We start from the raw sequence: 115,343 nt of genomic DNA on the forward strand, positions 1-115,343 counted from the left end.
TCTTAACTGGATGAACCGCAACCCTTTTCACACTGTAGATATGATTTACCATCCCGGCCAGAAAAATGGCTATACAGATGTTGATCTCCGTGTTGCAGACCGCTTCCCTGTCTATGGCTATGCCGCTTTTTCCAATCAGGGAGACCCAACAACAGGCAGGTTGAACTGGTATGTTGGCACGTCATGGGGGAACGCATTTAACCTTGGCCAAATATTGACCTATCAATTTAACCGTTCTGATACAGGGCGTTCCAATAATCATGCTGCAAGCTGGACCATTCCGTTACCAAACCGTTCAGCTATACAGATTTATGGAAGTTTTTCCCAGACAAACCCTTTTTCTGACGATCATAATGAAAAAGATACAGGCAAAAGCGGTCAAGCTTCCATCCGCTGGCTTCATATGATTGATCATATTACCCTTGGGAAGGATTTTGGCCTGGATGGTATCATACAACTGGGATTTGACTGGAAGACAACCAACTCAGATACCTATAAACCCTATATGCCCGCCATAGAACGCCATGCTTATGTCTCTGAGGCTGACACAAATCAGTTTGTCATTGGATATAATGGCTCTATTCAGGACCCCTGGGGACAAACAAAAATCAATAATCAGTTTTATTATGGACCAGGTGGCCTGACAGGCAATGACAATAAAAAAGCCTATCGCGCTATCTCGGACAGAAGTGGACCCAACTATGTATATGACCGCATTTCACTAACACGTTCTTTCAAACTACCCTGGAAGCTCTCCACCACCACAAAAGTAACCTTCCAGCGCGCTTCAAAAAACCTGCTTTATAGTGAACAGCTTTCCGCAGGAGGGCTGAGTAACGGGCGTGGCTATTTCGTAAACAGCTCTTTTGGCAGTAATGCTAACAGCTTTAGTGAAGAAATTTTTCTTCCATCATTTTCTTTTGCAAAGCTGGTCCATTTGCCTTTTATCGAAGACACTCAGAAGCTCGGTTTTTTCTGGGATTGGATTGATACCAGACAGGTCAAAAGAACGTCAGACAGCTCTCGCGCCGCTACACTTTCGAGTATCGGTATCGATATTAATAGTAAAGTAAACCGCTATCTCAACATGACCTTTGATGTTGGCTGGCGATTAAGACATGTTCACATGACCGCTTTTGCCGAACCAAAAGGCGCTTTTTGTGATTTTCAAATCATTGCCGGTTTTTAAAAATGATTGAACGCCAGAGTTCTCATCTGGCGCTCATTTATATGGAAATCATGCTGCCTTGGCATATTCCAGCTGATATTCATCCCATAGTGTTGCCAGAGCAGATACAAGTGAATCAATATCGGCATCTTTATGAAGAGGGCCAGGCGTTAAGCGCATACGCTCCGTACCCCTTGGTACAGTAGGATAGTTAATGGGCTGTACGTAATGGCCGTAACGGATCAGTAAATCATCGCAAATCTGACGGCAAAGCTTTGCATCTCTCACCATAACCGGCACAATATGGCTCGGATTCATAATATAGGGAATACGCGCTTCATCCAGTTTTTTACGAAGATAAGCAACAGCATGTTTCTGTCCCTCACGTTCAACATTGCTGGTTTTCAGATGTTTTACACTTGCCAGAACACCAGCAGCAATGACAGGCGGCAGAGAGGTCGAGAAAATAAAGCCAGAACCAAATGAACGGACGAAATCACACAAGGCCGCGGAGCCTGCTATATAACCACCAACCACCCCGAAGGATTTCCCCAATGTCCCTTCGATAATCGTGAGACGGTGTTCAAGACCCAATTCCTGGGCAAGCCCTCCTCCCTGTGCGCCATACATGCCTACGGCATGAACCTCATCAAGATAGGTCATGGCATTATAGCGGTCCGCCAAATCACAGATCGCCTCAATAGGAGACACGTCTCCTTCCATGGAATAGACAGATTCAAAAGCAATGATCTTAGGCATCTCAAGAGGAATTGCTTTAAGATGACGCTCCAGATCCTCAAGATCATTATGGCGGAAAATACGTTTTTCTGCCCGTGAATGGCGGATGCCTTCAATCATGGAGGCATGATTAAGCGCGTCCGATAAAACGACACAATCCTTCAGACGCGCCGCAATCGTACCAAGCGTTACCCAGTTAGAGAGATAGCCTGAGTTGAATAAAAGAGCACTTTCCTTCCCATGCAGGCTAGCAAGCTCTGCCTCAAGGGCAACATGATAATGGTTTGTGCCTGAAATATTACGCGTCCCACCTGCTCCAGCACCTGTTTCGTCAAGAGCTTTATGCATGGCTTTCAGAACGTCAGGATGCTGCCCCATGCCAAGATAGTCATTTGAGCACCAGACTGTGACGTCACGCCCGATCCCATGATGAAACGCCCTGGGAAACTGTCCCGCCTTCCGTTCCAGCTCCGCAAAATAACGATAGCTCCCATCGGCATGTAACCCATCCAGAGCTTTCTGAAACAGACTGTCATAATCCATGAAATATCTCTCTTTCCTCGCTCCGCTATTCTTGCGCCACCCAGCTTCGAAAATGACCGAAACAAGACTCCCAAAGCGTTAAAAAATAACTATCCGGGCAAACCTATTCGTCCATTATCTGTTTTTCAAGTTAACTCTGTTTCCTCTCGCGACAAAAACAGGCCCACTAAGGTGATGAATATTTGGATTTTCTGTAAGAATCGCTACTTCCTCAACCCTTTCCCCTCCATATAAACAATGCTAACCCCTCTTGCCTCCTCTTTATGCTTTTAGGTTTTTTTATCCTCCTCTATGACTAAAACAGCTTCTTCCTCGCCATCTGGATTCAAGGCCCTTTTCCCTTATTGGCGCATTACTTTTGCAGCCTTTATGGGTTGGTTTCTGGATGGGTTTGACCTGACCACATTCATGTTCACCATTCCCGATATTGCTAGAGATCTGGGCTGCACAATCTCCATGCTGGGCGGGGTATTACTGGGACAATCTATCGGAAGATTTATTGGTAATACGCTTTGGGGATGGCTGGCCGATCATTATGGACGCAAGCCGGCTTTCATGATTGGCGTGCTCTGGTTTGCCATCTTTTCAGCGCTTACAGGTTTTTCCCACTCTTTATATACACTCATGGCTGTCCAGTTTCTCTTCGGTATCGGGTTCGGAGGGGAATGGACCGCCTCCGCAACCCTCTTGATGGAAACCGTGCCCTCGTCTTTGCGGCCTATTGCCTCTGCCATGATGATGTCAGGATATGAGCTTGGCTATTTTGCTGCGGCAGGAGCACAGGCATTGATTTTACCTCACTTCGGGTGGCGGGTGCTTTTCTTTATCGGGGTCATTCCTGCTTTACTCTCACTTTTTATCCGCTTCGGTATTAAGGAAAGCCCTGTCTGGTTAGCCCAGAAACAAAACCAGCAGCAGGCTGTCCTCACAAAACAGCGTCCTCAATTTCATTTCACCTGGAGCCAAGCCGCCATTCAGGCCATAATTCTGATGAGTATTCTCGCTTTCCAGAAAGCAGCTCTCTACACATTTTATCCCACGATTTTACGCACCTATCACCATCTCACACCTCAGGCTGTTTTCTGGCCCATTACACTTTATTGTCTTGGTTCTTTCTGCGGGAAAATTCTTTGCGGAAAACTCGCTGAATATTACGGCAATCTTAAGGTAATGCTCGGGACAATCATAGTCGTCATGCTGATGATCTGGCCTTTTCTCTGCGCCGGAAACTGGACCCTGCTTCTGGCATCAGCGTTTATAACAGGAGGAGCCGCATCAGGGATTTTCGCCCTGATCCCGCACTATCTGGCGCAGCGTTTCCCCTCCGAGCAGCGCAGCTTTGGCATGGGGTTAAGCTACGCACTTGGCTCGCTCGGTCAAGGAATAGCTGGCAAAATAGTACCATTTTTTGGAGCAACCACAGCAACACTCCCTTTCTCTGCGATTGCTTTCGTCCTCGGCTCCAGCATCCTAACTGCATGCAGTACACTCTATAAACCCAAAGATATGCCTAAATTCTGACTTATAAAGATCACAAAAAGGGTGCTGTCTTTAAATAATTTTGCGTCCTTCAACAGGATATCCTGGGTCTGTATAACCTGGTGTGGATGAATGTCCAGGCTTGACCAGACCATCAATAAAAGCTTCATCTTCGGCGGTAATTGTCACATCCAGAGCAGCACCATAACTTTCCCATTGTTCCAACGTTCTTGGCCCAGCAATGACTGAACTGACCAAGCAATTTTTCAGGATCCATGCCAGAGCGAAAGCAACAATCGTCACACCCCTATTCTTACAATAATTGCCGATTTCCCCCGCTATTTTCAATGATTCAGGGCGCCACTCAGTCTGCATGATCCTTATATCCCCACGCCCGGCACGCGTATCAGGAGCGGGAGGCATATCTGGGCTATATTTCCCTGTCAGCACACCACGCGCAAGTGGGCTATAGGGCACGACACCCAGACCATAAGCGCCAGCTGCCGGTAGCTGCTCCACTTCACACGTGCGGTCCACGATATTATAGAGAGGCTGGCTGACAATAGGTCGTTCCATCCCGAGTTTATCAGCAAGGCGCACAATCTCGGCAATGTGCCACCCTTTGAAGTTTGACACACCATAATAGCGTATTTTCCCTTGGCGGATCAGGTCATTAATAGTGCGCAAGCCCTCCTCAAGGGGCGCGTCTATCAATGTACGATGAAAATAGAGAATATCAATATAGTCAGTCTGTAACCGTTTAAGGCTGGCTTCAACCGTTTCTATAATCCATTTTCTTGACTGCCCTTGCTGATTGGGGCCTGACATTGCCCCACCATAACCAAATTTGGAGGCAATCACCCAGTCATGACGATGTCTGGTAACAGCCTTCCCTATAATAGTTTCAGAATTACCACCCTGATAAACATCCGCTGTATCCAGAAAATTGACGCCCTGATCATAAGCAATATCAATAATTCTCTGGGCCGTCTGGGCCCCTGTCTCTCCCCCAAACATCATGGTCCCGAGGCAAAGGGGCGATATTTTCAGAGCGCTTTTACCAAGATAACGATAATCCATTATTAAGGTACCTTTCTGAATATCATTTATTCTTTTCCGCAAAGATTTGACGGACAATATTCAAAGCTGTCATGGCTGTTGGCCAGCCTGAATAAAAAGCCAGATGCGTGATAATTTCGATAATTTCTTCTTTTGTAACGCCATTTTCCATGGCTTTTTTCAAATGGAAGGGAAGTTCATTCTCCCTATACAAGGAAATCAGGCTGGAAATAGTGACAATACTACGCTCTCTTGGCGTTAAAACCTTACCTTCCCAGACACGGCCGAATAATATTTCATCAGAAATCTCTGCTAGTTCGGGAGCTATATCACCAAAAGCTTTACGCGCGGCTACTGGTTTCCCTGTCATGATCGCACTCCTTATGAACATTTTAAACAGACATAATCTCTTCTCAGAAGGATGTTACTGTTTCCTCCCAAAAGTCATGGTTCAAAATGCGCTTCAAACCGTTCATCATCAACTGCCAACAGATTTTTACCCTATGACAGATTGCCTCCGCCACATTAGGGGGAAAACCATTTTTGAAGGAATAAGACCATTTTTCGAGTATTAGTAATGTATTATATTCATCATAACAATGAAATATAGTCATTACCTTCAAAGCATGCTGACGCCTAAAATAATCAGGACATTTCCTGTCGTCTCCTCTCTGGTTTGTTTAAAAGAAAGTCTTTCTGTCTTGATCAAACTTGAACGCTCTGACCTTGCTGATTGTGTGTATTTCCTCGCCATTGCGCGCCATAAAAATTTCCGCAAAGCGGGGTTGGAAATGGGTGTCAGTGCTTCAGCCCTCAGCCATTCTCTCAAAGCTCTGGAAACGAGATTAGGCATCCGACTTGTTAACCGGACAAACCGTAGTGTCACCCTCACGACAGCTGGTATGGCTTTGCAGGATTCACTCATCACACCCTTTAAATCCATAGAAAAAACATTTGAGGATTTAAATCGTTTTCGTAACAAACCAACCGGACATATCCGTCTTAACATTGTTTCAGATGCCGGCCCTCTTTTATTAGGCCCCGTGCTTCCGGTCTTTATGGAACGTTACCCTGATATTAAAATTGACATAACATCCACAAACCGTATGGTTGATATTATCAAGGAAGGCTTTGATGCGGGTATCCGTTATGGGGGTACTGTTCCACAAGATATGATTATCCAGCGGCTGACAGGTAATATTCGCTGGATCATCACAGCTGCCCCTTCATATCTGGAGCGTTACGGCACGCCACAAACACCCTATGAGCTTAAAAATCATCATTGTCTGCGGATACGCTTGGGCAATCAGGACATTTATCAATGGGAGTTTCAGCAGGATGGGAAGGAGTTTTCACTCTCGGTCCCTGGGACAGTCACAATTGATGAAAGCCGGACGGGCCTTTCATTAGTACGCCATGGCGCAGGATTGTTTTTTGCCTCTGAACCTGTTCAGGCACCCTTACTCGCAACAGGGGAAACCAAAACCGTTCTCGAAGATTGGGCTGTGACGGGACCAGGCTATTACATTTACTATTCAAGTCGTCAGCAAGTCCCATTAGGGTTAAAACTGCTTATTGAACTTATTCGTGAAATACGCCCTCTTGGCTTTTAAGCCACTATTTTAGTCATATTCTTATTGAAAAAAATTCAACACTAAAATTTTTCTGTCACGATAAAATCAGTAAGTTCGTTTTTAATTACATGAGCGTTAAAATAATGAACCCTGTTTATGATTTTAGAAATAAAGTATCCTTGATTACCGGGGCAGCCTCCGGCATGGGATTGGCAACAGCCCGTGCTTTTGCACAGGCTGGTGCTGTCGCAGTTATGCTCGACCATGATGTTGCAAAACTAAAACATGCATCGCATTCCCTCAATAATGAAGGTTTAAAAACATTCCCTATAATCTGCGACGTTACAGACGAAGAACAGGTCGCTGCTGCCATCACCCAGACCGTTCAAGAGCTTGGTAATCTGGATATAGCCTTCAATAATGCTGGGATACAGGTCCCCCCTTGCGATGCCGCTGATGAACCTGCCTCCAATTTTGACCGAGTCAATGCTGTTAATCTACGCGGCATATGGAACTGCATGAAACATGAGCTGAAGCAGATGCGTAAGCAAAATAGTGGTGCAATTGTTAATTGCTCTTCTATTGGTGGCCTAATTGGTTTGCCTTGTCGTGCAGCCTATCACGCTTCAAAACACGGCATCATTGGTCTGACCAAAAGCGCTGCTATAGAATATGCACCGCGCGGTATCCGCATTAATGCCGTTTGCCCTGGCACCATTGACACTCCAATGGTTGCGGACATGCTTGTCGGACAAGCCGCCGCCATGAAGGAAATTCTGAAAGAACAGCCTATTGGCCGTCTGGGACGTGCAGAAGAAGTTGCATCCGCCGTTTTATGGCTTTGCAGCCCCGGTGCGAGCTTTGTCTTAGGCGTCGCCCTTCCTGTGGATGGTGGATTTACGGCTCATTAAACCTTAATGGACCAGACTTGTTATAAGCCATTCAGCCGCCCGAATCCCATCAATAGCGGCTGACAGGATTCCGCCCGCATAACCTGCTCCTTCCCCTGCGGGGAAGAGGCCCCTGATGGTCGGGCTTTGTCCGGTTTCGTCACGGTCAATCCGCAATGGAGATGAGGTGCGGGTTTCAACGCCTGTCATAACGGCATCTTCCATAGTGAAGCCTTTAAGCTTGCGATTAAATTGTGGCAAGGCTTCCTTGAGACTTTCAATAACAAAGTCAGGAAGACACTCCCGTAAATCTGCCGGTGTCACGCCAGGTTTGTAGGAAGGTTCCACTTGTCCTAATGTTACTGAAGGCCTTCCTGCAAGAAAATCCCCCACTCTTTGAGCCGGTGCCTTGTAATTCCCGCCACCTGCCTTAAACGCTGCTTTCTCCCATTGGCGCTGGAACGCAATCCCTGCCAATACATCATCAGCCGCATAATCAATACCGGGTTTGACCTCGACAACAATCCCGCTATTGGCATTACGCTCTGCACGTGAATATTGGCTCATGCCATTTGTAACCACCTGTCCTTCTTCCGATGTCGCAGCCACAACCTGCCCACCTGGACACATACAAAAAGAATAAACCCCACGCCCATTTGAGCCATGGTGAACAAGTTTATAATCCGCAGCTCCTAATAACGGATTCCCTGCTTCTTCACCAAAACGGTCACAATCAATCAGTGATTGTGGGTGCTCAATCCGTACACCGATAGAAAAGGGCTTTGCTTTCATGGCGACGCCAAGTTCGTGAAGCACGCTGAATGTATCTCTTGCAGAATGGCCAACCGCTAAAATGACATGACGGGCTGGTAGCGTTTCACCGCTCGAAAGCCTTAAGGCTTTCAGACAACGTGCATCCCCCTCACCCTTTGTCTCAAAGCCATCAATACGCGTATTAAAACGATATTCCCCTCCTAATGCCTCAATCTGCTCGCGGAAGGACTGCACAAGACTGACCAGGCGAAATGTGCCGATATGGGGTTTTGAGAGATAAAGAATTTCCTCAGGAGCGCCTGCTTTTACAAACTCCTCAAGCACTTTACGCCCCAAATGACGCGGATCTGATACACCGGAATAAAGTTTGCCGTCAGAAAAAGTACCAGCACCTCCCTCACCAAACTGCACATTACTCTCAGCGGTAAAAACAGATTTACGCCAGAGTGCAAATGTATCAGCCGTGCGAGTGCGGACGTCACGGCCACGCTCACAGATAATGGGCCTCAGACCAGCACGGGCAAGGATCAAACCGGCCAGTAATCCACAGGGCCCAGCGCCGATCACAACGGGCCTGTCCTCTTCAGAAGGCAGAGTCATGACAGGCTGTGACCAACTCATGTCAGGGGTCAAACGAATATGTTGGTCGTCCTGGAATCGTTCCAGAACGGTCTTTTCAGATATGAGATCACAATCAATTGTATAAATAAAATGGATATTATGACGCTTACGGGCATCATAGCCCCGGCGAAAAATATGAAAATGCTTCAACTCAGCTTTCTGAATACCTAATCGCTTCAAGACAGCTTCTTCCAGGTCCTTTGAATTATGCGTCAGGGGCAGGCGAAGGTCTGTAATACGAAGCACTGATGAACTCTTTAAAAAAGGTGAATCTCTAAGTGAGCAATATGACCCTTTTTCTAAAGTAAATTCAGTTGTAGAAATAGTTTTTTCTTACCTTGCCGCTGCTTCATGAGCTATCACCTCTCTATGAGCCATATTTCACATCACTCCCATATTCATGATGACCATCATGACCACTCTCACTCTCATGGGGAAGGGTTAGGCCACCATCATCATCACGCACCTACATCATTCGGAACAGCCTTTGCCATAGGCATTACACTGAACATGATCTATGTGCTGGGAGAAGCAGTCTGGGGTGTTCTGGCTCACTCTCTTTCATTACTGGCAGATGCAGGACATAACCTTTCTGACGTACTGGGGCTGGCAGCAGCCTGGTTTGCCCAGTCACTGACTAAAAAAGCACCTTCAGGACGGTTTACTTATGGCCTGAAACGAGCAACGATCCTTACAGCCCTGACAAATGCCGTCATCTTACTCCTTGTCACGGGCGGCATTATCTGGGAGGCAATCCTCCATCTTATTTATCCTGAAACAGTCCATGGCATTACGGTCAGTCTGGTCGCCTTCATAGGAATTCTCGTCAATGGGGGCACTGCCTTACTCTTTATGAAGGGTTCAGCACATGACCTCAATATGCGTGGTGCCTTCCTTCATATGGCTTCTGATGCCATCATGGCCTTGGCAGTGGTCATTGCAGGCGGACTGATTGCCTGGACGGGATGGAATATGATTGACCCCATTGTGAGTTTGATCGTCTCCTTTACGATCATCTGGGCAACATGGTCTTTATTAACACAATCACTCAATCTAGCCCTTGATGGTGTCCCAACCGCCATCAATATTTGCGAGGTCGAGCAGGCGCTACGGGCTTTACCGGAGGTCGCTGACCTCCATCACCTACATATCTGGGCCATGAGCACAACAGAGACTGCCCTGACGGTCCACATCGTGCCACGTGCACTTACGCCCTCTCCCTCTGCGTCACAGCTCATTACCCAGACCAGACAGATTATTGCTGAAGGCCATAAGATGCTGAGAGAACGTTTTGCCATCCGCCACCCGACCTTCCAAATTGAAGACCAGACCTCTCATGACAGAGAAATTATCTGTCCCGATGAGCTCTGCCCCGGTGTAATCTGCTCAGAACCTCTTATTCATACAGAACATTGTGACAAATGGCCTGATTCAGATGAGCATGGGCATGATCATGCTCATCACCATCACTAAAAACGCCTGCCATCATGACACCCCTTCAGCTCAGAATTGCCCGTTACTCCATCGCCATCAGCGTCATCGTCCTGGCCATTAAATATGGTGCCTACGCTGTTTCCCACTCCAGCGCCTTGCTCTCTGATGCGATAGAAACAATTTTGAATGTCATAGCCGCGATCGGAACCTTAGGGGCTGTGACAATTGCCTCTCACCCTGCCGATCATAACCATCCTTATGGGCATGGTAAGGCAGAATATCTCTGGGCTGTCATCGAAGGGACACTGGTCGTTCTGACAGCGATCGGGATTTTTGCAATTGCCTGTTATGATCTGCTTCATCCCACTCCTCTAAAAGAACCATTTTTCGGTGTACTGCTTAATGCAGGCGCCGGCGTCATCAATCTTATCTGGGCAAGGGTCCTGATCTCTATCGGCCAGAAGCGCCATTCACAAGCCCTGACATCTGCAGGAGAGCATGTGCAGTCAGATGTCTGGGCCAGTCTGGCTCTGGTGATCGGCGTCTCGCTGATTCCGCTTCTACAGTGGTTATGGCTTGACCCGGTTCTTTCCATGCTGGTCGCCCTGAATGTCTTATGGACTGGCTTTGGCATGGTGCGTCAATCTACGAAAGGCCTGATGGATGAAGCACCAGACGCAGAGCTTATTCAGGGCGTTAAAAACGTCATCGCTCAAAGCGGCAAAGACGCTCTCGAAGCCCATGATTTACGCATGAGACGTGTTGGTGCCCTCTATTTCGTCGAGTTTCATCTTGTTGTCATTGACAATATGTCCATCACCAGGGCTCATGATATCTGTGACAAGATTGAAGCAGCTATCCAAAATTATCTAGGTCATGCTTCCATTCATATTCATGTTGAGCCCAAAAGTGTTGCTGATGAGGAAAAACGTTCCGGTCAGAAACATCGTCACGTTCTGACATTATCCTAAAATTCCTGAATTTTTCACCCATCGCCCATAGCAGCATATTACAAGAAATTTTATTGACTTTTCTCCCGCAGGAAATTCTATAATTTCCGTGTGGTTATGGTTTTTTGTGAGAGTTTTTCTTGGCCTATCCTGTACGATCCAGCTTTTTCTGGTCAATGACAACAATCGGATGGCTGTCAGCTATAACGCCCTTATCTGCAGAAGAAACCACAGCTAAAACCTATAAACACTCTGAAGACCATATTACAGTCCATGCATCTAACCCGGCCCGTTCACAAATTTCCTCTTCAGGCGCGACATCCTATCATCTTTCATCACAAACTATTGAAACCCTGCCACAGGGAGAGAACGCCTCTTTCAATCAAGTCATGCTGCATATGCCCGGCGTGGTGCAGGATGGCCACGGAGAAGTACATATACGCGGCGAACATGGAAACCTGACCTATAGTATCAATGGCGTCTTGCTTCCAGAAAGCCTTCAGGGCTTTGGGCAGGTCGTCGATACACGTATTGTGCAATCCTTCAATCTGTTAACAGGTATTTTACCAGCTCAATATGGCCTTCATACGGCTGGTATTGTTGATATTACGACTAAAAAAGGGGCGGGTCTCAATCATAATGAACTCTCCCTTTATGGCGGCAGCTATAATACGATCACCCCCTCGCTCCAGTTAGGGGGCACTCATGACAAGTTCGATTATTTTATAAGCCTTTCTTATAATCATAATACGCTCGGCATTGAAAACCCGACCAATTCATTTCGAGCCGTTCATGATCTCACGCAGCAAGAGAAAGGGTTTTCTTATCTTTCATGGCATTTTAATACCCATAACAGCCTGACCTTTATCGCCAGCACGTCCTATGGAGATTTTCGCCTTCCCTCAACACCTAATCTTGATCCTCTTTACCCCCCTATCGGCATTGGGGCAGAGATGCCCCATCATCTCAATTCACGCTTTATTAAAGACCGGCAGAACGAACAGAATCATTATGCCATCCTTTCCTATAATTATAAGCAGGATGATTTTGGCCTTCAGCTCTCACCCTATTTCCGTTATGGCAGGCTGGCCTATTTCCCCGATGAGGCAAAAGACCTGATCTATCAGGGCGTTGCACAAAAACAGATCAATGACTTCACAACAGGCGGTATGCAGGCTGACATTCATTGGAACGTCGCCCAGGATCATATCTTACGGGCGGGACTTCTGGGACATTATACTGACGAAAAGCTTGGCACGAATACGCTTTTATTCCCGACTGATCAGGAAGGAAATGTCAGCTCAACTACACCGCATCGCTTGATTGATCATTCAGGGAACTGGGCCATTGAATCCAGCGCCTATATTCAGGATGAATTCCGGATCAGCCATTATTTCACTTTCAATTACGGGATCCGTTACGATCATTTTGCCTCCTCCTTTACACATGATCATCAGCTCAGTCCCCGTGCTTCATTTGTATGGAAACCTGATCAGAAATTGACTCTCCATATTGGTTACGCCCGTTATTTCACGCCACCTTCACCTCAATATCTTTCTTCAAAGTCCCTAAAACATTTCGAAAACACAACAAATGCGCCAGAGACAAATGGGAATAATGTCCCAAAGGTTGAAACCTCCCATTATATTGATGCGGGTCTAACGGCAGCCCTCACCCCGCATCTTGATTTCAATATTGATGGTTATAGTAAATGGGCACATAATCTGCTTGATACCGGGCAATTTGGTCAGGCCATTATCACAACACCCTTTAATTACCGGCGCGGGCAGATCTATGGTGCTGAAACAGGGCTTTCATTCCATTCTGGCCCCTGGCAGATTTATGGTAATTTCTCCTACGTCCAGACCTATGGGAAAGGAATCAGTTCAGGGCAATATCATTTCGACCGGGAGGAAATAGATTATATCAAAAATCATAGAATTCACTTAGACCATCAAGGCCAATATACTGCCAACGCCGGCATCTCCTGGCATACAAAACGCCAGCTTGTGGCACTGGATTTTCTTTACGGAGATGGCCTCAGAAGAGGTTTTGCCAATATAGGAAAACAGGCCCCCTATGACGTGTTCAACCTAAGCTATCAATATAATTTTCTGCACCTCATCCCCGGCCACAAGGTCAAAGCCCGTGTTGATATCATGAATCTTTTCGACAAACACTATACCCTCCATGACGGCAGCGGAATCGGCATCTTCCAGCCCCAATATGGCCAAAGACGGAGCGCCTATTTCAGTCTGATCGGGGAGTTATAGATTGGATTCTCAAGGTAAAATAGTCTTTTAAATATTTATTAAAATTTAATTCCTATAATGGTCGAAGATTTGAAGAATAATTCAGGCCATGCCTGTAAAACTATTTAAGATATTTCTTTTAAGTGCATTCTGCACATTTTTAATATCACCTTTAATGGCTGATGACTTGCGAAATAATCAGCCTATCCACAGAACACAAATACAACATGCAAAGCATATTCCCCCAGCTTCTCAGAAAGAGGGCGTCAGCTCTGGTTGCGAGCGAAAAGTCTGGCTTAATACCCGCAGTATGATTTACCACTATCAAGGTAGCCCTTGGTATAATCACACAAAACAGGGTGAAGAACTATGCGAAAAAGACGCCATTGCAAAAGGTGCGAGAGCTTCTCGCAGTAATTGATATTATAGTGACCCTCTCATTAACATTTTAATCATAAAATAAAGGATCTTATGACAGGCGGTTCTGCCACCTGTCATAAGATTATTCATCCTTCAGCCGAAAGATCCACGACCCCGCAATAACCTTCTTCCGTGCCGAAGGCCATCATGCCGCCATCGGGGGAAAAAGTGATTGAGGTGATGGCGCCACGGGCAATGCCTTTGCTTCTGGCACCACGACAGACGGGAATGGCCCTTTCTTCTTCACCACCAACTTCGGCAATAATGATGGCCCCATCTTCATAGCCAATAGCAATAATATCCTGAGTAGGATGAGTTGCAACGACGCTACTGAAGAGACCGGGCAAGCGGGCCAGTTCCAAAGGTGGTTTCCCCATTGGACCACCTCCAAAAAAGGGCCAGAGGACAGCAGAATCAGCCCCGGCTGTCGCGAGCCAGTGACCTTTGCGCGTAAAAGCCATAGAGCGCACCTGGCGTGGATAGCCACTCATGCGCATATTATGCCCATCTGAAAGACGCCAGCCATGGAGCTCATTTTCCTGCATGGACGTAACGATAGCCTCATTATCAGGGTGAATGGCAACACCAATATGGCTGCCTTTCCACTCATAGGAACGGGGCGAGCTTTCTTTTGCCTTAACAAACCATAAGGACACACCATTATAATGAGAGGCTGCTATTTTCAGACCTTTTTTATCAAAGGCAATGCCCGTCACCGTTGAAGGATGCTTAAGGCTTTTAAGCTCATCCTTCCCTGCTGCATCCCCTATTTTTACATCTTTTTTCACGGAAAAAGCATAATGAGTGGGGGTACTCTCAAGCGTTTCTATCCAGCCTTTACTTGTATAAAGGACGTCATGGCTTCCATCGGGAAGGATTTTAACCACACGACCATCCTCTCCCCCTGTCAGAAAGCTGTTCCCTTCACATCCCTGTGCGATGGATAGGCCCCCATCATGCACGGTAAGAACCTGCCAGCTTTCAGAGTCACGCATCGTCAGGCGGTTTATCAGAACCACCTCACCATCAGCCGTCAGCGCCGCGATCATCTTGTTATCGCGCGATATTTTCACCCCAATCACAGGGCTTTCAAACTGTCTTTCCGCGCCGCGTGTTGCAAGCACTTCGTGACTTAAAGGATGTTGATTTGTCATGAAGCAAGGCAGCTCTCAAAACCACGGCGTAAAGCCGGCCTGTTCAGATTACGCCCGATAAAGACCAGACGGGATTCTTCATCAGTTGAAGGGTCTTTCGCCTCACCAATAAAATCACCATCAGCCATCATATGCACAGCTTGAAAGGCAAAACGGCGCTTTTCCCCTTTGAAATGCAGAATTCCTTTGGCCCTGAGAATATCTGGCCCCTGCTCCTGAAGGATTTTCCCGATCCATTCATGAAAGCGTTGCTCATCAATTTCACCCTTAAGACTGAAGGAAACGCTATAAACGCCTTCTTCATGATGATGGTGATCACTTTCCAGAAAGTCCGGCATTGTGGCCAGGGCACGTTTAAGGTCAAAACCGCCTTTATCAAGAATATCTGTCAGGCGTGCCTGACCGCGCTCTACTTTATGAATCTGCGCTACTGAATTGATCGAACGCAGTTTTTTTATGATCTCTTCCTGCTGCGCCTTATCCACAAGATCACATTTATTAAGGATAATCACATCAGCAAAAGCAATCTGATGAACAGCCTCGGGACTTTCTTTTAAGGTTTGCAGGATATTATAAGCGTCAATCACAGTTACAACAGCATCAAGACGCGCCTTATTACGCACATGCTCATCAACAAAGAAGGTCTGGGCAACAGGAGCTGGATCTGCCAGACCGGTTGTCTCGACAATAATGCCGTCAAAGCGTCCACGTTTGCGTAATAATTTTGTCAGAATACGGATGAGATCACCCCGCACAGTGCAACAAATGCACCCGTTATTCATCTCAAAAACTTCTTCATCCGCATCAACAACGAGGTCATTATCAATACCAAGTTCACCAAATTCATTAACGACGACGGCATATTTCCGCCCGTGATCCGTCGTCAAAATATGGTTTAGCAGGGTAGTCTTCCCCGCTCCCAGAAACCCTGTCAAAACGGTAACCGGAACGGTGTCCTGCGTCTCAATCTGCTGCTCTGAAACCGTCATGAATCTGTTCCTTCATTATAATGTCTTAACATATCAAGGAGCTAAGAATACGCCTTTTGGCGGAGAATGGGAGAGTTATTTTTATTTAAAAATCTATTGGTTACTAAATGACTTTAGCCAGTCCTCAAACTGAATCTCATCGCACTCACTATCCCATAAAAAAGCTATCAAGCATGACCGACCACATTTCACTCTAGCCTATAATCACTTTTGCACCACCCATAACTCCAAAGAAAACCCACACACACTTCAAGCAGAACATCTAAAACAAAGAAAACAGTTTTTTGATTCATCACGGTTCATCCCCGCGTGTGCGGGGAACACTACACAGGAACGGTTTCGTTCCCTATTGCGATCGGTTCATCCCCGCGTGTGCGGGGAACACTTTCTTTGGGCCATTGCTAAAGAGTGATGTGACGGTTCATCCCCGCGTGTGCGGGGAACACCTCTGTCTCTCCTCCTCCTCGTCCTCTGGCTGCGGTTCATCCCCGCGTGTGCGGGGAACACTAGATCAAAATGAGCCAGCGCTGACTGACCGCCGGTTCATCCCCGCGTGTGCGGGGAACACATCAATTATTTTTGAATGATCGTATTTTGCCCCGGTTCATCCCCGCGTGTGCGGGGAACACGTGAGCATGGTGATAATTTCAGGGCCAGTGCCCGGTTCATCCCTGCGTGTGCGGGGAACACTTTGACTTTGCTTCTATCAGCGATCAGGCCGTCGGTTCATCCCCGCGTGTGCGGGGAACACGCAGGACGAGAACTCAAGAATTTCGGAACGTCCGGTTCATCCCCGCGTGTGCGGGGAACACAGACATGAAGCCCTCCTCTCACAAATTGAGAACGGTTCATCCCCGCGTGTGCGGGGAACACCTGATGCCTTTGCTGAATTCCGCCGTGAGGCTCGGTTCATCCCCGCGTGTGCGGGGAACACGAGCAAAAATCCACCCTGCCCATTCAGGATTGCGGTTCATCCCCGCGTGTGCGGGGAACACATTTTGTCCTTTCGCTGAATCATTGACCAGAACGGTTCATCCCCGCGTGTGCGGGGAACACGAGAGCGTGCCAAGATCAGCGGGGTCACTATCCGGTTCATCCCCGCGTGTGCGGGGAACACTTGCGGATTGAAGGCAGAATTTCTCCGACGACCGGTTCATCCCCGCGTGTGCGGGGAACACCTTACGGTGCGGGATTCAATCCAGCGGGCCACCGGTTCATCCCCGCGTGTGCGGGGAACACAATATATCTAGTTCGGGCTACCCTATGAGTATCGGTTCATCCCCGCGTGTGCGGGGAACACGACGGAACTTGGACGTGACATTTCAGAGCGGCCGGTTCATCCCCGCGTGTGCGGGGAACACAAAAATCAGAAGAACTACCCAAAGGCGCTGAACGGTTCATCCCCGCGTGTGCGGGGAACACTCTTGTTGGAAGTTATTGTTATTCAATAGGAAAATTCCTGTCAAGAAATCTACCAAATTATTGCTTATAAAATAGGCAAAAAAAATCTCTTCCGTGCCTTTAGAACAATTTTTATAAAACCTTCCCAAACGCATCAAGAAAAATACGGACCATTATGCATACGGGCAAAGCAGCACTTATGATTAAAGCTGCTTTCTTATGAACATAATGAGCAGATGGGTAATGACACATCCATCCTATAAGGAAAAATACAATTAAAACGCCATAATAAACGCCATATAAAATATTATAATTTTGGCTATAGGACGTCAGTAACGACAAAATAAACAAAACTGATATTCCAGAAATTGTCCCAAAAACCCAGCTGGAATTTAATTTCTCAAGGAAGCAAATATCCCAACGCTCCTGCCCACGATCTGAACATCTGGCTTGTTTACGGCGCGTCTCAATCCAGAGATAATTACCTGTATAAAATAAAAAAGCTCCTCCCAAACCAAGAATTACGTACCCTAATCTGACAAAAATACCTCCATAACTGCCAAAATGAAGTGCAAAAAAGCTTGTCAGTACGGCATAACCGGCTGATTGATAGCCCGGCAGATAGTCATGAGAGATAATTTTCCCGTTATAGGGATTTACTGGAATGATACTTCCTTCAGGAGCACGGTGACTATAATGCGGGTCATATCCCGTGACGTTCAAAGCTAAATGATGATGTTTCTGACTATAATTCAGGCCTATTGGTCTGAAAGCCGGCGCCTGACTTTTTAAATTTTGAATAAGCGCCAGGCTCCCTAGTGGAATGTCAGAATTATGAAACCCACCAATATCAGCCACCTTCTGATGACGTACATCAGAAGATGACGGCGCAAATAAAGCATGTTCTATCGAGAAAATCTCTCCATGAAAGGCGAATACAACCGATGTAACGGCCATAATCACATGAAAAGGAAGTGAGAAAAAACCCAGAACATTATGAAAATCCAGCCATTTTTTACGAGCATTCCCGATGAAACGTACAGCAAAAAGCGTTTTCATCAAAGCTGGCAGATAAATGATAACTGCCGAAACCAGAGCCACAGCATAAAGCAGGGCAATAATCCCCATAAACATCTTTGCTGCTTTATGTGGTAATGGAAGGCCGACCTGACGGTGGAGAACATCAATAAAAAGAGCAGTCTGGGATAAACTCTCTTTTGTTACCTCTACTCTTCCTTCACGATCCAATGTGGATATCGTTACTGTACCGGAATTATGAAAATGACCTCCCTCTCCTGGCCAGCGCAGTAATATTTTTTTCTCAGGCGTATCGCTTAAAACAAGGGAGTAATTTTTCTGGGCCTCCGGAAATGCAGAAAAGGTTTTGGTGAGTAAATCATCTACCTGCTCCAGAGGAACAGAAGGCTTTATATTCATAGGAAAAGAAAGACTATTTTGCAGTGGGCGCTCAAACATCGTGATGGCCCCCGCATAAAAAGCGACAAAAAGGAATAACCCGCTAATAATTCCGACCCAGGAATGAACAGAGCGGTATAATTGAACCACGTCCTTTGATATTCTGGGTAAAGTGATTTTCATGAAAGCCATAATTTCACCCCGATGAAACCACTCCATGTGGCCATATTAGCGATTACGTAGAAGAACCAGGCTCTCCATGCGGTACTCCATAAAAAGCATGTAGAAAAAGAAAAGATCCAAAGTAAAACACCTGACCACATCAAATATTGATCCAGAAGGTCACCCGGTCTTCCCTTACTATGTCCTAACAGACCGATGATCCCCATAAAGCCTATAATCAGGGGGGAGCCCAGAAAAATGGCGGCCATTAATTTGGACAGCCATTGAAAATCTCTAGTCGCTTTTTTCATGATTTTTTACCGTGATTTTTCCAGAAAGCGACCCCAATAGGCCCTATTGACCATAAGATCATCATCATCATAACCAGTATAAAAGCCGATGTTCCATAACTATAATCCTGCGTCAGGCAAAGATAGGACGCACAGAAGCAACAAAACGCGCTACAGAAAACCGGCCTTTTAGAGAGAGGTTTTTTCAGGATATATTGATGATAGGAGGTCAGATAAATTAATAAGCACCCCATCAGACACGCAATATTTGCTATGATGAATAACCTCATTTTCTTATTCACCAACGATATTCAAGACGTGCTGTCATACTGCGTCCCTGTCCATAATAACAGGCTGCTACAGCAGTACAAGTTGCGACAAAACGCTTATTGGCAATATTTCGGACGTTTAATGAAAGATTAAGTCCCTTATAACGGGGGGAGGACTCCCCAAAGTCATAGCGTAAAAACGTATCGAACAGGACATAATCAGGAATAGAGAGCTTATTGGCGGTATCGCTATAGCTATCACCTGTATAACGGACCCCACCTCCAAGACCCAAACCTTTAAGCATGCCATAATGAATGCGCTGATCTATAAAAATAGAAGCCATCCATTTAGGGGCCTGAGGCAGATAATTGCCCTTTTGACCGATCTGGTTTGTCTTCGTGATGCGCGCATCGCTCCTCGTTCCTGTAAAAATCAGGGCCATATCCCAAGGCAGATTTGCACGCCCCTCAAGCTCTAATCCTCTAACACGCCCCTGCCCTGTCTGCACAAGACAGGATGATGTCCCGCAAATGGCATCACCGTCAGGGGTTGTCATATTTTTCTGCGTAATCTCATAGGCACCAAATGTCACATAAATTGACTTTCCATATTGATAACGCAACCCGGCTTCATATTGCTCTCCCGTTGTAGGCTTGAAAGGCTGCCCGGTACGTGACAATGAGGGATCAGATACCTGCGGCTGAAAAGACTGAGCATAACTGAAATAGGGTGCCATTCCATAAGGAAGAAGATAAACAGCACCAGCCCGCCAGGTAAACTTATTCGAGTTAATCTTGTAGCTATTATTGGTGAGCACATTTCTTGTATTATCACGCGCCCAATCCTGCCGCCCCCCTATTGTCACACGCAGGCGCTCAACCTTGATCTGGTCCTGAAAATAAAGACCATTCTGTTGGCTGACTGTTGCGGTATAAACCTGTGGGCTCAGATTGGCGCCAAAACCTGAAGATCCACCGGAAACAGGATCAAATATATTTATAGGCGCAACAAGCGAGCCCTTCACCGTATCACGGGAATGATTCCAGTTTGTGTAGAAATAATCTGTCCCTACCAATATCAGATGACGCACTACAGACGTTTTTAAATGTCCTTCAAGCTGCGTATCAGTAGCAATCCCCTGTGATTTCCCACGCCCCTCGACTGCTCTCCGTCTTACCGTCGCTCCGGGAATGCACCCTGCCAGAGACGGTGGACAGCTCGTTAATGTATCACCAGACAAGACGGTCGCCTTATAAAGCGTATCGATATATGTATAACGTGTATTATTCCGTAATGTTAGAAAACGGTTAAAACGATGCTCAAGAAAAGACCCTATCAAAGCCTGATTGCGGTCATAGCGATTCCATTTCGGTTCACCAATAAATTCATTATTGGCAATATGATGCCCATGAGACGGATAAAGTGTGCCTGTTGCAGGCAGAAACTGGAAGGTTGATCCCCCCTGATCGCGTTGATATTGAGCCAGAAGTGTCCAGCTTGATTGCCATCCATAACGCCATGTCACACTAGGGGAAAAATAATAGCGACTAAGAGACACATCTTTCAGCTGGGTATCGCCATGTTTCACCATAGCGACGACACGTCCCAGAAGAGTCTTGTCTTTATTCAAAGGTCCGGAAATATCTCCCAGAGCTTGTCCCTGCCAATTGGCAAGATTTGTAAAACCTGTTCCCTGAAGGAAAAACTCCCCCTCACTTTTTTTGGTAGGTCTTTTCGTTACAAGATTAACCACGCCGCCAGGGGCTGTCTGCCCATAGAGCGCACCGGATGGCCCTTTCAGAACCTCGATCTGTTCAAGAGCTGCCGGGTCAAAGGAAGTGCGTGTCCATTGTCCACCAGAAGGAAGGCGTAATCCATCGATAAAATTATTATTGGACGAAAATCCCCCTGCCCCGAAACCACGCACAGATACCTCATCAACACGGCTGTCGATCCCCTGTGGCTCTGCCTGCACCCCGGCCGTATAGGCTAGTGCATCCGCGATTGTAGGTGCTGCTCGAAGTTCTATTTCCTTCCGGTTTACAATAGAAATTGTCTGAGGAGATTCAATAATAGGCGTGTGTGTTTTTGTCGCTGATGATGCACGGGAAACCCCCGTTGCCGTGACGATGATGACTTCCTCCTTAGTCTTCTTTTCATCCTCTTTCTGCTCAGGCAGAGAAGATTTTTTTAACATAAGAGGGAGCACTCCCTTTGCATGAGCAAAACCACATCCTGCCATAGTGCTACCAGCCATGATAAAAACCGAGAAAAAACGCCCTGCAACACAAGGGAAAGACATTTTTCGACTCTCTCAGATATGAAGATTAAGAGAGTCTCTCATAATTTTATTGAGAATGATTGTCAATTGCGCTTAAAGAACGCTTATTTTATCTAAGAAATCAAGATGTTGGGAGAAGCACCGTCGCAGGTAAAGCAGCCTCAGGGCCAAAAGCAACCAGTTTCAAATCATCAAAATCAACAGAAACCCGGCGATTTGCACCGCATGTATCAAATTCAAAACCAGCATCATTGGGAGCAGACCAGGCAATGACGGCATTGCCCCCCTCAATGGCTGAACAAACCTGCTGCCAGATCATTCCTCTGACTTTTCGCCCATAAGAACCGATATAAACGCCAGCTCTGACCTCCAGCAACCAGACTGCTAATCGCCCCCTTAAACGCGGTGGAGCATTTTCAACCACGATGACCAACATCGCCTAACCCTTCTGGATCTTCAAAAGCAATTGGCATTGCCTCTTCATTGGCTTCGGGCATGGCAAGCTCACCCGCTGCCAGAATCTCAGCAATCAGCGGAATAAGCCGATTTAAAATCGATGTACGTCGAAAAGCATCTCTACAACGTCTTCTAGTCGTACTGACAGGATCAGAAATCACCATACCATCAAGAGGTTTATTCTTTTGTACTGCTGCCGCAACACGAAAGGCTTCAGGCACAACCGTTTCAAACTTGACGATATCAGCAATATCATAAACAAAGCTCTGAGGTTTCCCTGTATGAAGAAACCCTATCGCTGGTGCATATCCTGCAGCCAGGATAGCCGCTTCTGTAATACCATAAAGTGATGAAGTGGCTGCTGAAAGGCAACGATTGACCACATCAGACACATCCCAATCATGAGGGTTATAATTCCTTCCATCCCACTCAACACCATATTGATTGGCCAAAAGGCTGTACGTCTTCCTAACCCGACTTCCCTCAATACCTCTTAACTGATCGACCGAACGCTTATCAGGTGCTTCCTCTTCAAAGCGAAGAGCATACATTTTACGGACAATTTTCAGACGGGCCGTATCATCCAGAGCCAGTCTTGCCTGAAAAAGAAGCCTGTCAGCACGCGCTCCCCCCGGCTGACCGGCAGCATAAAGCCTTACCCCTGCTTCACCAACCCAGATCAGTAATGTACCGGCTTTTGCGGCAAGCCATACAGCTTTATGACTGACTCTTGTACCAGGCTCCAACATTAAACAGGCCAGCCCGCCAATGGGTATATGCATTCGCGTGCCGTTTTTATCAACCAATACAAACGCCCCATCCAGCACATCAAGCTGGCCTTTTTCTACAAACAGAATAGAGGAACGTTCTTTCAGAGGGATAGGCCGTGGCGGTGGCAAACCCGTGAGCTTGTCAGACATGGTCTATGAGGCGCGACGAATGAGCATCAGACCACATCCAAAAGCTTTTGCCCTACCAAACCCTTCTTTCAGCTTTTTTAGAAATGCGTCGGGTTCCGTTACCTGCAGGACACCCGTCAGATCCATCACTCCAAAAGTCGCCGGGTCAACACTCCATTGCCTCGGAAGGCGTAAGACATCGCAAGATTCAACCATGAAATTGTCAGTTAACGTAAAACCTGCATTTTCACCTTGCTTGGAGAGCCACGACAATGCAGTATCCTTCGCCAAATCTTCCCTTTTTTTTGCACGCTCTGATTTGTCGATTTTATGTAATGCATCCATAACAATATCGTAACGTTTCCCTCTTGTTCGAATATTCTGCGAAGAAGAAGGGCCCTTTCTTGAAACTGTCGCATTCACATAGAGCTGGAACTGTAATTTATCACCTATACTCAGTCGTGGATCAAAAGATTTTGTCTCCACCTCAAAGAGGTCATGTTTATTATCCGGTAATCGTTCCGATAGCGTAATATATGAGCCACTCCCTATATCACGCCACAGAAAGTCACGTTGACGTGCTGGATCATCACTAAATAAAGACCAGATCAGGGAATGGGACATCACGACATTCTGTGCATTCGCTTTCCCATCCCTTTTGGATTTCCCGGGGGCTTCCCGCATTTGTTGCAAAAGCTTCGTAATCGTCTGGACCGATGGCTGGTGGCTTATAGAAATACGTGAAAGGAAAAGGCTACTCATAGCTGTCCTCCCTGCTGCGGCATGCTCAAGACAGCTTCTTCCCGCAAACCAAACTCCCAATTCCGACGAGATAAAGGCTGGTCACGGCGCATGATCCGGTGCCTCGCCACCCACTCTCCTCCTTGCATTTCTATATCTGCAGCATCCATAACGACCAAAACCTCTCCCCCTCCGTCAGATCGATAGCCCGTTTCACGAATATGCTGATCACGATAAAGAGCAGCTGGCTTTGTTATCCCACATCCAGTTTTCTCTTTTTCCTTCCTTCGTGCGTATCCTATGGAAAGTTCTGCTTCTCTTCCGTTTTTCTGGCGTTCTGACAATGCTGCCGTTACTGAATCTGCTTCAATAATCTCTGGTGCAAGAGGTAAACCAAGTGGGCATGATTTCCGCCCGAGATAAGGCGTAAAAACAGGCTGCCTCATCGCGCTCTGCACATTTTCCAACGTCCATGGCCCCGTATCATCACGTAACCATATCGCCCCTAAGTGCCAACTCCCCATCCGATATTCACGACGGGAGAGAACCGTCGCAATATCCTGTGGATCGGTCGAAAGTTCCTCAGCCCGTGTTGCATATGTCCTTTTCTTTGTCCCCGGCGCCATTTGTGCTGTATGGAAATCAATCAGCAAGGCACCCGGAGCCTGGCACAAAAGAGCAACCCCACAAGAATTTGAAAGGGTCTGATGCTTCTCTTCTTTCTCGCGCGTTAGGCCAAGGCAACCAGCAATAAGCCCCAAAACAGCAGAGCGCGCAGGACGTGTGAAACCATCACGACGCCCCCCTACAGCAATATCTCCAAATGATGCCATAGGGGCGACAAGGGCAAATGTCAGGAATTTTTCCATAACATGAGCCTTTATAACTGACAGAATTCTATAAGTTTTTCCAGACTGTGCCCGTCAGATTTTCCCAAAGCAACTTCATAGCTTTCATGACCGGAAGAAACGCCGTAAACAGCGTCTAAATCATCCCTAAAACTTGCAAGAGCTTTTATTGAACTCTGCATCAAATCCTGACCTGTTACAGGTTTGGCAAAAGCCCCTGCAAGTGTGCGCGGTTGGTCATCCCCCTTCTCTGCCAACATATATCCGGCACGAGCATGCGCAGCAAAACTATTCTGTTTTCCTGAAGGGGTTACTTTCGCTGCTGCCTCTATCAAAGCCGCCAAAGCAATATTTATGAGTTTCTCATCAGCTTTAGGGCCAAGATTTTGTTTAAACAGGTCAAGATTAATGCAGAAATAGAGGTAAAATACACCAGACCCAAAACCTGCTTCACTAATAAAACTGGCACCACTATCCGTTTCTGCCGTTTTAAGGTCATCAATCGCAGTGTAATAATCATCTTCGACAATAACACGATGTGTTGTAATCGCATGGGCAACCTGTGCTGCTGCCTCGCGATTTTTTGCAGGACTATTGGCCAGCATTCGACCAAATAAAGCAATATCCACTGCCGTATCAGCTTCGGACAACAAAAGAGATTCCGCTTCCTTTGTGGGTTTCCTTTTTCCATTTTCCTTTTTCATTAATGTAAATTTTTCTCCCGCAGCCATTCTCTCTGCCAAAGAAAAAGTTTTGTTACGTTCATCAGGCGATATAAAAACCATCTGCTCTGTAAGAAGGACGCCGTCCTTTTCTTTGATCTTTCCAAATACCTCTGTAATCTTGCCAGCAATATCAGTCGCGGTTTTTTCATTCACATCTTTACTGCAGAGATGTTTAAAAATTTCCTCAGCCAATCGCTGCGTTCTCTGCCCCATATGCCCATCAAAAGCTTTTTTAAACTGTGGGGATGTCCTCCATGCCCTTTTCAAAGCCTGAGATGAAATGCGCAGACGAGGAAAACCTCCTACAGTCGCCGTCTTCGGCGCTCCTGTATCATCGCGATTAACATTTGAAGGAGGATAAAAAGTCAGAAAATGTAACTGAAGAAAACGGCTCATGAAAAGAATTCCTTATGTGAAATTTACGCTGATAATTAACTTTCAGACAATGAAGAGTGTGTTTTCACCCTTCTCCAGACGCCCCTATATTCCAATAATCATAAACCCATCTGACCCGGCGCCTCTTTGAGCGTTCTTCCTGCCCAAAAAAAATCGGCCAATCCATAAGGGATTCTGCCAGATCGCTCACATTCGCCGTACAACCCATCAAAGCGACCAGCCTACGGAAAGCCACCTGACATTCTTCAACATCTTCCTTTGCCAATAAGCGCCTGAAACGGGCAGTCTTGCACTTGGCTGAAGATTCATCATCTTGCGTGCTAGGGCCTATAGTACGCGCATTCGAAATTTCCCCTGCGTCATACCGAACGTGGGAAAGTACAGACGCAACAAGGCCAATCCGCATTAAATCATTATCATTATCGATCTTGCAACGTCGGGCGAGCGCCACGGCTGCCGGCTCTGTCAAAGTATTGTCTATGGATCTGCAGCGCCGCAATCGCGCCAAAGACGCACGGTCTGACAATCTTTGCTTATAAGTGTCATCTGGTTGCATTTTCTGCCACCAATCCTTGATAACCTCTATACGCCAATTTTTATCAGGCTTACTGGACATGTTATTCCTGCCTCATATGATTTATGAACGAATATTGACCGGAAGACCAAGGCATTCTGCCAGTTTCTTGCCTTCTTTTTTCCCTCTGCAACTGACCATCGCCCCAAGACGCCTCCTAGCCAAAACAATTTTAGCCGCTCGTTCCAAATTCGTTTCAGATGTTAAGGGAACGATCGAGTCAAAAATTCCAAGGGCGGCTTTTTTTATGGAATCCAGCCAGCCCTTTGATCTTTCCTGACTTTCTTTTTCTGAAATAAACAGTCTGAAGAAGTCATTTTCAGTAAATTCAGTAAATCTTCGTTCAATTAGTTCATAAAATGTCGCGTCATATGAAGTATCTTTTTTATTAGGGGTCGCATCAGTAATTACATTTTTCAGGGTTTTGAGCACCATATTAGAGGCTTTAATGGCCCTGCCCGCCCAATCATCACATTGTTGCTGAAACGTCAGGTCACCCGCTCCAGGCAAAGGCATTTCACTTTCCAGAAAATTATGCACTTTCGCCTTATCCACAGCGTAGCCAGCTGCGAGAAGCCTTACATTCAGACTTTGCTTTGGCGATAAACCCGTACGAACAGCACGTTTATTACGCCAGACAGACACATTATCTGCCGGAAGACAGTTTCCATTTTCTCCCATAGCGACTAAACCTGCCCAGTGTTTGTAATGAACACCCTCAGGCTTTGGGTGACGAGCACGCCACTCTGATTCCGGTTTTTTCCAATATCGTGGCGTTAGAGGATGGATAACCATAACACCATCTCCCTCAGCCTCATATAGAGGTTCACCTATCCAACCTGTATAATCCATCCCATAAGGACGCTGTTTCCACCCTGTTACCCGAACTTCATTTCCACCTCGTGTAAAGCATAATCTTATACGCCTTGGCATACCCCACCAGCAATGTCGCTTATCAATGACTGGATCTTCTGGACCAACTTTCCGCCCCTGTTTCCCTGATATAATTGTCGGAGCCAACCAGGGAAATATTTTTGGCAAATCCTTTTCCTCAATCGCGCGACCACAGGGCGTATTCGCCCAAAGTCTGTCCCATAATGTCTCAGGCAATATTTTATCAGGGCGATCAGGATCCGGCCGACAGGGCAGAACCAGCGTCACCATAGGCCCTCCTCCCCTTATGCCCGTCATATTTCCTGCTCCTCCACTTGGAGCCCATGATTGAAGCGTATAAAGAGCCATTGCCGCGTCTGGTAAAGATAAGTCTTTCATACGTTCTCTATGAATAAAAAGGTCCTTATTCTCTTCGACTGTGCTCTCCCCCGGCGATTCAATTAAGAGCCGCTCAATCGGCTCTATAGAGGAATCAAGCTCCGAAAAATCCTGTAAAAAACACTTTTGGGGTCGATTAAGATAAAAAGCTTCACTCACGCGCCCAAACGCATCAGCCAGTTCTTTTACACTCGGCGGATGATCCCAGCATTTCTCCCATTCATCAGTCGTCGCTGGCGGAAAAGCCGTCGCCAGTAATCCGATCATAAATTCATGACAGGCTATTTGAAAATCTGGACGCGGCCAGTCAAACGAAATAACTGGATCAGAATCAATTTGTTCCACAATTTGCGCCGGCCTAATTCTTTGGCACAATCCCGAAAGACGACGGACAGGAAGCCAGGAATCATGGATGAGATTAAAATAGTCGGTGCCGTTCATAAAAAATCCAATAAAGTAAACAGATTATTTAAAACATGAATATCTCAAAAATAATATTATAACATTCTTCAATAAAATTTTACTAAAATCTTTACATTAAATTAACCATCCATAATTTCATCAATTTCTAGTCCAAATATTTCACTATATTTTATAGAGACTTTGCGGTCTTTTTTACCAATCCCTTCTGCATGCCAGTCTTTTTCTCCCGGTTCCATAACAAGTAACAGATAATTTTCTTCATCATCACGTTCCCACTTCGACCAGTCAGACCGCGCCTTCTTTACTGCCTCTTTCAAAGACGGTGGAACCATAATCTTTTCAAGACGATTTCGCCTGACAGCAATTTCAGATAAGGACCATGCTTTTCGCTTCTCTCTGAAAGATGAAAATGCTTCTCCTTTTTTTACGGCCCAAGGGAAAACACGCCCTTTTTTCTCATAAGCTAATCTGACCGTAACGTAACGGCTGGTTTCCAAACGCGTAGGTGTTTTTTCTTCTGGGGCCCAGAGAGCTTTCCCACGATCATAACCATTTTCAAAACGCATGACATTTTGCCTACCTTGCCGCGCTGCTGCCAGATTATCCCCTTCTTTATTGTTCGTGTCATATTCTAGAGCCGCAGGAACGGCACCGCTGGACATTCCGTCAGCAGCCTCCTCAATCAAAGGTCGCATATCATCGGGTAAAATAATTTTCCCCCGCCTGAACAATGCTCTCGCTGTCCGCCATAATAATGAAGGATCCCCATAAACTGCCGCTGTTCCAGGGAGAAAAGACTTAATCCACCGGGCATCCGGCTCAGCAACTGGGTCAGGCGACAAAATAAATAGCTCGGCCTTGTCAACCGGGCGTGACTCACGCTCATGACGCCGCAAACGCCCCGCTCTTTGTAAAATCAGATCCATTGGGGCTAAATCCGTGCATAATACGTCAAAATCCAAATCAAGGCTTTGCTCAATGACCTGAGAGGCAATCAATAAACCGGCACGTTCAACACCTTTGCTCTCTTTACCAAAATGCTCAATCACTTTCTTCTCAATATTCAATCGGTCAATCATCGCAAAACGTGCATGAAAGACTGTAACATCCTTTCCATTTTCAGAAAGCGCACGGGCCGTCGTAATAACATCATCAACTGTATTACGTATCCAGCAACATGCAGCCCCCTTTTGGAAACCATCCAGCAGGATCGTCTCCGCTTCTTGTGACGTGTTGAGGCGTGTCGCCTTTATTGTCCTAGCTAGCCCGCGACGTAATTCACACGGAATTTCTGCTTTGAAAGACGAACCTGCAATCGTAACGAGGGGATAAGCCTCATTTTCCAGATAAAGAGGCTGAGCTTCCCCTAAACCAATCCGAAACTCATTAACCAGCTTTTCTCTCATCGCTTTCGTCAAGGTCGCAGACAGCAAAATCGCTGATCCCCCTAAAGCGGCATGAAAACGTAATAAGGCATAAATTTCTTCATTCATATAAGAATCAAAGGCATGGCATTCATCAATAAGAAGGACCTTATGAGCAAGGCCGGCCTGTCGAATGGCTGTATGACGCACGGGCAATACAGATAACAAAGCCTGATCAATTGTCCCCACCCCCACCTGCGCCATAAGCGCCCGGCGGGATTCATTGCCTAACCATGCCGTGCAATAAAACTCAGCCGTATCATCAGAAATGGTAATATCTCTCTCTTCAGGCATAAGTGCTGCACAAAAATGTTCATATAAATCAGCTCGACCATGAGCTAGGGCTAAGGAAGGATGAAATTGCCCCGTAAAGAGCTTTTGATAGGCTTTACTAAGACGCTCATACATCGCATTGGCCGTCGCCATAGTAGGCAACCCGACAAACAACCCCGATGTTCCGTTATTCTGAGCCGTTTTTTCCATCAAACGATGTGCTACTGTCAAAGCAGCTTCTGTCTTACCACTTCCTGTCATATCTTCAATAATGACCAGAGCAGGCCCATCAGGCAAAGTCGTGCTCTCAAGCAAACTTTGCAGCGGGGAAGGTTCATCGATAAGCGGAAAAAGATTTTTGATCCCCTTAAACGCTGCAACAGATAATGTTGCCAGTCCCGCTTTTTCTACAGCCAGTTTTGCCTGTGGAACTGCAATTTTCTCAAAATAATCTCCGGGATTACAGAGCGTTTCTGGCGCTGCATAAGGGAACCATTCCTGACGTGATCCTACCCAATCAGCCTGAATGGTCAAAGCCGTGAGTTTCCACTCTATTTCCCTAATATGATCCAAAACAGATTTCGGAAAAGGAGGGGGTTGAAATACATCGAACAAGACAGCCGACAACTCTTCGGCACGTTTTAGCGTTTCCTGTTCAAGTATCCCTCTATATTGGTCCTCTATTGGCTTTCCATGATGACCAGCAATACCTCTTAAAATATCCTGTAACCGTTTCAAAATTCTGAATTTTTTTAGGCCCGCTTCACTGATAATATTTTCCAGAAGCGGTTCCATGACTTTCTTTTCACCATCAAACCACTCAGTCAGTATCTGTAATGTAACGACTGTATGATCTGCTGAAACAGTCGTCTCAGAAGACAAAAAAGAAGGACAACATTCAGGCACTTTCCCCTGAAAAGCAGGGGATAATTTACCAATATCATGCAACGCTACAAGGAAACCAACCAGACGGAGATCAAGACCGCATGTCTTCCCAAGGGGAAGTTCCATTGCGACAGCCGCAACATCAAGCATATGCGCCAGAAGTGGGTGCATAACAGAACCAGACTGTTCATCAGGACGTGCTTTTCCCCAGAACTGCACCAACTCCTTGATCGCGGCCTCAACCATTTAGCAGCCTTATATTCATTATGATCACAATATAAAAACTTCCGGGAAGCAAATGTCAAATTATGATGCGCATATATTTTACGAAAATCCGTTTATTTTTTATAATTAATGATATTGAATATAAAAATATGTATTCTGTAAAAACTCTTTCTCAATGAGCACTCCGTAAATAATTAATATTTTATTATCGGTATAACTGTTCATTCTTTCCTGTGAGATCCTATCTCACAGACTATAACTTCATGAAAGGTAAGAACTTATGAGTCAGAATAACGTCCATATTCCCGGCCTTGAGCACCCTGTCAGCCGTGTTGCTTTAGGCACCTGGGCTATTGGCGGCTGGATGTGGGGTGGACCAGATGATGATAATGCCGTGCGTACGATCCACAAAGCGCTGGATGAGGGTGTTACGCTCATTGATACAGCACCTGTTTACGGCTTTGGCCATTCTGAAGAAATCGTCGGACGTGCGTTGTCTGAAAAGCCTCATAAAGCCTATATTGCCACCAAACTCGGACTGAACTGGAAAGAGGAAAAAGTCTTTCGTGATTCCCGCCCTGCTCGAATCAGAAAAGAAGTTGAAGACTCCCTTCGGCGCTTAAAAGTCGAACGGATTGACCTTGAGCAAATCCATTGGCCTGACCCTAAAACATCTATTGATGAGTCAGCACGAGAACTTGAGAAACTTCACAAAGAGGGAAAGATCGGTGCATTAGGGGTCAGTAATTATTCCCCAGAGCAGATGGAAATTTTTCGTCAGGTTGCACCTCTTGCGACCATACAATCACCTTACAATATTTTTGAGCAGGATGCCGGCAAGGACATTCTCCCTTACGCCAAAAAACATAAAATGCTCATGCTGGCTTATGGCCCACTCTGCCGTGGCCTGCTTACAGGGAAAATGACTGAAGATAAGACGTTCCCGCACTCTGACCTCAGATCAAGCGACCCAAAATTTCAGAAAGCGCATTTCCCTCACTATCTGGCTGCTGTAGAAGAGATTAAAAAACTTGCAGCCAAACATGGAAAATCTCCCATGATCTTCGCCATACGCTGGGTCCTGGATCAAGGACCGACCATCGCCTTATGGGGTGCCCGCAAGCCAGAACAGATTGAAGGCATAAAAGACGTTTTTGGCTGGAACCTCAGTGAAGAAGACAAAAAAGAGGTTGACTCCATCCTCAGACGCCACACGCCTCATCCAATCGGCCCAGGCTTTATGGCACCACCTGCAAGGTAATTTCAAAACATTCCTACTATTGGGGGGAAACACTCCAAGGTCTTTCCCAAACCTGACTGTTTCCTCTCCCTAGATAGATCAGAACAATAACTTCAGATTACTCTCTACCCCATTATAAAGAGCCAAGACCTTCAGCCTTGAAAGCGGCGATAACACCTTCATCTTTTTGCATTTTTGCAAAAAAGCGACTGCTATTCTTATAGCCAGAAAGATCTAGCTTTACTCTTTTCGCCCAATTTAATGTCATGAATAAATAGGCATCTGCCGCGCTGCGGAAGCCTGCGATCCATTCATGCCCATCAAGCTGCCGGTCAATAATTTCATAAAGTGATAATAATCGCTTACGCCCCCCCTGATCCAGTGCCTCAATGATTTTCTGATCAGTGCTGATTCGTCCTCCTCCAAAAATCATCGCAAAAGCAGGATGAATATCGGAATTAACGAATGAAAGCCAACGCAAAGCTGTCGCCCTATTCTGTTTACTCCCGTCACCTAATAATTCAGATTCCGGGAACAGATCGGAAATATAATGCATAATGGCAACATTTTCGGTCAGGACAAATTGCCCATCAACCAATACAGGGATCTGTCCCATAGGATTTAATTTCAGAAATTCGGGGCTTTTCAGAGCTTTCTGATCCAGAATTTCAAAATCAAATTTACATCTGCTCCAGCATAAAACAATGTGACATGCCGTAGAGCAGGCTCCGGGTTTTGTGTATAATTTCATTATATTTCCCCCGTAACTTTCCAGATACTTTAATCTTAATTAAAAAAGTAATCAAAAGGAAGAAATATTCGTCAAGCAATTTCCCACGCATCAGGATCACATCACAGGGATTATCGCTTTTTTAATTCCATGCTATGATACCCTCAGTAGAGGTATAGCTTGCTTGCTCTGCTTCATCTGACAATAAGGTTTTTAAAAGTTTTCTGGAGTATGGAACATGGTCTCAATCTGTGCCATCAAGCCTGAAATCCTCGCCTGTACTGGCTTAATGTTGCTTCTTGCGGGGTGCGCTTCCTCCCATAAGTTACCTGCTAGTGGTCCTATGGGACAATATGCAGATGGCACGACGACAGGCTGGGGCTATAATACGCATGTACCTGATTTTGCCACACGTAATTTTACGCCTTTTAACCGTCAGGATGTTGCAGCAATTGCCCTGCGGGAATGGCGTCTTTTCGGGTCTCCCATTGCAGATGAAGACCCCCATGACCGCCCAGAACCCACCAGTCCTGCCATGAAGCCCGAACGTCTTCCAGGATTGTGGCAACGCGTTGGAGAATATTGGTGGATCGGTCAGGACCCTTATGAAACTGAATCACGCTGGACTGGCAGGACAGATGGTGATGGGACGCGTTTTTCCATGATCCATGATGGTAACTATGCGTGGTCTGCCGCCTTTATCTCATATGTCATGCGGATTGCAGGCGCCAATGACCGTTTTCCTTATTCCCCTAACCATGCCACTTATATCAATATTGCCGCCAGTGGACAGAATGCCGGGCTGTCAGCACGCAATCCTGCCGATTATGCCCCCCAGCTTGGTGACCTGATCTGCGTTGGAAGAGGAAGAAGCAGCACGCTTAATTTTGCCATGCTTCCGACATCTTATGGCTTCCCTGCTCATTGCGGCATCGTCGTATCAACCAACCAGAATGCAGAACCTTTCGGCCACGAAATCAGCATTGTCGGAGGCAATGTCGATGATAGCGTCTCACTGACTCACGTCCCGACTGATGCTCAGGGCCGCATCAGTGCAAGTGATGGTACAAGCTACGACACCCGATACCCCTGGCTTGTAGTCCTTGCCATTAATTATGATGCAGAACAGGAACCAGACAGCGGAATGTAAAATTATTCCGCTTTTGGCTTTTCAGACATAGGAATCAGAATAAAAGGCAGACCGCTTGCGCGCCATCCTGTACCGGGGCCATGTCTGTCTTCAAAACCATCCTGAACATTGAGAATGTCCTTATAGCCAAGCAGAAGAGCCACATCAGCAGCAAATGAAGAGCGCTGCCCGGAACGGCACATAAACATGACCGGAAGCTCTTTCTGGGGTACAGCTTTTAAAAGTGCTTGCCCAAAAGCATCTTCCTGGTCTGGCACCCATGTCAGGCGAAGCGCCTCACGACCCATTGATGAAATATCGGGAAATCCGACAGAGGCCCATTCAGAAGGGGTACGAACATCAATCAAAATGGCATTTTTATGGTCTTCTAAAAAATCCCATGCTTCTTTCGCCGTTAAATTTTTCATCTTTGTCCTCATGCGTTACAATCCTATAATTGTACTACGCTTTTCTATCAGGGGTATATCTCGCCATGAAAAATTCTTTTCAGACACAGTCTGTCTATAAAGTAGATCACGCAGCCCCCGCGGCTTCCATGCTTCAAGCCATTGGTAATACACCCTTGATTTTACTCCGTGAAGCATCAGAGCAAACAGGATGCGAGATTTACGCCAAGGCTGAGTTCATGAACCCCGGCGGTTCCGTTAAAGATCGTGCAGCACTCGCGATATTACAAGATGCCTTTGCTCGTGGGGTTCTGAACAAAGGAGGGACTGTTGTTGAAGGCACAGCCGGAAATACCGGGATCGGCCTTACCCTGGTGGCTCACGCCATGGGGTGTAAGGCGACGATCATCGTGCCAGAAACACAAAGCCGTGAAAAACTGGATTTTCTCCGCATGATTGGCGCTGACCTCAGGCTCGTTCCAGCTAAACCCTATAAAGACCCGGGTAATTATGTTCATGTTTCCCGGCGTCTGGCTGAAGAAACAGGCGCTTTCTGGGCGAATCAGTTTGATAATACTGCCAACCGTGAAGGTCACCGTCAGAGTACCGCACCGGAAATCTGGGCACAGATGGGCGGCCAAATTGACGCTTTTACATGTTCATGTGGCACAGGAGGAACACTGGCAGGAATTGCCCTTGGATTGCGTGACCTGGCAAAAAGAAACAACACCAAAGCCCCCGAGATCGTGCTGGCTGACCCAGAAGGCTCTGGTCTTTACGGGTGGGTGACAAAAAATGACCTCAGCATTGAAGGCTCCTCTATTACTGAAGGGATCGGCCAGTCCCGCATTACAGCCAATCTTGAAGGCAGTGCACCAGACCATGCTGAACGTATTAGCGACCCGGAAGCGCTTGAGCAGATTTTCTCTCTTACAATGAAGGAAGGACTATCTGTTGGCGGCTCTTCAGGCATTAATGTTGCTTCAGCCATTCGCACCGCCCGACGCCTGGGACCAGGTCATAGAATTGTAACGATTTTAAGTGATGGCGGTGCACGCTATCAGTCTAAAATTTTCAACCCAGCTTTTCTGAGAGAAAAAAATCTTCCAACACCCCCATGGATGTAAAATAAAATCAGAACAAAAAGGCCTGCTGACTTAAGCAGGCCCACTAAACTAGCAACATGGCAAAGCAAATAGATAACGATACTTATACGCTGAATGACTTACATTCAGCCATATTTGCGCGCAAAATCTTCATCAGACTGACAGAGGTATATAATCCCCTCAATAAAAGAAACAATACTCGGAATAAAAGTCCAGAAGAATAATATATATAATATCGCGATCCCTGGTCTTCCTAAATAAAATTTATGGATTCCAAATGAACCGAAAAATAACGCCAGAACCCCAGCCGTAATTCTTCTTCCTGAAGTTGTATTTCTGGATTTTTCAAATTGAACAGCACCACAAAAAGGGCATGCCTCTGCGGAGACATGTATTTCTTTTCCACAGCCTCTGCAAAAAACCATTGAACTCACAGCATTCTCCATATTTATTTTTATATATAACTACAATCAAGAATCATACTTGATTGTAGTATCTTTGAATATATCTACTTTAAGACTCAAGACAATTACAAAAATTATACAAAGGTAATAAATATATTCTTTATTTAATTATTAGGTATTATATCCATACAAAGAATTATCACTCACGCAATTTAAAATATCAATATCTATGTCTTTGGATTGCTACGAGGTTTTTAGAAAATTATCTTACTCTGAATATATGTAATCAGAAATAAAAACCTCATAGCATGACCATTACAAATTCCTTTAATTACTTTTTACGAACCTGCCTTAATCAGACGGGCTGCGAAAAACCCATCCATCCCACCCTTATCGGCCCACATACCGGGATGCGTGCGGTAATAACCTTCCCTGGTACGGGCTTCCGGTAGATCGGCCAGCTCTTCTTCACTGAAGGGCGAGAGTTTCCAACCCCCTTTCTGCAAGGCCGCTTCAATACGCTCTGGTCCTTCTTCATCCTGAAGTGAGCAGACAGCATAAAGCAGCATTCCCCCTTCCTTCAGCATTTCATACGCAGCCTCAATAAACTGATCCTGCCCCTCAGCCAATGCTTTTACATCACGGGGACGTTTCACCCATAAAACATCAGGATGTCGTCGTAACGTGCCTGTAGCAGAGCAAGGAGCATCAAGCAGTACGGCATCTAAAGGTTCTTTGGGCCGCCAGGTCAGGGCATCATTTACGATTAAACGCGCTTTCAGCCCCAAACGGTCGAGATTTTCCCGTAACCTTTTAGCGCGAGGTTCCTCGCGTTCCAGAGCTGTCACTTCAGCGCCCGCACAAATAAGCTGCGCCGTTTTGCCGCCTGGGGCCGCGCAGAGATCGGCAACCTTTATCCCTTTGAGAGACCCCATCAATTTGACAGGAAAGGATGCTGCAAAATCCTGCGCCCAGAATGTCCCTTCCTCAAAGCCCGGCAAGGCCATCATTTTTGTTCCAACAGGAAAACGTACTGTTCCTCCTGGCAAAATATCTCCCCCTTCAGGTGCAGGCGCTCCAGGACGAAGCGTTAAATCCAATGGCGCTTCCTGATAAAATCCTTTTGTAATAGCGCGTGCCCGGCGTCCCCACGCGCTCCAGAGCCATGATGGAACATCAAGTCGTTCCTGATCCAATCCCTCCTGCATGGCCACCCCTTCACGGGAAATACGCCGCAATATTGCATTTGCCAGACCAGAAAAGGGCGATAATTTACAACGATGCAATAGATCAACAATCGTGCCAACAGCCGCATGAGGGGGGGTCTCAAGGTGAATAAGCTGTGCAACCCCCAAAAGCAGCGCACAACGCACAGCCATTGGAGGTTCCTTGCGCAAGAGAGGGGCGATCATCTCATTCATGCTGCCCCAATGACGCAACGTCGTCGCAGCCAGACGGTGTGCCGCAGCACGATCACGACCATCCGCCACGATATTACGGTCCAGAGTCGTTTCAAGCATACGACGATGCTCCATAACGCCACGGACAATTTCCAGGGCCATATCCCTTACGGGATCTGCCTGGATCTGTGGCATGTTACGTTTCTTTCCTGGAGAAGAACGTCTGGAGGAGGATGGATGTGATGATGCATTTTCTTTCATAAATGACGAAATTGCATCTTGTGGTCTGAAGTGCAATGAGGTCATGCTCATCATTATGACTAAAAATGAAATTTCTGATCATTTAAAGCAGATTCACAGCCGGATTCAGCATGCTTGTGCGCAGGCACAACGTTCTGAAAAGGATGTTGCACTCGTTGCAGTTAGCAAATTCCACCCTATAGACTCCATTAAAGATGCTCTGAAAGCCGGTCAGCGCATCTTTGGGGAAAACAGGGTACAAGAAGCTGCAACAAAATTCCCTCTCTTGAAAGAAGCATGGCCCGACTTGCGGCTGCATATCATCGGTGGCCTTCAGACGAATAAAGCGTTGGAAGCCTGCCGCCTTGCCGACATGATCGAAACACTCGACCGCCCTGTACTTGCTGATGCCCTTGAAAAGGCTGCACAGAAACTAGGAAAGCTCCCTGATTTATTAATTCAGGTAAATACAGGTAATGAACCACAAAAATTTGGTATCGCACGAGAAGATGCGGATCTGTTTATTGAGGGCTGTCTTAAAAGATTCGGCCCAACAATCAAAGGACTTATGGCAATACCTCCTGCCCATGAGCCTGCCCGCCCTCATTTCCGCCTCCTGGCAGAGTTAGCCCGACGGCATGGAGTAAAAACACTTTCCATGGGGATGTCCGCTGACTTTGAAGAAGCAATTGCTGAGGGCGCAACAATGATCCGCATCGGGAGCGCGATCTTTGGGGAAAGACATACTCTTTTCCCTCTATAGAATTCGTTAATCCTGGAAGGGGGCTTGCTTTTTGAGCCCCTCTTCTGCCATGTCATAAGAACAATTTTGTCAGAAATCCTCTTAGTGAATAATGAGGATGCATATCTAAAGGCAGCTTTTACGCTTTTCCAAAGGCCTCGGGATTTTCCTTTATGACTGAACAAAAAGACAGTTTTGCTCCTGTTTCTTACGATACAAGCTATCCTAGTTCCATTGGGCGGCCAACCACCCATCCGGTGCAAAGCCCTTCACATCATGGAGAAAAACCAAAAGGGATCGGGGCACTACTGGCTGTTCTGGGCGTCGTTTATGGCGATATTGGTACCAGCCCGCTCTATGCCTTACAGACATCGGTGCATAACGTTGGTTCAGTCGCACATCCCCCGCAGAGTTGGGAGATCATGGGGCTTACAAGTCTTACCTTCTGGGCTTTGATGCTGGTCGTAACGATTAAATATGTGCTTCTCGTTATGCGGGCTGACCATAATGGAGAAGGTGGCATAATCGCCCTGATGTCGCTGGCACAACGCGTTTGCAAATCTCCACGTATGCGCTGGATTATCGGTTTTATCGGCATTGCCGGCACATGTCTGTTCTTTGGCGACAGTATCATTACGCCTGCTATTTCAGTCCTATCTGCTGTCGAAGGTATTGAAATTGCCCTACCAGGGGCCGAAGACTTTGTTATTCCTATTGCTATCATTGTATTGATCGCTCTTTTTGCTGCTCAGGCTCTGGGAACCGGGCGCATCGGGCAGGCTTTCGGACCAATCATGCTTGTCTGGTTCTGTATTCTGGCTGTCCTGGGTGTGAAAGGGATTATCCTCTACCCTAAAATTCTTCTGGCTCTCTCCCCTACACTTGCGCTGCAATTTATCATTACACATGGTGCTATTTCTTTTTTATCCTTAGGATCTGTCGTTCTGTCCGTCACAGGGGCAGAAGCACTTTATGCTGATATGGGCCATTTTGGACGGTCACCTATCCGTTACGCATGGCTGTTTTTCGTGCTCCCGGCCCTTTCTCTGAACTATTTTGGCCAGGCTGCCCTGTTAATTCATGACCCGCGCACATTGGCTAATCCGTTTTATCACCTTGGCCCTCATTGGCTTCAGATTCCACTTTTAATCCTCGCTACCATGGCAACTGTTATTGCCAGTCAGGCAGGTATTTCAGGCAGCTTCTCGCTTTTTCGCCAATTAATACAATTAGGCTATTTCCCACGTTCACGGATTGTTCATACAAATCCCTATGAAGAAGCTCAGATCTATATTCCTTCCCTGAACTGGATCCTGGCTTTTGGAGCCTTGCTCTTAACGATTTCTTTCCGCTCTTCCGCCGCACTTGCTGCCGCATACGGAATTGCAGTGACAGGAACATTCCTCTGCACCAGTGTTCTCTCCATGGTCGTATTCAGGCGTATTTTCAACTGGGCACCCTGGCTTGTCACATGCGTGTTCGGCTTCTTCTTCCTGATGGATGGTACCTTCTTCTCCGCCAATGTCCTGAAAATTCCTGAAGGGGGATGGGTACCTCTTACCATCGCTTTCATCTGCACATTAATCATGACAACGTGGAAGCGTGGACGTTCTTTACTCAAAGCGCGCTACCTGACAGATGCCGTTCCCATGGCTTCCTTCCTGACAAGATTGACACAATCGAGAACGATCCGTGTCCCTGGTTGGGCCGTATTCCTGACAGCAGATCCAGATATCGTGCCTAATTCCCTTCTACATAATCTGCGTCTGAACCGCATGATGCATGAACACATCATTTTCGTCACGGTCCGTACTCTGGACCAACCAGAGGTCAGTGATAATCAACGTCTGACGGTTAAGGAAATAGCCGCTAACATTTATGAAGTGATTATTTATTACGGCTTTATGGAAATGCCCAACATTCCTCTGGCACTTTCACAGCTTTCAACAGAACATGGGCTGGATTTTGACCCCATTCAGGCTTCATATTTTGCTTCGCATGATCTTGTTTTCCGTTCACAAGTACCGAAAATGTCACTATGGCGGATGTGGATATTCCTTTACCTCTTAAACAATGCCACACCAGCAACCGAATTCTTCCGGATTCCACCAGAAAGGGTTATGGAATTTGGCGTTCGTATAGCCATATAGGACAGCGTGTCACACTCACTTGCTCTTTATATTCACTGGCCGTTTTGTCTGGCAAAATGCCCTTATTGTGATTTTAATTCCCACGTTAGGGAAACGATTGACCAAGAGCGTTTCTCCCGTGCCCTGATACAGGAACTGCGCCATGAAGCTGATCGTCTCAACCAGGACGGCAAACGTACTTTAGGCTCCATCTTTTTTGGTGGTGGTACGCCCTCTCTTATGGCGCCCCAGACAGTCGCTGCCCTTATCGAAGAAGCAGGGCGAGTTTTTACCCTGAAAGAGACAGCTGAGATAACACTAGAAGCAAACCCTACCAGTGTTGAAAGAGAAAAATTCAAGTCATTCCGGCTGGCAGGGATTAACAGGGTCTCATTAGGCGTGCAAAGCTTGAGAGACGATGCCCTTAAAGCTTTAGGACGCCAGCATTCTGTTTCGCAAGCCAGAGAGGCTTTGGAACTGGCCCGTACCTTGTTCCCGCGTTTATCTTTTGACCTTATTTATGCGCGCCCGCATCAAACACTCAAAGATTGGCAAGATGAACTTAAAGAAGCCCTCTCTTTAGCTGCAGATCATCTTTCTCTTTATCAGCTTACAATTGAACAAGGCACAGGTTACGAGGCTTTATACAGACAAGGGAAACTCATCCTCCCTTCTGATGAGCTCGCCTCTGAGCTTTACCAGATGACAGAGCGTGAAGCAGCCTCATTTGGTCTTTATTCCTATGAAGTATCAAATTATGCCAAGCCAGGATGTGAAAGCCGACACAATCTTACTTACTGGCGGTATGAGAATTATTTAGGAATAGGTCCGGGGGCCCATAGCCGCCTTACAGTACAAAACAGTCATTATGCCGTAAGACGCCACCGTGCCCCTGAACCCTGGGCCAAACTTGTTGAAACAAAAGGCACAGGAACAAAAGAAGAGACATTACTTTCTCAACAAGATCAGGCCAAAGAGATGCTTCTGATGGGCCTTCGCCTAAAAGAAGGCATCACCCTGACCAGTTTCGAGCAAAAAATAGGCCGTTCTCTTTTAAAATATCTTGATCCAATCATTCTTCAGGCATGTATAGAGGAAAACTACTTACTGCTAACAAAAGAAAAACTCTGCACAACAGCTGAAGGACGATTACGGCTCGAACTGATTCTCAATCGCCTCTTACTTTAAGAATAAGCCTAAGGATTTAACCATGTTAAATTACTGCTTACATGATGTTCAGAGCACATATCCATAAAGAAAGAAAACCGCCTCATGCTCCATATGATCAAACTGGCTGTTGGCTGCTCTACCATAGAAGAATTACAGGACTGGGTCAGACAGCAACGCTATAAGAACTATGGATTTGTCCGCACCCGGACAATGCCCAAACAGGCAGAGGAAATCCTGAATGGTGGCTCTCTTTATCGTGTTATGGATGGTTTGATACTCTGCCGCCAGCCAATTAAGGGCTTTGAGCCTTATACACGCGAGGATGGTCATACTGGCACGTTGATTCTGGTCTCAGATGAAGTCATTCCAGTGCAGACCCGCCCCATGAGACCCTTTCAGGGCTGGCGTTATTTTAAGGAGGCAGACGCCCCCCCTGACCTCAGCCATGATGCATCAGAAAGTGGAATTGATCTCCTACCGACACATTTAAAGAAACGCCTGACTGAGCTTGGTCTTCTGTAACCTGGTTTTCATAAATATCCTACAAATAAAAAGAGAGCCCTTCGGCCCTCTTTTACCTCTTATAGCAATCCAGCCTCAGTAGCCGGACATAATCCGGTCTACTAATCCCTGAACTGTAGGAATATGACCATTGGCGTAAAATGGATCCTGAGCAAAACGCCACGCATTTGTCCCGCCAAACATCAGATTATGATCCATCATCTCATCAGCTTCCTGTGGGGAAAGCTCATCAAAATGAGAAACAGTCTGCAATGTTTTCTGGATACAGAAAGACCGTGGATCAGCCCTCTGACCAGTGGTATATTTAGGCCCTCTCTGGCACCAGTTTGAGAAATTGCATTGAGAGAGACATCCCATACAATTTGCCTGATCTGTAAGGATCATGCGTGCTTTTTCTGGTTTAACAAAAATCAGCGTTTCATCAGGTGTTCGCAAAGCTTCACTAAAACCAGTCTCACACCAATGTCTGGCGCGTTCACAATCTTCAAAGGTCAGGAAGACCTCACGTCCTCGTGCCCCTAACGCTAAAGGTTGATCATAAGGAGCAAACGGCACGGATTTATAGGGCACCTGCCGCTCGGACCTGGCTCTTAAATCCTGTAGAAAAGCATTATTCACTGCTGAAGAATAAAAGCCCGTTGGGGAGAAACGATTAAGGTAAACATCACCCTTTTTCAGGGTCATGAGACGTCTCTTCCAGGCGTCTGGAATGGGACTTTCCTGTGTCAGGAGAGGGCGCGTACCAAACTGGAAAGCAATCGGACCAAGCTCTGGATTATCGATCCAGTCTTCCCACTCACTCAGCCACCAGACACCCCCTGCCATAATAATCGGTGTCTCATCCAGGCCAAAACTGCGCATAACACGACGCAATGCCTTTACGCGCGGCAAAGGGTCTTCTGGTCTGAGAGGGTCTTCCGCATTGGAGAGACCATTATGCCCACCTGCACGCCATGGGTCCTCATAAACGACCCCACCCATCAGCTCAGGAACACGGGAAAAAGACCGCTTCCATAAGGCATTAAAAGCACGTCCTGATGAGATGATCGGGTAATAATAAACGCCAAAGCGTGCTGCAATTTCACTTAAACGATAGGGCATACCCGCCCCACAAGTCAGACCATGAATGAGACCCGGAGCTCCTTCAAGGATACCAGAAATAATCTCTTCAGCAGCACCCATTTCCCATAGGAAATTGGCATGAATACGCCCTTTGCCGCCTGAAATATCACGAGCAATCTTAGCCTGCGCTATTCCACCAGCAATCGCATATTTGACAAGTTCTTCCTGCCGTTCACGACGCGTACGGCCATGATAAATCTGCGGTATGATATTACCATGCTCATCATAGCTATCTGCATTGACTGCAGAAAGTGTGCCAATACCGCCTGCTGCTGCCCAATATCCAGCTGACACACCTGTTGAAACGGAGACACCCTTACCCCCTTCAATCAGAGGTAACACCTCCTGGCCAGAAAAACGGATGGTGTTAATCGACTTCATAGAGGTCTGATCTCTCCGTTACTCAGTCTCATGATCCTGCAGGGGAAGAAAAAACTCCCCCCAATTGCTTAAAATTACTCTGACTCGCGACGTGGGCGGCCAGCTTTTTCACCAACTGTCTCTGTTATATCCGCACCACTCTCCTGATCAACCACTCTCATGGATAATTTTACTTTTCCACGATCATCAAAACCGATGACTTTCACTTTCACTTCATCACCTTGCTTGACAACGTCAGTCGTCTTAGCAACACGTCCCTGAGCCAACTCAGAAATATGAACCAGACCATCACGAGGACCAAGGAAGTTCACAAAAGCGCCAAAATCAGCCGTTTTAACAACTTTACCATTATAAATACGGCCAATTTCAGGCTCAGCCACAATTCCTTCAATGCGGCTTATTGCTTTCTGTGCCTGTTCATCGTTATTGGCAGCAATCGTGATCGTGCCGTCTTCTCCAATATCAATCTTCGCACCAGAGAACTCAACAATCTCACGGATAACTTTACCACCGGACCCGATCACATCACGGATTTTCTCCTGTGCAATCTGCATTGTCACGATTTTGGGGGCATTATCAGAAACCCCCACGCGACCTTCCGGTAAAGCCTTGGCCATTTCACCAAGAATATGCAGACGTCCTTCTCGAGCCTGCTCCAAGGCTGTTTTCATGATTTCAGGTGTAATGGATGTAATCTTGATATCCATTTGAAGAGCCGTCACACCTGCTTCTGTTCCTGCAACCTTGAAATCCATATCCCCGAGATGATCTTCATCACCAAGAATATCTGTCAGGACAGCGTAGCCACGCTCTTCTTTAATCAACCCCATGGCAATACCAGCAACAGGGCGAGGCATTGGCACACCAGCATCCATCAAGGATAAGGAGGTACCACAAACTGTCGCCATAGAAGAAGAGCCATTGCTCTCTGTGATCTCAGAAACAACACGGATGCTATAGGGGAAAGCTTCTTTTGAAGGCAGAAGCGGGTTAATCGCACGCCATGCCAATTTCCCATGACCAATCTCACGGCGACCAGGTGAGCCCATACGCCCACATTCACCAACCGAGTAGGGAGGGAAATTATAATGCAGCATAAAGCGTGAACGATATTCACCTTCCAGCGCATCAATAACCTGCTCATCCTGTGCCGTACCCAATGTCGCAACGACAAGCGCCTGTGTCTCACCACGTGTAAAGAGCGCAGAACCATGGGCACGAGGCAATAAGCCGACTTCAGCAACAATCGGACGAACTGTCGTCAGATTACGCCCATCAATACGGATTCCCGTTTTAAGGATAGAGCCACGAACAACCTGAGCCTCAAGCTCTTTAATCATAGGCTTGGCACGTTCTGCATCCAGACCTTCTTCAGTCAGAAGCTCTGCAATACGTTCTCTCGCAGCATTAAGCTTTTCGACACGAGCCTGTTTCTGGCGTTCCTTATACGCCTCAACCATGATTTTATTGCCGATTTTCTCGACCCGTTTACGCAGATTTGCTTCTTCCTTGGTCGTCTCAGGCAGAGACCATGGCGCGCGAGCCGCAACTTCAGCAAGAGAAATAATAGCGTCAATGACAGGCTGGAAAGCAGTATGACCAAAAATCACAGCTTCAAGCATACGTTCTTCAGAAAGTTCCTGAGCCTCTGATTCAACCATCAGTACGCCCTCAGAAGTTCCTGCAACAACGAGATCAAGAGCACTTTCTTTCGTCTCTGAAATCGTGGGATTGAGCACAAACGCGCCATCGATCTGACCAATTCTGGCACCAGCAATCGGACCAAAGAAAGGAATTCCAGAAAGCGTCAGGGCTGCCGAACAACCGATCATCGCTGGAATGGCAGGATCATTCTCCATGTCATGACTCAGAACCGTTGCAACGACCTGTACTTCATTAAGGAAGTTTTCAGGAAACAAAGGACGGATCGGACGGTCAATCAGACGAGAATTCAGAATCTCACCTTCGGAAGGACGCCCTTCTCTTTTAAAGAACCCCCCTGGAATTTTCCCCGCTGCGTAAGCTTTTTCCTGATAAGTGACTGTCAAAGGGAAAAAATCTTGCCCCGCCTTAACGGTTTTTGCGCCAACAGCCGTACAAAGCACGACCGTACCGCCGTAAGTAACCATAACAGCGCCATCAGCCTGACGGGCAATCTTACCTGTCTCAAGGATAAGGGGACGGCCAGCCCACTCAATTTCTTTACGAAAATAATCAAACATACTCTTTCCTTCCGGGCATTAAATGTTCGACTACCAGAAGATTCTTAAGGAAAATGAGAAGCATTTCGGACGGCATGGCGGGGAAAACGGATCACGGACTCCGTAACGACACCATGTGGCCTGAAACGCTCATTCATCACATTCCTACCTTCTCATAGCCTATGAGATATAACTGGAAGGTCTGTAAAACCTCCCAGTTATCAAGATTTTAACGACGTAAGCCGAGACGTTCAACCAGTGTCTGGTAACGAGTCTGGCTTTTACGCTTCAGATAGTCCAGCAGACCGCGACGACGGCCGACCAGCATCAGAAGACCACGACGGGAATGGAAATCCTTAGCGTGTGTCTTGAGGTGTTCAGTCAGATTTACAATCCGCTCTGTCAGCAGGGCAACCTGCACTTCAGGCGAACCTGTGTCATCATCGGTTAGACGATATTCAGCGATTAACGCAGTACGACGTTCAGGTGTGATCGACATCGTTTTCTCCAAAAAATAAATGGTTTTCCAACATACGCACCGCCCTCAACCGTCCTTCATCAAAACGGCAAAGACCGATAACGTGTCCTTCAAGCACAACCCGCCATAGAGAATCTGCCTGAACAGACACTTCAGGGCCATATTGTGAAGCACCACTCCATGAGGAAACATCAATCGTTTGCCCACGAATCAGTGCTTTCCCTTCAGCCTTGGTCACAGCCAGCGCCGGGATGTCGGCCAGCGCGGTTGCCACTTCCAGCAAAGGGACCGGAAGAATTTCAGACTTGTCTCTAGTTTCAGAGCATTTGTCTAGTAATATCTCATCAAGAGTATAAGCATGAGATAAATTAAATGGACCACACTGAAGTCTCCGTAAGACTGTAATATGGCCTACAGTCCCACAAGCCAGCGCAATATCGCGTGCAAGAGAGCGCATATAAACGCCCTTTCCAGACTGGACTTCAAACACTGCATGGTCTCTATCAGGACGCTCAATCAACTCAACCGAATCGATTCTTACACCACGTGCAGGAAGTTCAGGTGGTTTTCCTTCCCGGGCCAGGTCATAAGCCCTCTTTCCGCCGACCCTCAATGCCGAATAGACTGGAGGGACCTGCATGACATCGCCGCAGAATCGCGGTAGCGCAGACCGAATCTCTTCATCGGAAGGCCGATGATCGGAAAAGGCAAGCGGCTCCCCCTCTCCGTCATCTGTTGTGCGACTTTCCCCGAACCTTAACGTAAAACAATAACGTTTCGTCGCGTCCATAATATAAGGGATCGTTGCTGTTGCACGCCCAAAAGCGATAGGCAGGATACCAGAAGCCAGTGGGTCGAGTGTCCCACCGTGGCCGGCCTTACGCGCATCAAAGAGATGCAGCATTTTATTGACCATATTGGTAGAGGTCGGCCCTAGCGGTTTATCCAGAATCAACCAGCCATTAATCTCGCGCCCACGCTTGCGTGCCATAAAAAACGCTAAACCTCTGTCTCCGATGAACGATCACCCTGAAGATCACGTTGAACATCAGGAGAGCGGATCAGCGTTTCGATCTCCATAGCATAATCCATGGAAGTATCAGGCTGAAAATGAAGTTCTGGCACAATGCGTAATCTTAAAGCTTTAGAGAGGGCAGTCCTCAGAAAAGGCGCAACCCGTTTTAAGGCAGGAAGCGATTCAGAAACATCGCTACGCCCTAATCTCGTCACGAAGACAGTCGCATGGCGGAAATCAGGCGATGTCCTGACCTCCGTGACTGTAATCTGCACATCATGCAGCTCGGGGTCACGAAATTCGGTCCGCGTAAAAACACCGGATAGGACGCGCCTTACCTCTTCATTAACACGTTTCTGACGCATAGAAGGACCTGCGGGATCATGCCCCGCAGGTCCACCAAAATCAAACTTCAGACGTTTCTTCAAGCTGGAATCACTTCCATTTCATAACATTCAACGACATCGCCTTCCCTTAAATCATTATATCCGGCGAAAGAGAGGCCACATTCATACCCACGAGCGACTTCCTTGACATCGTCCTTGAAGCGCTTGAGCTGGCTGAGTTCACCTTGATGAATAACAACATTTTCACGAAGGAGGCGGACACCACAACCACGCTTGACATGGCCCTCTGTGACATAACAGCCAGCAACCTTACCCACCCGGGAAATCGAGAAGACCTGTCGAATTTCCGCATAGCCGAGGAATTTCTCACGATGCTTCGGCGCAATCTTGCCTTTGACAAGCTGCTCAACATCATCAGCAACCTGATAGATAATTGAATAATACCGGATATCTACACCTTCACGGCGCGCCAGTTCCCGAGCTTGGGTTGTTGCGCGGACATTGAAGGCCACGATAACGGCATTGGAAGCCTTGGCAAGCTGGACATCACTTTCTGTAATCTGTCCCACTGAAGCATTCAGCACACGGACGATGACTTCTTCGTGAGACAGTTTCTCAACAGTTGAAGCCACAGCCTCAGCTGACCCCTGAACGTCAGCCTTGATCAGAAGAGCAACTTCTTTCTGCTCACCTGCCTGAATACGAGCAAGCATCTGATCAAGCGTGCCACGCGCCGCTACCTGACGAGCATTTGTCTTTTCACGGATGACACGCTGACGGAACTCGCTGATTTCACGGGCACGGGATTCACTCTCGACCACCACGAAAGGAGCACCAGCATCAGGCACACCAGACATACCCAGAATTTCAACAGGCATTGAAGGCCCTGCACTTTTAACCTGCCGGCCACGATCATCCAGCAACGCCCTTACGCGACCCCATTCTGCACCGGCGACAACAATATCGCTTCCATGCAGTGTCCCTTTCTGGACCAGAACCGTTGCAACAGCACCACGCCCACGATCAAGGCGACTTTCGATAATCGCTCCTTCAGCCATACGGTCAGGATTTGCCTTGAGATCAAGAATTTCTGCCTGTAGCAGGATAGCTTCAAGAAGCTTATCCAGACCTGTTTTCTTCTGAGCAGAGATCTCTACATCCTGAGTGTCACCACTCATACTCTCGACGACAATCTCGTAATTCAGCAGCTCACTACGTACGCGATTAGGATCTGCACCAGGCTTATCCATCTTGTTGATTGCCACAATAATAGGCACATTAGCTGCTTTGGCATGTTTGATAGCTTCTACAGTCTGAGGCATCACCCCATCATCAGCAGCTACAACCAGAATGACGATATCCGTAACAGAAGCACCGCGAGCACGCATGGCCGTAAAGGCTTCATGGCCAGGTGTATCAATAAACGTAATTTTCTGTCCTGCAGGCAGTGTAACCTGATAGGCGCCAATATGTTGGGTAATTCCCCCAGCTTCACCTTCTGCTACATCAGCAGAACGTAATGCGTCCAGTAATGAGGTCTTACCATGATCCACATGACCCATAACCGTAACAACAGGAGGACGAGACTTTAGATCATCTTCACGATCTTCAATCCCCTCAATCCCGATTTCAACATCGCTTTCAGCAACGCGTTTCACCCGATGACCAAATTCCGTCACCAGCAATTCAGCCGTATCAGCATCAATATTCTGCGTCGCGGTCGCCATAACGCCCATTTTCATCAGGGCCTTAATGACTTCGCCTTGCCGGGCTGCCATACGATTCGCCAGCTCGGCAACTGAAATGGTCTCAGGAATCGTCACGTCACGAACAACACGGACCTGATCTGAGCGCAAACGCTCCAGTTCCGCCTGGCGGCGTTCACGATCACGCTGACGGCGCACTGAAGCCAGTGAACGGGTTTTTCCGTCATCACCTTCAATCGCTGCCTGAATATCAATACGACCGGAACGGCGATCCTGCCCACCACCTCCTTTGCGTGAAGGCGTACGCTTTGACGCAGAAGAAGCGGAACGACGTGCACCACCACCCCGACGGTTTTCCTCTTCAGCCATGGAAGCTTCGAGAGCAGCACGGCTGCTGCGCAAATGCAGGGTTTCGTTATTTCTGGGAGCGGTTTTAGCGCCCGTTTTAGCAGGACGTGAAGGCTCTTCATCACGCGGTGAAGGACGTGCTGGCGCAGTGCGCTCCGGCATAATCGCCCGCTCAGCTAGGGGACGCAGACGCTTCGTCGGCGCGGCCAGCTGCACACCGCCTGATGCAACATTGTAATCCAACGGCGGAGGAGGCTCTGATTCTGCCTTTCTTTTCGCGGCTTTGCGCGCTTCCTCTTCAGCCTTGGCTTCAGCTTCCGCCTGACGTGCAGCTTCCTGCTCTTCACGCTGGCGTGCAGCTTCCTCTTCCTGCCTGCGAGCTTCTTCTTCAGCTGCGGAGCGAATACGGATTTTTTCCGCTTCTCTCAGAGCAGCTTCTTCCTCAGCCTGACGCTGCTGCTGTTGCTCAAGAACGCGCTGACGCTTTTCCTGTTCTGAGGCTGTCAAGCCGCGTGCACCAGCGGCACCGCGAGCACGACCAACGCCCCCCCCTGCTGCAGGACTTTTACGCTTAGGTTTTCTTACCTCGACGCGCACTTCCTTGGAGCGACCATGACTGAAGCTCTGACGTACAGAGCCAGCATCAACCGTACGGCCGACTTCCTTTCTTCCTGCAGGACGAAGGGACAACCGCCCACTTCTGCCTTTTGTTTCCTTGGAGTCCCCACTCTTGGAGACTTCTGTTTGCTTTCCGTCCTGGTTGCGCTCGTTGCCGTCGCTCATAGTTCCGCCTGTTCCTTACTGACCCATATCAGTATCTGGGAGCGAAGTTTCAGCCACTCCCGAAAATCTCTTACAATCCGCCACAAGACGCTGTGCCAGTGCCCCTTGTCCTATCACGGCATATATCGCCTGGTCACGTCCAAATGCTGAAGCAAGCACATGCCCCGGCACTTGAGCAACCGGCACTGACCGGCACCCTGACCTCAACCTATCAAGCTCGCCTCGACTGGCTCCCGACGAGTAGAGAAGTATCCCCACTTTGCCAGAGACGAGTCTCTCACGACATTTTTGAAACCCGCATACGGCCTCACCGGCACGCCGTGCGAGACTGATACCATCCTGAAGACGATTTGCCAGCCCCTTTCTTATTAAGTTAATCATTCCCTGAGGAATTTGCACCTCTTTTCGGACCGCTTTTGAAAAGATCTGCTTCAAACGAACCGATTCCAGAACCTCACGCTCCGCCTTGACCCAAACACCCCTTCCGGGCAGGCGTTCAGACAGATCTGGAACAATCTGTCCTTCAGGCCCCATGACAAAGCGGAGCATAAAATCAGATATCCCATGCTCACGCGTCACAATGCAACGCCTTTGCGAATTACCCGCCAAATGACGGCCCTTCACACTTTTCCCTCTTAAAGGACCTTCATCAAGATCGCAAAGATTGTCCGTATTATTCAGCGTCATTACCTTCCGCTGGCGCTTTTGATGAGGATTCCTGGTCAAACCAGTGAGCACGTGCTGCCATGATAATCTCATTGGCATCCTCTTCACTCACGACATCACTTCCAAGAAGCTCGACAAGCTCATCACCAGAAAGATCAGCCAGGTCATCAAGGGTCTTAACCCCTTTCTCACCCAGCTCAACAAGAACCTTCAGGGGGAAAGCCTCAAGGGCAACCAGATCATCTGAGACGCCAAGCTCTTTACGGCGTTCATCGAGCTCCTGCTCGCGCCCGATCAGATACTCATTGGCGCGGGTCATCAACTCCTCTGCAACGGTTTCATCGAAGCCATCAATATCGTATAGATCGGAAACCTCTGCGTAAGCAAGATCCTCAATCGTGTGATAGCCTTCTGTCACCAGAAGTCCTGCGATAACATCATCGACGTCCAAAGCTTCGACAAAAAGCTGTGTCCGCTTACGGAATTCTTCCTGACGGCGCTCGGATTCCTCTGCCTCTGTCAGAATATCAATATCCCAACGCGTTAGCTGGCTTGCCAAACGCACATTCTGCCCACGACGCCCAATCGCCAGAGAGAGCTGCTCGTCTGGCACAACCACCTCGACGCGCCCCGCTTCCTCATCCATCACCACTTTAGAGACTTCAGCAGGAGCAAGAGCATTTACAACAAAGGTTGCTGCCTGTGCACTCCAAGGAATGATATCAATTTTCTCTCCCTGTAGCTCGGCTACAACAGCTTGAACACGTGAACCACGCATACCCACGCAGGCGCCAACAGGGTCAATTGCTGCATCATGGGACATCACAGCCATTTTCGCTCTTGAACCAGGATCACGGGAAACAGCCTTGATCTCGATAATACCATCATAAATCTCTGGCACTTCCTGCGCAAAGAGTTTCGCCAGAAAACCAGGATGCGTACGGGAAAGGAAGATTTGCGGACCACGAGGCTCGTCACGCACATCATAAATATAGGCACGGATACGGTCAGAATTGCGGAACGACTCACGAGGAATCAGTTCATCACGGCGTAGCAAAGCCTCAGCATTACCGATCTCAACCATGAGATTGCCGTATTCCGTCTGTTTAACAGTGCCGTTAACGACTTCACCGATACGGTCTTTAAACTCGTTATATTGGCGTTTGCGCTCACATTCACGCACGCGCTGGACAATAACCTGCTTAGCCATCTGAGCGGAAATACGCCCAAAATCAATCGGTGGCAGGGGGTCAATCAAATGCTCACCGGCTTTAATATTAGGCTGAAATTTACGCGCAATATGAAGCGGTATCTGAGTATGTTCATTTTCAACCGTTTCAACAGCTTCAGTCCAACGGCTTAAGCGCACCTCACCTGTTTTGCGGTCAATTGTCGCGCGAATATCTTTTTCATGACCATATTTGGCGCGACCAGCCTTCTGGATGGCCTGTTCCATGGCTTCAAGCACCTGTTCGCGATCAATATTCTTCTCACGCGAGACAGCCTCTGCAACCAGCAGTAATTCGGGACGTGTAACAGACGTGTCCATTAAATCGGACCTCCTACCAACATCAGACGGGTCATGAATATTTCTTTCCCGGCTTTTTCGGATTCAATTTCGGCACACGGCGCTTCTGGCCTCCCTCTTCGAGAGACTCATCCAGACCCGCCAAAACAGCACTCGCTTCAATAAGCGCATCAGTCAGAACAAGACGTGCTTTTCTCACCGCCGAGAGCGGCAATGCAGCTTCCGTTCCATCATCCAGCCTGAGAATCGCAGCGCCATCTCTGGCACCCATAACGACCCCGGCAAATCTTTTACGACCTTCCAGAGCAACATCCAACTCCACGCGAGCCAGATGTCCGGCAAAACGTTCCCAATCTTTCAGCCGCGTCAAAGGACGGTCAATACCAGAGGAAGAGACCTCCAACGTCCAGGCTCCTGGAATAGGATCATCCACATCCAGGATAGCCCCGACTGCATGGCTGATCTGCTCACAATCATCAACTGAAATCAAAGATCCATCCGCTTTATCTGCCATTACCTGAACAGTTGGCGTCTCATGCCCCATAACAGACAAGCGTACAAGCTCGTAACCAAGATCAGACAAGGTTGGCGCGATACGTTCGGCTATCTGTGCCTCAAGCCCGCTGAGACGGAGAATGCCATGGACGGATTCAGAAGACTCAGTCATGAAAAAATATTGATCCCAACAAAAAAAGGCGGCCCTATAGGGCCACCCTCCAAAAAACCGGAAGATGAATTAAACTCCTGGTGACAATAATCCTCCTGTCCCAAGGATGCAAGCTCTCTTTTACAGAACCCTACTTCCATCACATACAACCTGACAGGTTCCCAGCCCACTTCAATTTAACGCATACCCTACAGTAATCTCTTGCTTGATCTGCTTGTTTTAAGCAAGAATTAGCTTTCTTTAAAATCAGTTGAGAGTTTTAAAAGCCCCGCTAAAGAACTTACCGTTCAACCAGGATCATCAATTTCTATGCTGCGTTCTCTGATGAATTTACTCACAAAAGCGATGCCCCTCTTGCTGCTTTTATTCGTTATCCTGGCAGTTTGTCAGCTTTTCTTACTCTTACCGGTTACAGGGCAGAAATTTCTCTCTCTTTACGAAACCATCATTGATCACGGTCGGGCTTTTTTCCTTCCATTGGCTCTTATATCGCTTCTTCTTGTCCTTATTGGCTATGGATATGAATTTTCCTCTAACCGGCTTGCCCGATTGGGACTAAGGCGAAGACGGGGTCTCTTGCTCTGGTTGCTTGACCATTTTACCAGTCGGCAAAAAATAAATGAAATTCTTGCCCGCTCCTATCAGGACAGGAAACTGGACGCTGGCGAACTGGCAGCCTCTTTAAGAGCGCGCGTGATCGGTCAGGATCTCGTCTGCGAAGATATTGCCCAGCAGCTTAAGTTGCGTCTCACAACCCAGAAACCATACAGGCCGATCGGTATTTTCCTCTTTCTGGGACCAGCTGGGACCGGGAAAAAATTTCTGGCCCAGCAGATAGCACGGCAATTAAATCGTCCCTTTTTTCTCTTAAAGGCTGGAGAAAATCTTACAGGGGATCTTTCTTTTTCAGCGCAGCTTACGGCGCTTATAAAAAGCACACCTCAAGCTGTTTTTATCATTTCAAACTGCCATGCTCTTTCTTCTAAAGACTGGTCACAACTTTCAGAAAAATGGCTGAGCCAGAATGGGCCTGTCTCCCCTTTCCGGGGAGCACTCTTTATTTTGACCGAAAGCACGGAAAAGCCAGAATCATACACAGACTCAAAAAACAGTCAGACAACTGAAGACAGAAGACTCATCAGCAACAAAGCCGCTCATGAGGCCAGAATACAGGCTGAACTCATCAATCAATGTGACAGGATTTTTCTTTTACACCCCCTTCAAGCAGAAAACCTTGCTTGTGTTTCTGCCATCCTTCTTGAAAACATGATTAAAGATTATGGGCTGAGCGTTGAAACTGGCGGAATTGATCCCAGCCTTATTCTCCCCCTTATCAGGCAGCAACGTGACCCCTCTCTCACCGCTCACGGGATCATCCGTTTAATTGAGGATCAAATTGGCGAAAGCCTGATTGCACTAAGCCAGCAAAGTGCCGCACCCATTCAATTAACACTGAAAGAGCATGATGGACGGATGACCCTCGTCGCTAAAAGACTCTCCATAGTTCAGGAACGCCTGACCCCCGCCACGGTAAAAGGATAATCCATGAGTAGCTTTCAATCTTTATGGCGACGCGCTCCCTTATGGCGTCTCTCGCTGCTCATCTTTGTCCTTTGCCTGGGACTATCCCTCTTTTATCCAACACCATGGCTAAAACATCATTTTCCATGGCTCCCTGGGAAAGATCACTTTGAAGAAAACGCTGTTTCAGCTCCACAGAAAGACGGGGATAACCAGAATAATGGCGACCCGATTCTGCTCCCCGATATGCAGGTGTCCTTTTCAGACCATATTGCCATCGCTGGCCATCTGCTTCCCTTACCTGAAGGAGAATGGCACCCTGTTGTGCAAACAAAGGGCAATGCCCCAGACAGCGTCAGCTTTATTGCTCTGGCACGATTCAATAATAGTGTCGTAACAGGGATGATTACGGCACAATTTTCGCAACAGGCCCTCCCACCTATCTTGGCTGAAAATCTGCTAAACCCATGCCACGATGACAGAAATTATTTTTCTTCCATCAGAAATGCACCAGGACAGGTCAATTGCACATTCCTCGCCAATGCCCTGATGGCAAATGACGTTGTCAGCCTAAACCCCTTTATTCACACGGCCGTCACCCGTATCAGGGATGCTGGACTTTTGCTGCCACCACTCATGATAAGCGTTGGATGGCGCCATCTTGCCCCACTTCCTGCCGGGCAGGTAACAGGCGCTGCCGTTGATATATTACTGGCACCTATGGAGAAAAATACAGCACGCCTTCTCGCCCCTCTTGATCACTGGGACAAAGAAATCCTACCAAAGGATAAAGAGGCCCTTAACTTTATTCATAAAACAGAGGAATGGCTGCCTCTCTGGGCAAATCTGCTTACTGAAGGATATAATAACACCCTCCCCCCTAGCGCTAGTCGAGGTGGGAAATATGACCCCGCCTCGAACCACTATTAGAGCTATTTGCTTAATGATGCCCCTGATGAATTGCCTTACCCATACGCTTTTCAGCCATATGGGCCAGACGGACAAAGGGCAGGCCCACAAGAAGGTAAGCTGCCCCCACCATCAGACCGGTACCGATATAATCATAATAGGTAGAGGAAAGACGGATATAGGTCTGACTGAGTTCCGTTAACGTAATCACAGACACTAAGGAACTGTCTTTCAGTAAAGAAATAAAATCGTTTGTCATGACAGGGACAACGGTCCTGAAAGCCTGCGGCACAACCACCAGACGCAAAGCCTGAAAATGGGTCATATTTAACGCAATGGCAGCTTCCATTTGCCCACGTGGCACAGAAAGGAGACCAGCACGATAATTTTCAGCCTCATAAGCTGCGTAATTCAACCCCAGAGCTACAACACCAGCAAAAAAAGGTGACAGCCTTATTCCCAAAGTGGGCAAACCATAAAAAATAAAGAGTATCTGGATCAGGAGCGGCGTACCACGGACAATCTCAATATATAAACCTGCTAGAAAACGAAGGGACGTAGCCCCATAATGTCGCAACAGGGCAAGCCCTACTCCCAGAACAACGGCTATGATCATGGCCAGAGCTGAAACAGCAAGCGTCATGAGCATCCCTTCCCCAATCAGAGGAAGAAAACTCATATAACGGTGCATTAAAGCCCATGTGCTGCCATCAGATATACCGGCCATTACTGTCCGGTATCGTTCCCATGCAACAGGCTGAACAGGCGAGACTGAGCTATCGCCTGTATAATGGGCCATTTGAGGAGTCCAGAGATTCCACTTTGCCAGAATGTCATGCAGCTTTCCATTCTGGATCAATATCATCAATGCCTGATCGACCGCATCACGCAAGGCAGGGTTCGATTTTGAAAACGCAATACCATAAGCAATTTCACCTACTGGTTTGCCAACAATTTCCATATCAGCCGAGCAATAATAAAGCGCAATAGGCTCATCAATCAAAATAGCGTCCAGCCGCCCCGTCCTGAGATCCGTAAAAAGATTGGTCTCTTCATCATAAGCCCTGAAATTTTTAGCATCCTGCTGCATCAGAAGGCGCTCAGCAGCTGTACTTTTTATGGTGCCTATAATGTGTCCTTTTAAGGACTCAAGTGTTTCAAGGCCCTTCGTCCCCTTACGCACGACAATCCGGTCCGTTGTCACATAATAGGGACGACTGAAAAGCACTGCAGCCTTATGCTCAGGGGTCATCTCGATCCCATCAATGACCATTGCATAGAGATCGCGTGACAGACCAGGAATGAGCCCCTCCCATCCATTTTGCACAAAACGTGAATTACGATGCAGAAGAGGCGCAATTTCATTCATCAGATCATATTCAAAACCAGTAATATGACGATCATCAGCAGGGTCATGAAAGACGTAAGGGACATTTGCCTCCCCATCCGAAGACCAGGGTAGATCTGCCTCATTTTGTGCCCCGGGCACAGAATAAGCCGCAATTTCTGCCCGCGATAAACAGGGCAGAAATGACAGGGCAGCGAATAGACAGAGCAGAAAAAATGGTCTCCACTTAATCATGAAAGAAGAGTCCTCAAAAAACGGCGTGTCCGCACTTCCTGTGGATGAACAAAAATTTGATCAGGGCTTCCACTTTCAACAATTTCGCCGCCCTCCAGATATAAAACCCTATCTGAAGCTGCTCTGGCAAAACGCATATCATGGGTCACGACAAGCTGGGTCATACCCTCTTCGTCCAATGCGCGCATGACCGACAGAACCTCTTCAGAAAGCTCCGGGTCCAAGGCCGAAGTCGGTTCATCATAAAGCATAACAGAGGGCCGCATAGCCAAAGCACGAGCAATGGCGGCACGTTGTTTCTGCCCCCCTGACAGTCGGTCAGGGTAACGGTTAACGGCCTCTTTAAGTCCTACTTTCTGTAATAATTCCATGGCAATCTCTTCGGCCTGCGCGGGAGCCATTTTTTTGACATGCACCGGAGCCATGACAATATTTTCCAACACCGTAAGATGAGGAAACAGATTAAAAGATTGAAAGACCATTCCTACATGCGCACGCAATTTATGCGCCTGTGCTTCATCCTGCCGAGTCCAGCGACCTGAACAATTTAGACTGACATTTTCGATCTGGACTTCACCTGAATCAGGATGTTCTAGAAAATTCAAACAACGTAAAAATGTTGATTTCCCACATCCAGATGGACCGATGATCGAGATCAGATCACCACGCTCCACATCCAGAGACACACCTTTGAGGACTTCCTGTCCACTAAAGGATTTGGCAATTTTTTTGGCCTGTAATACCAGATCAGTCAGTTCAGGAATCCCCATTTTACAAAACAGAGCAAACCTGCTCGTTCACATTTCACCGTTATGCCCTTTGCTCATAACGAAAACTTGTTCTTTTTAAAACAATTTTACATCATCTTATTTCAACCCAGACTTCTCACAGAAGGGGAGTTCCTCTATTTTGGCCCGAGATTCATGTTCAGGCGGATTTTCTCCATGACGTCATCCTCCTTAATGGAGCTTTCATCGGTCTCCGTTTTCCGTGGAGAAAGACTCGTTTTAAAAAACGTCTCTGCAGAACTTAAAAAGGGGGAAGCACTCCTTCTTACTGGTCCCAATGGTGCTGGGAAATCCACTCTTCTTCGTGTGATTGCAGGTTTATGCCCTATTTCAGCCGGAACACTGAATCGCCCTGCAGATATTGCCTGGCTGGGGCATCTTGATGCTCTCAAACCTGCTTTAACTGTAGAGCAGAATTTACAGTTCAGCCTGAAACTCGGACAAGGAAACATGCAGGAATCTCTCGCAAACCTTTCCCTGACTTCCCTTGCAAATCGCCCTGTCCGACTCCTTTCAGCCGGGCAGAAAAGGCGTGTGGCTTTAGCGCGCATAACCTTGAGCAAAGCCCCCCTCTGGCTGCTGGATGAACCATCTGTCGGGCTGGATCAGACAAGCCTGGAACAGTTAGGCGTCCTCATGCGCACCCACCTGGCCCGCGGGGGCGGAATTATTGCCACCTCCCATGTTCCTCTTCCACTGGAACATCATCATATTCTTTCTTTGAAAGCTTCTCCCCTGCACCATAGAGAAAATGCCTCATGACACCGTTCAAGGCCCTATTAGAGCGAGAAATCCGTCTGGCCTTTTTCTTCGGTGCCGAAACTCTGGCCAGTCTGCTTTTCTTTATTTTATGTGCTGCTCTTTTTCCACTAGCTCTTGGCCCATCTCCTGCCATGCTTCATCAAATGGGGCCAGGGATCCTTTGGGTCTGTATATTTTTGGCCAGCTTTCCATCGCTTGAAAGACTTTTCAATCAGGATTTCGATGATGGCTCTCTCGACCAGCTGATGCTGTGCAGCGTACCTCCTTCAGGTGTAGCTTTTTCCAAAATCATCACACACTGGCTGACAACCGGCCTCCCTCTTCTTATTGCCGCTTTCCCCTTAAGTATCATGTTCGGACTGGAAGGCAGGGAACTTCCTCCTCTTTTCGCAAGTCTTACTATGGGAAGTGCCTCGCTCTCTCTTATTGGGGGAATGATTGCCTCTATCAGTCTGGGAGCAAGAAGAGGCAATATTCTATTACCCCTTTTGGGCCTTCCTTTAAGTGTCCCCGTTCTCATTTTCGGTGCGGCTGCCTCTTACGCAGTTCAGTTAGGTATATCACCTGCCTCAAACCTATATTTACTGGGAGCTTTTTTCTGCATTTGCCTGCCATTATGCCCTTTGGCTGCTGGCATGGGACTTAAGGAAGCCTGTCGCTAAAACAAAATCCCCGCTCAATGGCGGGGATCATGACAATTCAGATAAACACTGAATTTCCAAAAGGTAGTTTTCAGGAGACAGCGTTCAATCTAGCGACAAAATTTTCCAGCCAGTGAATTGTATAATCACCTTTCTGGAATTCTGGATCGGCCAGGATTTTCTGATGAAGCGGAATCACTGTTTTCACGCCATCTACAACACATTCTTCCAAAGCCCTTTGCATACGGGCAATCGCTTCCATCCTCGTTGGAGCATGGACAATCAACTTAGCAATCATGCTGTCATAATAAGGGGGAATCTTATAACCTGCATAAAGAGCGCTATCCATCCTGACCCCTAGACCACCAGGAGCATGGAACACATTAACCGTTCCTGGATTAGGCACAAAGGTCGCAGGATCTTCTGCTGTAATGCGGCATTCTATAGAATGTCCGTTCAGGTGAATATCTTCCTGACGATAAGAAAGCTTCTCACCAGCTGCAACACGTATCTGCTCACGCACCAGGTCAACGCCTGAGATCATTTCAGTCACAGGATGTTCAACCTGAAGACGTGTGTTCATTTCAATAAAACAGAAATGCCCATCCTGATAGAGGAACTCCAGTGTCCCGGCATTACGGTAACCCATTTTGGAAAGAGCTGCTGTAACAGTCGCCCCGATTTCATCGCGTTGCTCAGCCGTAATAGCTGGAGAACCTGCCTCTTCAAGCAATTTCTGATGACGACGTTGCAAGGAACAATCACGCTCACCAAGATGAATCACATTACCGAAATGATCACCAATAATCTGCAATTCAATATGACGGGGACGGTCGAGATATTTCTCGATATAAACATCCCCATTACCAAAAGCAGCCTGTGCTTCGGTCCGGGCGACACGCCAGGCTTCTGCAAGCTCACTTTCGTCATTAGCAACTTTCATGCCACGACCACCACCTCCAGCAGTGGCCTTGATAATAACCGGGTAGCCAACTTTTTCTGCCACCGAACGTGCCGTTTCAAGGTCATCAACCGCACCATCAGAGCCAGGCACAAGAGGCACGCCTAATGCTTCCATCGTTGTTTTGGCGGTGATTTTATCACCCATCATGCGGATATGTTCAGCCGTCGGACCAATAAAGGCAAGCCCATGTTCAACAACAGTTTCAGCAAAATCAGCATTTTCAGACAGGAAGCCGTAGCCTGGATGAATAGCCTCAGCTCCTGTAATGATTGCCGCTGATAAGATGGCCGGCACATTCAGGTAGGATTCGCGAGAATTGGGAGGGCCAATGCAAACTGCCTCATCTGCCAGGCGAACGTGCATGGCATCGGCATCAGCAGTAGAATGCACAGCAACCGTTTTAATACCCATTTCACGGCATGCCCTGAGAACCCTCAGAGCAATTTCGCCACGATTCGCAATAAGAATCTTGGAGAACATATGATTACTCAATAATAGCCAGAGGAGCCCCAAACTCTACTGGCTCTCCTGATGTCACACAGAATTTTGTTAATGTCCCAGCACGGGGAGCCTTGATCTGATTGAAGGTTTTCATAGCCTCAATCAGCATAATTGTCTGTCCAGCTGCCACTTGTGATCCTTCTGCCACAAAGGGAGGTGAAGACGGATCTGGCGTAAGATAAGCAACGCCCACCATAGGACTTGGCACAGCACCAGGATGAGATGCCGGATTCGTTTCCTTGGCCGGAATATTTGCAGGAGCTCCTGATGGCGCCGGTTCTGCGATTACAGGCGCTGCAACCGGGGCGGCAGCCTGCACCGTGACACTACGCGCCACACGAATGCGACTATCTGCCTCTACAACTTCAATTTCGGTCAGGCCTGTTTCAGTCAGAATATCGGCCAACGCCCGAATAGCCTCTTTATCCACGAGCATATGGCTCATCCTTCATCCTCTATTATGTCTGCCATCGCTTGCAATGCGTGGGCATAACCCCGCACGCCCAGCCCACAAATTACACCACGGGCAATTTGTGACACGTAACTATGATGACGAAACGCCTCGCGACGGTGAATATTTGAAATATGAACCTCAATCACAGGAAGGTCCACTGCATGAAGTGCATCCAGCAACGCGATGGAGGTATGGCTATAGGCAGCAGGATTAATCACAATACCGTTTGCACGACCGTGACATTCCTGCACCCAAGAAACCAACTCTCCCTCGCCATTTGTCTGGCGAAAATCAATTGCAACATCAAGCCGCTCAGCGGCCTGAATACATATCTGCTCGACATCATCAAGCGTTGCCTGGCCATATACATCTGGTTGACGTAAACCAAGCATATTGAGATTAGGTCCATTAAGGACTGCTATTAAAGGCCGTTTCATCAATCTGGCTGATAACATTTTCTTGTCTGTCAGGGAAGACAGTATATAATCCATAAAAGCGATTATATCTTATGAGGTGAGAGTATGTTGGGCTCACATCAGACAAAAATGATCCCCCAGAGAAATCTCAAAAGAAGATTCTTCCGTTCGCGTCTTGTACGCTACAGCATCGGGCTAAGTATTCTTTTAACGCTTCCTGCTCAAGCTATGGCGATTTCTGCTTCAAGAACGGCACCAGTCCGCAAAGCAGAGCAACGCTCATTTTTTCAGAAAGGGCTGGCAAGCTGGTATGAAGGCAGAACTAGAAGAACTTCGCGTCATATAACGCATAGTAAAAACAATCATGACAATCCCTCATTAACGGCGGCCCATCCTTTCCTCCCTTTTGGAACGAAATTACTAGTGCATTCGCCTAGTACAGGCCGCTCAGTCGTCGTTACCGTCAATGACCGTGGTCCTTATATAGGGAAGCGTATTATAGACCTCTCAAGAGCCGCTGCCGCAAAACTTGGCATCCTTAAAAGTGGTGTCACAAGGGTTGTCATCACCAAATATGTCCCTAATCATGAGACGTAATTTGCTCCCTGACTTTCTCTCTCAGCCTTCCCTCTCGCATATTTTTCCAGACTTGCGTTAAAAACAGCGCCGAAGATCACAACATAAGCACTGACGAAGAACCACATCATGACAGCAGCAACAGCGCCAAGAGGGCCGTATGTGGTGCTGTAACTGGCAAAATGTGAAACGTACCAGGAAAATGCAAGAGAGGCGACAACCCATAAGAGAGTGGCAATAGTAGCGCCCGGGACGATACGCCCCCAATGGGTCCAGTCACGGCAAGGAGCGAAGCGGTAAAACAGGCAGACGGATATAAAGACAAAAAGCAGCATAATAGAGGGAGCAAGCCAATGCACGATCACAGGCGTACTCTGATTGAGAAAAAACTGCATAATGTCAGGTAAATTACGAGAATCCAGCCCTAGATAGCCAAGATAACGCGGCAGATAGTCAATCAATGCAGGTGCAGCCACCATAAGAGCCAAGGTCAGACAGGCACCTAATACCGTGAGAATTGTTGTCCCGAAGGCGAGAAACTGGAACCGAAGGAAACTACGTGTCTCCTTGGCATCATAAGCCATATTCAATGCTGAAATCATGGCCCTGCTCCCAGCAGACGCCGTCCATAAAGCGATCGCCAGTGAGAAAAAAAGTCCCATCGTCAAAGAGGAATGAGGCTGCATGACCAGAACGTGAATCCGTTCGACAATTAACGTATAAGCTGCCGTTGGAAGCAAATTTTTCAAAACATGAAGCTGCGGTTCAACAGTTTGGAGATCGAAGGCCAGTCCATAAATGGAGATAGAAGCCGTCAAAGCAGGGAAAAGAGAAAGAGTCGCAAAAAAAGCACACCCAGCCGCCGAAAGGGAAGTCTGGCTATCTCCGCTGACAGCCATGATTTCACGCAGCACCCCAAGACGGCTCCGCTTCTTTTTTTTTCGAGCTGAGAGATGCTTGGTTTTAAGTGATTGATCCGATTCTGACACTTTTCTTCCTTATTTTTATAGATCTGACGACCCCCGGCTTTCTGCCCAAACTTCCCTAAAAACACCTAGGATAATTAGGGGAAAACCCTTTCTGGAACAAAAAAGTTGTATTCTATATAAATTTACTTGAATTAATTGTAAAAATGCGCTTTCTCCGCAACCACGCAGCAACGCACGTGCCACTGGCCCTATTTCGAGGTTACGCAACGACGTCAAGCGTTCTGGCTCCTTTCTTTAAAGCTTCGGCCTTGAAGGAAGGCACTTCGCCGGTCCGTTAGACCGTTTCGCAACATTCTGCTCCGATTTTTGATCGGACGGAATTCTTTATTTGGGACGTGAAGTTCATGACTCCTAAAATCAATCAGTTCCTTGCCGACAAGAACCCGGCAACCCCTTGTCTTATCGTCGATTTGGACAAGGTTGAGCAAAATTATCACATTTTGCAGACAGCCCTGCCTCAGGCTGAAATCTATTATGCCATGAAAGCTAATCCTTCCCCGGCAATCATTAAACGCCTTTATGCCTTGGGCAGCTTTTTTGATGTCGCCTCTATGGGGGAAATCAAAAGCTGCCTTGAAAATGGGATTCCTGTTGAACGCCTTTCATATGGCAACACTGTCAAATCCATTCAGTCCATCCAGGAAGCAAGAAAGCTTGGGGTAAAACTCTTCGCCTTTGATAGCGCTGAAGAACTCGAAAAGTTAGTTCAATACGCTCCTGGTGCCGAAGTTTATTGCCGCATCCGTGTCGTCAATGATGGTGCCGACTGGCCGCTTTCACGCAAATTTGGCACTGATAGCAGTCAGGCCATCAAATTACTCAGCCATGCTGTGCAAAAAGGGTTAAAACCCGTTGGGGTTTCCTTCCATGTAGGCAGCCAGCAGAAATCGGTTTCTGCCTATCAGATGGCAATCCGTCAGGCAGCGCAGATTTTCCAGACTCTGGAAGCTGAAGGAATCAAACTCGACTTCCTCAATCTCGGCGGTGGATTCCCGACACATTATAATGATGAAGTTCCCTCTCCTGAGAATTTTGGCACCACCATCACAGAGACGATGAACGAGCTTTTCCCCGCGGAAGCTCCCCGCCTTCTCATTGAACCAGGCCGGGCAATGGTCGGCAATGCAGGGATCGTCTGTTCGGAAGTCGTTCTGGCCAGCCAGCGTGATGAGCAAGGACTGGAACCACGGTGGGTCTATCTTGATATTGGCCGCTTTGGTGGACTGGCCGAAACAGAAGGCGAAGCAATTCGCTACCGCTTTGAAACGCCTTATGACAACACGACAAAAGGACTCGCCCCTCATGTAATGGCAGGTCCAACATGCGACAGCGCTGACGTCATGTATGAAAAAACACCCGTCATGCTGCCGCAGGAGCTGAAGAGCGGTGACAAAGTCATCATTCTTTCAACTGGCGCTTATGTCGCCAGCTATTGCTCGACCGGCTTTAACGGTTTTGCTCCCTTATCGGAATATTACCTGTAAAACCAGCTCATAAAAATAAGGGGAAACATTTCCCCTTATCTACCTCACCAGACGACTTAAACTTTTTCCAGCTCAGCCTGAATTTGATTCCAGCGTTCGATATTTGTTTTGACGTCTTTGACAAAGGCTGAATGACGAACTCCACCAAGGAAGAGTTTCTGCACGAAACGCCCAAAACCTTTAGTGGGTCGTTCAAACTGGATGAATAAAATGGCACGTAAATCGTCCGTGTCATTTTCGACACTATGCTGATAAGTATCATCAAAGACAAAAGCCTTGCCTTCCTGCCAGTTTATTTTGTGACCATCAATCATGATCCAGCATTTACGACCATCTTTAGGCACGACCAACCCCAAATGGCAGTTTAACATGCCTTTTGTGACCCCATAATGAGGATGTATCACCCCGTGAGGGTCCAGAACAGAAAAAAGGGCATTACAAAGCCCCGGAATCCCTGCCACAAGCTGCGCTGTTACAGGCGCCTTTGCACAATTTCCCGGCACTTTAATGCCATAACCATAGAGGAAGAATGATTTCCACCGTTCATCAGGCGCGATACGCCGATGATCTGGTGATAATTCCCTCAAAGCCGGGAGTGCCCCGCGCTCTGCCAGAATCTGCTGACATTCCTTAATAATGAGATCTGATGCCTCTTCCAACGCCTTCAGCCATGGAAAATTTTCAGCTTCAAGCATTGGGGCGTTGGAAACTAAAGAATCGCGCGCAATAAGCCTATTACATATTGGGCGCAGTTTTTTACCCAATCGGACCAGAAATGGTCGCTTGGGAATAGCGTTACTGCTTGCCACAGAAAGATATCCTTCCAGGAAACTCTTTAACTGCTCATAAATTAATAACGCTTTTATTTTTCTCAACTATTTTAAATAGTCCAAAAGCTCTTCAAAACATAATGTGACATATAAGCAACAGCATTACCCGTAACAAACGAAATAACGATAAAGTGCTTTTTTATAGCTCCGCATCCAGAGACTGTAACTGGACCAGATGCTGGTACACACCCTCCTTCTGCTTCATCAATGTCTCATGTGTGCCATCTTCAATAATTTTTCCGTGTTTGAATACCAGAATACGGTCAACATCACGCACAGTTGCCAGACGATGTGCCACGATAAAAACCGTTCGCCCCTGCATCAGACGGCTCATGGCCTGCTGAACCAGTTTTTCTGATTCAGAATCAAGGCTTGCTGTCGCTTCATCAAACAAAACAATTGGCGCATCTGCCAGAAAGGCCCGCGCAATGGCGATACGCTGGCGCTCTCCGCCTGAAAGCTTGACCCCGCGCTCCCCGACTAATGTATCGAACCCATCAGACAAGGTTTCGATAAAAGGCAGGGCATTTGCCATACGTGCGGCCTGAATAATTTCAGCACGCGTAGCACCTGGGCGCCCATAAGCAATATTTTCAGCCAGGGAACGATGAAAAAGCACCGGCTCCTGCGGCACAAGGGCAATATGGCGGCGCAGACTCTCCTGCGTCACAGAGGCGATGTCCTGGCCATCAATCGTGATATGCCCCCCCTGAACATCATAAAGACGCTGCAAAAGCCGCGTCAATGTCGTCTTTCCAGACCCGCTGGGACCGACTAACGCAATATGGGTACCGGGCTTGATTGTAAGGGACAGATCTTCATAAAGCGCCTTTTTCTGGGAAGGATAACGGAAAGTGACGTGGTCGAACCTGATCTCTCCATGTGAGAGTTTCAATGCAGGAGCGTTTTTTCTGTCCTCAACATCTGGACTAAGCGTAAAGAGTGCCACAAGTTCTTCCATCTCATTGACAGAACGCTGCACCTGGCTGACCTGCTGGCCCAGATCGCGCAGATAACCCTGAATCAGAAACATCATGGTCAATACATAGGCAACATCACCAGGGCCTGCTTTCCCCTCCCACCAGAACCACACAACCATGCCGATCAGCATCATCCGCATGATGAGAGATAATGTCGCTTGCGTATTGGCACTATTGGTCCCACGGATCCATCCCCGCAAGGTACGCCTGCTCCATATATACATGATTTTTGAAAGGTGGCGTTCTTCACGCTTTTCAGCGCCAAAGGCCTTCACCACTGCATTACAGGTAATAGAATCAGCCAGAGTGGCACCAAGCCGAGTGTCCCATTGATTGGACAATCTTGAAGCCGGCGCCACATAATAAAGTGTGAGCCAGATCGAAACGACTGCAAAAATCAGAACAGACAGCCCCAACACAGCCCCCATTAGAGGTGATTTGACGATCAGGACAGTCGTCGTGCCGATCAGGACTAGAAGTTCCGGGACGATCAGCAGCAAAATCATGTCATCAAATGTATCCAATGCCCAAATACCACGCGTCAGGCGGCGCACTGTGGAGCCAGCGAAACTGTTACTATGCCATTCAGAGGAAAAACGCTGCACACGGGCAAAAGCATCTCCCAAAATACGCTGCATCATGGCCAGAGTCATATGGCTGATGCCAATATAGGAAGAACGCCGGCCAAAAACCCCGATTATTCCAAGCACAAAAAGTCCGAGGACCATCCAGAAGGCATCATGCAGAAAATTGACATGGACATTCTGCCCCTCACGCACGGGATGAGAAATATCGCCAACCAGACGCCCTGCAAGCAAAGGTGTACAAATATCAGCGAATGTTGCCAGTGCCACCCCTCCCATTGTCCAGGCAAGAAACCAAGGGTGATGAAACCAGCGTTTGACAACAAAATGCACGATATCAACAAAAGAAACGGAAGATTTGTCTTTTTTAGTTTTGCTTGCAGGCATGAAGAGAATTATGTCCTTAAAAGTCGCACCTAATCTGATAGCTTATAGGCTATAAGATAATGTCACGACAGATGAATGCCAGATCAAGGGGAGTAAACGATTCATATGGCCCGCGCGACACCCCGGAAAACACCAAAAATGAGTCTGAAATCTGTCCGCGCCTTTATGGAGATTCTTGAGCAGGATCACCCTGATGCCCAGACAGAGCTGGTTTTCCATAATCCTTTTGAGCTTCTCGTCAGTGTCGTGCTTTCTGCCCAGGCGACCGATAAATCTGTCAATAAGGCAACAATCTCTCTTTTTGCCGAGGCCCCTTCTCCCCAGCTTATGGCCAGCCTGGGAGAAGAAGGAATTGCACGCCATATCCGTACAATCGGTCTATGGCGCGCCAAGGCCCATAATGTCGCCCTTCTCAGCCAGCAACTGCTTGAACGCCATGGGGGCGAGGTCCCCCATGACCGGGGCGCTCTGGAAGCCCTGGCCGGTGTCGGGCGCAAAACAGCCAATGTTGTATTGAATGTCGCCTTTGGAGAGCCGACCATGGCGGTGGATACGCATATTTTCCGTATCGGCAACCGCACCGGACTGGCACCGGGAAAAACGGTCCGCGCTGTGGAGGATGGTCTACTTGCACGTATCCCCCCTGACCTGCTCCCCAATGCCCATCATTGCCTAATCTTACATGGACGCTATCTCTGCAAGGCACGCACGCCGGAATGTTGGCGCTGTAGGGCGAAGGAATTTTGCCTCTTTAAAGAAAAAAATCTTTTCCCACCGCCAAAAACAACAAAACCCAAAATCACTCGGACTTCGCCAAAGGCAGCCCCGGATCTCCCTCCTGACCAGGCTCCATAACCCATAATCTCTGCCCACGCATCTGGCGGTCAGAAACAAGCCGCCATTTTCGCCTGGAAGAAGGATAGACAGCCCAGCTTCCCTCCTGCCAGAGAGCATAACGGTTGATTACGGGAACTTCCGGGCAGGGCGCGCTCTCTGGGGAGAGGTCAATCACCAGACTGAGCTGAGAGCAGGATGGACGGGTCTGTAAATCTGCCGGCAATTGCCTGTAATTGGGCCACATAACCCAGACAGCCCGGTTTTCATAAGTCAGAAGACACGCCCCCTTACGACATTCATCAGGAAAAGGCTTGAAAGGCAGAGCCATGGCTTTTTGCCAGTCCTCAAGGATATAATCCTGTTTTTTATGAGGTTTTACATAAAGATAATGGTGATTGTGGAAGAGGATTTCTCTCCCATCAGCTGAAATGAGAAAAACAGGTTTTTCTTCAATCCAGGGAGAGACCATTCCTCCACAGAGCAGAAACACCCCTACAAAACGGGCTTTTCCCCGCCACAGGCAAAAAAGACAAAGCCCGGGCAGAATCAGGACCAGCCCCCATGAAGGCAAATGAGGCACCGGGACACTGGCCAGAGGCACATGCGCCATAAAAGAGGCGCTGTAGCGTACCAGCTCAACGCCCCACCCCATCATCTCAAGAGGTATTTTTTCCAACCCCAGAGGCATAACCCCTAAGGAAACAATCCCCAAAGGCATGATCCAGAACCCCATCACGGGAACGGCAAGCATATTGGCAATAACAAACCAGGGTTGCAAAGCCCCGAAATGCGCCATGCTGATGGGCAGGACTGCTGAACCAGCCAGCAAGGATGTCAGGGCCAGAAAAATAAGAGGCAGCCCCACCCTCCCCCACATCCATGAACGCTGCCCCAGCTCTGAAAGAGGCCGGCGCAGGGTTTCATACCCCACGATCAGGCCCATGACAGCCATGAAGGACATCTGAAATGAAACATCAAAAATGCGGGAAGGATGCGTTACTTCCAACACAACCGCAACAAGGGCCAGAGAGCGCAGTGACAGGGCCTTCCGCCCTGCCAGCATGGCCAGAACCACCAGACCCGCCATTCCCAATGCCCTTAGACCCGGGAGATGAAACCCCGTCAAAGCAACATAAACAGCCCCCATAACCAACGCTGTGACATAAGCGATCGTCCGGCATGGCCAATAAAGTGCCAGATAGGATGAACGTGCAAGCAAGGCGCGTACTGTAAAAGCACAGAACGCCATGACCAAACCGAGATGAAGCCCGGCAACCGCCAGCAGATGAGCCAGTCCTGAAGCAGCAAAATCCTGCCGCGTCTGCGAAGAAAGCAATGACGTCTCCCCACAGAGGACAGTCGCGACAAATGCACCATTCTGACCGGAAAGGATTCTACTGATCCGCCCCGCAATATGCTCTCTCAAAGCCGTCCAGCGCAGTAAATAAGGGTCATGTAAGGAGGATGCTGTTTCAATAATCACAGCAGAAAGGGCCCGTCCCCCTCCTCCCCTGCCGGAAAACCAGCTCGTCCGCTGGAAATCCATCCCGGAGGGAAAGGCTGGAGGAGGTGTTTTTTTCAGAACCGCCTTGACCCTGACCACATCCCCCGTTTTTGCGTGTAAGGCTTCTCCTGGTTTGAGGAAGATACGCAATGTCCGCTCCAGAGGGAGCGGTCTCTCTTCCGAAGAAGAGATGAAAACCACATTTTTCAAAGTGATACGCCATCGCCCCAGCTCTGGACGCTCCCGATTAAAACGCGCATCGCCAAAGCGTGGGGGAAGAAATTCTGACTGTGTGACCATCCCCTTGATCCACACCCCCTGAAAAGGCAGAGCCGGGATGGGCGGTTGGAGATGCGCCTCTCCATAAGCGAGCAGAAACCCCACCATAACAGAGGCAGACCCAGCCCCAATGACCCTAAAAAGCAAGGGATAGGCACACTCAGGGCGGGCAATAAACCACAAACCAACACCAGCTATAAGTGCTAGACTTGCGAAAAACAGACTATAAAAACCCGGCTCTTGCCTAAGTGTAAAATAAAGGGCGCTTCCCAGCCCTGATAAAACAGGAATCCAGCAGAAAAGCTTGCGCCCCTGCCTTGCCAGATTTTTTTCAGAAAAACTTAGCAATAATTCACAAACAGCCAATGATTGATAACTCTAGATGAGCAGAACCTGTCTGATTTATATTTCATGAAGCATGTAAAAATAAATGAAATTTTAATAAAAATTAACGAGATATTAAAAGTGTCAATCCCCCTTTATGCCCTCATCATTGATAAAAAAACTCATAAGACTTTCTGACTATCTGATAAAAAATTATGAAATAACAACTAGATATACATCACACAATGATGACAGACTTTATAAATATAATCATACGACCGGCATGAATATTACCAACAAGAATATAATTACCAATTCATTAAGAAATAAATGCTATGATGAGATTATCCTCATTGACAATGAGCAATGGAAATCTGCTCGATTTTAAAATGGACTGACAGATATGTCTTATGAAAACAATAAATACTCCATTGATGATATTCTCTTTATAGATATAAATATTAGAATGATATGATGCCAATAATTTCCTCCCACTCAATGGAACCATTTATGATTTAACGAATAAATTTTTATAGAAAAATGGATTACTTATGTCTTTTTATGTAGATCCGTCATAAATTACAAAGTGTTTACAAACGATATGTTTCCGATTTAGATATTATACAGCATAAACTTTGAAAATGTTATTGACTTTGATATAATTGTATCTAGCACTTAACATAAATGATCCCCAGAATATTTTCCATGAAGATAAGGAAGAGTTATTTTCAGATAATTATCAATAATCTCTCACTAATGGCTTTTTTCTATCAAAACCCTTTTAAATTACAAGTAATTCCACCAGGGCTATAAACAACTTGACTTACATATCATGAAGCGCAATGAATAAGGCAGGTCACAAAGGTGTAGCAGCACCTCTGTGACCTTAACCACGAACCGAAAGGAACTCGGCCATGGCTATCCATGCTGTTAGCACGCCTGCGCGCGCAAAATCCAGACGTGCACCTCCTCTCTTGAGGCTGGGTAAAGCAGTAGGTCGTTCTTATGGTAACGCTTTACGAGTTTTTCGTAAAAAAATGTTACCTGTTAAGAAATATACATTCCTTACGCACAACCCTCCTGATAATCTGGAAGAAGAGGCTCCAAAAAATGGCTTATATCGGGAAGCCAGTAGCCTCTTTCTTGCAGAGAAGGTGCGTGCGTTAAAGGAAGGTTTGCCAACACCATAGGCTGCCATTTCTGGAATGACCGGCCATGAAAGCAGAATTTTTGCTTTCATGGCCTGGATAGCAGAGATATGATTTAAAGAATTTCCTAAAAAGTCCTTAAAACTTCCTGCCCTGAAACCAGATCTGCAACCCTACACCAGATAATCCCTCCTCCCCCCTTGCGTTTTTCTGTAAAGATAAGGGACTATTTCTTCGGATAATTATTCATAGTCTCTTACTACTGGCTTTATTTTATCAAAACCCTCTTAAATTAGGCTATCCAGCATATCGAGGTTGATGGCGCCTGATTTTGTCCACCATCGGCATTAAGGGTGAAGAAAGAGCATCTCATGCTGCCTGCTAACCCGGAAAATTCCGAAGACCGCGCAATATCCATCGAAGGCATGAAGCGTGGGCAAAGGACGCGACTGATCCGTAAATCGTCACGACCTCGGTCTGTCTTAGGTCGAATTTACCAGCTGTTTTCCGCGCTCCTGTCGGCACATTACGGAACTGGAAGCAGGCACGGGCAATGGTTCCCGACTTCGCTATAGCCTAATTAAGGTCATCGGACGGCACCCTGATATGGTGGCGCAGACGGCAGCCTGAGATTCAGCCCATCACTCCCAAACGCCAGATAGTCTTAAATTACCAAGTAATTCTACCAATGCTATAAACAGCTTGACTTAACACATCATGAAGCGCGACGAATAAGGCAGGCCACAAAGGTGCTGGAACACCCCAGTGGCCCTAACCACGAACCGAAAGGACGTCCGGCTATGGCTGTCCATGCTGTTAGCACGCCTGCGCGCGCGCAATCCAGTAATATACGCGCTCTCTTGAGGCTGGGCAGAGCAGTAGGTCATTCTTATGGTGCCACTTTAAAGTTCTTTCATGAGAATTTGTTACCTATCAGAAAATATACATCCCCCGCGCACAACCCTCTCGGGAAGTCAGTGGTCTCTTTCTTGCGGGAAAGGCGCGTGCGTTGAAAGAAGACCCGCATATATCATAGGCCACCATTACGGGAATGACCGGCCATGAAAGCACGGTTTTTGCTTTCATGGTCTGGATAGCAGAGATATGATTTAAGGAATTTGTCAAAAATCCGTTAAATTTTTTCGTCCTGAAAAAATGTTTATCTCTCTTTATAGATCAGTGATGGCTATCATGGTCCATAGACCCATGCTCACTGGATAGACCACTTTCATGGAACCTGATATAATTTCTCTTTATGAAAATTCGTACCCGCTTCGCGCCCTCGCCGACGGGCTTGCTCCATATTGGCAATGCCAGAGCAGCCCTGTTCAACTATCTCTTTGCCCGTCATCATGGCGGCGAATTCCTCTTGCGTATTGAGGATACAGACCGTGAACGCTCCACTCAGAAAGCCGTCGATGTCATTTTCGAGGGTCTGAAATGGATGGGGCTGGATTGGGACGGCGAACCCGTCTTCCAGTCCACACGGCAAAGCCGTCATGAAGAAGTGGTTCAGGCTCTTCTTGAAAAAGGACAGGCTTATCGCTGCTATTGCACGCCTGAAGAGCTTGCCGAAATGCGTGAAAAAGCCCGTGCTGAAAAACGTCCGCCCCGTTATGACGGCACATGGCGTGACCGCGATCCAGCCGAAGCCCCTGAGGGCGCTCCCTACACCATTCGCCTCAAGGCCCCTCTGGAAGGTGAAACCATCATCCATGACCTCGTGCAGGGAGATGTTAAAGTCGCCAATGCCGAGATGGATGACCTGATCCTCCTCCGCTCAGACGGCACACCAACCTATCTCCTCGCTGTTGTGGTGGATGACCATGACATGGTGATTACCCATGTCATACGCGGGGATGACCATCTGACCAACACCTTCCGTCAGGCCATGATCTATAGAGCCATGGGATGGGACCTGCCTCAATTTGCTCATCTCCCGCTCATTCACGGCCCTGATGGTGCCAAGCTTTCCAAACGTCATGGTGCCCAGTCCGTGGTTGAATTCCGTGATGAAGGGATTCTGCCTGAAGCGCTCTGTAATTACCTCCTGCGTTTAGGCTGGGGTCATGGAGATGCGGAAATCCTTTCTCGCGAAGAACAGATCAAGCTTTTTGACCTCGATGGTGTTGGGCAATCCCCCTCCCGCATGGATTATGTCAAGCTCGCCCATATTAACGGCGTCTGGCTCCGCCGTGCTGATGATAAGCGCCTGACAGATGATGTGCTTGAACGCCTTAAAAACCGCGATGATGTCGAGGTTAATGATGATGTTGCCCAGCGTATTCTGGCCCTGATGCCCGGGCTGAAAGAGCGCGCTAAAAACATGGTCGAACTGGCCGATAATGCTGCTTTTGCAGGCTTTAAACTCCCTCTAACCTTTACACCAAAGGCAGAAAAACTCCTCACCCCTGAAGGAAAAGACATTCTGCGTGGTGTGAGTGAAAAGCTCGTCGCCCTCCCCTCCTTCACTCCTGAGGAAATTGACCAGACCCTCCGCGCCTTTGCCGAGGAAAAAGACCTCAAGCTCGGCTCTGTTGCCCAGCCCCTGCGCGCAGCCCTGACCGGCACAACAACCTCCCCCGGCATCGACCTTACACTTTCAGCACTCGGCAAGGACGAGGTGCTCGCCCGTATCAGGAGTGCCATAGGACAATGACCCTTCAACGTCACAGCACCCATCTGCTAGGCATTGAGGGGATGGGACCGCAGGAGATCATCCCTTTCCTCGACCTAGCAGAGAGCTATGCCCTACTCAGCCGTTCCCGTCAGGCTCCGCGCGATGTCCTGCGGGGGCGTACGCTGATTAATCTTTTTTTTGAAGACAGCACGCGCACCCGCACAAGTTTTGAAATTGCGGGTAAACGCCTCGGGGCAGATGTTGTGAACATGACCGTCGCCACAAGCTCAGTCAATAAGGGGGAGACTTTACTTGATACAGCCTCCACCCTGAATGCCATGCGGTGCGATCTGCTGGTCGTCCGTCATGCGCAGTCTGGGGCCCCGGCCCTTCTATCGCAGAAAGTGGAAGCCTGCGTGGTCAATGCTGGAGACGGTATGCATGAGCACCCCACCCAGGCTTTGCTGGATGCCCTGACCATCAGGCGCCATCTCGGCCGGCTCGACGGCCTTGAAATTGCCATTTGTGGTGATATTGCCCATAGCCGCGTCGCACGCTCCAACCTGCATCTGTTATTGGCAATGGGAAGCCATATCCGCCTTATCGGCCCCCCGACATTACTCCCGGCCTCTTTTGCCAGTCTACAAAATGTGACTCTGTACCATTCCATGGAAGAAGGACTTAAAGGCGCAGACGTCGTGATGTGCCTGCGGATCCAGCGTGAACGTATGGGTGCTGGATTAGTGCCGAGCGAGCGGGAATATTTTGCTCTTTTCGGGCTGGATCAGCGCCGCCTCTCACTGGCAAAACCAGGCGCTCTGGTAATGCATCCCGGCCCGATGAATCGTGGGGTAGAAGTCGCGTCCAATGTTGCAGATTCCCCCCAGAGTGTTATTTCAGAACAGGTGGAAATGGGCGTTGCTGTGCGCATGGCTGTGCTTGATCGCCTCTTGCGTATGAGGAGTGCCGCATGAAGCCCCCAACACCCACTATCATCGTTTTTAAAAATGTCCGCCTGATTGATCCTGCCTCCGGGAAGGACGAAAAAGGTGAACTCGTTCTCCAGAACGGAAAAATAACCGGTTACAAGGCAGAGGAAGCCCCTGCCAGTGCCATGGTGATTGATGGCAAAGGCGCTGTACTCTGCCCCGGCCTGGTCGATATGCGTGTCTCTCTCGGAGAACCCGGCGCCGAATATCGTGAAACCATTGAGTCAGGCGCTCAGGCTGCCGTTGCGGGTGGCATCACTAGTATGGCTGTCCTGCCAGATACAGACCCCGCGATTGACACCCCATCCCTCGTCTCGCTCATCAAACAGCGCGGACAGGAAACCGGCCTTGTAACACTTTACCCTTACGGTGCCCTGACACGTAAATGTGCTGGTCAGGAAATGACCGAGATGGGTCTCCTCAAACAGGCAGGTGCCATTGCTTTCACAGATGGCGCCCGTGCTTTGGGAGATGCTAAGCAGATGCGCAATCTGCTAGCCTATTCGCGCTTTTTAGGAGCCATGATTGTTCTCCACCCTGAAGAACCTTCTCTGGCGCGCGGAGGCTGTGCGACTGCCGGCCCTCTGGCCGTTAAACTGGGACTGCCACAAATTCCCGCCCAGGCTGAAGCAATGATGATTGCCCGTGATCTCTGCCTGGCTGAAATGACTGGAGCACACGTACATTTTGCCCATATCTCCACTGAAGCAGCGCTTGATCTTATCCGTGCTGCCAAGGGGAAAGGGCTTTCTGTTACTTGTGATACAGCACCGCCTTATTTCACCATGACAGAAGAAGCGATCGGTGATTTCCGGACTTATGCCAAACTTTCCCCTCCCCTCAGACAGGAGAAAGATCGTGCCGCTGTACAGGCAGCTCTGGCTGATGGTACAATTGATGTTGTGGCCTCTGACCACGCCCCGGCTGATCCTGACGATAAGCGCCTGCCCTTTGCACAAGCCCGCGCTGGTGGCACAGGTCTGGCAACCTTGCTCGGAATGACGCTGAAAGCTGGCTTGCCACTTATTGACACACTGCGTCTTCTCACTTCTGCTCCGGCTAAACTGCTAGGTATTGAAGCAGGCACACTTGCTATTGGCGCTCAGGCGGATCTCTGTCTTTTTGACCCGGAAGCACAATGGACCGTCAAGGCAGGTCACATGCCGGGACGCGCGCAAAACACACCTTTTGATGGTGTCACCATCAAAGGAAAAGTCCTGCGTACATTCCAGAACGGACGCGAAGTTTATTGTGACAAAGCCCTGTGCGAGGAGTCTCTGTAACCATGTCCCTCTTTTCTCTCTACCCACCCGGGCCGGTCTGGGTCTTTGTCATTTCCTACCTTATCGGAAGTGTCCCTTTTGGTTTTGTGCTGACAACATTGGCTGGGTTAGGAGATATAAGGCGGATTGGTTCGGGCAATATCGGAGCAACAAATGTCCTGAGAACGGGCAAGAAAAGCCTGGCAGTCGCCACCATGCTGATGGACGCACTGAAAGGCTTTCTGGCCATTCTTCTTTTTCAGGCACTCTGCCCTGTAAAGACCGAACTCTGCATTGCTTTGGCCGGTCTTGGAGCGATTACAGGTCACTGTTTTCCCATCTGGCTAAAATTTCGCGGAGGGAAGGGTGTTGCAACGGGCATAGGCATTTTCTGGGCGTTTTGTTGGCCTGTTGGGTTAATCTGCACTTTTGTGTGGGCTTTTACTGTCAAGCTGAGCCGCATTTCATCAGCCGGTGCTCTGGTATCATTCCTAATCGCACCCTTTCTGATCCCAGCAATGACAACACACCCCGTATCCTCCCCCATCCCGGTCGCGACTGATATAATCGCCATTCTGGTCTGGATCCGTCATTACGGAAATATCGTGCGTCTTGTTCAGGGGAAAGAACACCGTTTTGAGGCAGAGATGTAGTATAAACAGGTCTGGAGGCCTTTGAGCATGAGGCATGATATGACTGAACCGATGCAGGCTGAACGAATTGCTATGATTCGGCTGGCACGGACCCCTCATATCGGGCCGGTAAAATTTTACCGGCTTCTCACTATTTATGGAACAGCAAGCCGCGCGCTGGAGGCAATTATCAAAATGCCGCGCACAAGCGGCTCTCAAAAATTAGTACCGCCCAGTCTGTCCCAGATTGAAGATGAAATCGCTTTTTTAGAAAAAACAGGCGGAAGGCATATTCTTCGTTCGGATACGGATTATCCGCTCATGATGACCTATATGCCTGATGCCCCTCCCCTGCTTTTCTGCCGTGGACATATTGAGCGTGCTTCTATGAACAGCGTTGCCATCGTTGGAGGACGCAATGCGTCACTTGCAGGAATCCGCATCGCTGAAAGCCTGTCAGCCGAACTTGCTGCTGCTGGTATATGCGTTGTTTCAGGTCTTGCACGCGGGATTGATACGGCCGCCCATAAAGGGGCCCTCCATTCCGGGCTGACGATTGCCGTTATTGCTGGGGCCCTTGATATTGCTTACCCGCCTGAAAACGCCCGTCTACATGAAATGATCGCCGAAAAAGGCTGTCTCATTACCGAAGCCCCACCTGGAACAGAAACATTGGCGCGCCATTTCCCCCGTCGCAATCGTCTGATTGCCGGTATCAGTCAGGCCTGCCTTGTGATTGAGGCTTCAGAACGTTCTGGCACACTCATTACAGCCAGACATGCTACTGCTTATAACAAAACGATTATGGCCGTCCCCGGTTCACCCCTTGACCCCCGTTCCCGTGGCGGCAATGATCTTTTACGGCAGGGTGCGATCCTGGTTGAAACCTTACAGGATATCCTTTTTAACCTGAATGAAGACCTACCAGCACGACGCCCTGCCCCCTGGATTCATGAAGAAGAAGAGAAAGAACTTTTTGGCGCCCCTGACCCTCGCGGTTTTGAACAGACAAAATACCGGGCACGCCCACTGGCTCATCAGATCCTTGCGGAGTCTCTGGAAAAAGAGGACCTTTCTTTCCTGACAGAAAATGATTCCAGCGAGGCAGATATGCTTTCGGAGGATTCTGAAGAGAATATCCGTGAAAAATTGCTTTTATGGCTTTCACTTACACCGATAACGGTTGACGATCTGATCTCACGCTGCCAGTTCTCCGTATCGGACGTTATGACGACTCTCAGTGAACTTGAGATGGAAGGTGTGATAGAAAGCCTTCCCGGTGATCAGGTCGTTCTGATACCAGAAACTCTGTAGTACTAACCTAGACTCGATAAATGGATGATAGCAATGACGAGCATCGTAGTGGTCGAAAGCCCGGCAAAAGCAAAAACAATCAATCGGTATCTAGGTAGTGACTATACTGTAATTGCATCATTTGGCCATGTACGTGACCTCCCCCCCAAGGATGGCAGCGTTTTACCTGACGAAAATTTTGCCATGAAATGGCAGACCGATGAACGCGGCGCTAAGCAGATCGCAACCATTGCCAAAGCAGTTAAAGGCGCGCAAAAACTCATTCTTGCGACTGACCCAGACCGTGAAGGAGAAGCCATTTCATGGCATGTCAGAACCGCACTTGAAGAGAAAAACCTTCTCAAAAATATCGAAGTCCAGCGCGTTACTTTCAATGAAATTACCAAAAATGCCATTAAGGCAGCCATGGCAGCACCACGCGCGCTGGATCAACCACTGATTGATGCCTATCTTGCTAGGCGTGCCTTGGATTATCTGGTTGGTTTCACGCTTTCTCCTGTATTATGGCGCAAATTACCAGGCAGCCGGAGTGCCGGGCGCGTACAGTCAGTCGCCCTTCGGCTAATTTGTGAACGTGAAGCTGAAATCGAGGTTTTCAAACCGCGTGAATATTGGGACGTGACAGGCACCTTCCTCACCCCAGGTCAAGAACGTTTTGAAGCCCATCTCACGCATCTTAAAGGCAAAAAACTGGCGCAGTTTGACCTTGTAACGCAGGAACAGGCTTATGCCGCCCGCGATATTGTCAAAAAAAGTGAGATTACCGTCCATGCAATCGAACGCAAAAGGACAAAGCGCCACCCTTCCCCCCCTTTCACCACCTCCACCCTCCAGCAGGAAGCCTCGCGTAAATTGGGAATGAGTGCACAGACAACCATGCGCACAGCCCAGCAGCTTTATGAGGGTGTTGACCTTCATGGTGAAACTGTGGGCCTGATTACCTATATGAGGACTGATGGCGTCGTTATGGCTGCTGAAGCCATTAATGCCATACGGAACCATATTAGCAGCGCTTTCGGCAAAGATTACTGCCCTGAAAAGCCACGCGCCTATACTACAAAAGCCAAAAACGCTCAGGAAGCACACGAAGCCATCAGACCAACTGACGTTACACGCTCACCTGAGCAGGTTGCTGCTTTCCTCAATAATGACCAGAAACGCCTTTATGAGCTGATCTGGAAACGTGCCGTTGCCTCCCAGATGCAATCAGCCGAAATTGACCAGACCGCAATCACCCTGTCTGACCCAGAACAACAGACCTTATTACGTGCAACTGGCTCTGTGATTGCCTTTGATGGTTTTCTGCACCTATACCGCGAAAGTCATGATGACCCGAAAGCTGACGATGATCAGAGCCGCCTTTTGCCAGCCATGAAAGAAGGAGACCTGACAAAGGCTGAAGAAATCAAGGCTGACCAACATTTTACCCAGCCACCGCCCCGTTACTCCGAGGCTTCTCTTGTCAAGAAAATGGAAGAAATCGGCATTGGCCGCCCTTCGACCTATGCTTCCATTCTCAGCGTATTGAGAGACCGCAATTACGTACGCCTTGAGCAGAAGCGTTTTATCCCTGAGGATCGAGGCCGGCTTGTTACTGCTTTTCTGACGTCTTTCTTTGAGCGCTACGTGGATACAGGCTTTACAGCCTCTCTGGAAGAGCAGCTTGATGATATTTCAGGCGGGCGGGCAGACTGGCATGATGTTATGTCGGCTTTCTGGCGTGATTTTTCTGCCAGTATTGATCAGACCAAAGACCTCAAGATCACCGATGTAATCAATGCTCTAGATCAGGATCTGGGGCCACATTTCTTCCCCCCTCACGCAGATGGAACTGATCCACGCCTTTGCACAGCTTGCGGCACAGGACGGATCGGACTGAAACTCGGGCGGCACGGTGCCTTTCTTGGATGCTCCAACTATCCTGAATGTAAATTTACGCGCCCATTAAGCCTGGAAGATGATGGGCAAACAACCTTGAAAGACGGAATCCGTGCTCTGGGACAAGACCCAGAAACAGGCGAAGAAATTACCATACGCCGCGGCCCCTATGGTCTTTATATCCAAAGAGGCGAGGCTGACCCTGATAATAAAAAGATCAAACCCAAGCGCGCAGCCATTCCCAAAAATCTTGATGGTGAGACCATTACATTTGAACAGGCTGTAGGATTATTATCACTTCCCCGCATTCTGGGCACACACCCTGAAACAGGCGAAACCATCCAGGCCGGATTGGGTCGTTTTGGTCCCTTTGTCAAAATGGGCGCTATCTACGGCACGCTTGATAAGGATGATGACGTGCTGCATATCGGCCTGAATCGTGCCATTGATGCGCTCGCCCGCAAGCTTGCTTCCATGAAAACATTAGGCCCCCACCCTAAGGATGGTGAAAGCGTTATCGTCCGTAAGGGGCGTTTTGGCCCCTATGTGCAACATGGCTCTATCATGGCACCCTTGCCAAAAGACCGCTCGCTTGATGACATCACCCTTGATGAAGCAGTGCTTCTTCTTGAAGAAAAAGGTAAATCAACAAAAAAGACTGCACGTGAGACAACAGCGAAGAAAGCTGTGACTAAAACATCGAAAACAAACGATAGAGAGGCTGAAAAAAAACCAGCTGTAAAAAAAGCCCCAGCGAAAAAGAAAATGGCGCCTGCAAAACCATCAGAAAAAAAGAAAAAAAGTACGAAGGCATAAGATTTGTGCTTTTATTATCAAATAACCATGCCGCCACTTTCAAGTGGCGGTTTCGGATTATTTCATGATAAATAGAATAAGATATTATTTACGGGCTGAAAATGTATCTTGATTTGAAAAACCCTTCACAAAAAAAGATATGCTTGCCCAAAGGCGCTTTTTTTCATTGTATCATATGGCCTGTATCACACTTTCTGGGATCTGGACTCTCTTCCTATTTCGTTTTTTTCTTCAGATCTGTAGAAGCCTCTCTCAAGAAGGGCGTTATTTTTATATGTACGCTCAGCTTTACAGCCTATGCTGACCCCCTCCCTGATGAGTTATTTCATCAAAACCAGTCACTGATCCCCTCTCAGGTTAATCCTAACCATCCAGCAATAAACCAGCCACTCCCGGCCTCCGGGCTGAGCATGATGGGCCAAGTAATCCAGTCCGCCTTTATTTTTATGATGCCACGCCTGATGCAACCCCATCAGGCGCAAGAACTCATTTTATGGGGACTTGATGCCTTTATTGCACGTGACCCTGCCCTCTCCATCACAGAAATCACGTCTGATCCTTTGACCGAAGATCAAAAGGCCGACCTCCCTCTCCAGAAAGCGTCTCTTCACAAACTCATTGCTCTGAGAGGCAATAAATTACTGAATGAAGCAAATTACCCCTCTGAGACAGATTATCGTGGCTGGGCCGAACTGGCTGTATCCATTATCAGGAAAGAATGGGACGCTGATCTCTCACTCCAATCACTAGGAGAAGAGAATCTGCTGCCGCTGTTTTTTTCTGGAATTTTCAGTCATCTTGACCCTTACTCACGCTATCTGCCGCCCGATATTGCGAAAAAAGAACGCTCAAACCGTCAAGGAACACAGTACTCGCTCGGCCTGACATTAGAGAAAAAACCTGGCCGCCATTACCCGGTTATTGATAAAATAAACTCTAACAGCTCCATCTGGGCCAATGGTGCAGACCACGGACAAAAAATTTATGAAATCAATGGCCATGATACATCCACACTCTCCCTCGAGACGATGACATCCTGGCTCACGCAGGAAAAACCTCAAAATCTGACTATCAAATATGGCCGCTCCCCTGCAAAGGCGAAATTCATCACCATCACCCTTGAACGCCTTGCCCCCCAGACGGTCTTTCTGGAATATTTTAAAAATGGTTATCTGTCCCTGAAGATAACGGATTTCTCAACACAGACAGCCGATGAAGTCAGCCAGCTCCTCTCAGACTCACTGCCCTTAAAAGGTATTATTCTCGATTTAAGAGGTAATAAGGGAGGTGTCCTGCAACAGGCTGTCATGACAGCCGCCCTTTTTCTCGATCACGGTATTATAGCAACGACAACAGGGCGTTATCCTGCTGCCAACCATGTATGGGCCGTGCAAGGGGGAGATATTACGAATAATGCCCATCTCGTCATCCTGGTGGATGGTCTGACAGCTAGCGCTGCCGAGGTCTTCACGGCTGCGCTGGCTGACCACCACAGGGCAGTCATTATTGGAAGTGCAACCTATGGGAAAGGACTCGTGCAGGATATCGGGCAGATGCCCAATGAAGGAGAAATCTTCATTACCTGGAGTCGTAATACAGCGCCGCTTGGAGAACCTATCCAAATTCTCGGCGTTATCCCCCAGCTCTGCACGTCTTCCAGCCGTCCAACCATCAATGAGCAAATTCTTGCCCTCAAACAGGGGCACTCCTTACAAACTGATTCCATCGCGCAATCACGCTCAGTGCGTGAAAATACATCCGCTGAGACACTCCTTAAAATCAGGGCAACCTGCCCTCCCATCCACGAAAGACCCGAAACACTGAATACGGCATTCCAGGTTCTGACCTCTCCCGAACTCTATCAGACAGCCCTCATGTCAGTCCCTTCTCTGACCGATGCAACGCCATAAGAAAGCAGAAAGACCATGCCTTATGGACTAAAAGCCGGTTTCTGGGTCAGGGCCACCTTGCGACGTTTTAATCAGGAGGGGCAGGCAGCGTTGATTGTCAGAAAAGGAGATGAAGACGCCGGGGCAATTTTCATCCTGCTGACTGATATAAATGGTCACGCAGCTATTTTGCAGGAACATGGTCATTCATGGCGTCGTCACGAAATAAAATCAGGACCACCTTATGAGGTAGCCATGGCCATAAATTCCTTTTTTGAGAAACAGACACGTTTCGATCCTGATTTATGGATTATTGAAATAAACGTTAAAGATGTAGCGTCCCCCCTGGAAACTCTGCTAGAAACAAGAAAATTTTCTGACTGAAAGACAGGTTATTGCCTGTGAAATATTTTGATCCCTTGTTTAATGCCTCGAAACAGGTAAATAGATTGCCTTTCTTACCGCTTTCAGCGAAAAGACTATTGTCAGTCATAGTGGCACTTTGGTTGGAGAGAAATCACATGGTACAGCGCACCACTGTCATGGCCCTTTTGGCCCGGATATGTCTGGCCTCAGGTATGTCGGTGATGACTTTTGCGATTGCCCAGGCCCAGCCAGTCCGCGGACTTTATATATCCGGCGCAGGTGGTGCGAGCTTTAACCAGACCCAGACCACCAACCCCAGCACAAAGGTTTTCCCCAAAGGAAGAGACCAATTCAATCCTGGTATTACAGGTTTAGGCAGTATCGGGTGGGGTCTTGATAACGGCTTCCGCGTTGAACTGGAAGGAAATTACCGCCAGAATCGCTATTCAGGCTTCCATAGTCCCGGAATTTCTTCAAGAACAAGCGGCCACCAACAGCGTTATGGCTTTATGGCTAATGCCCTGTTTGACATGGATATCGGTCAAAACTGGATCTATCCTTATTTTGGTGCAGGTATCGGTTATGGCCGGCAGGACATGAATACCAGACTGCATTATAGTGCCAATGGAACTGCCCACACGCAGCGTATTAATGATGCTTCAGGTAATTTCGCCTATCAGGGCATGATAGGGGCATCCCTACCTGTACCCTGGGTTGTCGGGCTTTCAACAACGATGGAATATCGTTTTTATACAATTCTCGCCCCACATAACCATCACGCCTATAGTGTCGCGGATAATTCCGGGGGCAGCAATGGTTCTTATGGTCGGCGTAATACACGCACAGACTTTAACCATTCTCTTATGCTGGGACTGCGCTATGAATTTGACCCAGCACCACCTCCACCCCCTCTCACAGAAGCACAAACCGCTGCTCCAGCCCCTTCCCCAGCAAGAAGTTACCTTATTTTCTTTGACTGGGATTCAACGAATCTGAGCAACCGGGCACGAGCGATCGTCGCAGTTGCTGCGCGCAACTCCACCTCTGCACAGCTGACCCATATCATTGTTAATGGCTATACAGACAGCTCCGGAGAGCAGACGGCCAAGGGGAAAGCTCATAATCAGACCCTTTCCCTACGCAGGGCCGATGTCATAAAATCTGAATTAGTGCGTGATGGCGTCGCCGCCGGATTAATTTCCGTACATGGCTTGGGGGCAGAAAATCCCCTTGTACAAACTGCCATCGGCGTGAAAGAGGCTCAAAACCGACGTGTAGAAATTATCTTCCGTTAAAATAATATTCCAGACCTGTTCATTTCATACCCCCCCCCGAGGGAAAAAATCTCTCGGGGGGGGTCTTATATGCCGGTCTTATTTTTTCTTCGTTTCTACCGGTTTAGACGGAGCGGCCTTTTGGGGGGCAGGCTTTCTGCTTCTGGTAGCTCTATGCACATGATGTGAAGAGGCTTTCGAGCCTGCTTTCTCTTTTGTTACGGGAGCCTCAGCCGGTTTGACGGCAGGGACGATAGCTGTGCTACCGCCACCGACAAGTTCAATCTTCACCTTGACCGTGATATGGCTTCTTGGCTGCCCATGGGCAGGGATCAGATCAACCCCGAAACTATCTTCGCCATTATAGGCCGTCACTGGCTGGTAATCGATATAAGTGCGCCCATTATAGTTATACAGGAACGCTTTTCCATGTTCCGGTGCCTGATCTACACCAAATGAAACATAATTCCCGCCACCACCTTTGCTTACGGAAAGGGCACATTTCCCTTCATCACTGCCAACGGTCATTTCAACATTCATTTTGCCAGAAGCATCCGTTGTTAACGGGCTCAGCTTACAGAGGGCAGAAACTTTTTCATAACCAAAGGGATCTGGTGCAGTCAGTATCTGCGAGCCACCCCGATGCGGCCCCATACAACCAGATAAGAGTAACAGGGCGGCACATCCTCCCCCCAAACGTAAAACATTTCCTGACAAGGGCACGAGTCACTCCCGCTCATTTAAGGAATTTTTTCAACCAATCTCATTTTTTTAGAGTCAGGTCTCTTCAGAGACACCCTCTATGCGTTATAGAATAGGCTCTATCATGTTAATTGAGAATGATGAAAAAATCTTTTTTCTTTCTCACCTGATGTTTTAGCCGCACCTGACGTGTTATAGGTCCATGTTATGGGCAATTCTGTGGCCCATAGGGAGTTTGCAGATGATATCCAGATTTCATAAAAAAACGTCTTTCGGCCTGATAGCCCTCACCGCCGTATTCACGGCTTTCTTGCCTGCACAGGCAGCCACCACAAGCTGTCATCCTCCTCAGGATGTTCATGCGGCCTTTAATGTTGTCGGACTGAAGTCGGAACTTATGGTAACGGCTCTCTCATGCCAGGCTCAGGACCGTTATAATGCTTTCGTCTCCCATTTCAAACCCGAATTAAGCATGGCGGAAAAACGTCTTGAACGTTATTTCCAGGCAACTTACGGTAAACGGTCACGCCAGCAGCATGACGCCTATATTACGCAGCTAGCTGATGTCCAGTCTCTGGGAGGGCTGAAATCTGGCACCGTATTCTGTGACCAGCGCACACCCATGTTTGAAGAAATTGAAGCGCTTGATAATGCCAGTGACCTTGCTCATTACGCAGAGGCCAAGGACATCCTTCAGCCTGCAGCCTATGAAAGCTGCACTGCGCCCAAAGCCCATTCAAACAGAAGACGTGTTGCCCGCCGTCACAAATCATAAAGTGTGACTCTGCAATACTCCCCTTTAAAGGCATGTTGTGACTGATTCATATAACGCCAGAGATATTGAAGTCCTTGAAGGACTGGAACCTGTCCGCAAACGACCAGGCATGTATATAGGTGGCACTGATAATGTTGCCTATCATCATCTCGCGGCAGAAATCATTGATAATGCCATGGATGAAGCCGTGGCAGGACATGCCACGACAATTGACGTCTGCCTGGAAAACGCCCATTGCCTGATGGTTCATGATAATGGCAGGGGCATCCCAACAGATCCTCACCCCCGTTTCCCGGGGAAATCTGCGCTGGAAGTTATTTTTACAACACTCCATGCGGGAGGGAAATTCTCGGGGAAATCCTATGCGACTTCTGGCGGTCTGCATGGTGTTGGAAGCTCTGTTGTTAATGCTTTGTCAGAGAAACTGGAAGTAGAAGTAACGCGCAACCGTCATCTCTATCGTCAGGTTTTCTCCAAAGGGGTTGCCCAGTCCGGGTTAGAAGATGTCAAAATCGATTCGGCCAAATCCGGTACGACCGTACGTTTCTGCCCGGATCCGGAAATCTTCGGACGGGAACAATTTTCTCCTGCCCGTCTTTACCAGCTCTGTCGCAGCAAGGCAGCCCTGTTCCGCGGCGTTACGATCAAATGGTCATGCGCTCCTGATCTACTCAGGGAAAAAGACAGTGAAATACCGCTAAAAGAAACCATACAGTTCCCTAACGGGCTGGAAGACGCCCTTCAGACAGAATTAGGAGAAAAGGCCCTCCTCTTGACGCCGTTATGGTGTGGTCTGGCTGATTTGCCTCTGACGTCCAGCGGGGCCTCTGGTGGACGCGTTGAATGGGCTATTGCTTTCCTCGAAGAAGGTCCGGGAACACTGGTCTCCTACTGTAATACGATCCCCACCCCGCAAGGTGGAACGCATGAAGCCGGCCTCAGAGCCGCTCTGGTCAAAGGGTTTCGTCAATGGGGCGAAACACGTAAGATACGTCGTGCAGCAGCCATTACGGCTGAAGATGTTTTCAGCTCTATTAATGCTAAACTTTCAGTCTTTATCCGCGATCCGCAATTTCAGGGACAGACCAAAGACCGCCTGACCACTCAGGAAGCCAGCCGTTTGGTTGAAGGCGCCCTGCGTGACCGGATTGACCACTGGCTTGGAGGAAACCCTCAACAGGCTGACGCACTGGTTGGCTTTCTGGCGGAGCGCGCTGAAGAGCGGCTACGCAGACGGGAAAAACGCGAAACAACACGAAAAACGGCGACAAGAAGACTGCGCCTGCCAGGGAAACTGACAGATTGCGCCAGCACTGATGCCGATAAAACAGAGTTATTTCTTGTTGAGGGGGAATCAGCAGGAGGCTCAGCCCGTCAGGCACGCGCACGTGAGACGCAGGCTGTTCTTCCCCTACGTGGGAAAATCCTCAATGTCGCCTCAGCAACAAGAGATAAGCTTCTCGCCAATCAGGAACTTCGTGACTTAACGGAAGCATTAGGCTGCGGAACGGGCAAGGATTATAATCATGCCAATCTACGCTATGGCCGTATCATTATTATGACTGATGCAGACGTTGATGGCGCTCATATCGCCTCATTACTCATGACTTTTTTCTACCGTGAAATGCCTGATCTAATCAGGCAGGGCCATCTTTATCTAGCACAACCCCCTCTCTACCGCCTGACACATGGCAGTAAGACTGTCTATGCCATGGATGATACAGACAAGGATCGCCGCATTAAGAGAGATTTCAAAGCCGGAGCCAAAATCGACATTTCGCGCTTTAAAGGTCTGGGAGAAATGCCTGTTTCTGATCTGAAAGAAACAACCATGGACCCCAAGCAACGTACATTACTGCGTGTTATCATCCCCGCTGAAGACCGCCTTCTAACCAAGGACAGGGTAGAGAGCCTCATGGGGCGTAAACCGGAATTACGTTTCCGCTTTATTCAGGACCACGCTCGTCAGGTCGAGGTCCTCGATATTTAACTTTTACAATCTGGCATCTGGTTTCCTAAGGTACCAGATGCCAACTTCAAGCCAGAAGAACTATCAGAACTGAGGATCAGCCGGGTCTTCCCCCATACGCCCGTCAGCCCTATCCAAAGCGTCAATTTTCTGCATATCTCCCGCCTCCAATTCAAAATCAAAGAGTGAGATATTCTCTTTCATACGTTTGGCATGCACTGTTTTGGGAATAACCATGATGTCATGCTGAAGGTGCCAGCGCAAAATAATCTGTGCTGGCGTTTTCCCATATTTCACAGCAAGCTGGCCTATCGTTGAATCCTCCAGTAAAGCACCTTGACCTAATGGCCTCCACGCTTCCGTCTGGATCTGATGGCGATGATGGAATGCCCGTAACTTTTTCTGCTGAAAATAGGGGTGCAGCTCGATCTGGTTAATAACAGGCACAACCCCTGTCTCATCAATCAGGCATTGCAACTGTTCTTCCATAAAATTGGAAACACCAATGGATTTGATGCGGCCTTCATCACGTAAACGGATAAGAGCCTTCCAGCTTTCAAGATACAGCCCGTTAGCTGGCATCGGCCAGTGGATGAGATACAGATCCACGACATCACGCTGCAATAGCTTCGCACTTTTATCAAAAGCCCGTAATGTCTTGTCAAAGCCCTGATCATCATTCCAGAGTTTTGTCGTGACGAAAACATCTGGGTGACGGCTTAAGGCAGCTCCAACACCTGCTTCGTTTTTATAGAGCATAGCCGTATCAATAGCCCTGTAACCAAGACTGATGGCTGTTTCCACGACACTCTCGGTGTCAGCTTCAGGTGTTCTCCAAACACCAAGACCGATCCAGGGCATATCATGACCATCACGCAATGTCACACATGATGAAGCATCTACTGGTTTTTTAACCATAACAGTAAGTCTCCTTATATTTACTGATGAATCTCATACTGCACCCTATGGCTGGCAGCGTAAAAAACCGGACAAATCTTTTTATAACGCAAAGATCTTAAACTATTTGATGCTCTTAACAAAATAGTCTCAAACGTTTAATAATTCTGGCAAAGAACATTTTGACGTTACTCTTCTGTCTATAACACTATGCCCCCAAAAAAAGCTCCCTGCCTCTAAAACCATTCTAAAAAACACTATCCGCATGACGTGCCTGTTGGATAAAATACACTCACGTAACTGTTCCGAAGGAAATTCCATGATCAGCTTTTTTCAAATCAGAACATGGCATGATGCCCGTCTGTGTGTAAGTTTGGAAAATGGACAGTTAAAACAGCATATTCAACCAGAAGAAGAAGGATTTTCTCCCCTTATTGCCTTTCAGCTAAGTGACTTTCCCCGGCAATTATTCCTGACCATAGATCAAAGCGAAAAACCCCTGATCTGGTTAGAACATTATGGTGCCCCGCGCGGCATGATCCTGCCCGTCAATATGCAATATTGTGGGGCAGGCAATTCTTTTTGTTCGCTGGAAGACCCGCATAGTCTAGGAAAATTTTTTACAACCCGCCCTCTCCCTGAAAATGTTAAAGTTAATAATGTCGTCGGAGACTGCCATCATGTCATGGCGTGGGAACAATTTTCACTCGAACCCGTAATGGTCTCCAGAGAATTACAAGAAGAAGCCGGTTATGTTGCCGAGCTTTTCAGCTATAATATTACGGCAAAGAATATTCTCGACTTCATTAAAAACTATAATGGCACGAATATTCAACCTGTGCTTGATGCTATTCTCCCTTTTCTACACTGGGAAGAACTTAATGAAGTTGGTCAATCCGTCCTGAAAAGCAAGACCTTACTAAAAAACCTTCAGAAAAAAACTGCACCAACCATATGGCTTGACAAGATTATTCCAGCCCTGCTCGAATGGGACAGCAAACACTCTTCTCCCCGAAAAAAACCTTTATCTCCAGCACGAAAACTGACCACAACCATTGATGAAACCCTCTTGGCATGGAGCGGCAGTGATAGCACGTTTGCAGGCTTTTTCCATGCATTAACGCATATTATGAGACGGTCATTCAAACCGACACGTGGCCCCTGTCTGGTTTCAACGCAGCGCAATGAAGGGATCTACCTTCTGGAATGGATTGCCTATCACCAAATGCTGGGGATAGAGCATTTCTTTATCTATAGTAATAATAATGAAGACCTCTCTGACCTTCTTCTTGAAGCACTCTCCCAAAAAGGCATTATTACCTGGATTTCAAATGAAGTCGATTCAAAGACCAGCCCTCAATTCAAGGCTTATGGTCACGCCTTTAATGCCCTTCCCGATATTCTAGATTTTAAATGGTGTTTTGTTCTGGATGGCGATGAATTTATTACACTTAATCCCGAACCTTTTCCAAAAATCACAGATTACCTCAATGAGGTTGAACGAAAAGAGACCGATGCTATTGCCATAAACTGGCGTTTTATTGGTTCAAGCCTCAATGTACATGGGCTAGCAGACCTTGCTTTGCCACTGACTGAACGTAATTCTCAAATTGTCGGTAGCGGTGCCATTGGTGAAGGGTGGCGTCTAGTTAAATCAGCGTGCCGCCCCCAGAAAACCCTTCACTCACGGGCCCATCATCCACTGTGGTACCGGTCTGCATCCTATAATTTCCGTCTGACGAATGGTGAGGAGCATGAATATATCAACCCTCCCCCTGGTTTTCCGCGTGACCCTGCCTTTGCTGATAAGGGATATTTTAAAGAAATCTATATTTCACATTTCTATTTTAAATCCATGACTGAATGGACCTGGAAACATGCCCGTAATAGTGGTGCTGACCCCACCAAAAAAATGGATTCAAGCCGTTATAATAATCAATGGGCCAATGCTTTTGGCCTCCAGATGAGAGATCCCCAGTCTGAAAGAAATGAATGGGTCCTCCAACGCGCCGATGAAACCAGGTCAGCTCTCGCAAAACTCCGTGCTATTTCTGATATTTCGAAAGCCGAGACGGAAATCCGCAAAGCTGTTGAAAGCTTCCTCTATGATCTTCATTCCCGTCTGGACAAAAATGAACTAAAACATAAGATCAAGCCTGAATGGCATTTTATCCTTCAGGACCTTGATCTTGAAATTATCGGTCATATTCCCGTTAACGAAATATAGACCCACACTTAAAGGGGCAGATCCATATGGCGCTGCCCCTGAACCTTATAAAACTCACTTTAACTCGTTTTATTTCGTATCATAATAAGGAGAACGCGGGCCATAAAGCAGTCCATTCGGCGTTCCCGTCGCCAGAAGGCGTCCGCTTGCAACCCCTGCAAGAGGATAGGCAGAATCAGAAATTGAATTGCCTATCTGTTTAATTGCTGCCCCAACCAATTTACCGAAAATATTGGTATTACTTGCTGCACTACCGTCATTATCGTCCGCTCGGGCCTCCCCGCTCCATAAAATGCTTCCTGTTTTCAAATCCACCAACTTGGCTGAAATGCTAACAACTGTCACACTATTAATAATCGTGTAACGAGAGCCATAAGCTGTTACAGTTGAGTAGAGCGCTGCATCTGCTCCAAAGATAGAATGTAATTTCTCGGCAGAAATCTGTGCCATTTCATCAGGCACAGAAACACCATTCTGATGAAAAGTCTCAAGCTCCACATCAACTGGAACAACATAATAACCACCTTCAGCCAATGGATACGTCATTTGGGACAGGAACCCGTTTGTCGCATTAATACTCTGTGTATGGTTGATCGGCGGTAATACAAGAATTGAGCGTGGTTTAGCGTCCTTAAACGCCGTATAATCCATCTTGGCAGACGTACCACACGCTGCCAGCAATAAGGGGAGTATGCCACAAATAGCCAGGCGCGCTTTTCCCATAAAGTTCATAAATGGCCTCCTAGAAACGTAATTTTATTCTGAATTGTGTTTCGTAATGAATCGAAGAAGATTGAGTTTTCCTAAACTACGACGCAATCTTGGCCTGAGATTGTACTTGCCCGGATGTGTTTTCCGCCCCGGCAGAAGGTGCAGCAGGAACCGTTCCAGAAGCGGTTCCCATATTTTTCAGGAGAAAATCCATATAGGCAGCTGATTCAGGGAATAACGTCTTCTCCTGTTGAAACTCCGTCTGTGCCTGTGAAGTCTGGCCTAACTTTGCGTAAAGCAACCCAAGATGTGCATGAAATCCTGGAGGCAAAGCCAACCCTTTTGCGCTTGCCTTTTGTTCATCAGCTTCAAGGATCGTCAATTGCTGCTGGGAGTCCCCATTTTGCATATAGGCATATAGTTGCGGCTGATAATGATACCATGCGTAAAGAGATTTTCTACTTGACCCACAACCGGCCAGTAAAAGCAAGCTGCATCCCAGCAGCCCATACCTAAAAAATGACATAAGATCGTTACCCGTTAATAATATTTTTTGAAGATTTATTTCAACTGACCAGCATCAATAGCTGGCGTTAAATGGTTAACGGCATCCACAATTGCGAGATCAAGCACTTTGCCGTTGAGTGTGGAATCGTAGCCTGAAGTGCCACCAAAACCCAAAATCTCGCGCTCGGAAAGTTTATATTCAGCAGCACCATCACTGGTCAGCACAATCTGAGAAGTTAAAGGATTAACAATCTGAAGGCTTACTTTGGCATAAGCAATCTGGGCATGACCTGTCCCGGCAAGACCAAAAAGGGCCATATCACCTGTTTCTTTACGACCAAAGACTGTTACATCACCTGTAACCAGATATCTGGCCCCCTGAATGGTCTGGCCTTCATGTAGGAAAGCTGCTTCCTGTTTTCCTTCAGTAATATTGTCCCGATCCATTACGTTAAAACGGCCACTCTGCTGCAATCTTGATAATAACAGCGTGCGCGCTTGATTTCCCAAACGGTCAATTCCATCAGAGAAAATACCATTCATATAATTTGAACGATTAGCAAATTTCCCCGCTGCGATATCAATACGCGGCCCTTGATAAATGACCTGACTCATTTGCACTGGTTGCGCCGCTACCGTACGAGACGATTCCGTCGCACAACCACTTAGGGCACCTGCCAAAAATGCCAGAGCTCCACAATAAGAACCAACTTGCAGAAAATTCATATTTCACTCGTAATTCTAAATCAGAACAAGTGTAAGTATAATTTACAAATTATTAATTGTCTAATAGACAAATACTAAACCGCACTGAAAAACACTTTCCAATCCTGTCTTCCAGAGAAATTTATACCTTATTTATTTTTTATTATACCAATAAGACATGTCTGTTTTTATAGACATAATTGTCTTCAATATCACTCAAATATGTCTCAAACAGTCTCGTGATTAAAGGGGACAGTATTTTTAAAGACCTCAATACCCGCCTTCGGACCACAAAGCGGATATAGAAATTTGGGCATCAGCCCCCGTTCAATCAGCCATGCGTCGAGCGAAAATCTGCCAGCACCAGAAAAAAGAAGAGAAGCATAAAAAACAATAAGTAAAGCTATATATTCCCATCCTCTATCACCCCAGGCATAGCCATGAGTCCACTCTCCGCCAAAAGGGATAGTCGCTATCAGAAAATAAAGAATACCACCCGCAGCAGCCAAGCGTGTCAGAAAACCGCAACCAACGCCGAAAGCAAGGGAAAATTCTACCAAACCTGCCAGACACACAAATATATCCGGTACAGGTGTTCCTAATTGGGTAAATATATGAACAAGTTTCTCGTGAGATGCTTGGCCCGCAAAAATCTTTTCAACAGAATGACCAATTTCATTCATACCAAAATACATGCGAGCAACAGCAAGCTGCCACATGAGAGCCTCGGTAAATCCTGTTATTCCGTGCGTTCTCCAGTTTCTGATGACCATACCCGCAAATTGTGCAACCATGAGAAGAAACGCCAGAAAGCATATAACCTCAACAGGCCAGACAGCATTCATCGCTGCAATACGCCAGCTGGTTAAAAAACAGAGCATAGAAATAAGATAACCAGCTCTAATCGCCACTCTCATCACAAGTGCATTCGCCAAAAGAGCTACCAGCATCAACGCAAAGGCTGTATATCGGGACCAGTCAGGAAACAGTCCTTTTACACAGCACCAGAAAACAACAACCAGACATGAAATAAGCATTATGGAAGTGTAAATAGGCGGTATCATCATAGGCTGATGAGGATTTATTCTGAAAAATATGACAGACAGACTAGACTTTTTTTGTTCCAGATTTGCCGCCACTTTATATAAATCCCATAGCAAGAAATAAGAAATACACCCTATAAGGCGGCAACCTACCTTTATCCGCAAAACTTTCCAACCCTCAAAAATCTAACTCATTATAAATTTATAGTGAGTTAGAATATGAAAGAATTTTTAAGAAAATCAAAACCAATCTATACTTAAGTAAATCTTTATCTATCTTCCATGCTATTTGAGCGCTGATAAACATCTTCCAAACGAATAATATCATCCTCTCCCAGATATGGTCCTGATTGTACTTCAATAAGAATCAAAGGAATACGCCCCGGATTTTCAAGACGATGTATACACCCAATGGGAAGATAAATACTTTCATTTTCCCTTATAATCATCTCTTCATTATCACGTGTTACAAGCGCTGTCCCTGCAACAACCACCCAGTGTTCCGCCCGGTGGAAATGCTTTTGTAATGACAGCTTCTCACCAGGACTCACATGGATCTGCTTAACCTGAAAGCGTTCTCCCTGTAATAAAGTTTCATAAAACCCCCAGGGACGATATTTACATTGATGCCCCTCGGCTTCGTCCCGCCCTGCTTTCTTTAAACGGGCTACGATATGTTTAATATCCTGTGCATAACCGCGATGAGAGACCATAACAGCATCTTTGGTCACGACAATCACCAGATCATCAACACCAGTGACAGTAGTAACAATATCATCGGTGTAAACATATGAATTATGAACCTTGTCAAGAAAGACATCTCCTTTTACGGCATTCCCTTCCTGATCCTTTGGGGCCAATGCCCATACTGCACCCCAACTCCCCACATCCATCCAGGTAAAAGATGCTGGCACCACTGCAGCACGCTGCGTTTTTTCTGCAACAGCATAGTCAATCGAAATAGAAGGCGCATGATGAAAAGACTCTGCGTCAAGGCACATAAAGCCTAAATCCACCCTGCGAAGACTGACCGATTTTTCAACAGCTTCATAAATTTCTGGCACGAATTTCTTCAGCTCTTGGAGAAAAACATTGGCTTTTGCCAAAAACATGCCAGAATTCCAGAGATAGCGCTCATCGCTAATCAGCTTTTCTGCTTCTTCCTTGCAGGGCTTTTCCAGAAAACGGCTTATATGGAAAGTGTTCTCGGCCCCAGGCAAAGCCTGGCCGCGTTCAATATAACCATAACCCGTTTCAGCTTTATCCGGCTTTATGCCAAATGTGACTATATAACCAAGTTCAGCTGCGTTTTGCGCCTGTGTTAAAGCCTGGGAAAGCGCATCAAGGTGGTTGATATAGGCATCGGCAGGCATAAACCATAAAATTGCCTCAGGGTCAGTTGCAGCCTGCAGAAAAGCCGCCGAAGCCATAGCTGCAGCAGAATTACGGGCCTCCGGCTCGAGAATAATCGTCACCTCTTCTTCATCAATCTGTCGTGCCTGCTCAGCCATAATAAATCTATGTTCATGATTTCCAACAATCATGGGGGATGACTGAATCCCTAATGCCCGAACCCTGAGCAAAGTTTCCTGAAAAGCTGTGTTTTCCCCTAATAATGCGCAAAACTGCTTCGGATAACTCTTGCGCGAAACAGGCCATAGCCTAGTACCGACACCACCAGAGAGAATAACAGGAATCATATGATCACTCTTTCAACCCTAATCTACTCTTACCCGAGTTCAATCTGTCACCCTACATAATCTTCAGGTATAATAGAAAGCCGGAGCGCGTATCATCATATATAATATCTTCATGGAGGCCACAAAATGAAGCGTACTTATAATCCTGAAACATTAGCCTTGCACGCAGGTTGGCGCGCAGACCCGACAACCGGCTCCGTCGCTCCTCCTATTCATCAGACAACGTCCTACCAGTTTACAGACAGCGACCAGGCTGCAAGACGTTTCGCGCTTCAGGAACCAGGCCCCATTTACACTCGCCTAGGTAATCCTACGACCGATATATTGGAGCAGCGCCTTGCTGCGCTTGAGGGAGGGGCTGCAGCCGTGGCTGTTGCTTCTGGTCAGGCTGCCTCAGCCTGTTGCGTCCAAACCATTGCCGCAGCAGGCGATAATATTGTCTGTGGCACTGATATTTATGGAGGAACGTGGAATCTTTACGCCCATACTTTACGTAATATGGGCATAGATGTCCGTTTTGTTGATCCTTCTGATCCTCATGCCTTTTTAAAAGCCAGCAATGACCGCACACGCGCCTGGTATCTGGAAATGCTCCCCAATCCCAAGCTAGTTGTCCCTCCTCTGGCTGAAATCGCAACATTGGGGCGTAAGCATCATATCCCGCTCATCGTCGATAATACCGCTGCTCCCTTACTGGCTCACCCTCTGGAACATGGTGCTGCCATCGTCATTTATTCTGCTACAAAATATATTGGCGGGCACGGCACATCCATCGGAGGCGTCATCATTGATGGTGGAAATTTCGACTGGAGTGCCAAACCTGAGCGTCATCCTCTCCTCACACAGCCAGACCCCAGCTATCATGGAACGATCTGGACTGAAGCTGCAAAATCTTTCGGTCCGATTGCTTATGCTCTGCGGGTTCGTGCTGTTCTGCTGCGCGATATGGGTGCGGCACTCTCTCCCTTTAACGCCTTCCAGCTGCTTCAGGGGATTGAAACGCTTCCACTCAGAATGCCCCGCCATTGCGAAAATGCCGTCATGGTCGCACGTTATCTGGAAAAACATCCCGCTGTGACAAAAGTCATTTACCCGGCCATGCAGAAAGGAGAGGCCTTTAAAAGGGCACAACATTACCTTCCTGAAGGTTATGGCGGTCTCGTCGGGTTTGAACTCAAAAACGGTCTGGCAGGCGGCAAACGCTTTATTGATTCCCTGGAGCTTTTCTACCATGTAGCCAATATTGGTGATGCGCGGAGTCTGGCCATTCACCCCGCCTCAACAACCCATTCACAATTAACACCAGAAGAACAGCGGGCCAGCGGCGTGACACCAGGCTATGTCCGACTATCCGTTGGGCTGGAACATCCTGATGATATTATCGCCGATCTGGACCAAGCACTTGAGCAGGCACAGAAAGCCTGATTTTTTTCGTGACGATGAAGGGATGGTATCAGGAGAGCAGCACTAGGACGAGCTTCCTCATTGCTTAAACCCGGATTAGCCTGCTTGCTGAAATCACATTTCATTCCTTCCGACACACCATATCGACACAACTCAGAAATGCGGACGCTAATATCAAGAGAAGCCTGGATTGACCGTCTCCTTGGGCATGAAAGCACCCAAAAAACCAAAAGGCCACGACCCATTTCAGACATTACGACTAAAAACCTCAGGCAGACTGTGGAAGGAGTGAGGTATCCGACACTCCACTTGAGGTATTATCTATTGATCACTTTACTCCAACATAAACGTGTCCAACGCGGCTTCATTGATAATGATTTTGTCCGCCTTCACTCCGTGGGCTACCGCCAAACCCACGCTACGGTCGATCAGGTTGGCGTTCAAGCGGAAGTCGAAGGCAGCATTAGTTATGCTGTTCAAGTGGTCAAGCTCGGCCGTGATAGCGGTAAGGACTTCCTTCAGCTTGCCATCCAGCTTGGACTTGAACGCTTCCATGTCGTTCAGAAGACACTGGGCGACCTTGTCGTTCTGGCCGGTGGTGAACTCAGCCACCATCTTGCCCGCTAGGCTGCCAATGACGGCACCCAGAATGGGAATCGGGATCAGCGCTTGGCCCACAGCTGTGGACACGCCAACAATAGCAGACTCCGCACAGACGATCATGCCTAAGTCAAAGAATTCACCGAAACTGATGTCGCCCTTGCGATAATCTTCAGCAAGCGAGGCCATGCCCTTGACCGCGCTTACGACGGCGGAAGCGAACGGAGCGGCCATCCCCGCATAATTGGTCATCAGGTAGATGGATCCGGCAGCTACAGCTCCCCCGGCCGCGCCTTTGATCGTATCGAGGCCAATCTCCTGCCAGTCAGCCGCAGTGAAGTCACCCTTGAAGACGTTCTTGCCTGCCCTATACTTGGCATAGAGGCCCGTCGCCATGGAGAGAGTACCGCCGACAGCTCCGCCCACGAAAGCGGCTTGTGCAACCCCCTGAAGCGACGGTTTGTGGTCGTCGACAATCTTGTCCTTCAGTTTCTCGTTCTTATTGGCGAGATTCTTCTGCTCATTGTCAAGCGTCGTGGGCACCTTGTATACTTGGACGTCTGAATAATCCACGACCGATGACTGGACTGTCTCGGAGAAGGGCTTGCCCGTCTGCTCCTCAATCTGCTTTACGAGCACCTTGATGGCTTGCTCGGTCGATGCCCTTCACACCCTCGATATGACCCCCATTCAGCAGGATCTGGATTGCTTCATAGGTATCCTTGGGGATGATGTAAAAAGAGCCATCTACAGTGAATCCCGGGTAGATATTGAGGTGCTTCAGGATATGGTTCAAGTTTGCGGAGATACCATTGATGAACTTGGACTGAACTCCGATTCCGTTAATTAAATAGTCGACCGGACCAGTGCGATGAACACCATCGAAGGTCGCTGTCATGGTTTCCTGGACTAAGGCTTGGCGGGCATTGCGGATACCGACCTCAACCTGTTCGGCGATCTCGCCGTGCTTCGTCAACTCACTGCCTAGGATGTTTTGGGGGCGAGATAGAAAGTCGCGCACCTTATCAATCTGGTTCAGCGCAGTATTGAACGCGGCATCCTGCGCAGCTAGCTTGCTGATTTCGTCGTGAAACCGGATCTCGTTGATGGCATGGACGACGATACCAGCGGCCTGATCCCGAACAAGGCGACGACCGCGGGTTTCGAAGGTTTCTACGGTCATGCTTGCACCTTCTTATTCAGGAGTTCGGACAGGGAATGGATGTGGTTAATAAGTGCGCCCAGCCACTCCTTCTGGACACTGCTGAACTCCAGGTAATTCTTTGGAGCTTGTTCCTTGAGCTGGGCCAGCATTACGGTGACACCGTCCACATGGCGTTCGGTCAGGTTGAACAAGCGATTGATTTCCAGCTTGGCCGCAATGAGCGCAGCGATCTGCGTCTGGATTTTCTTGGTTTCGGTGGCAGCCTTTTCGGCAATCGACCGGTTGCGACTACGGGCAAACAATCCAGCCGCCACTAAAGCAGCACCGCCAATGGTCCAGCCGACTGGCCCCGCCAATGCCAGGAACGCTTCACCCGCAGCAACGCCACCGCCACCAGTTGCCAAGGCCCCGCCTCCCAACCAGGCCAACGCAGCATTTATAGCAGCCGCCCCTGACAAGGTGGAGATCGCAGTGCCGGTGCTGGCAGTGCCAAACGTGGTGGCAATGGCCATGGCCGCGCTTGGAGCGAAAGCGGCAACACCGACGCCAGTAGCAACGCCCGCGGCCGCGCCAGCGCCAGCCTCGGTATTGACCTTAACGGCTTCTGCTTCGATGGTGGCGACAATCTCGTTGAAGGTCTTGAACTCGGACCGGTATTCGTAGAACGTCTGGTCAAATTCCTTAGGACTTCTGGCCAGAGTGCTTATGTAGCTCTCGACTTGGGTGATGATCTGCTCGCTGCTAGACCGGCGCAGTTCGAACAACCTTGTCGACGCTTCACCGATAGCTTTGGCGTCGGATTCATACTTGGCCTGAGCAGCCTTCAGAGCTGTGATGGCCTCTTTTTTCATAGAGCCATTAAAACTTTCCCTTGGTTGCAGCGCACGTTCGGCATCCCGCGCTCCAATGTTTGCGCAGGCACCGACGGCTAAAATGTTGAAATCGTCTACTGTTTAGACTCTAGGCTGTGGCACCATTCGACTGCGGCACAGGATCTCTTGAACAGCGCTTCATTCAGAGAAATAGGAGCCGTCTCCACATAGTCGCTCATCAGCTTGATCTGGGTGACAGTGCCCCCCGATAGAACGCGCCGTAATCCAGTCCCTACTTCGTTGAAATGTCGCCGCAGTACATCCCCGGACTTTTACAACACAGAGAGAAGTATTGTGCAAGTCTTGCTCACAGCGAAAAATCTGGCTCTGAGAAATGCTAAGATGAGTCGCTATTTCTTCTTGCGAGAGTTTGACGTCGGCTCTCATCTGAGCGAGGTCGTAAGATTGAAATGCAGTCATTTATGCCACTCCGCTCTAAGAGATGATTAACCTTTGAAATTATGCAATTCGACCATATGCGCCTGTCCGCATTATTTATTTGAATACTGACGAGTACAACCTAAAAAGACAACGCGAAGCACTATGATATATTACATGGTGAAACATTATTTTTACTGCGAAGGCAATCGAGTTTCCCCCAGACTCCTAGATCTATACTTAGGTTTTTTGAAGAGTTAATCAACAACCAATATACACAATAAGAATAGAGTGATTAAAATTAAACTTTTCTTGTATATATTCTCAATAGATATGCCAGCGATACCCACTTTAGACGACTGCCTGCTGGCTCAAGCAAGTGCATGGCAAGATCTTTGATAGCCTCGGGTAGGATTATAGGCGATCTGCTAGTGCTCTCAGCCGTCACGGGCCTTGACCTGACCGCTCGGCACAGTAGTACGGCAAATGCTAATAGCCATCATGAGCTCGAACCAGATAGGGCTGAAATTTCCTGTGTGGCCTGCCCGATAGGACGGCCTAGAGCCAGAAAGATATCGGCAGCCTCATACGCGCGATCCAAGTTACGTAGAAATACAGCTTATGATCTGCACGCCGTACGGATTGATGTTTACTTTCCGAAGCATCCACATGTGGCTCAGACATCTGACATAGAAGGCGTAAGGAGAGCATGTCTAAAATCTTTAATTCATACTGAGACATGTTCCCCCAAAGTCTTCTCAATTTTCAGTTCCAAAAATTTATTCTTTTTTCGTTCCTCGCATAGAACATAGATTACCTTAGTCTCCATAGTGTTCTGGTCAGGAATTAGGAGGAATGATGGATAACGCTAAAAACAGAATAAGAACGATCGTCGCTGAGATTCGAAATCTCGCCCCGACCATCGCGGAGCTAACACAACGGGTCAGAACGGTCATGACCGCACCACAGATCGCAGGCCTAGAAGGACGGGAGTGAGCGGAGACGCTATTGCCCTGCGAAATTGGGGCCGAAGCCCTTGACCGCTGTCAGATCCTAGTGGAGAACAACGTCGTTTTCTTGGAAACGCTCGGTCTCGTTTCTCTGACTAGGTACGTCTTCGAATTGCTCGTATGGCTCAGGACCATCCAGGCAACGCCCCTAAAATCTCTTCATTTTCTTGGTCTTGTGCTGAAGGACGGGGAAAATCACACCTCACAGCACATCGACCATCTAAAAGCCGAAGCTGAGTTCTTCGACGACCTCCAGAAGCGTGACAATTCGGTACCGAGCATAATGGCGCTACAAGAAGAGCATGGCGAGAACTTGACGGCTGAAATTGTCAGCGAAGCTAAAAACGCTCGGAAAGAAGTGATTGATAACGAAGCCCGACAGCATTTTACTGCCTACGCCGATGACGCCAAGGACAACGGCTATGGATACCAAGCTTATTTGATCAGGGCGAAGGCAGTAGTAGCCGCTGAGGAGGACCTCGAAACTTGGCGTCAAGCATGGTCAGACTTTGTCAATCGATATAGTCAATCACTTATTGACGAGGCTGGTGGCGTATCGAAGTGGAAATGGTTCAATTCCGCGAAGACGGTAGGTATGGAATCGGAATATCGGTACATATACCAGTATAGCTCGCGCCTCCTTCATGCCACTCCAACGAGCTTTTATACGGCTTCCAAGAATCTTGAACTCACCGAAATGCGGTTGTTCTTGGATTATGTCTATGTCCGCCTTCTGGACATAATAGACGTCGTCACTGACTTTGCAGTCCGTGCCGAAGCAAAATGTGGTTGAATCTCAAACTGATGCTACAATAAGGAGCAAAACAGTATTTAATTAGCGACTGACGGGTTCCGGTGAGAGACGGCATTTGCGCAGCATCATCGGAATGGCGCATTTTGGTCGGTAGGTGTCATGAACATGAGCGCTAAGAATGACTGCTTTCGGTTATCACTTCCCGATAACCGACATCCCACTTTCCCCAATTTCTGACATAAAGAGGGGGTTCACGGGGGAGAGCATTGCTCTCACCCTGACCAGTTTGCAAACCATTGCGGCGCAACGTGTCCGCTGGTTTGCACGGCTGGCTATCTTAAATATTGCGCCCCAACGTGCTGAGAAAACTTTAATGACAAATGAACTGCTGTCGTAACCAAACGGCAAATGCGTCCTCCTCCATATCACCTGAAGCAAGTGTCACCATAACTTCGACCGCCTCTGGTGCATGGACTTGAATATTTACCCCATTCACTCTCAGAAACAGCGTACAACAACTCCAGGCTGTCCGTTTGTTTGCATCATTAAAAGGGTGGTTACGAGCAATACCGTAAGCATAGGCAGCCGCCAGAGTAGCTATATCTGGCGCTTCACTCTCCGCATAATGCCAGCGGTTTTCTGGCCGGGCTAACGCGCTATGCAACAAGTCTTCGCTTTTGACGCCTTGTGTTCCGCCATATTCCCTGAGTGCTTGGTCATGCATAAACAGCACCACATCAAGTTCAAGAAAATCTGGTTTCTCCGTCATTACCGCTTAGCCAGTTCCTGAAGCACATCAGCCTGCTCTCTAAGCGTCTCACGCGCCATTTGCATCTGACGTTCCAGCTTCAAATTACGCTTCACCAGCTTGATGCCATCGGCCATCTCAACGAGCGTGAGTTCCTGCCCTACTTCCAGACCCAGCCGAATACGCGTTTCAGCAGGAAAGGTAATTCCGATAGAATTTCCCTGTTTCCGCACAATAACTGTTTCCATGACACATCTCCGTAATACAATCCGTATTACATAACAGAGACTATTGACGCTATTCAACAACCAAACACTTATAAGCAGCCCACTGAATTAAACTCTGCGCCAGTATCTTGACTACCCCACGGGTTTGCCCGCGCAGAAACCCGAAGTCCCCATGTGAAGAATGATTTCGTCTGAAATTATCATTCTGTTTCAACGGGTTACTTTATTATTTGCGACCAAAAAGAGCTAGCCAGCGGCGTGACACCAGGCTATGTCCGACTATCCGTTGGGCTGGAACATCCTGATGATATTATCGCCGATCTGGACCAAGCACTTGAGCAAGCACAGAAAGCCTGATTTTTTCTCTATGACGATGAAGAGATCATGATAATCTTCATGATCTCTTCTGTTTTTTACATCAGATCCGCCCCAGCAGGGACAGGAAAGTCAAAACTGGCAAGAACAACCTTCCCTTCTTCATTGCAGACACCAGTAATTAATATTTCAGATTTAACACCAGCAATATGTTTCGGTTCAAAATTACAGACACACAGAACCCGTTTGCCTATCAATGCCTCCACCGCGTAATGACCCATCAATTGCGCGCTGGATGTTTTAACCCCTAAAGGCCCAAATCCACTTTAATAATATAAGCCGGTTTTCTCGCCTTTGGATTAGGCTCAACCGCCTTGATAACCCCAACTTTCAAGCGAAGTTTTTCAAAATCAGACTATTCACTGTAATCAGGTTTCACATTACAGTTCTTCTGACATAGTAAAATCTTTCATTCAGATTTTTATTTTTTAGAGCAAGCTGTTTCAGCCTCCCTAAAGCAATTCATAAAACCTGCTAACAGCCTGGCTGACTCGCCGGTCCTTATGACGGATGATATAGTAATTTCGGTTCCCTAGCTCATAATCAAGACGGTGAATAACACCAGCCTGAAGACGGAATATAGCAGAACGATCTGTTTCAGCAGTCATGAGCTCACCTTCTTCGACAGCTTCAAGGACAGAATCATTGGAGGGTAGTCCTAATCTGATCGTCAAATCAGAAAGCTCAAGATCAAATTGCGCCTTTAAGGCATTAGCAACAAAATTCCTAGTTCCGGAACCTTCTTCCCGCAAAACCCATTTTGCCTCCAAAAGATCCTTACGATCTGGCACACGCCCGGAGAGGAAATGCGTGGGAGCTACATAAAAACCAAAACTGTCGCCCTTTATCACCTGTACATCCAGTAAATCCTCTTGTACGTCCCCCTCAATGACACCCATATCCGCTTCACCTGCAAGAACATGCTCAATAGCCTGGGTTGTATTACCTGCCATCAATTTGAGATTAAGACCGGGATGCTCTGAGGCAAAACGCGCCATATAGCGGGGAAGATAGCAAGTTGCCACGGTCTGACTTGCTGCAATGGACAAGGAACCACGCACTAAACCGGACAGTTCATCGAATAGGTGAGCTGCTTCTTTTGCCTTCACCAAAATAGCTTGTGCCTCAGGTAAAAAGAGTCGGCCAGCTACGTTAAGTTCCAGTCTGCGACCGATACGATCAAATAGTTTTGTATCATATCTATTTTCCAGCGCAGCGATCGCGGCACTTACCGCTGGCTGAGTCAGATATAATTTCTCGGATGCCTGGCGCATATTGAGCGTTTCAGCCACTGCAACGAAAATACGTAACTGTTCTAAAGTCATTTCAATGATTAATTTATTTTATTGAAAATATGAATATAATATATTGGATTTATTATTTAAAATCAACAATGATCTCGGATGTGAAATATTTTCTTTCTTATTAAAGAAAAAGACGTAATAGTCTCCGGAGAACATTCGTGAATTCTGAAGAAAACATGATGAATACCCAAGAAATTCCAAAAACAAATGAAAAAGCCTCGTGGCTCTATTTCGGCCTGGGGCTTCTTTCCGTACGTTTCATTCAGGGGTTTATTTACTGGGGAGGTGGCTCACGCCGCTTTATCTATGCTCCCTATAAACTGAATCCTGCCCATCATCCATGGATGGCCAATAAATTTCAGACAGCCATGCCCGGTGCCCTTTTAGGGACGGAACATCTGGTCAGCTTTGTACTGCAACATTTCTGGCTCCTTTATATATCAACCATTTTATTCAGTGCCGCGGAGCTTTTCGTCGGTCTGGCTTTGATGGTTGGTTTCTTAACCAGACTTTCTGCCCTCATTTCCATGGGGTTCGCCGTCTTCCTGATGCTTCTTTTTGGGTGGCAGGGTGCAACATGTATTGATGAATGGACCATGGCCGCCTGCAACCTGGCAATGGGTGCGACCATATTGCTGGCAGGCGGAAAAGCTTATTCGATCGATAATTACCTTCTGACACGCAAACCTGCTTTGGCGCAGAAATCATGGTTTAGGCTAGCAAGTGGAGCTCTCCCACTGGATATGTTCCCTCCAAAAACCCTGAAAAAGATTGGTCTCTGGGTTTTTGCGTTTGTCGCCTTATTTGATGTGACGACTTATAGCCATTATCGCGGTTCGGTTATCACACCATTCCATGGTGGCCCTGTCAGTCCAAGTGTGCATCATCTCACTCTGGATCATGCTATAGTTGACGAACAGGGAAATGTGCGTTTCCATGTCTACCTTGACGCTGGCACGCCTGAGGCACGAGTACATGTTGTCCGTGCCACTTTGCTTGATGAGCAGAAAAAACCCATTTTACAGTGGGACGAAAGCGCTCTTTCCGCCCTGCCACCATCCGCTTTTGTCAATGACTATAATTACAACAAATTTGGCCCCGGTCCCTTTGGGATCAGAGCGCCTATGGGTGCAAAAGCAACCATTACGCTTCCTTGTCCAGAAGGTCAGGACTGCTCGAAAGCTGTTGCCGTCAGCCTAACTGATGTGGATGGAAAATCCTTTAGTGCAAATTTCGGAAAATAAAACCTGACCTTTATTTATTCAAACAGGAAATTACTTATGAAACGCTTTACGACCTTATCTGCCATGCTCCTTGCTGCAACGGGGCTTTTTTACCAAACCTCCTTAAGCACAGCATGGGCTGATGAAACCGCCCCAAAAAACACTGCCTCATCCGAGGAGCAGCCCGGTTTCTGGACGACCCCTACGATTCATAATTACGGCAAGATCCACGTACTAAACCAGACAGCTTACAGACCAGATCCAAGCAAGACTTACAAAATCATTTTCATGCTGACTCATGGTGGAAAAGACCCAGGCAAGGTCAATAACGGACTTGATCATGTTGCACGTATGGTCAATCTCTATACAGCCGCGGGAGTTCCGCTAAATCACCTGAAAATTGTCGCTGTCATTTCAGCCAAGGCAACATCTCTTGTTCTGAAAAACGATGCTTATCGTGCCCTTTATAAAGTTGATAACCCCAACCTTCCCCTGATCTCTGCATTACGTAAGGCAGGAGTTGACGTCACTGTCTGTGGTCAGGCCATGCCCGAAAATCATTTTGATTACAGCCAGATCAGCAAAGACGTGACCCTGTCCTACTCATCACTTCTTACAGTGAGCATCCTTGAACAGCAGGGTTATGGCTTCATGCCATTTTAAGAATGAAGCCTCATAAAGGAATCTTCAGAATGAATTATTTCAAACCACTTCTGGCAGCACTGGTCATGGTTTCCACGTCACTGGGCGGACTTTCCGCCCAGGCTGAAACGGCGCCTTCCACCACAACCTCCCAGAAAGACTTTTTTCCACCCTGGCAGAATGGCTCTAATAATGACGTTTCTGACCGTGGACTGAACTTCACAATATCAGATGCTGATAATCTGGCTGACTTTCACGGGAACCCTGCAAAACCTTCTCTCTCACTCTTTGTTGGGGGGAATTATTATTTTGCCATGGCGCCCCTGGTCGCTGCCTTTGAGAAACGCTACCCTGAATATACGGGCCATATTTACTGGGAAACAATTCCTCCAGGCCGTTTAGTTGAGCAGATCAAGGCAGGCGGTACAATTACAGTCGGAAATATGACCTGGACTGTCAAACCTGACCTTTACCTTGCCGGCATGAAAGCTGTTTCAAAACAGGTTGAGGCTGGACTTCTGGTCGGTCCCGCAGTGCCTTATGTCACGAATAATCTGACAATTATGGTCCCAGCCAATAACCCAGCCAAGATTAAAGGGCTGACTGACCTGGGCCGTACGGATATTACACTGGCCATGCCTGACCCTGCCTATGAAGGAATCGCCCGTCAGATCAAATCTGCCCTGACAAAAGCAGGTGGTGAAGAACTTGCCCAGAAGGTTTATGAAACAAAAGTCGCACAGGGTTCAACGATCTTGACCCGTATCCATCACCGCCAGACTCCTTTATGGCTCATGCAGGGCAAGGTTCAGGCAGGCGTGACCTGGCAGTCTGAAGCAATGTTCCAGGAAAAAGCTGGGCATCCTATTAAATCTGTTGCAATCCCAGAGAACCAGAATGCAACAGCCATTTACGCAGGCGCTCTTGTAAAAGACGCTCCACACCCTGAAGCAGCCAAGCGGTGGCTCGACTTTATCCGCTCACCTGAAGGGCTAGCCATTTTCGAAAGCTATGGCTTCAAACCCTATCAAAAGAAATAAGAACGACTGACAAGCAAAATAGTTACGCCTTCTTAGATAGAATCTAAGGAGGCGTTTTTCATATTCAGGATAAAACCACCATAACATGGTGCTGTCAGAAACATTGGATATGAAGACGAGACATTCTAGTAATGTCTGCTACTCAATCTCTATATTTTTCATGAAAATGGTGGAGGGGGTTGGATTCGAACCAACGTAGGCGTACGCCAGCGGATTTACAGTCCGCCCCCTTTAGCCACTCGGGCACCCCTCCACGAAGGATGGGCGTTTAATAAATGTCATTTCGCTCTATGTCAATAAAGATAAGCCTATTATAGAGAGGTTTATGGCTAGAAAAATTTCATCCCGTCCCCCCCGCTCCCTTTCCTCTGTGCCTGATCTTTCACGCCGAGGAGATAAACATTCCCAGACACGCCAGCGCTCAAGCGCTATGGCAAAAGGTGATTACTGGATTTACGGTCTTCACACCGTGACAGCTGCACTCGAAAATCCACACCGGAAAGCCCATGAATTATTGGCAACACGTGAAACTGCCGCACATCTGCCAGAATCTGCTTCCTTACAGCCACGCATTGTCACGCGTGAACAGCTTGATACGCTTTGCGGACGTGATGCGGTGCATCAGGGTGTCTGCCTCCATGTCTCTCCCCTTGAACCACTGACCATTGAAGAAGCCCTTGAGCGTGACGGACCCATTCTTGTGCTCGATCAGGTCACAGACCCCCGCAATATCGGGGCTATTTTGCGTTCTGCCGCTGCTTTCGGCGCGGCAGGCGTTCTAGTGCAGGACCGCAATACCCCCCCAGAAACCGGCACAATGGCCAAAGCTGCTTCTGGCGGGCTGGACATTGTTCCTCTTCTTAGGGAAACAAATCTCGCGCGCGCACTGGCACAGTTACAGAATGCAGGACTGTGGGTCATTGGCCTGGATGCAGGCGGAACCCCCTTGCACCGTGACACTTTGGGAGACCGCCGCGTAGCCCTTGTTCTGGGGGCAGAAGGAACAGGCCTGAGACGCCTCACCCGCGAAACATGCGATGAAATCGCCTCCATCCACATGCCTGGCACCATGGAAAGCCTGAACGTCTCCAACGCCTCCGCTGTTGCTCTTTATGAGCTGACGCGACCACTATAAACGGCATAAATTACAGCACAGCTGGAGAAAACTAGCACTGCCACATGGAATTTTATGATGCAGTGCTGGCTGAAAGGCCCGTAAAACCTTTCACAATTATATTTTACAAACTTTCCCTATGAACGCGGCGTGTAATAAGGGCCTTTTTGTTCATTAGCAAGAATGCGTTCAACCAACGCCTTGAGTGCATTAATGGATTGCATCTCGGTATCATGTGTAACGGCCTCCTTGCATGCAACTGCTGCCTCCGTCTTTGAATCCTTGGGGGTGTCAACTGTTCTGCTAAACAAGGTACCGTTTGGCGTGGCTGAAAATTTATAACTAATCGTGTTGGGATTCCCTTCCTGACCGATCGTAACACGCTTTCCTTCCTCGAAATCAACAACATGCCAGGTAAGCTCCTGAGTACCCTCAGGGGTGCGAATAAATTCCGTGAATTTATCTCCGGGGCGAAAAGGCCGCTGCGTAGTACCTGTAACCGCTCTTGTAAGCACATGCCACTCTGGCCAGAAACGTGCTTGAGTAATAATATCAAACACCGCCTGGACCGGCCCATTAATTTCAACTTCAATAGGAATGACAGACATATACTAAAATCCCCTTATTGTAGGAAAATACAAACACCTACAGATATAAGACTTGTCTTAAAGCTATATTTACGGCGCTTTGATTACAGTTGATCAGGATCAATGAGAGCAGTTTTGATGCCAATTAAGGTTTCTTCACTCTTCGCTAAAAAATAAAACAGCCCCAGTCTTTGCAGAACCTGGGGCTGTTTGTAAAAATTTACTCCTGATTATCAGGGCGCAAAGGGATAATCCGTATAGCCTTTTGCTCCAAGCTCAGCGCCATACCATGTTTCCATGACGTCTTTCTGAAGAGGCAGTTTTTCTTTTAGGCGGCGCACAAGGTCAGGATTGGCGATGTATTTACGCCCGAAACTGATGGCATCAGCACGTCCTGTTTCAACGGCTTCTTCCGCCTCTTCCGGGGTGTAATCCTGATTCAGCACGAGAGGATTTTTGAAGATCTTGCGGATTTGAGGTGAGAGTTTTGGCTGATCTGTTGTTTCAGCAAAAGTGAAGTCACTCACAGGACGCGATTCACGCAGCTCCAGCCAGGCGAGACCAAGTTCCTGCAACATTTTTACAGCCGGGATATAAACAGCCTCGGGGTTACTGTCTTTCGTCCCCTGCACTTCCCCATTAGGGGAGAGACGGACACCCACTTTATCAGCACCAACAGCCTTGATGACAGCTTCTGTCACTTCACGCAGCAGACGGATACGGTTTTCAGGCGACCCACCATATTCATCAGTCCGGTAATTTGTACCATCACTCAGAAACTCGTGAATCAGATAACCATTAGCAGCGTGAATCTGGACACCGTCAAACCCAGCCCTGATCGCGTTCTTTGCCGCTTTTGCATAATCTTCAATGATTCCAGGAATTTCGTCCAACCTCAGGGCGCGAGCCTCTTCATATGGCTGTTTCCCTTCATAGGTGTGAATATAACGCGGAGCCGTTGAAGGTGATGGCGCGACTGGTTGCTCACCTGTCACAGAAGAATGAACCATACGGCCCATATGCCAGAGCTGGCAGACAATCTTACTGCCTTTATCATGCACAGCCTTGACGATTGGTTTCCAGGCCTCAATCTGTTCGTCATTCCAGATACCAGGAGCATTAATCCAGCCCAGCCCCTGGCGGGAAATTCCCACCGCTTCGGAAATAATCAGTCCGGCAGTTGCGCGCTGGGTATAATATTCCACCATCATGGGCGTAGGCACACAGGCCTTTGTAGCCTTGGCCCGTGTCAATGGGGCCATAAAAACACGGTTGGCAGCATGAATGGCCCCCAGCTGAATAGGGTCAAATAAAGTCGGCATAAAACATCTCCCTGAAAGTGATAGATATTGTTCTATAATATTCGAACTATATATCCTCATTCTTCCTTGTCAAGATTCCTGCTTTGCCTGTGAGTTACGGCGCAAGGGGATAATCAAGATATCCTTTAATATTCTGCGGTCCATTATAGAGATTTTCAAAATCCACAGGCTGAAAAGGCAAATTCTCTTTCAAGCGGCGAACAAGGTCTGGATTGCTGATGAGAGGGCGTCCGAAGCTGATCGCATCTGCCAGACCGGCTTCAACCGCTTTCTCCGCATTATCATGACCATAACTCTGATTGAGAATAAGAGGATTATGAAAGATCTTGCGGATTTCCGGGGATAAGGGCGGTTGATCTGTTGCCGGCTCGCTTGTAGCAGTCAGCTCACGCAATTCAAGCCAGGCAATCCCCAGATTTTGAAGCATTTTCACCACAGGAATATAGATCTCTGCAGGATGACTATTACCGGCCCCCTGAATTACGCCATTAGGCGACAGGCGGACACCAACCCTCTCCGCCCCAATAGCGTGACAGACCGCCTCGGTCACTTCATGAAGCAGTTTCATACGGTTTTCAGCTGAACCACCATAAGTATCTGTACGGTGGTTGGTACTATTACTCAGAAACTCATGAAGCAGATAGCCATTGGCTGAATGAATCTGCACCCCATCAAAACCAGCTTTCAGCGCATTTCGGGCCGCTCGGGCATAGGCTTCAATGATAGATGGAATTTCATCCAGTCCTAAAGCACGGGCCTCTTCATAGGACTTTTTACCTTCATAGGTATGAATATACCCTTGTGCTGCTGAAGGAGAAGGTGCGACTGGCTGCTCACCACTATTTACAGAATGAGCCATACGACCCATATGCCAGAGCTGGCAGACAATCTTTCCCCCTTTATCATGCACTGCCTTGACGATTGGTTTCCAGGCCTCAAGCTGCTCTTCATTCCATATACCGGGGGCATTCATCCACCCCAGGCCCTGACGGGAAACGCCTACCGCTTCAGAAATAATCAGTCCAGCCGTAGCGCGTTGCTCATAATATTGAACCATAAGAGCAGTCGGCACGCCCTCTCTCGTCGCTTTGGCCCGTGTCAACGGAGCCATCACAATACGATTAGAGGCTTTAACTGGACCATAGGAAATAGGGTCAAAAAGGGTTGGCATATAGCTCCTCAGAGATCGGACTGACGGCCCACTCTAATTAGAAATGGACAGGATATAAAAAAACCCAGGCCCCTATAAACAAGGCCGGGGTTATTATAACGGGTCCTGCAACTATCGATCATAAAAAGGATAATCCGTATATCCTCTTCCCCCAAGCTCTGCGCCATACCAGAGCTTACTGGCATCTCTCTGGACATCATCTTTCAGGATGGGAAGGTCCTCTTTCAGACGGCGCACCAGATCAGGATTGGAAATAAACCAGCGTCCAAAGCTGATGGCATCAGCACGTCCGGCAATAACAGCCTCTTTGGCACTTTCTTCCGTATAATCCTGATTCAGCACAAGTGGGTCCGTAAAAACCTTACGAATCTCAGGTGATAATTTGGGCTGATCTGTAGATTCATCTCCAGCAAATGTACTATGTGTACTTGATTCACGCAGCTCAAGCCAGGCAATCCCCAGATCCTGCAACATTTTTGCTGTCGGAATAAAAACTGTCTCGGGATGGCTATCAACATTACCCATAACCCGACCATTAGGAGAAAGCCTTACCCCTACGCGCTCAGCGCCAATCGCCTCTATGATCGCTTGAGTCACCTCACGAAGGAATCTCATACGATTTTCCGGTGTGCCACCATATTGGTCAGTCCTGTGATTACATCCATCACGCAAGAATTCATCTATCAGATAGCCATTAGCCGCATGGATCTGAATCCCATCAAACCCGGCTTTAATCGCGTTTTCAGCAGCCTGAGCGTAATCAGCCACAATGGCAGGAATTTCATCTAGTCTTAAAGCACGGGCTTCTTCATAAGGTTTTTTACCCTCATAAGTATGGATCATTCCTGGTCCAGTAGAGATAGAGGGTGCCACAGGTTGCTCACCAGTCGTGGATGAATGAACCAGACGTCCCATATGCCAGAGCTGACAGACGATTTTACCACCTTTCTCATGAACAGCCTTTGTAATGGGTTTCCATCCCTCAATCTGGGCATCATTCCAGATTCCTGGTGCGTTGATCCATCCTAATCCCTGACGGGAAATCCCTGTTCCTTCAGAAATAATTAGTCCGGCCGTCGCACGCTGGGCGTAATATTCCACCATAACAGATGTCGGGACGCTATCGCGCCCAGCCCGCCCCCGCGTTAAGGGTGCCATAAAAACACGGTTTGAAGTTGTAATAGCCCCGATGGTTAGAGGATCAAATAAAGTCGGCATATTTACGACCCCTTCTCGTCCTTTAGCCCATTCACAAAGAAGAAAGATGGGCTTTCTCGGTTAAAAATGATAGGATGCATAAAATTAATTGTTCGGTATAATTCGAACAATAGGCACCTTAATTTTCAACGTCAAGGTAACTTTCAGTTCGATTATGCCCTATTCCTATACGCATCCTGATATTGATACAGTTACAATTCTTTCTATTCTGCGCGCTCTTGCTGATCCTGTAAGGCTGGATCTTGTGAAACAAATCCATGAAATGGGAGAGGCTAACTGCACAACGCTTCTCGGTAACAGGCCGAAATCAAGCATGTCTCACCATTTTCGTGTTTTGCGGGCGAGCGGCATTATCTGCACCCGAAAACAGGGAGTGAATTATATTAATTCATTAAGAAAAGAAGAGCTTGATAAACGTTTTCCAGGCTTTATGGATGCCCTTCTAAAAGGACTGGTGCTTTCACCAATCCTCTAGGTCATTCATCGCTCAGACTTGTTGGATTCAGACTTTAGCTCCAGCTCTGCACTAATGCGTGCTTGTTCTGGAATCCATATTACAACACGTTCTGCTCCCTGCTCTGTCCTGAGCGTTACGGCCATGGAGCCATCATTGCGCGCCGTCAGAGACTGAAGCTTCTCGCCTTTGCGCAAGATCATATTCAAGATCGCAGGAGGCGCCAGAACGTTTTGATAAGATGTTGAAACAGATGATCCCACATTGTTGGGAACAAGCTGGGTTACTGCGGAAGGAGCATTTATGCTGTGCTCTTCCTTATGATGCTGTATTCTATGCACAATCACCCAGAGCAGTGCGACCACGCCTATAATGATCATAACCCCCATAATGATCACCGCTCCCAAAAGCCATTTGGGAGAAGAAGGAGGGGGAACAGAATCTGATGAAGGGGCCTCGCCTGAAGACGGGCTTTCAGCTACTGTCTCTGGCATGTCTGAGTTTACCAATTTTGAATCATCCTCTATTTCGCAAACGCCTCATGACGGCGATTCTTTTACTATAAAAGTCACTTCCCAACAGGCTGGAGAGCGTATAGACCGTCTGTTATCAGAGCAAAATCATAATCTTTCGCGCTCGCGGATCAAGAGCCTGATTGAAGAAGGACATTTATGGTGCAATGGCATCATTAAAAAAGATCCCTCTCTGACAGCAAGAGAGGGAATGACAATCAGGCTTGAAATCCCTCCTCCTGAACCTGCCAGACCACAGGCTGAATCCATAGAACTAACGATCCTGTTTGAGGATCGAGATCTGATTGTCCTTGATAAACCGGCTGGCCTGGTCGTTCATCCTGCTCCGGGAAATGAAACCGGCACACTGGTCAATGCCCTCCTTGGTCATTGTGGGCCGGAATTTGAAGGGATTGGGGGGGAGAAACGCCCCGGCATCGTCCATCGTCTTGACAAGGATACGTCTGGCGTCATGGTCGTTGCCAAAACTCCTCTGGCCCATCAGTTCCTGTCTGATGCTTTTGCAAACCGGACAATCAGACGCTCCTACCGCGCCCTTGTCTGGGGTATCATGCCGCCTGAAGGACAATTTGATGGCGCGATCGGACGTGATAAAAAAGACCGTAAAAGAATGGCCGTTGTCCAGAATGGTGGCAAACATGCCTTAACCCATTTCAGAACAATTACCGTTCTGCAAGACTCCGTCAGTCTGATCGAATGCCGCCTTGCAACGGGCCGGACCCATCAAATCCGAGTCCATCTTTCTCACGCCGGCCACCCTCTATTGGGAGACCCTGTTTATCTAAGGCGTATCCCTTCTGCTGCCCGCTCTCTAGATAAAGCACTTCGTCAGGAATGTCTGGATTTTCCCAGACAAGCCCTCCACGCTGCCAGTCTCGGCTTTTCGCATCCACGAACAGCTCAAGAAATGGAATTTGCATCTCCTCTCCCTGCTGATTTTTCAGACCTTTTAAGCAAATTGTCAGATTAATGTTTTGTAATCGGTATAACTTTAATTAA

General features: G+C 47.8%; 103 protein-coding genes, 1 tRNA gene, 1 pseudogene and 1 CRISPR repeat array. Of the genes and pseudogenes, 45 read left to right on the forward strand and 60 right to left on the reverse strand.

The window, feature by feature from the left end; translation table 11 throughout:
• On the forward strand, positions 1-1,189 hold a 1,189-nt coding region (locus AC3B6P_RS00005; RefSeq protein WP_489804116.1), incomplete at its 5' end, for a ShlB/FhaC/HecB family hemolysin secretion/activation protein.
• Positions 1,190-1,237: 48 nt separating this feature from the next.
• Here AC3B6P_RS00005 and hemA read toward each other — a convergent pair.
• Positions 1,238-2,449: a 5-aminolevulinate synthase gene (hemA, locus tag AC3B6P_RS00010; protein WP_489804117.1), complete on the reverse strand. Its 1,212-nt coding sequence runs from the start codon at positions 2,447-2,449 to the stop codon at positions 1,238-1,240.
• 291 nt (positions 2,450-2,740) lie between these two features.
• Here hemA and AC3B6P_RS00015 point away from each other — a divergent pair, with 291 nt between their 5' ends.
• Positions 2,741-3,970, forward strand: a complete 1,230-nt coding sequence (locus tag AC3B6P_RS00015; RefSeq protein ID WP_489804118.1) for an MFS transporter — start codon at positions 2,741-2,743, stop codon at positions 3,968-3,970.
• A 30-nt stretch (positions 3,971-4,000) separates the two neighbouring features.
• On the opposite strand, the gene AC3B6P_RS00020 is transcribed toward AC3B6P_RS00015, so the two are convergent.
• Together AC3B6P_RS00020 and AC3B6P_RS00025 are read right to left on the reverse strand one after the other, a co-directional pair.
• Positions 4,001-5,008 carry an aldo/keto reductase gene (locus AC3B6P_RS00020; protein WP_489804119.1) on the reverse strand — a complete coding sequence of 336 codons (1,008 nt, stop codon included), beginning with the start codon at positions 5,006-5,008 and terminating at the stop codon, positions 4,001-4,003.
• 22 nt (positions 5,009-5,030) lie between these two features.
• Positions 5,031-5,357, reverse strand: coding sequence for a carboxymuconolactone decarboxylase family protein (locus AC3B6P_RS00025; RefSeq protein ID WP_489804120.1), 327 nt, complete (start codon positions 5,355-5,357; stop codon positions 5,031-5,033).
• A gap of 331 nt (positions 5,358-5,688) precedes the next feature.
• On the opposite strand from AC3B6P_RS00025, the gene AC3B6P_RS00030 reads away from it, so the two are divergent.
• Both AC3B6P_RS00030 and AC3B6P_RS00035 read left to right on the forward strand, forming a co-directional pair.
• Positions 5,689-6,600, forward strand: a complete 912-nt coding sequence (locus AC3B6P_RS00030) for a LysR family transcriptional regulator (RefSeq protein WP_489804121.1) — start codon at positions 5,689-5,691, stop codon at positions 6,598-6,600.
• Positions 6,601-6,704: 104 nt separating this feature from the next.
• On the forward strand, positions 6,705-7,472 hold the full coding sequence (locus AC3B6P_RS00035) for an SDR family NAD(P)-dependent oxidoreductase (protein WP_489804122.1): 768 nt from the start codon (positions 6,705-6,707) through the stop codon (positions 7,470-7,472).
• Between the two features lie 3 nt (positions 7,473-7,475).
• Here AC3B6P_RS00035 and AC3B6P_RS00040 read toward each other — a convergent pair whose 3' ends face one another.
• Positions 7,476-9,092: an NAD(P)/FAD-dependent oxidoreductase gene (locus AC3B6P_RS00040; protein WP_489804123.1), complete on the reverse strand. Its 1,617-nt coding sequence runs from the start codon at positions 9,090-9,092 to the stop codon at positions 7,476-7,478.
• Between the two features lie 123 nt (positions 9,093-9,215).
• On the opposite strand from AC3B6P_RS00040, the gene AC3B6P_RS00045 reads away from it, so the two are divergent.
• From AC3B6P_RS00045 to AC3B6P_RS00060, 4 genes are all read left to right on the forward strand, one after another.
• Positions 9,216-10,319 carry a cation diffusion facilitator family transporter gene (locus tag AC3B6P_RS00045; protein ID WP_489804124.1) on the forward strand — a complete coding sequence of 368 codons (1,104 nt, stop codon included), beginning with the start codon at positions 9,216-9,218 and terminating at the stop codon, positions 10,317-10,319.
• A gap of 14 nt (positions 10,320-10,333) precedes the next feature.
• On the forward strand, positions 10,334-11,251 hold the full coding sequence (locus tag AC3B6P_RS00050) for a cation diffusion facilitator family transporter (RefSeq protein ID WP_489804125.1): 918 nt from the start codon (positions 10,334-10,336) through the stop codon (positions 11,249-11,251).
• A gap of 119 nt (positions 11,252-11,370) precedes the next feature.
• Positions 11,371-13,503 (forward strand): TonB-dependent receptor, encoded by a 2,133-nt coding sequence (locus AC3B6P_RS00055; protein WP_489804126.1) that lies wholly within the window; start codon positions 11,371-11,373, stop codon positions 13,501-13,503.
• An 88-nt stretch (positions 13,504-13,591) separates the two neighbouring features.
• A complete protein-coding gene (locus AC3B6P_RS00060; protein WP_489804127.1) occupies positions 13,592-13,903 on the forward strand; it encodes a hypothetical protein in 312 nt (103 codons plus the stop codon).
• Positions 13,904-13,988: 85 nt separating this feature from the next.
• Here the strand turns inward: AC3B6P_RS00060 and AC3B6P_RS00065 are convergent, their stop codons facing one another.
• The 13 genes from AC3B6P_RS00065 to cas3 form a co-directional block, all read right to left on the reverse strand.
• Positions 13,989-15,056, reverse strand: coding sequence for a WD40 repeat domain-containing protein (locus AC3B6P_RS00065; RefSeq protein ID WP_489804128.1), 1,068 nt, complete (start codon positions 15,054-15,056; stop codon positions 13,989-13,991).
• Positions 15,053-16,045, reverse strand: a complete 993-nt coding sequence (locus tag AC3B6P_RS00070) for a CobW family GTP-binding protein (RefSeq protein WP_489804129.1) — start codon at positions 16,043-16,045, stop codon at positions 15,053-15,055. Before AC3B6P_RS00070 ends, AC3B6P_RS00065 begins: the two co-directional genes overlap by 4 nt.
• Positions 16,046-16,340: 295 nt before the next feature.
• Positions 16,341-17,467: a CRISPR direct-repeat array (repeat unit 29 nt; unit sequence CGGTTCATCCCCGCGTGTGCGGGGAACAC).
• A gap of 111 nt (positions 17,468-17,578) precedes the next feature.
• Positions 17,579-19,054, reverse strand: a complete 1,476-nt coding sequence (locus AC3B6P_RS00075; RefSeq protein ID WP_489804130.1) for a PepSY-associated TM helix domain-containing protein — start codon at positions 19,052-19,054, stop codon at positions 17,579-17,581.
• Entirely contained in the window at positions 19,042-19,335 is a 294-nt protein-coding gene (locus AC3B6P_RS00080; protein ID WP_489804131.1) for a hypothetical protein, read from the reverse strand. Before AC3B6P_RS00080 ends, AC3B6P_RS00075 begins: the two co-directional genes overlap by 13 nt.
• 277 nt (positions 19,336-19,612) lie before the next feature.
• Entirely contained in the window at positions 19,613-21,886 is a 2,274-nt protein-coding gene (locus tag AC3B6P_RS00085; protein ID WP_489804132.1) for a TonB-dependent siderophore receptor, read from the reverse strand.
• 100 nt (positions 21,887-21,986) lie between these two features.
• On the reverse strand, positions 21,987-22,301 hold the full coding sequence (gene cas2e, locus AC3B6P_RS00090; RefSeq protein ID WP_489804133.1) for a type I-E CRISPR-associated endoribonuclease Cas2e: 315 nt from the start codon (positions 22,299-22,301) through the stop codon (positions 21,987-21,989).
• Positions 22,282-23,241 carry a type I-E CRISPR-associated endonuclease Cas1e gene (cas1e, locus tag AC3B6P_RS00095; RefSeq protein WP_489804134.1) on the reverse strand — a complete coding sequence of 320 codons (960 nt, stop codon included), beginning with the start codon at positions 23,239-23,241 and terminating at the stop codon, positions 22,282-22,284. Before cas1e ends, cas2e begins: the two co-directional genes overlap by 20 nt.
• Positions 23,242-23,244: 3 nt before the next feature.
• Entirely contained in the window at positions 23,245-23,982 is a 738-nt protein-coding gene (cas6e, locus tag AC3B6P_RS00100) for a type I-E CRISPR-associated protein Cas6/Cse3/CasE (RefSeq protein ID WP_489804135.1), read from the reverse strand.
• A complete protein-coding gene (gene cas5e, locus AC3B6P_RS00105; RefSeq protein ID WP_489804136.1) occupies positions 23,979-24,830 on the reverse strand; it encodes a type I-E CRISPR-associated protein Cas5/CasD in 852 nt (283 codons plus the stop codon). Before cas5e ends, cas6e begins: the two co-directional genes overlap by 4 nt.
• 11 nt (positions 24,831-24,841) lie before the next feature.
• Positions 24,842-25,930 (reverse strand): type I-E CRISPR-associated protein Cas7/Cse4/CasC, encoded by a 1,089-nt coding sequence (cas7e, locus tag AC3B6P_RS00110; RefSeq protein ID WP_489804137.1) that lies wholly within the window; start codon positions 25,928-25,930, stop codon positions 24,842-24,844.
• Between the two features lie 64 nt (positions 25,931-25,994).
• Positions 25,995-26,546, reverse strand: a complete 552-nt coding sequence (casB, locus tag AC3B6P_RS00115) for a type I-E CRISPR-associated protein Cse2/CasB (RefSeq protein WP_489804138.1) — start codon at positions 26,544-26,546, stop codon at positions 25,995-25,997.
• Positions 26,547-26,567: 21 nt separating this feature from the next.
• Positions 26,568-28,217: a type I-E CRISPR-associated protein Cse1/CasA gene (gene casA / locus AC3B6P_RS00120; protein ID WP_489804139.1), complete on the reverse strand. Its 1,650-nt coding sequence runs from the start codon at positions 28,215-28,217 to the stop codon at positions 26,568-26,570.
• A gap of 101 nt (positions 28,218-28,318) precedes the next feature.
• A complete protein-coding gene (gene cas3 / locus AC3B6P_RS00125; RefSeq protein WP_489804140.1) occupies positions 28,319-31,027 on the reverse strand; it encodes a CRISPR-associated helicase Cas3' in 2,709 nt (902 codons plus the stop codon).
• A gap of 259 nt (positions 31,028-31,286) precedes the next feature.
• Between cas3 and AC3B6P_RS00130 the strand changes: the two genes are divergently transcribed.
• Positions 31,287-32,267, forward strand: coding sequence for an aldo/keto reductase (locus AC3B6P_RS00130; RefSeq protein ID WP_489804141.1), 981 nt, complete (start codon positions 31,287-31,289; stop codon positions 32,265-32,267).
• Between the two features lie 112 nt (positions 32,268-32,379).
• On the opposite strand, the gene AC3B6P_RS00135 is transcribed toward AC3B6P_RS00130, so the two are convergent.
• The gene (locus tag AC3B6P_RS00135) at positions 32,380-32,997 is read right to left on the reverse strand and encodes a glutathione S-transferase family protein (RefSeq protein WP_489804142.1); all 618 of its coding nucleotides are present in this window, start codon (positions 32,995-32,997) and stop codon (positions 32,380-32,382) included.
• Positions 32,998-33,214: 217 nt separating this feature from the next.
• On the opposite strand from AC3B6P_RS00135, the gene AC3B6P_RS00140 reads away from it, so the two are divergent.
• On the forward strand, positions 33,215-34,126 hold the full coding sequence (locus AC3B6P_RS00140) for a DUF2272 domain-containing protein (RefSeq protein ID WP_489804143.1): 912 nt from the start codon (positions 33,215-33,217) through the stop codon (positions 34,124-34,126).
• A 2-nt stretch (positions 34,127-34,128) separates the two neighbouring features.
• On the opposite strand, the gene AC3B6P_RS00145 is transcribed toward AC3B6P_RS00140, so the two are convergent.
• Positions 34,129-34,533 carry a rhodanese-like domain-containing protein gene (locus AC3B6P_RS00145; protein WP_489804144.1) on the reverse strand — a complete coding sequence of 135 codons (405 nt, stop codon included), beginning with the start codon at positions 34,531-34,533 and terminating at the stop codon, positions 34,129-34,131.
• Between the two features lie 128 nt (positions 34,534-34,661).
• Here AC3B6P_RS00145 and AC3B6P_RS00150 point away from each other — a divergent pair, with 128 nt between their 5' ends.
• A complete protein-coding gene (locus tag AC3B6P_RS00150; RefSeq protein ID WP_489805500.1) occupies positions 34,662-35,639 on the forward strand; it encodes a cysteine synthase A in 978 nt (325 codons plus the stop codon).
• Positions 35,640-35,743: 104 nt separating this feature from the next.
• On the opposite strand, the gene AC3B6P_RS00155 is transcribed toward AC3B6P_RS00150, so the two are convergent.
• Together AC3B6P_RS00155 and AC3B6P_RS00160 are read right to left on the reverse strand one after the other, a co-directional pair.
• Positions 35,744-36,043, reverse strand: coding sequence for a TM2 domain-containing protein (locus AC3B6P_RS00155; RefSeq protein ID WP_489805501.1), 300 nt, complete (start codon positions 36,041-36,043; stop codon positions 35,744-35,746).
• 317 nt (positions 36,044-36,360) lie between these two features.
• Positions 36,361-37,617, reverse strand: a complete 1,257-nt coding sequence (locus AC3B6P_RS00160) for an RsmB/NOP family class I SAM-dependent RNA methyltransferase (protein ID WP_489804145.1) — start codon at positions 37,615-37,617, stop codon at positions 36,361-36,363.
• A gap of 121 nt (positions 37,618-37,738) precedes the next feature.
• Between AC3B6P_RS00160 and AC3B6P_RS00165 the strand changes: the two genes are divergently transcribed.
• The 4 genes from AC3B6P_RS00165 to AC3B6P_RS00180 all read left to right on the forward strand — a co-directional run bounded on the left by AC3B6P_RS00165 (position 37,739) and on the right by AC3B6P_RS00180 (position 42,225).
• Entirely contained in the window at positions 37,739-38,425 is a 687-nt protein-coding gene (locus tag AC3B6P_RS00165; protein ID WP_489805502.1) for a YggS family pyridoxal phosphate-dependent enzyme, read from the forward strand.
• A gap of 152 nt (positions 38,426-38,577) precedes the next feature.
• Positions 38,578-40,554 (forward strand): potassium transporter Kup, encoded by a 1,977-nt coding sequence (locus AC3B6P_RS00170; protein WP_489804146.1) that lies wholly within the window; start codon positions 38,578-38,580, stop codon positions 40,552-40,554.
• A 6-nt stretch (positions 40,555-40,560) separates the two neighbouring features.
• Positions 40,561-41,721 (forward strand): radical SAM family heme chaperone HemW, encoded by a 1,161-nt coding sequence (gene hemW / locus AC3B6P_RS00175; protein WP_489804147.1) that lies wholly within the window; start codon positions 40,561-40,563, stop codon positions 41,719-41,721.
• 84 nt (positions 41,722-41,805) lie between these two features.
• Entirely contained in the window at positions 41,806-42,225 is a 420-nt protein-coding gene (locus tag AC3B6P_RS00180; protein WP_489804148.1) for a DUF1489 family protein, read from the forward strand.
• Between the two features lie 75 nt (positions 42,226-42,300).
• On the opposite strand, the gene AC3B6P_RS00185 is transcribed toward AC3B6P_RS00180, so the two are convergent.
• The 9 genes from AC3B6P_RS00185 to rimP all read right to left on the reverse strand — a co-directional run bounded on the left by AC3B6P_RS00185 (position 42,301) and on the right by rimP (position 53,467).
• Positions 42,301-43,728 carry an NAD(P)H-dependent flavin oxidoreductase gene (locus AC3B6P_RS00185; protein ID WP_489804149.1) on the reverse strand — a complete coding sequence of 476 codons (1,428 nt, stop codon included), beginning with the start codon at positions 43,726-43,728 and terminating at the stop codon, positions 42,301-42,303.
• 74 nt (positions 43,729-43,802) lie between these two features.
• Positions 43,803-45,950, reverse strand: a complete 2,148-nt coding sequence (pnp, locus tag AC3B6P_RS00190) for a polyribonucleotide nucleotidyltransferase (protein ID WP_489804150.1) — start codon at positions 45,948-45,950, stop codon at positions 43,803-43,805.
• Positions 45,951-46,158: 208 nt separating this feature from the next.
• On the reverse strand, positions 46,159-46,428 hold the full coding sequence (rpsO, locus tag AC3B6P_RS00195) for a 30S ribosomal protein S15 (RefSeq protein ID WP_489804151.1): 270 nt from the start codon (positions 46,426-46,428) through the stop codon (positions 46,159-46,161).
• The gene (gene truB / locus AC3B6P_RS00200) at positions 46,412-47,398 is read right to left on the reverse strand and encodes a tRNA pseudouridine(55) synthase TruB (protein ID WP_489804152.1); all 987 of its coding nucleotides are present in this window, start codon (positions 47,396-47,398) and stop codon (positions 46,412-46,414) included. Before truB ends, rpsO begins: the two co-directional genes overlap by 17 nt.
• Before the next feature lie 8 nt (positions 47,399-47,406).
• Positions 47,407-47,850 (reverse strand): 30S ribosome-binding factor RbfA, encoded by a 444-nt coding sequence (rbfA, locus tag AC3B6P_RS00205; RefSeq protein WP_489804153.1) that lies wholly within the window; start codon positions 47,848-47,850, stop codon positions 47,407-47,409.
• The gene (infB, locus tag AC3B6P_RS00210) at positions 47,847-50,606 is read right to left on the reverse strand and encodes a translation initiation factor IF-2 (RefSeq protein WP_489804154.1); all 2,760 of its coding nucleotides are present in this window, start codon (positions 50,604-50,606) and stop codon (positions 47,847-47,849) included. The genes rbfA and infB overlap by 4 nt, the downstream gene beginning before the upstream one ends.
• 15 nt (positions 50,607-50,621) lie before the next feature.
• Entirely contained in the window at positions 50,622-51,293 is a 672-nt protein-coding gene (locus tag AC3B6P_RS00215) for an RNA-binding protein (protein WP_489804155.1), read from the reverse strand.
• A complete protein-coding gene (gene nusA / locus AC3B6P_RS00220) occupies positions 51,280-52,821 on the reverse strand; it encodes a transcription termination factor NusA (RefSeq protein ID WP_489804156.1) in 1,542 nt (513 codons plus the stop codon). The genes AC3B6P_RS00215 and nusA overlap by 14 nt, the downstream gene beginning before the upstream one ends.
• Before the next feature lie 31 nt (positions 52,822-52,852).
• Positions 52,853-53,467: a ribosome maturation factor RimP gene (rimP, locus tag AC3B6P_RS00225; protein ID WP_489804157.1), complete on the reverse strand. Its 615-nt coding sequence runs from the start codon at positions 53,465-53,467 to the stop codon at positions 52,853-52,855.
• 309 nt (positions 53,468-53,776) lie between these two features.
• Between rimP and AC3B6P_RS00230 the strand changes: the two genes are divergently transcribed.
• Positions 53,777-55,009 carry an AAA family ATPase gene (locus tag AC3B6P_RS00230; protein ID WP_489804158.1) on the forward strand — a complete coding sequence of 411 codons (1,233 nt, stop codon included), beginning with the start codon at positions 53,777-53,779 and terminating at the stop codon, positions 55,007-55,009.
• 3 nt (positions 55,010-55,012) lie between these two features.
• Positions 55,013-55,918 carry a hypothetical protein gene (locus tag AC3B6P_RS00235; protein WP_489804159.1) on the forward strand — a complete coding sequence of 302 codons (906 nt, stop codon included), beginning with the start codon at positions 55,013-55,015 and terminating at the stop codon, positions 55,916-55,918.
• 10 nt (positions 55,919-55,928) lie between these two features.
• On the opposite strand, the gene AC3B6P_RS00240 is transcribed toward AC3B6P_RS00235, so the two are convergent.
• Both AC3B6P_RS00240 and AC3B6P_RS00245 read right to left on the reverse strand, forming a co-directional pair.
• Positions 55,929-57,479, reverse strand: coding sequence for an ABC transporter substrate-binding protein/permease (locus AC3B6P_RS00240; RefSeq protein ID WP_489804160.1), 1,551 nt, complete (start codon positions 57,477-57,479; stop codon positions 55,929-55,931).
• A complete protein-coding gene (locus AC3B6P_RS00245; RefSeq protein WP_489804161.1) occupies positions 57,476-58,249 on the reverse strand; it encodes an amino acid ABC transporter ATP-binding protein in 774 nt (257 codons plus the stop codon). Before AC3B6P_RS00245 ends, AC3B6P_RS00240 begins: the two co-directional genes overlap by 4 nt.
• A 174-nt stretch (positions 58,250-58,423) precedes the next feature.
• On the opposite strand from AC3B6P_RS00245, the gene ccmA reads away from it, so the two are divergent.
• Positions 58,424-59,029 (forward strand): heme ABC exporter ATP-binding protein CcmA, encoded by a 606-nt coding sequence (ccmA, locus tag AC3B6P_RS00250; protein ID WP_489804162.1) that lies wholly within the window; start codon positions 58,424-58,426, stop codon positions 59,027-59,029.
• A complete protein-coding gene (gene ccmB, locus AC3B6P_RS00255) occupies positions 59,026-59,691 on the forward strand; it encodes a heme exporter protein CcmB (protein ID WP_489804163.1) in 666 nt (221 codons plus the stop codon). Before ccmA ends, ccmB begins: the two co-directional genes overlap by 4 nt.
• 70 nt (positions 59,692-59,761) lie before the next feature.
• On the opposite strand, the gene accC is transcribed toward ccmB, so the two are convergent.
• The 3 genes from accC to aroQ are packed head-to-tail and all read right to left on the reverse strand — an operon-like array spanning position 59,762 to position 62,026.
• Positions 59,762-61,114, reverse strand: coding sequence for an acetyl-CoA carboxylase biotin carboxylase subunit (gene accC, locus AC3B6P_RS00260; protein ID WP_489804164.1), 1,353 nt, complete (start codon positions 61,112-61,114; stop codon positions 59,762-59,764).
• Between the two features lie 4 nt (positions 61,115-61,118).
• Positions 61,119-61,580 carry an acetyl-CoA carboxylase biotin carboxyl carrier protein gene (locus AC3B6P_RS00265; RefSeq protein ID WP_489804165.1) on the reverse strand — a complete coding sequence of 154 codons (462 nt, stop codon included), beginning with the start codon at positions 61,578-61,580 and terminating at the stop codon, positions 61,119-61,121.
• Positions 61,577-62,026 carry a type II 3-dehydroquinate dehydratase gene (gene aroQ / locus AC3B6P_RS00270; protein WP_489805503.1) on the reverse strand — a complete coding sequence of 150 codons (450 nt, stop codon included), beginning with the start codon at positions 62,024-62,026 and terminating at the stop codon, positions 61,577-61,579. Before aroQ ends, AC3B6P_RS00265 begins: the two co-directional genes overlap by 4 nt.
• 84 nt (positions 62,027-62,110) lie before the next feature.
• Here aroQ and AC3B6P_RS00275 point away from each other — a divergent pair, with 84 nt between their 5' ends.
• On the forward strand, positions 62,111-62,602 hold the full coding sequence (locus AC3B6P_RS00275) for a septal ring lytic transglycosylase RlpA family protein (RefSeq protein ID WP_489804166.1): 492 nt from the start codon (positions 62,111-62,113) through the stop codon (positions 62,600-62,602).
• On the opposite strand, the gene AC3B6P_RS00280 is transcribed toward AC3B6P_RS00275, so the two are convergent.
• Positions 62,590-63,495, reverse strand: a complete 906-nt coding sequence (locus AC3B6P_RS00280) for a YihY/virulence factor BrkB family protein (RefSeq protein WP_489805504.1) — start codon at positions 63,493-63,495, stop codon at positions 62,590-62,592. The two genes, AC3B6P_RS00275 and AC3B6P_RS00280, sit on opposite strands and share 13 nt — an antisense overlap.
• Before the next feature lie 419 nt (positions 63,496-63,914).
• On the opposite strand from AC3B6P_RS00280, the gene AC3B6P_RS00285 reads away from it, so the two are divergent.
• On the forward strand, positions 63,915-65,054 hold the full coding sequence (locus tag AC3B6P_RS00285; protein ID WP_489804167.1) for a type III PLP-dependent enzyme: 1,140 nt from the start codon (positions 63,915-63,917) through the stop codon (positions 65,052-65,054).
• A 56-nt stretch (positions 65,055-65,110) separates the two neighbouring features.
• On the opposite strand, the gene AC3B6P_RS00290 is transcribed toward AC3B6P_RS00285, so the two are convergent.
• Positions 65,111-65,863, reverse strand: a complete 753-nt coding sequence (locus tag AC3B6P_RS00290) for an aspartyl/asparaginyl beta-hydroxylase domain-containing protein (RefSeq protein ID WP_489804168.1) — start codon at positions 65,861-65,863, stop codon at positions 65,111-65,113.
• 160 nt (positions 65,864-66,023) lie between these two features.
• A complete protein-coding gene (locus AC3B6P_RS00295; protein WP_489804169.1) occupies positions 66,024-67,835 on the reverse strand; it encodes an ABC transporter ATP-binding protein in 1,812 nt (603 codons plus the stop codon).
• A 105-nt stretch (positions 67,836-67,940) separates the two neighbouring features.
• Between AC3B6P_RS00295 and nth the strand changes: the two genes are divergently transcribed.
• Positions 67,941-68,690, forward strand: coding sequence for an endonuclease III (gene nth, locus AC3B6P_RS00300; RefSeq protein ID WP_489804170.1), 750 nt, complete (start codon positions 67,941-67,943; stop codon positions 68,688-68,690).
• Here the strand turns inward: nth and AC3B6P_RS00305 are convergent.
• Positions 68,635-70,821, reverse strand: coding sequence for a ComEC/Rec2 family competence protein (locus tag AC3B6P_RS00305; RefSeq protein ID WP_489804171.1), 2,187 nt, complete (start codon positions 70,819-70,821; stop codon positions 68,635-68,637). The genes nth and AC3B6P_RS00305 overlap by 56 nt on opposite strands.
• An 872-nt stretch (positions 70,822-71,693) precedes the next feature.
• On the opposite strand from AC3B6P_RS00305, the gene AC3B6P_RS00310 reads away from it, so the two are divergent.
• From AC3B6P_RS00310 to AC3B6P_RS00355, 10 genes are all read left to right on the forward strand, one after another.
• Positions 71,694-71,969 (forward strand): hypothetical protein, encoded by a 276-nt coding sequence (locus AC3B6P_RS00310; RefSeq protein WP_489804172.1) that lies wholly within the window; start codon positions 71,694-71,696, stop codon positions 71,967-71,969.
• A 1,213-nt stretch (positions 71,970-73,182) separates the two neighbouring features.
• The gene (gene gltX / locus AC3B6P_RS00315; RefSeq protein WP_489804173.1) at positions 73,183-74,586 is read left to right on the forward strand and encodes a glutamate--tRNA ligase; all 1,404 of its coding nucleotides are present in this window, start codon (positions 73,183-73,185) and stop codon (positions 74,584-74,586) included.
• Positions 74,583-75,521 (forward strand): aspartate carbamoyltransferase catalytic subunit, encoded by a 939-nt coding sequence (locus AC3B6P_RS00320; RefSeq protein ID WP_489804174.1) that lies wholly within the window; start codon positions 74,583-74,585, stop codon positions 75,519-75,521. Before gltX ends, AC3B6P_RS00320 begins: the two co-directional genes overlap by 4 nt.
• On the forward strand, positions 75,518-76,819 hold the full coding sequence (locus tag AC3B6P_RS00325; RefSeq protein WP_489804175.1) for a dihydroorotase: 1,302 nt from the start codon (positions 75,518-75,520) through the stop codon (positions 76,817-76,819). The genes AC3B6P_RS00320 and AC3B6P_RS00325 overlap by 4 nt, the downstream gene beginning before the upstream one ends.
• A gap of 2 nt (positions 76,820-76,821) precedes the next feature.
• Positions 76,822-77,451 (forward strand): glycerol-3-phosphate 1-O-acyltransferase PlsY, encoded by a 630-nt coding sequence (plsY, locus tag AC3B6P_RS00330; protein WP_489804176.1) that lies wholly within the window; start codon positions 76,822-76,824, stop codon positions 77,449-77,451.
• 39 nt (positions 77,452-77,490) lie between these two features.
• Entirely contained in the window at positions 77,491-78,744 is a 1,254-nt protein-coding gene (gene dprA / locus AC3B6P_RS00335) for a DNA-processing protein DprA (RefSeq protein WP_489804177.1), read from the forward strand.
• A 33-nt stretch (positions 78,745-78,777) separates the two neighbouring features.
• Positions 78,778-81,438 (forward strand): type I DNA topoisomerase, encoded by a 2,661-nt coding sequence (gene topA, locus AC3B6P_RS00340; protein WP_489804178.1) that lies wholly within the window; start codon positions 78,778-78,780, stop codon positions 81,436-81,438.
• A 101-nt stretch (positions 81,439-81,539) separates the two neighbouring features.
• Positions 81,540-83,348 (forward strand): S41 family peptidase, encoded by a 1,809-nt coding sequence (locus AC3B6P_RS00345; protein ID WP_489804179.1) that lies wholly within the window; start codon positions 81,540-81,542, stop codon positions 83,346-83,348.
• A 15-nt stretch (positions 83,349-83,363) separates the two neighbouring features.
• Complete coding sequence (locus AC3B6P_RS00350; RefSeq protein ID WP_489804180.1) at positions 83,364-83,711, forward strand: DUF1491 family protein; 348 nt, start codon at positions 83,364-83,366, stop codon at positions 83,709-83,711.
• A 137-nt stretch (positions 83,712-83,848) separates the two neighbouring features.
• Positions 83,849-84,988, forward strand: coding sequence for an OmpA family protein (locus AC3B6P_RS00355; protein WP_489804181.1), 1,140 nt, complete (start codon positions 83,849-83,851; stop codon positions 84,986-84,988).
• Positions 84,989-85,066: 78 nt separating this feature from the next.
• Here the strand turns inward: AC3B6P_RS00355 and AC3B6P_RS00360 are convergent, their stop codons facing one another.
• Positions 85,067-85,690, reverse strand: coding sequence for a hypothetical protein (locus tag AC3B6P_RS00360; RefSeq protein ID WP_489804182.1), 624 nt, complete (start codon positions 85,688-85,690; stop codon positions 85,067-85,069).
• 220 nt (positions 85,691-85,910) lie between these two features.
• Between AC3B6P_RS00360 and AC3B6P_RS00365 the strand changes: the two genes are divergently transcribed.
• On the forward strand, positions 85,911-86,444 hold the full coding sequence (locus AC3B6P_RS00365) for a hypothetical protein (protein WP_489804183.1): 534 nt from the start codon (positions 85,911-85,913) through the stop codon (positions 86,442-86,444).
• 37 nt (positions 86,445-86,481) lie between these two features.
• Positions 86,482-88,434: a DNA topoisomerase IV subunit B gene (gene parE, locus AC3B6P_RS00370; RefSeq protein WP_489804184.1), complete on the forward strand. Its 1,953-nt coding sequence runs from the start codon at positions 86,482-86,484 to the stop codon at positions 88,432-88,434.
• Between the two features lie 63 nt (positions 88,435-88,497).
• Here parE and AC3B6P_RS00375 read toward each other — a convergent pair whose 3' ends face one another.
• Positions 88,498-89,331, reverse strand: coding sequence for an aldo/keto reductase (locus tag AC3B6P_RS00375; protein ID WP_489804185.1), 834 nt, complete (start codon positions 89,329-89,331; stop codon positions 88,498-88,500).
• 298 nt (positions 89,332-89,629) lie between these two features.
• Here AC3B6P_RS00375 and AC3B6P_RS00380 point away from each other — a divergent pair, with 298 nt between their 5' ends.
• Positions 89,630-91,537, forward strand: coding sequence for a glycosyltransferase family 2 protein (locus AC3B6P_RS00380; protein WP_489804186.1), 1,908 nt, complete (start codon positions 89,630-89,632; stop codon positions 91,535-91,537).
• Between the two features lie 69 nt (positions 91,538-91,606).
• On the opposite strand, the gene AC3B6P_RS00385 is transcribed toward AC3B6P_RS00380, so the two are convergent.
• The 5 genes from AC3B6P_RS00385 to AC3B6P_RS00405 form a co-directional block, all read right to left on the reverse strand.
• Positions 91,607-92,269, reverse strand: coding sequence for a DUF799 domain-containing protein (locus AC3B6P_RS00385; protein WP_489804187.1), 663 nt, complete (start codon positions 92,267-92,269; stop codon positions 91,607-91,609).
• A 76-nt stretch (positions 92,270-92,345) separates the two neighbouring features.
• Positions 92,346-92,774 carry a DUF4810 domain-containing protein gene (locus AC3B6P_RS00390; protein WP_489804188.1) on the reverse strand — a complete coding sequence of 143 codons (429 nt, stop codon included), beginning with the start codon at positions 92,772-92,774 and terminating at the stop codon, positions 92,346-92,348.
• A 35-nt stretch (positions 92,775-92,809) separates the two neighbouring features.
• Positions 92,810-93,481 (reverse strand): CsgG/HfaB family protein, encoded by a 672-nt coding sequence (locus tag AC3B6P_RS00395; protein WP_489804189.1) that lies wholly within the window; start codon positions 93,479-93,481, stop codon positions 92,810-92,812.
• Positions 93,482-93,687: 206 nt separating this feature from the next.
• The gene (locus AC3B6P_RS00400; protein WP_489804190.1) at positions 93,688-94,527 is read right to left on the reverse strand and encodes a DoxX family protein; all 840 of its coding nucleotides are present in this window, start codon (positions 94,525-94,527) and stop codon (positions 93,688-93,690) included.
• Positions 94,528-94,772: 245 nt separating this feature from the next.
• Positions 94,773-96,203: a mannose-1-phosphate guanylyltransferase/mannose-6-phosphate isomerase gene (locus AC3B6P_RS00405; protein ID WP_489804191.1), complete on the reverse strand. Its 1,431-nt coding sequence runs from the start codon at positions 96,201-96,203 to the stop codon at positions 94,773-94,775.
• 126 nt (positions 96,204-96,329) lie between these two features.
• On the opposite strand from AC3B6P_RS00405, the gene AC3B6P_RS00410 reads away from it, so the two are divergent.
• Positions 96,330-97,628: an O-acetylhomoserine aminocarboxypropyltransferase/cysteine synthase family protein gene (locus tag AC3B6P_RS00410; RefSeq protein WP_489804192.1), complete on the forward strand. Its 1,299-nt coding sequence runs from the start codon at positions 96,330-96,332 to the stop codon at positions 97,626-97,628.
• A 312-nt stretch (positions 97,629-97,940) separates the two neighbouring features.
• On the opposite strand, the gene AC3B6P_RS00415 is transcribed toward AC3B6P_RS00410, so the two are convergent.
• The 4 genes from AC3B6P_RS00415 to AC3B6P_RS00430 form a co-directional block, all read right to left on the reverse strand.
• Positions 97,941-98,846 carry a hypothetical protein gene (locus tag AC3B6P_RS00415; RefSeq protein ID WP_489804193.1) on the reverse strand — a complete coding sequence of 302 codons (906 nt, stop codon included), beginning with the start codon at positions 98,844-98,846 and terminating at the stop codon, positions 97,941-97,943.
• Positions 98,827-99,390: a hypothetical protein gene (locus tag AC3B6P_RS00420; protein ID WP_489804194.1), complete on the reverse strand. Its 564-nt coding sequence runs from the start codon at positions 99,388-99,390 to the stop codon at positions 98,827-98,829. Before AC3B6P_RS00420 ends, AC3B6P_RS00415 begins: the two co-directional genes overlap by 20 nt.
• On the reverse strand, positions 99,387-100,223 hold the full coding sequence (locus AC3B6P_RS00425) for a hypothetical protein (RefSeq protein ID WP_489804195.1): 837 nt from the start codon (positions 100,221-100,223) through the stop codon (positions 99,387-99,389). Before AC3B6P_RS00425 ends, AC3B6P_RS00420 begins: the two co-directional genes overlap by 4 nt.
• A gap of 159 nt (positions 100,224-100,382) precedes the next feature.
• Positions 100,383-100,664: a hypothetical protein gene (locus AC3B6P_RS00430; RefSeq protein ID WP_489804196.1), complete on the reverse strand. Its 282-nt coding sequence runs from the start codon at positions 100,662-100,664 to the stop codon at positions 100,383-100,385.
• 966 nt (positions 100,665-101,630) lie between these two features.
• Between AC3B6P_RS00430 and AC3B6P_RS00435 the strand changes: the two genes are divergently transcribed.
• A complete protein-coding gene (locus AC3B6P_RS00435; protein WP_489804197.1) occupies positions 101,631-102,425 on the forward strand; it encodes a hypothetical protein in 795 nt (264 codons plus the stop codon).
• Between the two features lie 139 nt (positions 102,426-102,564).
• Entirely contained in the window at positions 102,565-102,783 is a 219-nt protein-coding gene (locus tag AC3B6P_RS00440; RefSeq protein WP_489804198.1) for a hypothetical protein, read from the forward strand.
• Here the strand turns inward: AC3B6P_RS00440 and AC3B6P_RS00445 are convergent.
• Entirely contained in the window at positions 102,757-103,155 is a 399-nt protein-coding gene (locus AC3B6P_RS00445; RefSeq protein ID WP_489804199.1) for a type II toxin-antitoxin system death-on-curing family toxin, read from the reverse strand. The genes AC3B6P_RS00440 and AC3B6P_RS00445 overlap by 27 nt on opposite strands.
• The gene (locus tag AC3B6P_RS00450) at positions 103,155-103,382 is read right to left on the reverse strand and encodes an AbrB/MazE/SpoVT family DNA-binding domain-containing protein (RefSeq protein WP_489804200.1); all 228 of its coding nucleotides are present in this window, start codon (positions 103,380-103,382) and stop codon (positions 103,155-103,157) included. The genes AC3B6P_RS00445 and AC3B6P_RS00450 overlap by 1 nt, the downstream gene beginning before the upstream one ends.
• 201 nt (positions 103,383-103,583) lie before the next feature.
• Here AC3B6P_RS00450 and AC3B6P_RS00455 point away from each other — a divergent pair.
• Positions 103,584-103,718 (forward strand): annotated as a pseudogene (locus AC3B6P_RS00455) (PLP-dependent transferase); the annotation flags it as partial.
• Positions 103,719-103,774: 56 nt separating this feature from the next.
• On the opposite strand, the gene AC3B6P_RS00460 reads toward AC3B6P_RS00455, so the two are convergent.
• Both AC3B6P_RS00460 and AC3B6P_RS00465 read right to left on the reverse strand, forming a co-directional pair.
• A complete protein-coding gene (locus AC3B6P_RS00460; protein ID WP_489804201.1) occupies positions 103,775-103,957 on the reverse strand; it encodes a hypothetical protein in 183 nt (60 codons plus the stop codon).
• Positions 103,958-104,188: 231 nt separating this feature from the next.
• Positions 104,189-105,061 (reverse strand): LysR family transcriptional regulator, encoded by an 873-nt coding sequence (locus AC3B6P_RS00465; protein ID WP_489804202.1) that lies wholly within the window; start codon positions 105,059-105,061, stop codon positions 104,189-104,191.
• A gap of 137 nt (positions 105,062-105,198) precedes the next feature.
• On the opposite strand from AC3B6P_RS00465, the gene AC3B6P_RS00470 reads away from it, so the two are divergent.
• From AC3B6P_RS00470 to AC3B6P_RS00480, 3 genes are read left to right on the forward strand one after another with little or no spacing between them, the layout of a single operon-like run.
• Positions 105,199-106,284: a TQO small subunit DoxD gene (locus tag AC3B6P_RS00470; RefSeq protein ID WP_489804203.1), complete on the forward strand. Its 1,086-nt coding sequence runs from the start codon at positions 105,199-105,201 to the stop codon at positions 106,282-106,284.
• A 36-nt stretch (positions 106,285-106,320) separates the two neighbouring features.
• Positions 106,321-106,926 carry a DsrE family protein gene (locus AC3B6P_RS00475; protein WP_489804204.1) on the forward strand — a complete coding sequence of 202 codons (606 nt, stop codon included), beginning with the start codon at positions 106,321-106,323 and terminating at the stop codon, positions 106,924-106,926.
• A gap of 29 nt (positions 106,927-106,955) precedes the next feature.
• Complete coding sequence (locus tag AC3B6P_RS00480) at positions 106,956-107,945, forward strand: substrate-binding domain-containing protein (protein ID WP_489804205.1); 990 nt, start codon at positions 106,956-106,958, stop codon at positions 107,943-107,945.
• Positions 107,946-108,112: 167 nt separating this feature from the next.
• Here AC3B6P_RS00480 and AC3B6P_RS00485 read toward each other — a convergent pair.
• Positions 108,113-108,198: transfer RNA gene (locus AC3B6P_RS00485), tRNA-Tyr, on the reverse strand.
• 72 nt (positions 108,199-108,270) lie between these two features.
• Between AC3B6P_RS00485 and rlmB the strand changes: the two genes are divergently transcribed.
• Positions 108,271-109,080 carry a 23S rRNA (guanosine(2251)-2'-O)-methyltransferase RlmB gene (gene rlmB, locus AC3B6P_RS00490; RefSeq protein ID WP_489804206.1) on the forward strand — a complete coding sequence of 270 codons (810 nt, stop codon included), beginning with the start codon at positions 108,271-108,273 and terminating at the stop codon, positions 109,078-109,080.
• Between the two features lie 116 nt (positions 109,081-109,196).
• On the opposite strand, the gene AC3B6P_RS00495 is transcribed toward rlmB, so the two are convergent.
• The 4 genes from AC3B6P_RS00495 to AC3B6P_RS00510 form a co-directional block, all read right to left on the reverse strand.
• Positions 109,197-109,667: an SRPBCC family protein gene (locus tag AC3B6P_RS00495; RefSeq protein WP_489804207.1), complete on the reverse strand. Its 471-nt coding sequence runs from the start codon at positions 109,665-109,667 to the stop codon at positions 109,197-109,199.
• A gap of 212 nt (positions 109,668-109,879) precedes the next feature.
• Complete coding sequence (locus AC3B6P_RS00500; protein WP_489804208.1) at positions 109,880-110,968, reverse strand: alkene reductase; 1,089 nt, start codon at positions 110,966-110,968, stop codon at positions 109,880-109,882.
• 94 nt (positions 110,969-111,062) lie between these two features.
• Positions 111,063-112,139 (reverse strand): alkene reductase, encoded by a 1,077-nt coding sequence (locus AC3B6P_RS00505; RefSeq protein ID WP_489804209.1) that lies wholly within the window; start codon positions 112,137-112,139, stop codon positions 111,063-111,065.
• A gap of 111 nt (positions 112,140-112,250) precedes the next feature.
• Positions 112,251-113,357: an alkene reductase gene (locus tag AC3B6P_RS00510; RefSeq protein ID WP_489804210.1), complete on the reverse strand. Its 1,107-nt coding sequence runs from the start codon at positions 113,355-113,357 to the stop codon at positions 112,251-112,253.
• Positions 113,358-113,445: 88 nt separating this feature from the next.
• Between AC3B6P_RS00510 and AC3B6P_RS00515 the strand changes: the two genes are divergently transcribed.
• Complete coding sequence (locus AC3B6P_RS00515; RefSeq protein WP_489804211.1) at positions 113,446-113,832, forward strand: ArsR/SmtB family transcription factor; 387 nt, start codon at positions 113,446-113,448, stop codon at positions 113,830-113,832.
• Between the two features lie 5 nt (positions 113,833-113,837).
• Here AC3B6P_RS00515 and AC3B6P_RS00520 read toward each other — a convergent pair whose 3' ends face one another.
• The gene (locus AC3B6P_RS00520; protein ID WP_489804212.1) at positions 113,838-114,305 is read right to left on the reverse strand and encodes a hypothetical protein; all 468 of its coding nucleotides are present in this window, start codon (positions 114,303-114,305) and stop codon (positions 113,838-113,840) included.
• On the opposite strand from AC3B6P_RS00520, the gene AC3B6P_RS00525 reads away from it, so the two are divergent.
• A complete protein-coding gene (locus tag AC3B6P_RS00525; protein WP_489804213.1) occupies positions 114,304-115,314 on the forward strand; it encodes an RluA family pseudouridine synthase in 1,011 nt (336 codons plus the stop codon). The two genes, AC3B6P_RS00520 and AC3B6P_RS00525, sit on opposite strands and share 2 nt — an antisense overlap.
• Positions 115,315-115,343 lie beyond the last annotated feature (29 nt).

This window comes from Aristophania sp. ESL1142, from assembly GCF_058107345.1.

Coding starts and splice junctions, on each gene's coding strand:
- hemA (WP_489804117.1), bottom strand. CDS start 2,449: ATGGATTATGACAGTCTGTTTCAGAAAGCTCTGGATGGGTTACATGCC.
- AC3B6P_RS00015 (WP_489804118.1), top strand. CDS start 2,741: ATGACTAAAACAGCTTCTTCCTCGCCATCTGGATTCAAGGCCCTTTTC.
- AC3B6P_RS00020 (WP_489804119.1), bottom strand. CDS start 5,008: ATGGATTATCGTTATCTTGGTAAAAGCGCTCTGAAAATATCGCCCCTT.
- AC3B6P_RS00025 (WP_489804120.1), bottom strand. CDS start 5,357: ATGACAGGGAAACCAGTAGCCGCGCGTAAAGCTTTTGGTGATATAGCT.
- AC3B6P_RS00035 (WP_489804122.1), top strand. CDS start 6,705: ATGAACCCTGTTTATGATTTTAGAAATAAAGTATCCTTGATTACCGGG.
- AC3B6P_RS00045 (WP_489804124.1), top strand. CDS start 9,216: ATGAGCCATATTTCACATCACTCCCATATTCATGATGACCATCATGAC.
- AC3B6P_RS00050 (WP_489804125.1), top strand. CDS start 10,334: ATGACACCCCTTCAGCTCAGAATTGCCCGTTACTCCATCGCCATCAGC.
- AC3B6P_RS00060 (WP_489804127.1), top strand. CDS start 13,592: ATGCCTGTAAAACTATTTAAGATATTTCTTTTAAGTGCATTCTGCACA.
- AC3B6P_RS00065 (WP_489804128.1), bottom strand. CDS start 15,056: ATGACAAATCAACATCCTTTAAGTCACGAAGTGCTTGCAACACGCGGC.
- AC3B6P_RS00070 (WP_489804129.1), bottom strand. CDS start 16,045: ATGACGGTTTCAGAGCAGCAGATTGAGACGCAGGACACCGTTCCGGTT.
- AC3B6P_RS00075 (WP_489804130.1), bottom strand. CDS start 19,054: ATGGCTTTCATGAAAATCACTTTACCCAGAATATCAAAGGACGTGGTT.
- AC3B6P_RS00080 (WP_489804131.1), bottom strand. CDS start 19,335: ATGAAAAAAGCGACTAGAGATTTTCAATGGCTGTCCAAATTAATGGCC.
- AC3B6P_RS00085 (WP_489804132.1), bottom strand. CDS start 21,886: ATGTCTTTCCCTTGTGTTGCAGGGCGTTTTTTCTCGGTTTTTATCATG.
- cas2e (WP_489804133.1), bottom strand. CDS start 22,301: ATGTTGGTCATCGTGGTTGAAAATGCTCCACCGCGTTTAAGGGGGCGA.
- cas1e (WP_489804134.1), bottom strand. CDS start 23,241: ATGTCTGACAAGCTCACGGGTTTGCCACCGCCACGGCCTATCCCTCTG.
- cas6e (WP_489804135.1), bottom strand. CDS start 23,982: ATGAGTAGCCTTTTCCTTTCACGTATTTCTATAAGCCACCAGCCATCG.
- cas5e (WP_489804136.1), bottom strand. CDS start 24,830: ATGGAAAAATTCCTGACATTTGCCCTTGTCGCCCCTATGGCATCATTT.
- cas7e (WP_489804137.1), bottom strand. CDS start 25,930: ATGAGCCGTTTTCTTCAGTTACATTTTCTGACTTTTTATCCTCCTTCA.
- casB (WP_489804138.1), bottom strand. CDS start 26,546: ATGTCCAGTAAGCCTGATAAAAATTGGCGTATAGAGGTTATCAAGGAT.
- casA (WP_489804139.1), bottom strand. CDS start 28,217: ATGAACGGCACCGACTATTTTAATCTCATCCATGATTCCTGGCTTCCT.
- cas3 (WP_489804140.1), bottom strand. CDS start 31,027: ATGGTTGAGGCCGCGATCAAGGAGTTGGTGCAGTTCTGGGGAAAAGCA.
- AC3B6P_RS00130 (WP_489804141.1), top strand. CDS start 31,287: ATGAGTCAGAATAACGTCCATATTCCCGGCCTTGAGCACCCTGTCAGC.
- AC3B6P_RS00135 (WP_489804142.1), bottom strand. CDS start 32,997: ATGAAATTATACACAAAACCCGGAGCCTGCTCTACGGCATGTCACATT.
- AC3B6P_RS00140 (WP_489804143.1), top strand. CDS start 33,215: ATGGTCTCAATCTGTGCCATCAAGCCTGAAATCCTCGCCTGTACTGGC.
- AC3B6P_RS00145 (WP_489804144.1), bottom strand. CDS start 34,533: ATGAAAAATTTAACGGCGAAAGAAGCATGGGATTTTTTAGAAGACCAT.
- AC3B6P_RS00150 (WP_489805500.1), top strand. CDS start 34,662: ATGCTTCAAGCCATTGGTAATACACCCTTGATTTTACTCCGTGAAGCA.
- AC3B6P_RS00155 (WP_489805501.1), bottom strand. CDS start 36,043: ATGGTTTTTTGCAGAGGCTGTGGAAAAGAAATACATGTCTCCGCAGAG.
- AC3B6P_RS00160 (WP_489804145.1), bottom strand. CDS start 37,617: ATGCCACAGATCCAGGCAGATCCCGTAAGGGATATGGCCCTGGAAATT.
- AC3B6P_RS00165 (WP_489805502.1), top strand. CDS start 37,739: ATGACTAAAAATGAAATTTCTGATCATTTAAAGCAGATTCACAGCCGG.
- AC3B6P_RS00170 (WP_489804146.1), top strand. CDS start 38,578: ATGACTGAACAAAAAGACAGTTTTGCTCCTGTTTCTTACGATACAAGC.
- AC3B6P_RS00180 (WP_489804148.1), top strand. CDS start 41,806: ATGCTCCATATGATCAAACTGGCTGTTGGCTGCTCTACCATAGAAGAA.
- AC3B6P_RS00185 (WP_489804149.1), bottom strand. CDS start 43,728: ATGAAGTCGATTAACACCATCCGTTTTTCTGGCCAGGAGGTGTTACCT.
- pnp (WP_489804150.1), bottom strand. CDS start 45,950: ATGTTTGATTATTTTCGTAAAGAAATTGAGTGGGCTGGCCGTCCCCTT.
- rpsO (WP_489804151.1), bottom strand. CDS start 46,428: ATGTCGATCACACCTGAACGTCGTACTGCGTTAATCGCTGAATATCGT.
- truB (WP_489804152.1), bottom strand. CDS start 47,398: ATGGCACGCAAGCGTGGGCGCGAGATTAATGGCTGGTTGATTCTGGAT.
- infB (WP_489804154.1), bottom strand. CDS start 50,606: ATGAGCGACGGCAACGAGCGCAACCAGGACGGAAAGCAAACAGAAGTC.
- AC3B6P_RS00215 (WP_489804155.1), bottom strand. CDS start 51,293: ATGACGCTGAATAATACGGACAATCTTTGCGATCTTGATGAAGGTCCT.
- nusA (WP_489804156.1), bottom strand. CDS start 52,821: ATGGACACGTCTGTTACACGTCCCGAATTACTGCTGGTTGCAGAGGCT.
- rimP (WP_489804157.1), bottom strand. CDS start 53,467: ATGACTGAGTCTTCTGAATCCGTCCATGGCATTCTCCGTCTCAGCGGG.
- AC3B6P_RS00230 (WP_489804158.1), top strand. CDS start 53,777: ATGCTGCGTTCTCTGATGAATTTACTCACAAAAGCGATGCCCCTCTTG.
- AC3B6P_RS00235 (WP_489804159.1), top strand. CDS start 55,013: ATGAGTAGCTTTCAATCTTTATGGCGACGCGCTCCCTTATGGCGTCTC.
- AC3B6P_RS00240 (WP_489804160.1), bottom strand. CDS start 57,479: ATGATTAAGTGGAGACCATTTTTTCTGCTCTGTCTATTCGCTGCCCTG.
- AC3B6P_RS00245 (WP_489804161.1), bottom strand. CDS start 58,249: ATGGGGATTCCTGAACTGACTGATCTGGTATTACAGGCCAAAAAAATT.
- ccmA (WP_489804162.1), top strand. CDS start 58,424: ATGACGTCATCCTCCTTAATGGAGCTTTCATCGGTCTCCGTTTTCCGT.
- ccmB (WP_489804163.1), top strand. CDS start 59,026: ATGACACCGTTCAAGGCCCTATTAGAGCGAGAAATCCGTCTGGCCTTT.
- accC (WP_489804164.1), bottom strand. CDS start 61,114: ATGTTCTCCAAGATTCTTATTGCGAATCGTGGCGAAATTGCTCTGAGG.
- AC3B6P_RS00265 (WP_489804165.1), bottom strand. CDS start 61,580: ATGAGCCATATGCTCGTGGATAAAGAGGCTATTCGGGCGTTGGCCGAT.
- aroQ (WP_489805503.1), bottom strand. CDS start 62,026: ATGAAACGGCCTTTAATAGCAGTCCTTAATGGACCTAATCTCAATATG.
- AC3B6P_RS00275 (WP_489804166.1), top strand. CDS start 62,111: ATGTTGGGCTCACATCAGACAAAAATGATCCCCCAGAGAAATCTCAAA.
- AC3B6P_RS00285 (WP_489804167.1), top strand. CDS start 63,915: ATGACTCCTAAAATCAATCAGTTCCTTGCCGACAAGAACCCGGCAACC.
- AC3B6P_RS00295 (WP_489804169.1), bottom strand. CDS start 67,835: ATGCCTGCAAGCAAAACTAAAAAAGACAAATCTTCCGTTTCTTTTGTT.
- nth (WP_489804170.1), top strand. CDS start 67,941: ATGGCCCGCGCGACACCCCGGAAAACACCAAAAATGAGTCTGAAATCT.
- AC3B6P_RS00310 (WP_489804172.1), top strand. CDS start 71,694: ATGGCTATCCATGCTGTTAGCACGCCTGCGCGCGCAAAATCCAGACGT.
- gltX (WP_489804173.1), top strand. CDS start 73,183: ATGAAAATTCGTACCCGCTTCGCGCCCTCGCCGACGGGCTTGCTCCAT.
- AC3B6P_RS00320 (WP_489804174.1), top strand. CDS start 74,583: ATGACCCTTCAACGTCACAGCACCCATCTGCTAGGCATTGAGGGGATG.
- AC3B6P_RS00325 (WP_489804175.1), top strand. CDS start 75,518: ATGAAGCCCCCAACACCCACTATCATCGTTTTTAAAAATGTCCGCCTG.
- plsY (WP_489804176.1), top strand. CDS start 76,822: ATGTCCCTCTTTTCTCTCTACCCACCCGGGCCGGTCTGGGTCTTTGTC.
- dprA (WP_489804177.1), top strand. CDS start 77,491: ATGACTGAACCGATGCAGGCTGAACGAATTGCTATGATTCGGCTGGCA.
- topA (WP_489804178.1), top strand. CDS start 78,778: ATGACGAGCATCGTAGTGGTCGAAAGCCCGGCAAAAGCAAAAACAATC.
- AC3B6P_RS00345 (WP_489804179.1), top strand. CDS start 81,540: ATGTATCTTGATTTGAAAAACCCTTCACAAAAAAAGATATGCTTGCCC.
- AC3B6P_RS00350 (WP_489804180.1), top strand. CDS start 83,364: ATGCCTTATGGACTAAAAGCCGGTTTCTGGGTCAGGGCCACCTTGCGA.
- AC3B6P_RS00355 (WP_489804181.1), top strand. CDS start 83,849: ATGGTACAGCGCACCACTGTCATGGCCCTTTTGGCCCGGATATGTCTG.
- AC3B6P_RS00365 (WP_489804183.1), top strand. CDS start 85,911: ATGATATCCAGATTTCATAAAAAAACGTCTTTCGGCCTGATAGCCCTC.
- AC3B6P_RS00375 (WP_489804185.1), bottom strand. CDS start 89,331: ATGGTTAAAAAACCAGTAGATGCTTCATCATGTGTGACATTGCGTGAT.
- AC3B6P_RS00380 (WP_489804186.1), top strand. CDS start 89,630: ATGATCAGCTTTTTTCAAATCAGAACATGGCATGATGCCCGTCTGTGT.
- AC3B6P_RS00385 (WP_489804187.1), bottom strand. CDS start 92,269: ATGAACTTTATGGGAAAAGCGCGCCTGGCTATTTGTGGCATACTCCCC.
- AC3B6P_RS00390 (WP_489804188.1), bottom strand. CDS start 92,774: ATGTCATTTTTTAGGTATGGGCTGCTGGGATGCAGCTTGCTTTTACTG.
- AC3B6P_RS00395 (WP_489804189.1), bottom strand. CDS start 93,481: ATGAATTTTCTGCAAGTTGGTTCTTATTGTGGAGCTCTGGCATTTTTG.
- AC3B6P_RS00400 (WP_489804190.1), bottom strand. CDS start 94,527: ATGATGATACCGCCTATTTACACTTCCATAATGCTTATTTCATGTCTG.
- AC3B6P_RS00405 (WP_489804191.1), bottom strand. CDS start 96,203: ATGATTCCTGTTATTCTCTCTGGTGGTGTCGGTACTAGGCTATGGCCT.
- AC3B6P_RS00410 (WP_489804192.1), top strand. CDS start 96,330: ATGAAGCGTACTTATAATCCTGAAACATTAGCCTTGCACGCAGGTTGG.
- AC3B6P_RS00420 (WP_489804194.1), bottom strand. CDS start 99,390: ATGACCGTAGAAACCTTCGAAACCCGCGGTCGTCGCCTTGTTCGGGAT.
- AC3B6P_RS00425 (WP_489804195.1), bottom strand. CDS start 100,223: ATGAAAAAAGAGGCCATCACAGCTCTGAAGGCTGCTCAGGCCAAGTAT.
- AC3B6P_RS00430 (WP_489804196.1), bottom strand. CDS start 100,664: ATGACTGCATTTCAATCTTACGACCTCGCTCAGATGAGAGCCGACGTC.
- AC3B6P_RS00440 (WP_489804198.1), top strand. CDS start 102,565: ATGACTGCTTTCGGTTATCACTTCCCGATAACCGACATCCCACTTTCC.
- AC3B6P_RS00445 (WP_489804199.1), bottom strand. CDS start 103,155: ATGACGGAGAAACCAGATTTTCTTGAACTTGATGTGGTGCTGTTTATG.
- AC3B6P_RS00450 (WP_489804200.1), bottom strand. CDS start 103,382: ATGGAAACAGTTATTGTGCGGAAACAGGGAAATTCTATCGGAATTACC.
- AC3B6P_RS00460 (WP_489804201.1), bottom strand. CDS start 103,957: ATGGGTCATTACGCGGTGGAGGCATTGATAGGCAAACGGGTTCTGTGT.
- AC3B6P_RS00465 (WP_489804202.1), bottom strand. CDS start 105,061: ATGACTTTAGAACAGTTACGTATTTTCGTTGCAGTGGCTGAAACGCTC.
- AC3B6P_RS00475 (WP_489804204.1), top strand. CDS start 106,321: ATGAAACGCTTTACGACCTTATCTGCCATGCTCCTTGCTGCAACGGGG.
- AC3B6P_RS00480 (WP_489804205.1), top strand. CDS start 106,956: ATGAATTATTTCAAACCACTTCTGGCAGCACTGGTCATGGTTTCCACG.
- rlmB (WP_489804206.1), top strand. CDS start 108,271: ATGGCTAGAAAAATTTCATCCCGTCCCCCCCGCTCCCTTTCCTCTGTG.
- AC3B6P_RS00495 (WP_489804207.1), bottom strand. CDS start 109,667: ATGTCTGTCATTCCTATTGAAGTTGAAATTAATGGGCCGGTCCAGGCG.
- AC3B6P_RS00500 (WP_489804208.1), bottom strand. CDS start 110,968: ATGCCGACTTTATTTGACCCTATTCAGCTGGGGGCCATTCATGCTGCC.
- AC3B6P_RS00505 (WP_489804209.1), bottom strand. CDS start 112,139: ATGCCAACCCTTTTTGACCCTATTTCCTATGGTCCAGTTAAAGCCTCT.
- AC3B6P_RS00510 (WP_489804210.1), bottom strand. CDS start 113,357: ATGCCGACTTTATTTGATCCTCTAACCATCGGGGCTATTACAACTTCA.
- AC3B6P_RS00525 (WP_489804213.1), top strand. CDS start 114,304: ATGTCTGAGTTTACCAATTTTGAATCATCCTCTATTTCGCAAACGCCT.
- AC3B6P_RS00520 (WP_489804212.1), bottom strand. CDS start 114,305: ATGCCAGAGACAGTAGCTGAAAGCCCGTCTTCAGGCGAGGCCCCTTCA.